General features: G+C 65.9%; 97 protein-coding genes and 1 pseudogene (2 of these 98 cut by a window edge). 50 read left to right on the forward strand and 48 right to left on the reverse strand.

The annotated features are described in order from the left end of the window. From ACYZGB_RS04220 to ACYZGB_RS04265, 10 genes are all read left to right on the forward strand, one after another. Positions 1-528: the end of an acyl-CoA dehydrogenase family protein gene (locus tag ACYZGB_RS04220; RefSeq protein WP_462386967.1), read on the forward strand. The gene continues 639 nt to the left of window position 1, outside the view; 528 of the gene's 1167 nt are visible here — the last part of the coding sequence; its start codon lies beyond the left edge, outside the window; its stop codon occupies positions 526-528. Between the two features lie 320 nt (positions 529-848). Beyond that, positions 849-1313 carry a TfoX/Sxy family protein gene (locus ACYZGB_RS04225; protein ID WP_462386968.1) on the forward strand — a complete coding sequence of 155 codons (465 nt, stop codon included), beginning with the start codon at positions 849-851 and terminating at the stop codon, positions 1311-1313. A 221-nt stretch (positions 1314-1534) separates the two neighbouring features. After that, complete coding sequence (gene mmsB, locus ACYZGB_RS04230) at positions 1535-2437, forward strand: 3-hydroxyisobutyrate dehydrogenase (RefSeq protein ID WP_462387081.1); 903 nt, start codon at positions 1535-1537, stop codon at positions 2435-2437. Positions 2438-3776: 1339 nt separating this feature from the next. Continuing rightward, positions 3777-4169, forward strand: coding sequence for a hypothetical protein (locus ACYZGB_RS04235; RefSeq protein WP_462386969.1), 393 nt, complete (start codon positions 3777-3779; stop codon positions 4167-4169). A gap of 164 nt (positions 4170-4333) precedes the next feature. Beyond that, positions 4334-6517: a TonB-dependent siderophore receptor gene (locus ACYZGB_RS04240; protein WP_462386970.1), complete on the forward strand. Its 2184-nt coding sequence runs from the start codon at positions 4334-4336 to the stop codon at positions 6515-6517. A 161-nt stretch (positions 6518-6678) separates the two neighbouring features. Beyond that, positions 6679-8292, forward strand: coding sequence for an ABC transporter substrate-binding protein (locus ACYZGB_RS04245; protein ID WP_462386971.1), 1614 nt, complete (start codon positions 6679-6681; stop codon positions 8290-8292). Further along, complete coding sequence (locus tag ACYZGB_RS04250; RefSeq protein WP_462386972.1) at positions 8289-9257, forward strand: ABC transporter permease; 969 nt, start codon at positions 8289-8291, stop codon at positions 9255-9257. The genes ACYZGB_RS04245 and ACYZGB_RS04250 overlap by 4 nt, the downstream gene beginning before the upstream one ends. Continuing rightward, positions 9254-10162, forward strand: coding sequence for an ABC transporter permease (locus ACYZGB_RS04255; protein WP_462386973.1), 909 nt, complete (start codon positions 9254-9256; stop codon positions 10160-10162). Before ACYZGB_RS04250 ends, ACYZGB_RS04255 begins: the two co-directional genes overlap by 4 nt. Continuing rightward, positions 10159-11595 carry an ABC transporter ATP-binding protein gene (locus ACYZGB_RS04260; protein WP_462386974.1) on the forward strand — a complete coding sequence of 479 codons (1437 nt, stop codon included), beginning with the start codon at positions 10159-10161 and terminating at the stop codon, positions 11593-11595. The genes ACYZGB_RS04255 and ACYZGB_RS04260 overlap by 4 nt, the downstream gene beginning before the upstream one ends. A gap of 110 nt (positions 11596-11705) precedes the next feature. After that, a complete protein-coding gene (locus tag ACYZGB_RS04265; RefSeq protein WP_462386975.1) occupies positions 11706-12578 on the forward strand; it encodes a DUF4377 domain-containing protein in 873 nt (290 codons plus the stop codon). 175 nt (positions 12579-12753) lie between these two features. On the opposite strand, the gene ACYZGB_RS04270 is transcribed toward ACYZGB_RS04265, so the two are convergent. The 9 genes from ACYZGB_RS04270 to gstA form a co-directional block, all read right to left on the reverse strand. Further along, positions 12754-16425 (reverse strand): EAL domain-containing protein, encoded by a 3672-nt coding sequence (locus ACYZGB_RS04270; RefSeq protein WP_462386976.1) that lies wholly within the window; start codon positions 16423-16425, stop codon positions 12754-12756. A gap of 21 nt (positions 16426-16446) precedes the next feature. Next, a complete protein-coding gene (locus tag ACYZGB_RS04275; RefSeq protein WP_462386977.1) occupies positions 16447-16845 on the reverse strand; it encodes a response regulator in 399 nt (132 codons plus the stop codon). Beyond that, positions 16842-18698: a PAS domain S-box protein gene (locus ACYZGB_RS04280; protein WP_462386978.1), complete on the reverse strand. Its 1857-nt coding sequence runs from the start codon at positions 18696-18698 to the stop codon at positions 16842-16844. The genes ACYZGB_RS04275 and ACYZGB_RS04280 overlap by 4 nt, the downstream gene beginning before the upstream one ends. A gap of 251 nt (positions 18699-18949) precedes the next feature. Next, positions 18950-19624, reverse strand: a complete 675-nt coding sequence (locus ACYZGB_RS04285; RefSeq protein WP_462386979.1) for a DsbA family protein — start codon at positions 19622-19624, stop codon at positions 18950-18952. Continuing rightward, positions 19621-20607 carry a catalase family peroxidase gene (locus ACYZGB_RS04290; protein WP_462386980.1) on the reverse strand — a complete coding sequence of 329 codons (987 nt, stop codon included), beginning with the start codon at positions 20605-20607 and terminating at the stop codon, positions 19621-19623. Before ACYZGB_RS04290 ends, ACYZGB_RS04285 begins: the two co-directional genes overlap by 4 nt. Positions 20608-20609: 2 nt before the next feature. Then, entirely contained in the window at positions 20610-21686 is a 1077-nt protein-coding gene (locus ACYZGB_RS04295) for an MBL fold metallo-hydrolase (RefSeq protein WP_462386981.1), read from the reverse strand. Between the two features lies 1 nt (position 21687). Further along, the gene (locus ACYZGB_RS04300; RefSeq protein WP_462386982.1) at positions 21688-22071 is read right to left on the reverse strand and encodes a nuclear transport factor 2 family protein; all 384 of its coding nucleotides are present in this window, start codon (positions 22069-22071) and stop codon (positions 21688-21690) included. Then, complete coding sequence (locus tag ACYZGB_RS04305; RefSeq protein ID WP_462386984.1) at positions 22068-22286, reverse strand: tautomerase family protein; 219 nt, start codon at positions 22284-22286, stop codon at positions 22068-22070. Before ACYZGB_RS04305 ends, ACYZGB_RS04300 begins: the two co-directional genes overlap by 4 nt. 11 nt (positions 22287-22297) lie before the next feature. Further along, positions 22298-22918: a glutathione transferase GstA gene (gstA, locus tag ACYZGB_RS04310; RefSeq protein ID WP_462386985.1), complete on the reverse strand. Its 621-nt coding sequence runs from the start codon at positions 22916-22918 to the stop codon at positions 22298-22300. A gap of 106 nt (positions 22919-23024) precedes the next feature. On the opposite strand from gstA, the gene ACYZGB_RS04315 reads away from it, so the two are divergent. After that, complete coding sequence (locus tag ACYZGB_RS04315; RefSeq protein WP_462386986.1) at positions 23025-23936, forward strand: LysR family transcriptional regulator; 912 nt, start codon at positions 23025-23027, stop codon at positions 23934-23936. A 117-nt stretch (positions 23937-24053) separates the two neighbouring features. Here the strand turns inward: ACYZGB_RS04315 and icd are convergent, their stop codons facing one another. Beyond that, complete coding sequence (icd, locus tag ACYZGB_RS04320; RefSeq protein ID WP_462386987.1) at positions 24054-25313, reverse strand: NADP-dependent isocitrate dehydrogenase; 1260 nt, start codon at positions 25311-25313, stop codon at positions 24054-24056. A 234-nt stretch (positions 25314-25547) separates the two neighbouring features. Here icd and ACYZGB_RS04325 point away from each other — a divergent pair, with 234 nt between their 5' ends. Both ACYZGB_RS04325 and ACYZGB_RS04330 read left to right on the forward strand, forming a co-directional pair. Then, positions 25548-25751 (forward strand): hypothetical protein, encoded by a 204-nt coding sequence (locus ACYZGB_RS04325; protein WP_462386988.1) that lies wholly within the window; start codon positions 25548-25550, stop codon positions 25749-25751. A gap of 196 nt (positions 25752-25947) precedes the next feature. After that, positions 25948-26487 (forward strand): DUF192 domain-containing protein, encoded by a 540-nt coding sequence (locus tag ACYZGB_RS04330; RefSeq protein ID WP_462386989.1) that lies wholly within the window; start codon positions 25948-25950, stop codon positions 26485-26487. A gap of 176 nt (positions 26488-26663) precedes the next feature. Here ACYZGB_RS04330 and ACYZGB_RS04335 read toward each other — a convergent pair whose 3' ends face one another. Both ACYZGB_RS04335 and xseA read right to left on the reverse strand, forming a co-directional pair. Further along, a complete protein-coding gene (locus tag ACYZGB_RS04335) occupies positions 26664-27245 on the reverse strand; it encodes a superoxide dismutase (RefSeq protein ID WP_063460381.1) in 582 nt (193 codons plus the stop codon). A gap of 182 nt (positions 27246-27427) precedes the next feature. Next, on the reverse strand, positions 27428-28756 hold the full coding sequence (gene xseA, locus ACYZGB_RS04340) for an exodeoxyribonuclease VII large subunit (RefSeq protein WP_462386990.1): 1329 nt from the start codon (positions 28754-28756) through the stop codon (positions 27428-27430). Positions 28757-29119: 363 nt separating this feature from the next. Between xseA and ACYZGB_RS04345 the strand changes: the two genes are divergently transcribed. The 6 genes from ACYZGB_RS04345 (at position 29120) to adk (ending at position 33254) form a co-directional block, all read left to right on the forward strand. Next, positions 29120-29767: a MotA/TolQ/ExbB proton channel family protein gene (locus tag ACYZGB_RS04345; RefSeq protein ID WP_063460383.1), complete on the forward strand. Its 648-nt coding sequence runs from the start codon at positions 29120-29122 to the stop codon at positions 29765-29767. A 17-nt stretch (positions 29768-29784) separates the two neighbouring features. Then, positions 29785-30231, forward strand: a complete 447-nt coding sequence (locus tag ACYZGB_RS04350) for an ExbD/TolR family protein (RefSeq protein WP_462386991.1) — start codon at positions 29785-29787, stop codon at positions 30229-30231. 5 nt (positions 30232-30236) lie between these two features. Beyond that, on the forward strand, positions 30237-31349 hold the full coding sequence (gene lpxK / locus ACYZGB_RS04355; protein ID WP_462386992.1) for a tetraacyldisaccharide 4'-kinase: 1113 nt from the start codon (positions 30237-30239) through the stop codon (positions 31347-31349). Between the two features lie 48 nt (positions 31350-31397). Further along, positions 31398-31580 (forward strand): Trm112 family protein, encoded by a 183-nt coding sequence (locus tag ACYZGB_RS04360; RefSeq protein WP_056165650.1) that lies wholly within the window; start codon positions 31398-31400, stop codon positions 31578-31580. Next, the gene (gene kdsB / locus ACYZGB_RS04365; protein ID WP_462386993.1) at positions 31577-32398 is read left to right on the forward strand and encodes a 3-deoxy-manno-octulosonate cytidylyltransferase; all 822 of its coding nucleotides are present in this window, start codon (positions 31577-31579) and stop codon (positions 32396-32398) included. Before ACYZGB_RS04360 ends, kdsB begins: the two co-directional genes overlap by 4 nt. Positions 32399-32597: 199 nt before the next feature. Next, entirely contained in the window at positions 32598-33254 is a 657-nt protein-coding gene (adk, locus tag ACYZGB_RS04370; RefSeq protein WP_298456749.1) for an adenylate kinase, read from the forward strand. Positions 33255-33437: 183 nt separating this feature from the next. Here the strand turns inward: adk and ACYZGB_RS04375 are convergent, their stop codons facing one another. The 3 genes from ACYZGB_RS04375 to ACYZGB_RS04385 are packed head-to-tail and all read right to left on the reverse strand — an operon-like array spanning position 33438 to position 35347. Further along, positions 33438-33908: a DUF6152 family protein gene (locus tag ACYZGB_RS04375; protein WP_462386994.1), complete on the reverse strand. Its 471-nt coding sequence runs from the start codon at positions 33906-33908 to the stop codon at positions 33438-33440. Positions 33909-33943: 35 nt separating this feature from the next. Further along, positions 33944-34363 (reverse strand): hypothetical protein, encoded by a 420-nt coding sequence (locus ACYZGB_RS04380; RefSeq protein ID WP_462386995.1) that lies wholly within the window; start codon positions 34361-34363, stop codon positions 33944-33946. Between the two features lie 24 nt (positions 34364-34387). Then, complete coding sequence (locus ACYZGB_RS04385; protein ID WP_462386996.1) at positions 34388-35347, reverse strand: asparaginase; 960 nt, start codon at positions 35345-35347, stop codon at positions 34388-34390. 83 nt (positions 35348-35430) lie between these two features. Between ACYZGB_RS04385 and lexA the strand changes: the two genes are divergently transcribed. The 3 genes from lexA to ACYZGB_RS04400 all read left to right on the forward strand — a co-directional run bounded on the left by lexA (position 35431) and on the right by ACYZGB_RS04400 (position 38091). After that, complete coding sequence (gene lexA / locus ACYZGB_RS04390) at positions 35431-36117, forward strand: transcriptional repressor LexA (RefSeq protein WP_063460389.1); 687 nt, start codon at positions 35431-35433, stop codon at positions 36115-36117. Between the two features lie 246 nt (positions 36118-36363). Beyond that, positions 36364-36819, forward strand: coding sequence for a hypothetical protein (locus ACYZGB_RS04395; protein ID WP_462386997.1), 456 nt, complete (start codon positions 36364-36366; stop codon positions 36817-36819). Between the two features lie 264 nt (positions 36820-37083). Further along, positions 37084-38091, forward strand: coding sequence for a D-2-hydroxyacid dehydrogenase family protein (locus ACYZGB_RS04400; protein ID WP_462386998.1), 1008 nt, complete (start codon positions 37084-37086; stop codon positions 38089-38091). A 116-nt stretch (positions 38092-38207) separates the two neighbouring features. On the opposite strand, the gene ACYZGB_RS04405 is transcribed toward ACYZGB_RS04400, so the two are convergent. Both ACYZGB_RS04405 and ACYZGB_RS04410 read right to left on the reverse strand, forming a co-directional pair. After that, on the reverse strand, positions 38208-39335 hold the full coding sequence (locus ACYZGB_RS04405) for a branched-chain amino acid ABC transporter substrate-binding protein (RefSeq protein WP_108616214.1): 1128 nt from the start codon (positions 39333-39335) through the stop codon (positions 38208-38210). Between the two features lie 130 nt (positions 39336-39465). After that, positions 39466-39666, reverse strand: coding sequence for a hypothetical protein (locus tag ACYZGB_RS04410; RefSeq protein WP_199865969.1), 201 nt, complete (start codon positions 39664-39666; stop codon positions 39466-39468). On the opposite strand from ACYZGB_RS04410, the gene ACYZGB_RS04415 reads away from it, so the two are divergent. Beyond that, positions 39665-39793, forward strand: coding sequence for a hypothetical protein (locus tag ACYZGB_RS04415; protein ID WP_462386999.1), 129 nt, complete (start codon positions 39665-39667; stop codon positions 39791-39793). The two genes, ACYZGB_RS04410 and ACYZGB_RS04415, sit on opposite strands and share 2 nt — an antisense overlap. A 259-nt stretch (positions 39794-40052) precedes the next feature. On the opposite strand, the pseudogene ACYZGB_RS04420 reads toward ACYZGB_RS04415, so the two are convergent. Next, positions 40053-40502: pseudogene (locus ACYZGB_RS04420) on the reverse strand (DNA polymerase III subunit chi); the annotation flags it as partial. After that, positions 40503-42023, reverse strand: coding sequence for a leucyl aminopeptidase (locus tag ACYZGB_RS04425; RefSeq protein WP_462387000.1), 1521 nt, complete (start codon positions 42021-42023; stop codon positions 40503-40505). It lies immediately after the preceding pseudogene. A 73-nt stretch (positions 42024-42096) separates the two neighbouring features. Between ACYZGB_RS04425 and lptF the strand changes: the two genes are divergently transcribed. The 6 genes from lptF to ACYZGB_RS04455 all read left to right on the forward strand — a co-directional run bounded on the left by lptF (position 42097) and on the right by ACYZGB_RS04455 (position 47402). Continuing rightward, a complete protein-coding gene (lptF, locus tag ACYZGB_RS04430) occupies positions 42097-43221 on the forward strand; it encodes an LPS export ABC transporter permease LptF (protein ID WP_462387001.1) in 1125 nt (374 codons plus the stop codon). Continuing rightward, positions 43218-44336: an LPS export ABC transporter permease LptG gene (gene lptG, locus ACYZGB_RS04435; protein ID WP_462387002.1), complete on the forward strand. Its 1119-nt coding sequence runs from the start codon at positions 43218-43220 to the stop codon at positions 44334-44336. Before lptF ends, lptG begins: the two co-directional genes overlap by 4 nt. A 27-nt stretch (positions 44337-44363) precedes the next feature. Then, on the forward strand, positions 44364-44735 hold the full coding sequence (locus ACYZGB_RS04440; protein WP_462387003.1) for a sirohydrochlorin chelatase: 372 nt from the start codon (positions 44364-44366) through the stop codon (positions 44733-44735). Between the two features lie 74 nt (positions 44736-44809). Beyond that, on the forward strand, positions 44810-45751 hold the full coding sequence (locus ACYZGB_RS04445; protein WP_063460399.1) for a CysB family HTH-type transcriptional regulator: 942 nt from the start codon (positions 44810-44812) through the stop codon (positions 45749-45751). Positions 45752-45808: 57 nt separating this feature from the next. Next, positions 45809-46975 (forward strand): pyridoxal phosphate-dependent aminotransferase, encoded by a 1167-nt coding sequence (locus tag ACYZGB_RS04450; protein ID WP_462387004.1) that lies wholly within the window; start codon positions 45809-45811, stop codon positions 46973-46975. 10 nt (positions 46976-46985) lie between these two features. Next, positions 46986-47402 carry a hypothetical protein gene (locus ACYZGB_RS04455; protein ID WP_462387005.1) on the forward strand — a complete coding sequence of 139 codons (417 nt, stop codon included), beginning with the start codon at positions 46986-46988 and terminating at the stop codon, positions 47400-47402. A 171-nt stretch (positions 47403-47573) separates the two neighbouring features. On the opposite strand, the gene ACYZGB_RS04460 is transcribed toward ACYZGB_RS04455, so the two are convergent. The 12 genes from ACYZGB_RS04460 to ACYZGB_RS04515 form a co-directional block, all read right to left on the reverse strand. Continuing rightward, positions 47574-48476 carry a DMT family transporter gene (locus ACYZGB_RS04460; protein WP_462387006.1) on the reverse strand — a complete coding sequence of 301 codons (903 nt, stop codon included), beginning with the start codon at positions 48474-48476 and terminating at the stop codon, positions 47574-47576. A 91-nt stretch (positions 48477-48567) separates the two neighbouring features. After that, a complete protein-coding gene (locus tag ACYZGB_RS04465; protein WP_462387008.1) occupies positions 48568-49518 on the reverse strand; it encodes a LysR family transcriptional regulator in 951 nt (316 codons plus the stop codon). Positions 49519-49555: 37 nt separating this feature from the next. Beyond that, a complete protein-coding gene (locus ACYZGB_RS04470) occupies positions 49556-50557 on the reverse strand; it encodes a quinone oxidoreductase family protein (RefSeq protein ID WP_462387009.1) in 1002 nt (333 codons plus the stop codon). A gap of 322 nt (positions 50558-50879) precedes the next feature. Then, positions 50880-51479 carry an ATP-grasp domain-containing protein gene (locus ACYZGB_RS04475; protein ID WP_462387010.1) on the reverse strand — a complete coding sequence of 200 codons (600 nt, stop codon included), beginning with the start codon at positions 51477-51479 and terminating at the stop codon, positions 50880-50882. Continuing rightward, positions 51385-52416 (reverse strand): RimK family protein, encoded by a 1032-nt coding sequence (locus ACYZGB_RS04480; RefSeq protein WP_462387011.1) that lies wholly within the window; start codon positions 52414-52416, stop codon positions 51385-51387. Before ACYZGB_RS04480 ends, ACYZGB_RS04475 begins: the two co-directional genes overlap by 95 nt. A 1-nt stretch (position 52417) precedes the next feature. After that, a complete protein-coding gene (locus ACYZGB_RS04485; protein ID WP_462387012.1) occupies positions 52418-53536 on the reverse strand; it encodes a peptidase C39 family protein in 1119 nt (372 codons plus the stop codon). A 721-nt stretch (positions 53537-54257) separates the two neighbouring features. Next, positions 54258-54962, reverse strand: a complete 705-nt coding sequence (gene kdpE, locus ACYZGB_RS04490; protein WP_462387013.1) for a two-component system response regulator KdpE — start codon at positions 54960-54962, stop codon at positions 54258-54260. 8 nt (positions 54963-54970) lie between these two features. Beyond that, positions 54971-57742, reverse strand: coding sequence for a DUF4118 domain-containing protein (locus ACYZGB_RS04495; protein ID WP_462387014.1), 2772 nt, complete (start codon positions 57740-57742; stop codon positions 54971-54973). A 46-nt stretch (positions 57743-57788) separates the two neighbouring features. Continuing rightward, positions 57789-58361, reverse strand: a complete 573-nt coding sequence (gene kdpC, locus ACYZGB_RS04500) for a potassium-transporting ATPase subunit KdpC (RefSeq protein WP_218299816.1) — start codon at positions 58359-58361, stop codon at positions 57789-57791. A 10-nt stretch (positions 58362-58371) separates the two neighbouring features. Further along, the gene (gene kdpB / locus ACYZGB_RS04505; protein WP_462387015.1) at positions 58372-60471 is read right to left on the reverse strand and encodes a potassium-transporting ATPase subunit KdpB; all 2100 of its coding nucleotides are present in this window, start codon (positions 60469-60471) and stop codon (positions 58372-58374) included. Positions 60472-60480: 9 nt separating this feature from the next. Continuing rightward, on the reverse strand, positions 60481-62286 hold the full coding sequence (gene kdpA, locus ACYZGB_RS04510; protein ID WP_462387017.1) for a potassium-transporting ATPase subunit KdpA: 1806 nt from the start codon (positions 62284-62286) through the stop codon (positions 60481-60483). A gap of 1 nt (position 62287) precedes the next feature. Further along, positions 62288-62386 carry a potassium-transporting ATPase subunit F gene (locus tag ACYZGB_RS04515; protein WP_056414695.1) on the reverse strand — a complete coding sequence of 33 codons (99 nt, stop codon included), beginning with the start codon at positions 62384-62386 and terminating at the stop codon, positions 62288-62290. A 359-nt stretch (positions 62387-62745) separates the two neighbouring features. Between ACYZGB_RS04515 and ACYZGB_RS04520 the strand changes: the two genes are divergently transcribed. Next, on the forward strand, positions 62746-63477 hold the full coding sequence (locus ACYZGB_RS04520) for a TorF family putative porin (RefSeq protein ID WP_462387018.1): 732 nt from the start codon (positions 62746-62748) through the stop codon (positions 63475-63477). 51 nt (positions 63478-63528) lie between these two features. Here ACYZGB_RS04520 and ACYZGB_RS04525 read toward each other — a convergent pair whose 3' ends face one another. Next, a complete protein-coding gene (locus ACYZGB_RS04525) occupies positions 63529-64482 on the reverse strand; it encodes a helix-turn-helix transcriptional regulator (RefSeq protein ID WP_462387019.1) in 954 nt (317 codons plus the stop codon). A gap of 94 nt (positions 64483-64576) precedes the next feature. On the opposite strand from ACYZGB_RS04525, the gene ACYZGB_RS04530 reads away from it, so the two are divergent. Then, positions 64577-65185, forward strand: coding sequence for a glutathione S-transferase family protein (locus ACYZGB_RS04530; RefSeq protein WP_462387020.1), 609 nt, complete (start codon positions 64577-64579; stop codon positions 65183-65185). Positions 65186-65215: 30 nt separating this feature from the next. Here ACYZGB_RS04530 and rng read toward each other — a convergent pair whose 3' ends face one another. From rng to ACYZGB_RS04565, 7 genes are all read right to left on the reverse strand, one after another. Next, positions 65216-66706, reverse strand: a complete 1491-nt coding sequence (gene rng / locus ACYZGB_RS04535) for a ribonuclease G (RefSeq protein WP_462387021.1) — start codon at positions 66704-66706, stop codon at positions 65216-65218. A gap of 30 nt (positions 66707-66736) precedes the next feature. Next, positions 66737-67351, reverse strand: coding sequence for a Maf family protein (locus ACYZGB_RS04540; RefSeq protein ID WP_462387023.1), 615 nt, complete (start codon positions 67349-67351; stop codon positions 66737-66739). 99 nt (positions 67352-67450) lie between these two features. After that, positions 67451-67918: a 23S rRNA (pseudouridine(1915)-N(3))-methyltransferase RlmH gene (gene rlmH / locus ACYZGB_RS04545; RefSeq protein WP_010458753.1), complete on the reverse strand. Its 468-nt coding sequence runs from the start codon at positions 67916-67918 to the stop codon at positions 67451-67453. A 67-nt stretch (positions 67919-67985) separates the two neighbouring features. After that, on the reverse strand, positions 67986-68837 hold the full coding sequence (gene rsfS, locus ACYZGB_RS04550; RefSeq protein ID WP_462387024.1) for a ribosome silencing factor: 852 nt from the start codon (positions 68835-68837) through the stop codon (positions 67986-67988). A gap of 203 nt (positions 68838-69040) precedes the next feature. Beyond that, positions 69041-70012: an oxygen-dependent coproporphyrinogen oxidase gene (gene hemF / locus ACYZGB_RS04555; protein ID WP_462387026.1), complete on the reverse strand. Its 972-nt coding sequence runs from the start codon at positions 70010-70012 to the stop codon at positions 69041-69043. Beyond that, complete coding sequence (purD, locus tag ACYZGB_RS04560; RefSeq protein ID WP_462387027.1) at positions 70012-71292, reverse strand: phosphoribosylamine--glycine ligase; 1281 nt, start codon at positions 71290-71292, stop codon at positions 70012-70014. The genes hemF and purD overlap by 1 nt, the downstream gene beginning before the upstream one ends. A 114-nt stretch (positions 71293-71406) precedes the next feature. Then, positions 71407-72126, reverse strand: coding sequence for a YebC/PmpR family DNA-binding transcriptional regulator (locus ACYZGB_RS04565; RefSeq protein ID WP_462387028.1), 720 nt, complete (start codon positions 72124-72126; stop codon positions 71407-71409). Between the two features lie 79 nt (positions 72127-72205). Between ACYZGB_RS04565 and ACYZGB_RS04570 the strand changes: the two genes are divergently transcribed. From ACYZGB_RS04570 to ACYZGB_RS04620, 11 genes are all read left to right on the forward strand, one after another. Beyond that, positions 72206-73753, forward strand: a complete 1548-nt coding sequence (locus ACYZGB_RS04570) for a helicase HerA-like C-terminal domain-containing protein (RefSeq protein WP_462387029.1) — start codon at positions 72206-72208, stop codon at positions 73751-73753. 181 nt (positions 73754-73934) lie between these two features. Further along, complete coding sequence (locus ACYZGB_RS04575; RefSeq protein ID WP_462387030.1) at positions 73935-74744, forward strand: glycine-rich domain-containing protein; 810 nt, start codon at positions 73935-73937, stop codon at positions 74742-74744. A 131-nt stretch (positions 74745-74875) separates the two neighbouring features. Further along, complete coding sequence (locus ACYZGB_RS04580) at positions 74876-75721, forward strand: enoyl-CoA hydratase-related protein (protein ID WP_462387031.1); 846 nt, start codon at positions 74876-74878, stop codon at positions 75719-75721. A 264-nt stretch (positions 75722-75985) separates the two neighbouring features. Further along, positions 75986-76990: a threo-3-hydroxy-L-aspartate ammonia-lyase gene (locus ACYZGB_RS04585; protein WP_462387032.1), complete on the forward strand. Its 1005-nt coding sequence runs from the start codon at positions 75986-75988 to the stop codon at positions 76988-76990. 75 nt (positions 76991-77065) lie between these two features. Then, positions 77066-77695 (forward strand): uracil phosphoribosyltransferase, encoded by a 630-nt coding sequence (upp, locus tag ACYZGB_RS04590; protein WP_108618967.1) that lies wholly within the window; start codon positions 77066-77068, stop codon positions 77693-77695. A 246-nt stretch (positions 77696-77941) separates the two neighbouring features. After that, a complete protein-coding gene (locus tag ACYZGB_RS04595) occupies positions 77942-78952 on the forward strand; it encodes a BMP family protein (protein WP_462387033.1) in 1011 nt (336 codons plus the stop codon). 223 nt (positions 78953-79175) lie between these two features. Further along, entirely contained in the window at positions 79176-80144 is a 969-nt protein-coding gene (locus ACYZGB_RS04600) for a 5'-methylthioadenosine/S-adenosylhomocysteine nucleosidase (protein ID WP_462387034.1), read from the forward strand. 198 nt (positions 80145-80342) lie between these two features. Beyond that, positions 80343-81887, forward strand: coding sequence for an ABC transporter ATP-binding protein (locus ACYZGB_RS04605; protein WP_462387035.1), 1545 nt, complete (start codon positions 80343-80345; stop codon positions 81885-81887). A gap of 25 nt (positions 81888-81912) precedes the next feature. Continuing rightward, positions 81913-82974 (forward strand): ABC transporter permease, encoded by a 1062-nt coding sequence (locus tag ACYZGB_RS04610; protein WP_462387036.1) that lies wholly within the window; start codon positions 81913-81915, stop codon positions 82972-82974. Between the two features lie 114 nt (positions 82975-83088). After that, positions 83089-84012, forward strand: coding sequence for an ABC transporter permease (locus tag ACYZGB_RS04615; protein WP_462387037.1), 924 nt, complete (start codon positions 83089-83091; stop codon positions 84010-84012). Positions 84013-84033: 21 nt separating this feature from the next. Then, positions 84034-85308, forward strand: a complete 1275-nt coding sequence (locus ACYZGB_RS04620) for an amidohydrolase family protein (protein WP_462387039.1) — start codon at positions 84034-84036, stop codon at positions 85306-85308. Positions 85309-85365: 57 nt separating this feature from the next. Here the strand turns inward: ACYZGB_RS04620 and ACYZGB_RS04625 are convergent, their stop codons facing one another. The 4 genes from ACYZGB_RS04625 to ACYZGB_RS04640 form a co-directional block, all read right to left on the reverse strand. Further along, the gene (locus ACYZGB_RS04625) at positions 85366-86499 is read right to left on the reverse strand and encodes an ABC transporter permease (protein WP_462387040.1); all 1134 of its coding nucleotides are present in this window, start codon (positions 86497-86499) and stop codon (positions 85366-85368) included. A gap of 1 nt (position 86500) precedes the next feature. Further along, positions 86501-89242: a ribosome-associated ATPase/putative transporter RbbA gene (gene rbbA / locus ACYZGB_RS04630; protein WP_462387041.1), complete on the reverse strand. Its 2742-nt coding sequence runs from the start codon at positions 89240-89242 to the stop codon at positions 86501-86503. After that, on the reverse strand, positions 89239-90348 hold the full coding sequence (locus ACYZGB_RS04635; RefSeq protein WP_462387042.1) for an HlyD family secretion protein: 1110 nt from the start codon (positions 90346-90348) through the stop codon (positions 89239-89241). Before ACYZGB_RS04635 ends, rbbA begins: the two co-directional genes overlap by 4 nt. 882 nt (positions 90349-91230) lie before the next feature. Beyond that, positions 91231-94164, reverse strand: coding sequence for an EAL domain-containing protein (locus tag ACYZGB_RS04640; protein ID WP_462387044.1), 2934 nt, complete (start codon positions 94162-94164; stop codon positions 91231-91233). Positions 94165-94334: 170 nt separating this feature from the next. Between ACYZGB_RS04640 and ACYZGB_RS04645 the strand changes: the two genes are divergently transcribed. Beyond that, a complete protein-coding gene (locus ACYZGB_RS04645) occupies positions 94335-94709 on the forward strand; it encodes a PilZ domain-containing protein (protein ID WP_063462789.1) in 375 nt (124 codons plus the stop codon). A gap of 105 nt (positions 94710-94814) precedes the next feature. Here the strand turns inward: ACYZGB_RS04645 and ACYZGB_RS04650 are convergent, their stop codons facing one another. Continuing rightward, positions 94815-96500, reverse strand: coding sequence for a long-chain fatty acid--CoA ligase (locus ACYZGB_RS04650; protein WP_462387045.1), 1686 nt, complete (start codon positions 96498-96500; stop codon positions 94815-94817). Between the two features lie 325 nt (positions 96501-96825). On the opposite strand from ACYZGB_RS04650, the gene ACYZGB_RS04655 reads away from it, so the two are divergent. Beyond that, positions 96826-97308, forward strand: coding sequence for an ASCH domain-containing protein (locus tag ACYZGB_RS04655; RefSeq protein WP_462387046.1), 483 nt, complete (start codon positions 96826-96828; stop codon positions 97306-97308). Positions 97309-97487: 179 nt separating this feature from the next. Here the strand turns inward: ACYZGB_RS04655 and hrpA are convergent, their stop codons facing one another. Next, positions 97488-101576, reverse strand: coding sequence for an ATP-dependent RNA helicase HrpA (gene hrpA, locus ACYZGB_RS04660; RefSeq protein WP_462387048.1), 4089 nt, complete (start codon positions 101574-101576; stop codon positions 97488-97490). A 106-nt stretch (positions 101577-101682) separates the two neighbouring features. Here hrpA and ACYZGB_RS04665 point away from each other — a divergent pair, with 106 nt between their 5' ends. The 4 genes from ACYZGB_RS04665 to argA all read left to right on the forward strand — a co-directional run bounded on the left by ACYZGB_RS04665 (position 101683) and on the right by argA (position 107900). Beyond that, on the forward strand, positions 101683-103554 hold the full coding sequence (locus ACYZGB_RS04665; protein ID WP_462387050.1) for a serine hydrolase domain-containing protein: 1872 nt from the start codon (positions 101683-101685) through the stop codon (positions 103552-103554). 696 nt (positions 103555-104250) lie between these two features. Further along, complete coding sequence (locus ACYZGB_RS04670; RefSeq protein ID WP_298457265.1) at positions 104251-104424, forward strand: hypothetical protein; 174 nt, start codon at positions 104251-104253, stop codon at positions 104422-104424. A gap of 17 nt (positions 104425-104441) precedes the next feature. Then, positions 104442-106469 carry an AAA family ATPase gene (locus ACYZGB_RS04675; protein ID WP_462387052.1) on the forward strand — a complete coding sequence of 676 codons (2028 nt, stop codon included), beginning with the start codon at positions 104442-104444 and terminating at the stop codon, positions 106467-106469. Between the two features lie 84 nt (positions 106470-106553). Then, complete coding sequence (gene argA / locus ACYZGB_RS04680; RefSeq protein WP_063461764.1) at positions 106554-107900, forward strand: amino-acid N-acetyltransferase; 1347 nt, start codon at positions 106554-106556, stop codon at positions 107898-107900. Here argA and blaACA read toward each other — a convergent pair. Further along, complete coding sequence (gene blaACA / locus ACYZGB_RS04685; protein WP_462387054.1) at positions 107887-108801, reverse strand: ACA family class A beta-lactamase; 915 nt, start codon at positions 108799-108801, stop codon at positions 107887-107889. The two genes, argA and blaACA, sit on opposite strands and share 14 nt — an antisense overlap. A 113-nt stretch (positions 108802-108914) precedes the next feature. Between blaACA and ACYZGB_RS04690 the strand changes: the two genes are divergently transcribed. After that, the gene (locus ACYZGB_RS04690; RefSeq protein ID WP_462387056.1) at positions 108915-109793 is read left to right on the forward strand and encodes a LysR family transcriptional regulator; all 879 of its coding nucleotides are present in this window, start codon (positions 108915-108917) and stop codon (positions 109791-109793) included. Between the two features lie 89 nt (positions 109794-109882). On the opposite strand, the gene ACYZGB_RS04695 is transcribed toward ACYZGB_RS04690, so the two are convergent. Continuing rightward, positions 109883-112921 (reverse strand): EAL domain-containing protein, encoded by a 3039-nt coding sequence (locus ACYZGB_RS04695; protein WP_462387058.1) that lies wholly within the window; start codon positions 112919-112921, stop codon positions 109883-109885. A gap of 178 nt (positions 112922-113099) precedes the next feature. Continuing rightward, positions 113100-114728, reverse strand: a complete 1629-nt coding sequence (locus tag ACYZGB_RS04700) for a GAF and HD-GYP domain-containing protein (RefSeq protein ID WP_462387060.1) — start codon at positions 114726-114728, stop codon at positions 113100-113102. 90 nt (positions 114729-114818) lie between these two features. Here ACYZGB_RS04700 and trhO point away from each other — a divergent pair, with 90 nt between their 5' ends. Then, a protein-coding gene (trhO, locus tag ACYZGB_RS04705; protein WP_462387061.1) for an oxygen-dependent tRNA uridine(34) hydroxylase TrhO crosses the window boundary here: on the forward strand, positions 114819-115343 show its 5' portion. 477 nt of this gene lie beyond the right edge of the window; 525 of the gene's 1002 nt are visible here — the first part of the coding sequence; it begins with the start codon at positions 114819-114821; the stop codon falls past the right edge of the window.

Below are 115343 nucleotides of genomic sequence, written 5' to 3' on the forward strand. Positions count from 1 at the left end.
TTTGACAACGTGCGCATCCCCGCCGACCACCTGCTGGGCCGTGAGGGTGAAGGCTTCAAGATCGCGATGAAGGGCCTGGACGGTGGCCGCATCAACATCGCCACCTGCTCGGTGGGTGCGGCGCAAGGCGCGCTCAACGCCGCCCAGCAATACATGCAAGACCGCAAGCAGTTCGGCAAACCCATCGCCAGCTTTCAGGCGCTGCAGTTCAAGCTGGCCGACATGGCGACCGAGCTGGTCGCCGCCCGCCAGATGGTGCGCCTGGCCGCCAGCAAGCTCGACGCCGGTGCGCGCGACGCATCCACCTACTGCGCCATGGCCAAGCGTTTTGCCACCGACGCAGGTTTCACCGTCATCAACGACGCCTTGCAGCTGCACGGCGGCTACGGCTACATCCGCGAATACCCACTAGAGCGCCTGCTGCGCGACGCGCGCGTGCACCAGATTCTGGAAGGCACGAATGAAATCATGCGGGTCATCATTGCGCGGCGCATGCTGGATGGGGATGCGACGGAAGCTATTCGATAGGTGCTGAAAATACTGCGCCATGACACACAGCCCCGTTCGCTCGACCCGCTTTCCACGCTTTGAGGAAACCACCCTGCCGCGATGTCCCGGGTGCCAATCGGAGCGCCTGCAAGCGGGACACATCGACATCGGCGAAGGTCCGAGCGCGGGCACATTCATCCCGGCGGGGTACAAGTGGAAATTCTTTCGGGCGTCCTATGGCATGGCGGTTCATTCATGCCAATTCCAGATGTGCAAAGACTGTGGCCTGCTTTTCCGACACGAAGACCCTCGTGCGCTTCAAGACTACATAGACCGCAACGCCAAAACCTGAGCACGCCATGCCTGCCCGCCCCCTCTCCGACGAAACCCTGCACCTGATCGACGCCATTCGCACGGCGCTCGCGCACCGCAGCGACGTGCAAGAGCGGCCGCTGTTCGGCACCTACGCCTTTTTTGTGGACGGCAAGATGTGCATCGCCGTCAAGGGCGAAGACCTGCTGGTGCGCCTGCCCCCCGAGCGCCACAGCGAGTTGCAAGAGATGCAAAACACCCGCGAGCTGTCGCCCGGCGGCGGCATGCAGGGCTACTTCTGGGTGGAGCCCAACGGCTACGCCACGCGCGCGCAGTGGAACTACTGGGTTCAGGAGGCCCTGGCCTACAACCCGCGGGCCTTGGCATCGCCCCGCAAAAAGAAGGCAACAAGCCCCCCGGCTGCGGGCAAGAAAGCGCCCGCCAGCACCAGCCCAAAGCCGAAGAAAAAAACCGCCGTCAAAAAACACAGCATCTTCGAAGCCGACGACTGACCCGCCTCGCCGCCCCCAAGGCCCACCACCATGCACCTCCACATCGACACCATGCGCCGCTGCCCACCGCTTGGCAGCCCCGGCCAGGCACACCAGCCAGAACGACAACATCAGCCCCGAAATTCCAAGCTTTTTTAGCCCTTTCCGCGCGATAGACAAGCACTTCTAGCTATCAAATTCATAACAAACCTGCACCCATTCCCTTTCACCATCACAACGACATCCAGGAGCAACACACCATGAAAATCGCATTCATCGGCCTCGGCAACATGGGCGGCCCCATGGCACACAACCTGCACAAGGCAGGCCACGAAGTGCGCGCGTTCGACCTCTCGCAACCCGCCCGCGACAAACTGGCGGCTGACGGCGTGCCCATCGCCACCGACGCCAAGGCAGCAGTGGCAGGCGCCGAAGTCGTCATCAGCATGCTGCCCGCCAGCCAGCATGTGGAAGGCCTGTTCCTCGGCGCGGGTGAGCTGCTGGCCCAGTTGCCTGCGGGCACGCTGATCATCGACTGCTCCACCATCGCAGCCGCCACCTCCCGCAAGGTGGCCGAGGCCGCCAAAGCCAAGGGCGTGGCCTTTATCGACGCGCCCGTGTCGGGCGGCACCGGCGGCGCCATTGCAGGCACCCTCACCTTTATGGTGGGCGGCGACACCGCCGACCTGGAACGCGCCCGCCCCGTGCTCGAAAAAATGGGCGCCAACATCTTCCACGCAGGCAGCGTGGGCGCAGGCCAGACGGCCAAGATCTGCAACAACATGCTGCTGGGCATCCTGATGGCAGGCACCAGCGAAGCCATTGCCCTGGGCGTAGCCAACGGCCTGGACCCCAAGGTGCTGAGCGAAATCATGCGCCGCAGCTCGGGCGGCAACTGGGCGCTGGAAAAGTACAACCCCTTCCCCGGCGTGATGGAAACCGCGCCCGCCAGCAAAGGCTACGCGGGCGGCTTTGGCACGGACCTGATGCTCAAGGACCTGGGGCTGGCGCAAGAGAACGCAATGGCGGTGAAGGCTGCTACGCCGCTGGGAGGCATGGCGCGCAATTTGTATGCGGCGCACAGCCTGGCGGGGCATGGTGGGCTGGATTTTTCCAGCATCATTAAGATGGTGCAGAAGGGGTAATCGCTCTTCCGTCGCAGAAAGACGCCAGCGTTAGCTGGCGTTTTTTTGGGCTGACCGGAGTGAAAAAAACTCCTTAAAACCCGGCGAGTTTCACTTCCGATCGCGCTTCAGTTCCAGAGTGGAGGCGTTGCGACGTCGGAGTTGACCGGCAAGGCGCCGCGAGACATATGCTCCCGCGCACGGCTCGCGGCGCCTTGCAGGTGCGTGTCTGCGTCGAACGACCTGTTAGAGCGCTTCATGGGCCGGTATCGTCTCCTATGAAGATCTTGTCGCGGAATAGGCCGGGCACAACAATCGCCTCAGCAGGCTTTCCACGGCGTTGAAAGGCATACGTGGTCGAACAGAATAAATGATTCCCGCGCAGAGTCAGTTGCTCTTCTTGCGGAAGCATTTCGGAGAGCTCTCGCCTGAGATAGTTCGATAGGCTGCATTCATTGAACACCCAAACCGCGACTCCAATGAGGAACGGACTCACCACAATTGCAATTGAAACCGCGACCTTTCGGGACGCTCGAAGGCTCCTTCGAGCGAAGAGGAATGTTAGCGCGCCTACTACTGCGAGAAGCACCACCGAAATGGGAATGAGGACAGCGAGGGCTTCCAAAACGCGCCTTGCGAATCAACGTCGAAGCTGACCTGACCGCAACACTTGCGGCGAAGCCGCCTCCTGCTGCTGCGGGCCTGCGTCGAGCAACCTGTTAAGTGGCATTTCTTGAACTCCGCGTATGTCGGGACAGCGCGATGAGATCCCATCCGAGCCTTGCGAGCAGCCCGATGGCATAGGCCAGCGCCCACGCGAAAAGGAGAAGGGCGCCCATCCCTCGATCATTACCTGCTTCACCGAGAAGCTCTGCTTGCTCGTAGTTTCGCCAGAGCGCCGCCCAGAAAATTCCGTATACCAACGAACTTAAGATAAGTGCTCGGTCTCCGGGCGCCAGAAGGGGAACCAGAAGATGAGGCAGAAATAGCCAAGCCAAGGCTGTCGTTCCTCTCCACCCAGTCAGAGGAGCAACAATTAATGCCGCGCATAGCACCAGCGCAACATAGCGGCCTGACGTGGGAAGTGCGTGACTCATCTTCACATGCTGCTAACGTGATGCATCCCGCAAACCTTGCGAAAAAAACTGGACCGTGCGGGATATTCTGGACATTGATTCCTCTTGGATGTGGCTCCGGGCCTATGTTTTCAGCCATAGAGCTGTTCGAAAATCTAGGTATAAAAATTCCGTCAAACCCGGCAGCTTTTGCTGGAAAGACTATAGCTCGCCAAAGTGCGTAACCGGCGCATCGGTGCTTCCCCGTGCCAGCACACGCACTTGCGTATGATTCGCATCCCCTCATGCTGCGCCGCACCATCCCCGCCCTGCCTTTCCACATCGTGCTTCTGCTGGTGGCGTTGTTCAACGCCCTGGCGGGCGCGCCCTTGCATGAGGCGCGGCACATTCAGGAGCTGGTGCGCAGCGCCACAGCCTCGGCAGCCGCAGGCGATGTGGATGCCTACGCGGCAACCAGCTCTGCAGCCAGCTACGATCACAGCGAAGAGACACACACCACCTGCGCCTGGTGCCTGACCCACGCGCTGGAGGCGGGGCTGGCGCATGCACCGGCGCGCCAACCGCAACCGCCCGCAGAACCAAGCGCCATCGCGCCGCACAGCGCAGACCCCTCCACGGCCCAGCAGGTGCGCTGGCCGTTTGCAGCGCGCGATCCTCCGCCAGCCCAGCGGGCCTGACACGCGTCAGGCCCCAGCCAGCCTGCGCTCCCCAGCGCATCCCCTTTTCGTTTTCGCCCTTGCACGCGCCCCGTGGGTGTGTGCGGGCATGCAACCTTGTGCGCCTTATCTCCAGGCGCCGGGCCCCGTTTTTGCATTCATCTGCTTTTTTGGACTGGTTTGCCATGCGCTCCTCCACTTCTTCCTCTGCACCTTCTACACGCCGTGCGCCCCTGCCCCGCCCCACCTTGACAGCTTTGGCGGCGGCGGCTCTGCTGGCCTCCCTCCAACCCGCCTGGGCCGCAGACGGCGATGTGGTCACGCCGCCCACCTTGTCGGCAGTGGACGTGGTGGGCCGCAGTGCCTCGGGCGCCTACTACGCCGACGAGGCCGAGGGGGCCAAGACCAGCCTGCCGCTGCGCGAGCTGCCGCAGTCGGTGCGCGTGATGTCGCGCCAGACCCTGGACGACCTGGGCGCTACGCGGCTGGATGATGTGCTGGACTATGTGGGCGGTGTCTCGCGCCAGAACAACTTTGGCGGGCTGTGGGACAACATCGCCATCCGGAGCCTGCCGGGCAACGAGAACACGGGCATGGCGACGCTGCTCAACGGGTTTTCGTCCAACCGGGGCTTCAACGCGCCGCGCGACTTGGCGGGGGTGGAGCGGGTGGAGTTTCTGAAAGGCCCCGCCGCCGCGTTGTATGGCAGCAGCGAGCCCGGCGGCACGCTCAACATCGTGAGCAAGAAGCCGCTGTGGAAGGCTGCGCATTCGGTAGAGGCCTACGCGGGCAGTTACGGCCTGGGCCGCGCGGCGCTGGACACCACCGGCCCCATCAACGACCGGCTGGCCTACCGCCTGAACGTGGCGGTGGAGGACAAGGGCAGCTTTCGCGACCATGTGCGCGCGCAGCGGCAGGTGGTGGCCCCGGCGTTGACCTGGAAGCTCTCGCCCGACACGGTGCTGGAGTACACGGCCGAATTTCTGCGCCACGCCACGCCGCTGGACCGGGGTGTGGTGGCGGTCAACAACCGCCTGGGCGCGGTGCCCGCCAGCCGCTTTTTGGGCGAGCCTGCCGATGGCGATGTGACAGTGACCAACCAGACGCACCAACTGGTGCTGTCGCACGAGTGGAACCCCGACTGGCGCAGCCGCGTGGGGCTGTCGTACCGCGAGACGGGAATGGAGGGCTTCTCGACCGAAGCCACCGCCCTGCAGGCCAATGGCCGCACGCTGACGCGTCAGCGGCGCCATCGCGACTTCCAATCGGACGACGTGGCCGTGCAGGCCGAGCTGCAGGGCAACCTGCGCACGGGCGGGCTGGAGCATGAGCTGCTGGTGGGCGTGGAAAGCTACCGGTTCAGCATGGACTCAGTGATGCTGCGGGTGAACCCCAGCGCTGCCGCGCCGTATGCCATCGACATCTTCAACCCCGTGTACGGCCAGGCGCAGCCCACGCCGGGGCGCAACACCGATACGCTGGAGAAGCAGCGCAACACCGCGCTGTATGTGCAAGACACCCTGAAGCTGGGCGAGCAGTGGCGCGTGATGGCCGGGCTGCGGGCCGACAACTATGACCAGAGCCTGCAAAACCGCATCACCAATCGCACCACGGCGCAAAGCCCCTCGGCCGTGTCGCCGCGCCTGGGCGTGAGCTGGCTGCCGCTGCAGGGTGTGACGGTGTATGCCAACGCGGGCACATCGTTCCGCCCCAACGCGGGCAGCGACGCCGCAGGCAACGCCTTTGACCCCGAAAAGGCCCGCGCCTTGGAGTTAGGCGCCAAGTGGGAAAGCACCGACCAGCGCCTGGGCGCCACAGCCGCGCTGTTTGACATCAAAAAGCGCAATGCCCTGACCAGCGACCCACTGAACGCAGGCTTCTCGGCCGCCGCTGGCGAGGTGCGCAGCCGGGGGCTGGAGCTGGACCTGTCGGGCCGCGTGAGCGCACATTGGCGGGTAAACGCCAGCCTGGTGTTCAACGACGTGGAGGTGACCCGCGACAACACGCTGGAGGTGGGCGGCCGCCTGCTGAACGTGCCCAAGGTCAATGGCAGCGTGCTGGCGGTGTATGAAAACACCCTGGCCAACGGCCAGCGCTACGGCGTAGGCGGCGGCGTGACCCACATGGGCAAGCGCCTGGGCCAGGCCCGCACGCAGGCCGAGGCCAATGCAGGCACGGCTGCGTTTGACCTGCCCAGCTACACCACAGCCAAGCTGATGGCGTACTGGCGCCTGAGCCCCAGGCTGAACCTGTCGCTGGACGTGGACAACGTGTTCGACAAGGTGCACTACACCAGCTCGTACAGCCGCGTGTGGGTGGCGCCGGGGGCGGCGCGCACGGTCACCGTCGGGCTGCAGGCCAAGTTTTGATGAAGCTCCCCCTGAGTCGCTTCGCGCCTTCCCCCTCTCTCGCTACGCGGGAGGGGGACGCCCCCAGCGCGGCGGGGCGGCCCTTGCGCGGGGGCACTGGTCTTTGGCCGCGCCAGTTTCGTCGGTTGCGGCGAACGCGCGGGGCTATGGAAAACTGAAAAATGAACACTTCCTCGACTTTTCTTCGGCCGCTGACGCGGCGCCGCGCCCTGCAGGCCCCCGTGGCCGCGCTGGCGGCAGGCGCCCTGCCCGCTGCCTGGGCGCAGGGCACACCACCCGCCTCCGCCCCCGCACCGCTGCAAATCGTCGGCCCGTGGGAGATCAGCGGCCTGGCGCCCGCCAGCAGCGGCTATGTGTTCACGCGCCTGCAGGTCACCGAAACCCTGCTGGACGCTGCAGACGACGGCCAGCCACGGCCCGCGCTGGCGCAGCGCTGGCGCCGGTCGGCAGATGGGCTGGTGTGGCAGTTTGAGCTGCGGGCCGGGGCGCGTTTTCATGACGGCACACCCGTGACGGCTGCCGCCGTGGTGCGCGGCCTGCAGGCCGCGCAGGCGGCGCCTGCGCTGCTGAGCCAGGCGCCCATCGAGTCCATCACCGCTCTCGACGAGGGCACGGTGCTCATCCGCCTGCAACGCCCCCACACCGCCCTGCCCGCGCTGCTGGCGCATTCCAGCACCATGGTGCTGGCCCCGGCCAGCTATGGGGCTGACGGCAAGGTGCGCAGCATCATTGGCAGCGGCCCCTACCGCATTGCGGTGCTGGTGCCGCCGCAGCAGGTCGAAACGGTGGTGTTTGACGCCTATGACGGCCCGCGCCCCGCGATTGCCGCCGTGCGCTACCTGGCCGCCAGCCGCGCAGAAACCCGCGCGCTGATGGCCGAGAGCGGCCAGGCCGATCTGGCCTATGGGCTGGACCCGGCCAGCCTGCGGCGGCTGCAGCGCCATGCCCAAAACCCTGCTCTGGCGCGCCGCACCGCAGTGCGCATTGCATCGGTCACGCTGCCGCGCACCGTCATCGTCAAGCTCAATGCGGGCCTGCCCGCGCTGCGCGATGTGCGCGTGCGCCAGGCGCTGAGCCTGGCCATCGACCGCGCGGGCATTGCCCTGGCGCTGATGGGCGACGAGGCGCTGGCCGCCACGCAACTGCTGCCGCCCACGCTGGGCGCGTGGCACAACCCGCACCTGCCCCCGCTGCAGCACGACCCCGAAGCCGCCGCACGCCTGCTGCGCGCCGCAGGCTGGCAGCGCCACAGCGACGGCCTGCGCGATGCCGAGGGCCAGCCGCTGCACCTGGTGATCCGCACCTTTGTGGACCGGCCCGAGCTGCCGCTGATTGCCACCGCCTTGCAGGAGCAGTGGCGGCTGGCGGGCATGGCGGTGAAGGTGAGCATCGGCAACTCGGGCGACGTGCCCCGGGGCCACCGCGACGGCAGCCTGCAACTGGCGCTGGCTGCGCGCAACTACGCCAACGTGCCCGACCCCACAGGCACGCTGGCGGGCGACTTTGCCGCCCAGGGCGGCGACTGGGGCGCCATGGGCTGGCACAGCGACACCGTGGTGCAGGCCCTGCACGAGCTAACGCGCACCCAGACCACGCCCGAGCGCACGCGGGCGCTGCGGCAAACCATCACGCACACCCTGCAAGCGGAGCTGCCCGTGATCCCCGTGGCGTGGTACCGCCAGCATGTGGCCGTGGCCCCCCGGCTGGCGGGCGTCACGCTGGACCCGCTGGAGCGTTCTTACCGCCTGACCGGCATGGAGTGGAACAACCCATGAACCCCTTGATGTCAAAACCCTGGGCCGCCCTGCTCGGCCGCAGGCTGGTGCAGGTGCTGGCCGTGTCGCTGCTGATCGGCACGCTGTGCTTTTTGATGGTGCGCGCCCTGCCCGGCGACCTGGCCATGCGCGTGGCGGCGGGCCGCTATGGCTATGACCTGGTGAGCAACGCCGCCGCCGACGCGGTGCGCGCGGAGCTGGGGCTGGACCGCCCCGGCTGGCTGGCGCTGCTGCACTGGTGGCGCGACATGGCCACGTTCAACCTGGGGCAGTCGCTGGTGTCGCAGCGCTCGGTGTGGCACGAGGTCACGCACCACCTGGGCGCCACGCTGCGCCTGTCGGGCGCCGCGCTGGCCATTGCCTTTGCCGTGGGTGTGCCGCTGGGCGTGTGGGCCGGACTGCGCCCCCAGGGCTGGGTGGACAAGGCCAGCTGGCTGATGGCCGTGGTGCTGCGCGCGCTGCCGCCGTTTTTGCTGTCGGTGCTGCTCATCCTGCTGGTGGCCGTGCAGTGGGGCGTTTTGCCTGCGGGCGGTGACGAGAGCCAGGCCAGCCTGGTGCTGCCCGCACTGACGCTGGGGCTGGGCCTGGCTGCCGGGCTGGCGCGGGTGACCCGCGCTGCGATGCTGGAGGTGGTGGTGTCGCCCTTTTTTGAATTTGCGCGCACCAAGGGCCTGAGCGACTGGCAGGCACTGGTGCGCCACGGCCTGCGCAATGCCGCCGTGCCGGTGACGGCCTACCTGGGCGTGCAGGCGCTGTTTTTGGTGGAGGGCGCGCTGGTGGTGGAGACGCTGTTTGCCTGGCCCGGCATCGGCCACGCGCTGGTGCACGCCGTGTTCGGGCGCGACATCCCTGTGGTGCAAGGCACGGCCCTGTGCATGGGCGTGCTGTTTGTGGTTTTCAACCTGCTGGTGGATGCAGCATGCCTCGCGCTGGACCCCCGACATACCCAGAAGGTGGCGAAATGAGCAGCCCCCCTGAGTCGCTACGCGCCATCCCCCCAGAGGGGGGACGCACCCCGGTGGCCTGGCAAAGCCAGTTCCACGGGGGCGCTGAGGCAGAGCCTTCTGTCCCCCCGCGTCCTTTCCGCTGGCCTGTTCGCACCGTGCTGGGCATTACCTTGCTCGGCCTGCTGGCGCTGTTTGCCCTGCTCGGCCCCTGGCTGGTGGGCGCCAGCCCGGTGGTGCAAGACCTGCGCAACACCCTGGCGCCCCCCAGCGCCCAGCACTGGCTGGGCACCGATGTGCTGGGCCGCTCGGCGCTGGCGCGGCTAGCGCATGCGGCGCAGCTGTCGCTGGTCATGGCGCTGCTGGCCGCGCTGAGTGCCGCCGTGCCCGGCACGCTGCTGGGCATCGTCGCCGCATGGCGCGGTGGGCGCACCGAGCGGGCGCTGCTCATGCTGTCGGACTCGGTGCTCGCCATCCCCGGCCTGCTGCTGGTGCTGCTGATTGCGGCCCTGGCGCCCGGCGCGCTGTGGGCGCTGTATGCGGGCCTGTCGGCTGCGCTGTGGGTCGAATACTTTCGCGTGAGCCGCGCGGTGGCCCGGCCCGTGCTGGCGGGTGATGCGGTGCAGGCATCGCGCCTGCTGGGTTTTGGACGCGGCTATGTGCTGCGCCGCCACCTGCTGCCCGCGCTGGCGCCCACGCTGGGCACGCTGCTGGCCTTTACCACGTCGCAAGCCGTGCTGGCGCTGGCCGCGCTTGGGTTCGTGGGCGTGGGCATGCAGCCGCCCACGCCCGAGCTGGGCCTGATGATGACCGAGGCCATGCCCTACTACGAAGAAGCCCCGTGGCTCATTGCAGCCCCCACCGCCCTGCTGGTGTGGCTGGTGGCCGCGATGATGCTGCTCAACCCTGACCGGGAGACCGCATGACCACGCCTTTGAAATCCGACGCCCTGCTGGTCGTGGAGGGCCTGGGCATCCAGGTGGGCGGCAAGCGGCTGCTGCGCGACATCGGCTTCAGCCTGCGGCCGGGCCAGGCGCTCACGCTGGTGGGTGAAAGCGGCGCGGGCAAGTCGCTGCTGGCCCAGGCCATCATGGGAAACCTGCCACCTGCGCTGCAGGCCACGGGCCAGATCACGCTGGATCGCACCACCACCCGCGCCCAGGACGCAGCCGCGCGCCGCGCCCTGTGGGGCCGCAAGCTGGCGCTGCTGCCGCAGGAGCCCTCGCTGGCACTCAACCCCCTGGCCCGCGTGACGCCGCAGCTGGCCGAGGTGTACCGCCTGCTGCACCAGCAGCCCCCCAGCGCCGCCAGCGCACAGGCCGAACAGGTGCTGGGCGCTGCGGGCCTGGGCGGTGCGGGCAGCCACTACCCCTGGCAACTGTCGGGCGGCATGGCCCAGCGCGCGGTGGCCGCCATCACCCTGGCCGGGGGCGCGCCGGTGCTGATGGTGGACGAGCCCACCAAAGGGCTGGACACGCATTGGCGCGGCCGCATGGTGGAGTTGTTCCGGGGCGTGCTGCAGGCGGGCGGCTGCCTGCTCACCATCACCCACGACATGCAGGTGGCGCAGGCGCTGGGCGGCCAAGTCATTGTGCTGCGCCACGGGCAAGCGGTGGAGCAAGGCGATGTCCACACCGTGGCGGCAGCGCCGCAGCACGCCTTTACCCGCCAGTTGATGGATGCCGACCCCGCCCGCTGGTTGCCGTTCGCGCCGCCCCTGATCGGCGAGCCCGTGGTGAAGGCGTGCGGCATCTCCAAGGCCTATGGCGCGCAGAAGCTGTTTGCGTCCATGGATCTGAATATCCGCAGCGGCGAACGCATGGCGGTGCAAGGCCCCAGCGGCACCGGCAAAAGCACGCTGGGCAATGTGCTGCTGGGCCTGGTGGCGCCCGACACGGGCCGTGTGGAGCGCAGCGCCCGGCTGCGCCCGCATGCGTTTCAAAAGCTGTACCAGGACCCGGTCAGTTCGTTTGCCCCACACATCAGCCTGGCCCAGTCGCTGCGCGATGCCGCCCGCCTGCACCGCTGCGACTGGAAGGCGGTGCAGCAGCGCCTGGCGCAGCTGCGCGTGCCCGAGGACCTGCTGGCGCGCAAACCCGACCAGGTGTCTGGCGGCGAGCTGCAGCGCATTGCGCTGGCGCGGGTGCTGGTGGCGCAACCGGCGCTGCTGTTTGCCGACGAGCCGACCTCGCGCCTGGACCCCATCACGCAGCAGGAGGCCATCCAGGTGCTGCTGCACGCGGTGCAAGACACCGGCGCCGCGCTGATGCTGGTGACCCACGACCCGCACCTGGCCGCCGCCGTGGGCACGCGCACGCTGGACTTTGCGCAGGGCGACACACTGGCCTGCGCTGCATGAGGCCACGCATCACTCCACGCATGGGGCCAGGCAGGGGGCTACCCAGGCGCTCGCCCCAAAGCGCCCTCCTCCTACCCAGCCCCGGGGCGCTTTTCCGCTAAGGTGGCGGGATGCATCTGAAACGACCCCACACCCTCAGCGGCGGGCGCCCCGCCTTTGGCAAGGCCCTGGCGGCCGCCACCCTTGCAACCCTGCTGGCGGCCTGCAGCAGCCAGCCCCAGGGAGCCCCCATGACGCAGCCCCCGTCTCCTTCTTCTTCCACCTCCACCCCATCTTTTTCCGCCCACACGCTGCAGGCCTACGGCTGGGACCTGGTCTCCGCCCACGATGCCCAGGGCCAGGCAGCGCCCGGCTGGCTGCTGGCGGGCAAGCGCCCGCTGCGCCTGCACTTCGAGGCCCAGCGGCTGTCGGTGCAGAACCTGTGCAACGTGATGGGCGCGGGCTACACCCTGAGCGGCCCGAACCTGCAGGTGGGCCCGCCCGTGTCCACCAAACGCGCCTGCGCCGAGCGCGACCTGATGGATCTGGAGCAGCGTGTGGCCACCCTGCTGCCCCAGGCCCAGCGTTTTGAATTGCGGGGCGCCACCGCCACCACCGCGCCACAACTGGCGGTGTGGTTTGCCGACGGCAGCCGCTGGGAGCTGGTGGGCTCGCCCACGCCCGCCACGCGCTTTGGATCGGCGGGCGAGCGCCTGTTTCTTGAAGTGGCCCCGGAGCGTGTGGCCTGCAACCACCCGCTGATGCCCCAGGCCCAGTGCCTGCGCGTGCGCGATGTGCGCTATGCCGACAACGGCGTGCGCCAGGGGGTGGGCGAGTGGCGCATCTTCCAGGGTGAGATCGAGGGCTACCGCCACGAGCCAGGTCTGCGCAACGTGCTGCGGGTGCAGCGCTACTCGCTGGCGCGCAACGGCCAGCTGCCCGCCGACGCACCCAGCCATGCTTATCTGCTGGACCTGGTGGTAGAGACCGAACGGGTGCGCTAATTCCATTTCTAAATCATCCGTGTCGTTGTTGCTTCGCCTTGTCGTGCTACAGCACTGCCTGCGGCTTCGCGCCTAGACACGAATGATTTGGAAACGGAATAGGGCCCCAAACTTCAAGCAAAAAGTGCCGTCACCGCGCGACCATTAAGCCTCAATAGCTATCAAAACAATAGCATCACTGCGGCATAGGCACTGAAACAGGCGCCCCCGAGGGCGCCGCAGCCCGCAAAAAACGCTGCTCGAAAGCGCTGGCGGGCAGCGGCTGGCTGAGCAGGTAGCCCTGCATCTCGTCGCAGCCCAGCTGCGCCAGCCGCCGGGACTGGTCCTCGGTCTCCACCCCCTCGGCCACCACCTTCAGGCGCAGCGCATGCCCCAGGTTGATGATGGTGGACACCAGCGACAGCCCCTGGGGCCCGGAGGCCATGTTCATGGTGAACGAGCGGTCGATCTTGAGCGTGTCCACCGGCAGCCGGGCCAGGTAGCTCAGCGACGAGAACCCGGTGCCGAAGTCGTCGATGGCGATGGTGATGCCCATCTCGCGCAGCGCGTGCAGGCTTTGGGTGCTGCGCTCCACGTCGTCCATCACCATGCTTTCGGTGATCTCCAGCTCCAGCCCGCTGGCAGCGGCAGCGTCGTGCGCCACGGCGTCGCGCACCTCGGCAATGAAGCCCTGGTGCCGCAACTGCAGGATGGACACGTTCACGGCCACCCGCAGTGGCGCCAGCCCCGCCTGGCGCCAGCGCAGGTTGTCGGCCAGCGCCTGCCGCAGCGCCCAGCGGCCCACGTCGTAGATCAGGCCGGTCTCTTCGAGGATGGGGATGAACTGGCCGGGCGGCACCAGGCCCCGGCGCGGGTCGTTCCAGCGGATCAGCGCCTCGACGCCCGTGATGGCGCCACTGGCCAGGTGCTGCTTGGGCTGGTAGTGCAGCACAAACTGGCCCTGCTCCAGCGCCGCGCGCAGGCGCCCCTCCAGGCTCAGCGCCTCGGCCACGCGGGTGTTCATTTCGGAGGTGTAGAACAGCAGGCTGTCGGCCGATGCCTTGGCCTTGTTGACGGCGGCTTCGGCGTTGCGCAGCAGTGCTTCGGCATCGGCACCGTCCATGGGGTACAGGGCCACCCCGGCCTTGGCGGCCATGCGCAGCTCGGTGCCCCCCACCACAAAAGGCGTGTCGAAACAGGCACGCATGAGCAAGTCCACAGCCACCGCCACGGCACCGGCGTCCCGGGCCTCGGTCACGGCAATGCCAAAGCTGTTGATGCCGATGCGCGCCACGTCGTGCAGGTTGCCCGCCGCATGCTGCAGCCGCAGTGCCACCTGCTTGAGCAGTTCATCGCCCGCCTGGCGCCCCAAGGTGTCATTGACGATGCGAAACCGGCTGATGTCCATCAGCGCCACGCCATGCAAGGCCTTGGCCCCATCGCGGGGCCGCAGATGCTGCCCGGTGCGCTCCAGAAACAGCGTGCGGTTGGGCAAGCCGGTGATTTCGTCGTAGTAGGCCAGGTAGCTCAGGCGGTCTTCCTTGTCGAGGTGGTCCATGGCAAAGCCGATGTCCCCGGCCAGCTCGGTCAGCAGCTTCATCTCGGTCTCGTCGAAGAAGCCCACCTCGTCCGCCAGCAGGGCCAACACGGCCACCACATCCCCCCCCACCACAATGGGCAGCACCGCAATGCTGGCCACGCCACGCGCCTGCAGTTGCTCGCGCAGCATCACGCGCGGGTCGCCGGTGATGTCGTCGCACAGCACGGGCCGCCCCGACCGCACTACGGCGGAGGCCAGGCTCTCGCCGGGCGTGGGTTCGCCAAACAGCCCCAGCCGGTCGTGGATGTTGCGGATGAAGTCGGCCTCGGCCCCCGACACCCCCACGGGCACCACCCGCCCTGCCGCGCGGTCCACACGGCCGATCCAGGTGATGCGGAAGTGGCCATGCTCCACGGCAATGCGGCAGGCTTCGCGGAACAGCTCGTCGCGCTGGCGCACGCGCACGATCAGGGTGTTGATGCCGCTGAGCATGGCGTACACGCGGTTGAGGCGCTTGATCTTACGTTCGGCCTCGCGCCGATCGGTGATGTCCTCGCCCAGGCTGGCCACGCCCGTCACCTGCCCGCCCACCGAGCGCAGCACGGTGTTGTTCCAGTGCACCAGGCGCCGCTCGCCCGAGCGGGTGAGGATTTCGTTGTCGTAGTGCCAGGCCGAGGGCCGGTCGGCCAGCAGGTCGGCAAACACATCGCGCACATGGGCGGTTTCGGGCGGCACGAACAGTTCGAACCAGTTGCGGCCAAACACCTCCTCGCGCTCCCAGCCCGTCAGGCGCAGCAGGTAGTCGTTGCAGTAGGTGATCAGGCCGGTGCAGTCCAGCATCAGCGAGATCATCTCGACCTTGTCGAGCATGGTGTTGAAGCGCCGGTCGCTTTCGTGCAGTTCTTCTTCGGCGCGTTTTTCCTTGGTCACGTCCTGGATGGTGTTGAACCAGCGGCCCACTTCGCCCCGGCCGGTCTCGTCCTCCAGCGGCTCCATCACCTGGCGCAGGTACTGCAGCCCACCCGCCGGGTTCAGCACGCGGTAGGTGAAATCCACCCGAACCTTCTGGCGTGCGGCCAGCAGCGCATGGTGGCGGAACGTGCCCCGGTCGTGCGGGTGCACCAGCGCCAGCCAGTCGCGCGCCGAGCGGGGCACCGCGCCGGCAGGCAGGCCCAGGATGTCGGGCAAGGTGTCCTGCCAGCTTTCAAACGCACCGTCGTGCCCGCTGATCACATGGGTGATCTTGGCCAGGGCCTGGGCCCGGCGCAGGCTGGCCTTGCTGGCACGCAGCTCGTCCATGGCGCGCTGGCGCTCGAACACCTCCACCTGCAGTTGCTCGGCATGTTTTTGCACCTCCATGTAGAGGCTGCCGTTTTCGTAGATGCGCCCCACCTGGGCGCCCAGGATGGCCAGCACCTTTTCGTCGTCGGCGCTGAACTCCTCGGCCCCTTCCTTGTTGGCCAGACAGATCCATCCGTAGGAAAACGACAGCGAGGTGACGGGCGCGATCAGCCCGGTGTGCAGCGGCGGGTAGCCTGCGGGCAGGCCGATCACGCTGGGGTTTCCGCCGGGGTTGGTCACGCGCTCGGAACGGCGGTCGGCCCGCAGTTGCCCCAGCAGGCCGTGGGAGACCACAGGGAGGTCCAGGGGCCGGTCTTGCAGCCCTGTGTGTGCGGGATCAATGCCGCTGGTGCAGGTGATGGCGCTGACGCTGTGTTTGCGCACCACACACAACACGGCGTACTGCGCACCCACCAGAGTGCGCGCCCCCCGGCACACGTTGGCCAGCAGCACCTGCGGGTCACGTTCGGAAGCCAGTTGCAGGTTCAGGTCGGTCAGCGCCGCCAGGCGCCGGTTCATGGCCTCCAGCTCGGCCACGTTGCCGGTGAGCTTGCCGGTCATGAGCTGCAGGTGGCGGGTCCGGAAGCCATGCTCCAGCGCCACCAAAGGCCGGGGCGCAATCTGCGTGAGTGCCTGCTCAATGGCGGCCAGGATGTCCTGTGGCTCGCAGGGCTTGACCAGCACCTGCGTGACCCCGCAGGCCAGCGCGAGGCTGCGGGCCTCCTGCTCGCGGTAGTGCGCGCTGTAAAAAATCACCTGCGTGGCCGCCAGGTGGTGGTCGGCCCGCAACTGGCGCACAAACTCGTAGCCGTCCATCGTGGGCATCAGGATGTCGGAGATCACCAGGTCGGGCTGCTCGGCGCGCACCAGGGCCAGCGCCTCGGCGCCATCGGCAGCCTCCAGCGCCTGGTGGCCACTGTGCCCGATGAGCGTGACCACCAGCGCCCGATTGGCGGGAAGGTCATCAACAACAAGAATCTTTGCCATGCGCAGCCCGGTGCTTTTTTGTCAGCCCTCGGCGGGCAGGGTGTTGAACGGCGGCCCCAGGAAGGCCTCGACCTGCTGCACAAAGGTCTCGGGCGTGATGGGCTTGGACAGGTGTTCGTTGAAGCCCACGTCCAGCGCCTTCTCGCGGTCGCCCGGCATCGAGAACGCCGTGACCGCCACCAGCGGCACCACGCGCCAGATCATGCTGGTGCGCAGGCTGCGGGCCACCTCGTAGCCGTTCATCACGGGCATCTGCAGATCGCACAGGATGATGTCCGGGCTTTCTGCCAGCGCAATGCGCACGCCAACGGCGCCGTTCTCTGCGGCCAGCACACGGTGGCCGGCGGCTTCCAGCAGGTAGATGACCAGCTGGCGGCTGGCGTCGTCGTCTTCAATGACCAGGACGGTGGCTTTGGTCATGCGCTGCGCTCCTGGAGTTCAAGGACAAAGGTGCTACCGCGCCCTTCCTCGCTGTCAAAACCCAGGGTGCCGCCCAGGGCTTCGGCCAGCTTGCGGCTCAGGTGCAGGCCCAGGCCCGTGCCTTCGTGGTGGCGGCGGTCGGCGCTCTCCACGCGCGAAAAGGCCTCGAACAGGCGGGGCTGCTCCTGCAGCGCAATGCCGGGGCCCGTGTCCTGCACCCGCAACTGCACGCTGCGGCCGCCGCCTGGCAGGGTCAGCTCGTGCAGCACCACATCCACCCGGCCCTGCTCGGTGAACTTGATGGCATTGCCCACCAGGTTGATGAGGATCTGGCTCAGCGCACGCCGGTCGGTCTGCAGCGCCACCGCGCCGGGTGGCACCTGCACGGCAAACGCCAGGCCCTTGCGCTGGGCCTCCAGCTCCAGGGTGGCCGATACCTCCTCGATCAGGGCCTTGCAGTCCACCGGCTCCAGGTTCAGCGTCACCTTGTTGGCGCTGAGCTTGGCCACATCCAGCAGGTCGTTGATGAGGGACAGCAGGTGCTTGGCGCCCGTCTGCACGATGCGCAACTGCTTGTCCTGCTCGGCATTCAGGGGGCCGGGCAGCTTCATGAGCAAGGTGCCCGTGAAGCCGATGATGGCATTGAGCGGCGTGCGCAGCTCGTGCGACATGCTGGCCAGGAAGCGGTCCTTGACCAGGGCTGCCTTCTCCAGCTCCAGATTCTTGTCGCGCAGAACCTGCTCGATGCGCTTGCGCTCGGTCACATCGCGGATGGCGCTCGATACAAATAATCCCTCCTCGGTCTCTAGCGGGCTCAGGCTGATCTCGACCGGGAACTCGGATTTGTCTTTGCGCAGGCCATACAGGTCCTGCCCCGCGCCCATGGAGCGCGAACGTGGCTCGGAAAAAAAGCGGTGCCGGTGCTCGGGGTGGCGGGCGCCAAAACGCTCGGGCACCAGCAGCTCGATGGGCTGGCCCAGCAGCTCGTCGCGGCTCCAGCCAAACAGCTTCACGGCCTGCGAGTTGACGAGCACGATGCGCCCCTCACGGTTGACGATGACCATGGCGTCGGGCGCGGCTTCGAGCAGATCCTTGAACTTCTGGTCGGCCCGCTTGCGGTCGGTGATGTCGCGGATGGCGCTCATCACCATCTTGCCCTCTTCGGTGTCGATCGGGCTCAGGCTGATCTCCACCGGGAACTCGCCCCGGTCCTTGTGCAGGCCATGCAGCTCCAGCCCCGCGCCCATGGTGCGCGTGCGTGGCTGGCCAAAAAAGCCGCTGCGGTGGCCCAGGTGGGCACCCCGGTAGCGGTGGGGCAACAGCACCTCCACAGCCTGCCCCAGCAGTTCGGCGCGGGCGTAGCCAAACACGCGCTCGGCCTGCGAGTTGACAAGCACGATGCGCCCCGTCACGTTGACCATCACGATGGCATCGGGGGTGGATTCGAGCAGGTCGCGAAAGCGTGCCTCCAACAACTTGGCCTCGCGCTCCACCTTCAGCTGGGTCACATCCTTCTTGCTCGACAGGAAATACTGCAACTGGCCGTCCGCCCCGAGCACCGCTTTGGTGGAAACACTCACATGGACCAGGGTTCCGTCCTTGCGGCGGCGCACCGTTTCTCGCACCGAGGTGCCCAGGCGCACGGCCTCTGCCCGCAAGGCTTCTTCTTCGTGGGCCCGATCCTTGGGAACAATGAGATCCAGCAGAGAGCGCCCTTGCACGTCGGCTTGCTTGTAGCCGAAGATCAGCTCGGCGGCCAGGTTCCACTCCAGCACCAGCCCCTCCGGGGACAGCACCAGCAGTGCGTCGGGGTTTTGCTCCCAATACGCGATAGAAGAAAGTTTGGATCCCATGCAGCTCTCTTGTGACTCTTGTTCCAAGTGGAATTCCTTCCCTGCACCGCACCGCCAAGGTGCCGAGCCATATTAGAGGGGAACGCAAGAAAACACCAACACTGAACTGCCAGCAATGCAGTGCGTCCTCAAGCCACGGTGCCACGGAGGAGATGCATAAAAATGCCCCTGACGCGGCGAGGGCTTCAGGGGCTATCAGACCTTGTGTCCGCAGGCCGGGCCACAAGGCAACCGCAGTGGCTCGGCGCAGCCTATGTACCGGGGCCTGCGCGCATTTGATCCGCCCATCGGTCCATGGCGGCGACCAGCACCGGCGCTTTAGCAAACCCATCTACCAGCCGCGTCACAAACCCACTCTGCCTCACAAGAAGGGCGGGGAAACTGGATATGCCCCAACGGCGCGCTTGTGCAAAGTCTTCATGGGCAGCTTGCCGGGTGCTCTGCGCTTCAAACAACGCCTCAAGCCCTTCTGCTGAAAATGCTTGAGCCCGTAAGGATTGAGTCACCACACGCACCAAAACCTCCTTGGCGGTGGTGTCCAGGCCATCGACGTAAAAGGCATTTTGGATTGCCCGAAACACGGTCAGCAAATCTGCAGCCGGTGCGGCAATGCGCGCGGCAACCACCGCACGGCACGCTGGCTCCGTGTCGTAGACAAACCCCTGCCGTGCCATCAGAGCTTCGCGGTTGAAAGACAAACCTGTCGCAGCTTCCACCTTCGCCCAATGAAACAGCCGAAAGCGTTTACCAGCATCGTCCAGTACCTCGGTGCCCCCGGCGCGCAGTCCCCCGGTGACAATCTCAAGCCGCACCTCGGGCCGCTGGGCCAGCGCCGTCGAAAGCTCCAGCCCGAAGCCATAACACCAGGAACACATGGGGTCTCCCACATAGACCAGGCTGGGTGCGGTGGTGTTTGCGCCGGTCATGGGCGCTCCGCTGCGCGGCGTCCGAATGAAATCCCGTATGCCGCAGGGCGCGCCAGAAGCACAGGGTCGCTGGACGGCTCGATCCCGTCAGGCAAGGCAAGCGGATTGAAGAAGACCGGCTCGCAGCGGGAAGCCTCGGTCAGGCTGTGGATCACGAGGCGCCCGGCAGTCACCTGCCGCCGCTGCTCCGGCCAGGCCTGGGTAGCGTCGCTGGGATCGTCCGCCGCTTCCGCCAATTGCACCTGGAACCGGAAAGACGCGGGCCCCTGGGCGAGGCGCTGCTTCAGTTCTGTCTCCAGAAAGCCATCCGGAAGCGTTGCGCTTTGTTCTTCGCTCAGGCGTTGTTCTCCAGCCTCTGGCTCAAAACGCCAGCGCACGAAGCGGCGCTGGTCGTCCGCAGACCGGAAGACGAACGCGTTTATCCCCCAGTAGGGTGTTGTCACATAGCTGGCGGGTGTTGCGCGCTCGGCCAGGTATTTCCCCTGGCGCAGCGACTCGGGGTGGGCCAGGTTGAATGCCTTCAGGCGCTCAGGATCGGGCTTGCCGGTCGCAGGATCTGGAACCCGCGCCCGCACGAAAGGCGCAAAGTCGGCGGGGTCCTTCACAAAGTACACCGGAGCAGAAAGATTGGCTTGCATCCAGACACTCCCGTCCGGCAAATCCAGCTTGAGCGAAAGCCCCCGTGTGGACCGGCTCTTGTCGGACGCGCGCGGATTGCCTCCCCCCACGGAAAATCGGACCAGCGTCGGCAGGGGCGCCCCCGAGAAGGCGGCCGCCTTGCTCAGCGCCTGCCCTTCAGCCGTTCCGGTGAAGGTGCCGTTTGCACAGAGTCCCTTCGTCTGCGTTCGGCGCAGGCCCGCGTGTTTGCCAAACAGCGTCTCCAGCGCATCCACGGACTCGGTCAGCGGCTCGGCAGCCATCGCGACCGGCTGCAGCGCGACCAAGGACAGCAACAGGGAATAAACGTACTTGGGTGATTTCATTTTCAGTCCAGCCTCAGGCTTTGCTCCATCGTGAAGCATTGGTCCCAGATGTACACGTCGAATGCCGCCAGGCGCGATGCCCACTTGGGTGTCAAGGCGTTCACGCACTGCGCGGCCACGCGGTCGATGTAGTTGTCGAAGACCGCCCAAGGGTTGGATTGGTCGCGGGCATCCATGCCTTCACCCAAGGCGGTGGTCTGCAGCGCCTTGCCCGCTGCCGCCTTGAGGTCTTGCAGGAATTCGTGCTGCGCCACCACGTCGGCCTTGGTGCCAACCCGGGCCACGTGGCCGGACACCAGCCAGTCGAAGTCCATGGACTTGATCTTCTCGACCTGCGCGAAGTAGCCGGGGATGTCCTGCGCCAACGCCAGGCGCCGCCATGGCATCCAGCCGGGGAAGATCACGTCCACCACCATCAGCGTGCGCTGCTCGGGGGCCCACAGGAAGATGTTGCCCGGCTCATGGCCGTTGCCGTGGTAGGAGAGTTCGAGGCGCTGCCCGCCCACACGGACTGTGTGTTTGTCACGGAAGGTGACGTTGGGCAGGGGGCGCTTCGGATCACGCGCCCGCGCCAAGATGGAACGGGTTTCCTCGTGCGCAACGATCACGGGCTTCTTGGGCAGCGTGGCCAGGAAATCTCCGGCCGCGCCAATGTGGTCGGCGTGCGCGTGGCTGTAGATGATGTGCGTGACGGGTTGGCTCGTCACCTCGCGGATCGCCTTGGGGATGAATGCAGCCAGAGGCGGCGGCACGTCGGCCAGGATCACGCCCTTGTCATGCACCATGAACATCGCCTGATAGACGTTGTCGGTCACCATGTGCAGGCCACGCCCCAGCTCCTGGATGCGGTAGCCCTTGGCCGCGTCAATCGCCGGGCCCTTGGCCGACTCGGGAATGTCCATGTACTTGCCCGTGCGCGCCCCGATGGTGGCGATCTCGGGCATGCCGTGGTAAGCCTCGGCGGCAGCACAACCGGGGGCCTTGCACTCTCCGTGGGCCGACACGCTGGCAGGCAAGCCCAACGCCAGCGCACTGACCGATGAAAGAAGGAGCCTAGAGAAAAGGTGAAGCATGTTCATGTCAATCCCGGATGTCGTAGTGAAAGACCTTGGAGACGATCTGCCAGCGCCCATCCAGCCAGAGCAGCGTCAGCAGGTCGATGAAGTGCTTGGGCGCGATGGAGCACTGCAGTCTGGCCAGCGCCGTCACCGGGCCCACCAGCTCGATGGAGAGTACGCGGTCGGTGCGCGGCTGGCCGCTGGCCGCCGGCGCGGGCCGGGCGTCCACCACCGGGAAGTACTCGTTCATGCGCCAGAAGATGGGTTGCTCCCCCGCCGCCGTGGCATACAGCGCCTGTGGGTGGAACACCTGGGCCAGGCGCGCTGTATCGCTGTAGTACAGGCCGTCGAGGTACAGCTCCAGCACTGCGTGGATGGCGGCAAAGTCGGCGGCAGTGCTGTTCATTGCGCTCCCCCTTTCTTTGCCCGCTCGCGCAGCACGGTCACGGTCTCACCCGCGATCCCCCAATGGTCGGTGTCCACCTCTTCGATCACGACAAAGGTGGTGGCCGGGTTCTTGTTCAGCACCTGCACCACGAGGTCGGTCGCGCCGCGAATCAGCTGGGCCTTTTGTTCACGCGTCGCGCCCTCGCGGGTGATCTGGATGTTGATGTAGGGCATGGTCCCGCTCCTCAGGCCGCCAGGCCTTCGGCCACCATCGCGGCCTTGACCTCGGGGCGGGCCGCCACGCGCGCCATGAAGCTGCCGATGTGCTGCAGCTCGCCCAGGTCGATCTGCACATACTTGGCCCAGCCCAGCACCACAAACAGGTACGCATCGGCGGCGGTAAAGGCGTCGCCCGTGAGGTAGCTCTTGCCCGCCAGCTGGCCGTCCAGCCAGACCAGCTTCTTGTACAGCACGGCTGCCAAAGCCTTCTTGGCAGTGGCATCCACATCGCTGTGGAACAGTGGCGTGAAGGACTTGTGCAGCTCGGCCGTCACGTAGTTTTGCCACTCCATGACCCGATAGCGTTCCAGGCTGCCCGCAGGTGGCATCAGGGTGTGGGCGCCCGCGCGGTCGGCCACGTACTGGGCAACCACCGGCCCTTCGGTGATCCGCGTCCCGTCAGGAAGTTCGATCACCGGAACCTGGCCTTTGGGGCTGATGGCATAGAAATCGCCACCGCCACTGGTGGTGTGCTTGCTGGTATCGACCTTCTCCAGCGTGAAGGGCGTGCCGGTTTCGCGCAGAAGAATGTGCGTGGCCAGCGAGCATGCGCCGGGGGCGTAGTAGAGCTTGATTGAGGTCTGCATCGGGGGACTCCTTATGTCCTGGGTGGGTGATGCAGTGACTTTATTTGCGATTTAATTAACAATAAACCTGATTAATTTCAAATCACTAATTACACGCAAATCACCAATGAACCGGCAATTCGACAACCTTCGCCTGGGCAGCATCGAGTTGTTCTGCCTCACGGCGCAGCACCAGGGGTTCACGGCGGCGGCCAAGGCCACGGGGCTCACGGCGGCGGCTGTGAGCCGATCGGTCGCGCGGCTGGAAGAGCGCCTGGGCGTGCGCTTGCTCATGCGCACCACACGCCAGGTGCGCCTCACGGAGGTCGGGCAACGCTATTACGACCAGTGCCGCAACGCGCTCACCCAGCTCAGCGAGGCCGAGCGCGAGGCATCGGGCCAGCAGCTCAAGCCGGCAGGCCTGGTGCGCATCAGCCTGCCCACCTCGTACGGGCACCACCGCGTGTTGCCGCTGCTGCCTGCGTTCAGCCAAAAGTACCCCGACATCGAGATCGAACTGCAGCTGTCCAACCGCAATGTGGACTTCACCGAGGAAGGCTTTGACCTCGCGATCCGGGGCCGGACGCCGCCCGATTCGAGCCTGGTGGCCCGCAAGCTGGAGGACGCCGCCCTGGTAGTGGTCGCGGCATCTGCCTACCTCCAGCGCCACTGCGCACCGCAGACGCCCGAGGAGCTGGTGCTGCACGAATGTGTGCAGTTTGTGCTGCCCAGCAGCGGGCAGGTCGTGCCCTGGCTGCTGGTGCGCGACGGCCAGGCCGTCGAATGGCCCACGCAAGGCAAGTTGCGCTGCGCCGACGACATCCTGGGCCAGGTCACGCTCGCCCGCGCGGGCGCGGGGCTGGTGCAGACCTACCGCTTTCTGGTCGAGGACGATCTGCGCAGCGGCCAGCTGGTCGAGGTGCTGACCGAATACACGGGCGCATCGCGGCCGTTCTCGCTGATCTACCCCGGCAACCGGCACATGCCCTTGCGGGTGCGGGTGCTGATTGACTACCTGGTGCGTGCGCTGGGGCGTTAAGGGGTTAAGGCACTGAGGCGCTGAGGCAGCACCAAGAAAAAACCCTGGTCCGATCAACGCAGCAGGGTTCTTTACTTGGGGCGTTTTTTGAGCCGCCCCAAAGCCAGAGGGCTCCGACTACATGTTGTCGATCATGACCTGCCCAAAGCCCGAGCAGCTCACCTGCGTGGCACCGTCCATCAGGCGCGCAAAGTCGTAGGTCACCTTCTTGGAGGCAATCGACTTCTCCAGCGAGCTGATGATCAGGTTGGCAGCGGCGGTCCAGCCCATGTGGCGCAGCATCATCTCGGCCGACAAGATCTCGGAGCCGGGGTTCACGTAGTCCTTGCCCGCGTACTTGGGCGCCGTGCCGTGGGTGGCTTCAAAACAGGCCACCGAGTCGGACATGTTGGCGCCGGGCGCAATGCCGATGCCGCCCACCTGCGCCGCGAGCGCGTCGGAGATGTAGTCGCCATTGAGATTGAGCGTGGCGACCACCGAATACTCGGCCGGGCGCAGCAAAATCTGCTGCAGGAAGGCGTCGGCAATGCTGTCCTTGACGGTGATGTCCTTGCCCGTCTTCGGGTTCTTGAGCTTGCACCAGGGGCCGCCGTCGATCAGCTCGGCGCCGAATTCCTTCTGCGCCAGCGCATAAGCCCAGTCGCGGAAGCCGCCTTCGGTGAACTTCATGATGTTGCCCTTGTGCACGATGGTCACGCTGGGCTTGTCGTTGTCGATAGCGTACTGGATGGCCTTGCGCACCAGGCGCTCCGTGCCCTCGCGCGAAACAGGCTTGACGCCCAGGCCCGAGGTGTTGGGAAAGCGGATCTTCTTCACGCCCATCTCTTCCTGCAGGAACTTGATGAGCTTCTTGGCCTTGTCGGACTCAGCCTCGAACTCGATGCCGGCATAGATGTCTTCCGAGTTCTCGCGGAAGATGACCATGTTGGTCTTTTCGGGTTCTTTCAGCGGCGAAGGCACGCCCTTGAAATACTGCACCGGGCGCAGGCAGACATACAGGTCCAGCTCCTGGCGCAGGGCCACGTTGAGCGAGCGGATGCCGCCGCCCACGGGCGTGGTGAGCGGCCCCTTGATGGAGACCACGTACTCGCGCAGCACTGCCATGGTTTCTTCAGGCAGCCACACGTCGGGGCCATAGACCTTGGTGGATTTCTCGCCCGCGTACACCTCCATCCAGTGGATCTTCTTCTTGCCGCCATAGGCCTTGGCCACGGCCGCATCCACCACCTTGATCATGACGGGCGTGATGTCGAGGCCCGTGCCATCGCCTTCGATGAAGGGGATGATGGGCTCGTCCGGCACGTTCAGGGACATGTCGGCGTTGACGGTAATTTTCTGGCCTGCGGCAGGCACCACGATGTGCTGGTAGGTGGTCATGGGGGATGTCTCCGGTGTGCGCCGACGGGGATGTGGGCGATGAAGGGGCAAAGCGAGGAAAAGCGAAGAAAAGAAACACCGCCACCAATGGGGCGGTGTGGTTTCAAACCATTCTAATGACAAAAATTTTCGGCCAAGCCCCTGTCAACGCGTTGGGCGCTGCTATCGTTGCGAGTGGAGCCGTGCGGTTCTCGTGCGGCCCTTCAACCTTCGTTCACACTGGAATCGGCATATATGAAAAAACTCCTCGCTGTCCTCGTGGCCGGTCTGTTCACTGCTGGTGCTTTTGCACAGGCACCCGCAGCCGCTCCAACCACCACCGCGCCCGCTGCTGCCCCCATGACGGCCCAGTCTGCCGCCCCCGCCACCAAGAAGGTCGCCAAGAAAAAGGCCACCAAAAAGGGCGCCAAGAAGAAAACTGCCCAAAAGGCCGCCTGAAGCAGTCTGGCAAGGCCAGCCCCCGCTCACGGAGTCCCTGGCCTCCACTGATTCAAAATCGCCCGCACCAGCGGGCGTTTTCTTTGGCGCTGCGACCCTGCACACAGAGCCAGAACTTTCTGCGCCCTGTGCAGTCCGTCCCTGGCGCAGCCCGTTGTTGTTCGCCATGTTCCCTGTTGAATTGAAAGCTCCGCCCATGACCGTCTCACGCGCCACCCCTGCCCCCTCGTTGGATGCCTTGCACGTTGCCACAGGCATTCAGCGCCTTGCCCGACGCACTGCGGGGTTCTGGAGTGCTGTGTGCGTGGCATGTTCTCTGGCGGTCCCCGTTGGCGTCGCCACCGCCCAGGAAGGCCCCCAGCTCAATCTGCGGCGCGTGGAGCTGGCCGCTGGCATGCACCGCATCGACGCCCAGGTGGCCGCATCCCCCCAGGAGCGCCAGACCGGGCTCATGCACCGCAAGGACATGCCCCAGCACGAGGGCATGCTGTTTGTGTTTGAACAACCCGCGCAACAGTGCTTCTGGATGAAGAACACACTGCTGCCGCTCACGGCGGCGTTTGTGGATGACGACGGCACCATCGTCAACCTGGCCGACATGAAGCCCCAGACGCTGGACTCGCACTGCTCGGCCAAACCGGTGCGGTATGTGCTGGAGATGAACCAGGGCTGGTTTGCCAAGAAGAACATCAAGGCAGGCGCCAAACTGACCGGTGCGCCCTTCAGCCGCAAGTGACGCATGGGCGGCATCGGCCGCCCATCAATACTACGATTTTCATAGCAAATATCGCTTGATGGACGCGCGCGAGCAACCTAAAAAGCTTTGAAAGCCCCACAAAAAAAAACGGCCCTCGGGCCGTTTTTTTGTGGCTACAGCCACCAGGGTCATCCCCGGCGGCCATGCGCCTGGCATCAAGCGAAGTTGGCTTCAGCAAACTTCCAGTTCACCAGCTTGTCGAGGAAGGTTTCGACAAACTTGGGACGCATGTTGCGGTAATCGATGTAGTAGGCGTGTTCCCACACGTCCACGGTCAGCAGCGCCTTGTCGGCGGTGGTCAGGGGCGTGCCAGCGGCGCCGGTGTTGACGATGTCCACGCTGCCGTCGGCCTTCTTCACCAGCCAGGTCCAGCCCGAGCCAAAGTTGCCCACGGCAGACTTCACGAAGGCTTCCTTGAAGGCGGCGTAGCTGCCCCACTTGGCGTTGATGGCCGCAGCCAGTGCGCCGGAAGGCTCACCGCCACCCTGGGGGGCCATGCAGTTCCAGAAGAAGGTGTGGTTCCAGATTTGCGCAGCGTTGTTGTAGATGCCGCCGCTCGACTTCTTGACGATCTCTTCGAGCGTCAGGGATTCGAACTCGGTGCCCTTTTGCAGGTTGTTGAGGTTCACCACATAGGCGTTGTGGTGCTTGCCGTGGTGGAATTCCAGCGTTTCCTGGCTGTAGTGCGGGGCCAGGGCGTCGATGGCGTAGGGCAGCGGGGGAAGGGTGTGTTCCATGGTGGTATTTCCTCGTGGTTTGAAATTCTGGGATGCCGCCTGCAACGCGATCTTTCCTGAGCAATGCAGTCGGACACAGCGCGAGGGGGCATTGTAGGAACATCAGGTGACCTGTGCAGGCTCAGGGAGACCCCATCGCACACAATGAGCCTGAAAAAAACGGACAGCCCCTCAGAACCTGTTCACAACAGCCGTGGTTGCGCCGCCACCGTCACATCCACCACGCCATCGGCCAGCGTGGCGCGCAGGGCGTCGCCCGGGTGGGCCTGCTGCACGCTGGTCACGGCCCGGCCCCCAGTGTCGGTCAGCAGCGCATAACCGCGCTGCAGCACCAGGCGCGGGTCCAGCAGGTCCAGGCGCAGGGCGGCGCGATCCAGCCGCTCGGTGTGTTGTGCCACGCAGCGCTGCATTTTTTGAGGCAAATTGGCCTCCATCGCCTGCTGGTATTGGTTTAGCCGCTGCAATTTCAGGAGCACGCCGTGGCGCATGCGCTGCGCCAGGCGGGCCAGCTGCAGCTGCTCGCGCGCCACCAGGCCCGAGGGACGGCCCAGGCGCGCAGCGGCCTGGTCCAGCCGCTGGTGGCGTGCGTCGAGCTGGCGCTCCACGCCATCGGCCAGGCGCCCGGCCAGCAGGCCCAGAGCACCCAGCCACACCTCGCGTGGCTGGGCCACCAGCTCGGCCGCCGCTGTGGGCGTGGGCGCGCGCAGGTCGGCGCAGAAGTCGGCAATGGTGAAGTCGGTCTCATGCCCCACGCCACTGATAAGCGGCACCGGGCTTTGCACGATGGTGCGGGCCAGTTGCTCGTCGTTGAAGGCCCACAGGTCTTCGATGGAGCCGCCGCCGCGCACGAGCAAGATCACGTCCACCGGCGGGTTTGGGGCCAAATCGGCCCCTTGGGCGCGCTCCGCTTGCGCAAGCAGATACATTTTTGATAGCGCCGCCACCAGCGACGCCGGGGCGGCCGCCCCCTGCACCAGCGCGGGCACCAGCACCACGGGGATGTGCGGCACGCGGCGGCGCAGCGCCGTGACCACGTCGTGCAGCGCCGCCGCACCAGGTGACGTGACCAGGCCAATGGCGCGCGGCAGCAGTGGCAGCGGGCGCTTGCGGGCGGTGTCGAACAGCCCTTCGGCATCGAGCTGGGCCTTCAGGCGCAGGAACTGCTCGAACAGTGCGCCCTGTCCGGCCCGCTGCATGCTTTCGACAATGAACTGCAGGTCACCCCGCGCCTCGTACACCCCCAGGCGCCCGCGCACTTCCACCAATTCGCCATCGCGCGGCGAAAAGTCAAGCAAGCTGGCAGCGCGGCGGAACATGGCGCAGCGCAGCTGCCCGTTGGCGTCCTTGATCGAAAAATAACAATGCCCGCTGGATGCGCGCGAGAAGCCCGTTATCTCGCCGCGCACGGCCACAGGATTGAAGCGGGCCTCCAGCGCATCAGCAATGGCGCGGCACAGCGCGCCAACTTCCCACACACGCGGCGCCACGCCTGGGTTTGTGCGCTCAAACATGAGAAACGGCGGGCGTTTGCGCGGTGCTCACCGCGCAAGTACTCCACAGAAACCCACCTGCACCAAAGCACACAAGGTCATAACTAAAAACCGCCCGCAAAACACCAGCGCACGTACAAGTTATTGATTTATAAGGATTTTTCATTGCGCAATTTTTCATCAATCTGTTGCAAGCACGGCGTGGAGCCACTTTGCGGGCTGGGCAAACCGGGTTGCCCACAAAGTTATCCACAGTTTTTGTGGGTGAGCGGGGGGCGCTGGCGGGTGGGCGGCAAGGTAACTGTTTGTGACGCTCAAGCCCGCAGGATGCACCCGCAAGCTGGGCCATAATCGCCGATTGCTTTCATCTGCGCGGAGAGAGATTTGCTGTCCATCATACAAGCCGCAGGCTGGCCGATCTGGCCCCTGATTGCGTGTTCCGTCCTGGGAATGGCGCTGATTTTCGAACGTTTTGTGGCCCTCAAGACGGCCCGCGTCGCCCCCCCGAAATTGCTCGATGAAGCGATCACCGTGTCGTCCAAGGCCCTGCCCACCCCCGACGTGGTGAACCAGCTGGCACAGAACTCGGCCCTGGGTGAAGTGCTGGCCAGCGGCCTGCGCACCCTCAACAGCAACCCCCAGTGCAGCGAAACCGACCTGCGCGCCGCCATGGAAGGCACCGGCCGCGCCGTGGCGCACCGGCTGGAAAAGTACCTCTCGGCCCTGGCCACCATCGCCTCGGCCGCGCCCCTGCTGGGCCTGCTCGGCACCGTCATCGGCATGATCGAGATCTTTGGCTCGCAGGCGGGCGGCGGTGGCGTGGGCCAGGCCATGGGCGGCGGCAACCCGGCCCAGCTCGCGCACGGCATCTCGATTGCGCTTTACAACACGGCCTTTGGCCTCATCGTGGCCATCCCGGCGCTGATCTTCTGGCGCTACTTCCGTGCCCGCGTGGATGCGTATCTGCTCACGCTGGAGCTGGCCTCCGAGCAGTTCGTGCGCCACATCCTGCGCCTGCGCAAAGCCAAGTAAAGCCAACCCAACGCCCCATGAACTTCCGCCCCCGCGCCAAGGAAGAGCCGGAGATCAACCTGATCCCGTTCATCGACGTGTTGCTGGTGATCCTCATCTTTCTGATGCTGACCACCACCTACAGCAAGTTCACCGAGCTGCAGCTCACCCTGCCCGTGGCCGATGCAGAGCAGCAGCGCGACCACCCCAAGGAAATCATCGTGGCCGTGGCGGCCGATGGCCGTTATGCGGTCAACAAGACGGGCGTGGACGGCAAGGGCGTGGATTCCATCGCCCAGGCTCTGCGCAGCGCGGCCACGGCCGGCCCCGGCAGCGTGGTCATCATCAGCGCCGACGCCATGGCGCCGCACCAGTCCGTGGTCACGGTGATGGAGGCCGCGCGCCGCGTTGGCCTCACGCAGATCACGTTTGCCACGCAGTCGTCGTCCGCGTCCGCACGCGCGACCAACGCGGCCAGCCGCTGACGCGCATGGGCGCCCCCGGGCCACAGCCGCCCCCGGCAACGCCCCACCCCGCCCGGCCGCCCACCGGGCGCGCCACCGCCGAGCAAGGCCTGCAAAAAATCTGGCAAACCCGGAGCCTGGCCGCCTGGGCCCTGTCGCCCGTTGCGCTGTTGTATGGCGCGCTGGTGGCAGTGCGCCGCCTGCTTTACCGCACCGGCCTGCTGCGCTCTGAACACCCCGGCCGCCCCGTGATCGTGGTCGGCAATGTGATTGCCGGGGGCGCGGGCAAGACGCCGGTGGTCATTGCGCTGGTGAAACATCTGCAGGCACAGGGCCTGCAGGTGGGCGTCATTTCGCGCGGCTATGGCCGCAGCACCCAGGATTGCCGCGCGGTGCTGCCCGAAAACCCGGCCAGCGAGGTGGGCGACGAGCCCGCGCTGATCGCACGCAGCTTTGCGGGAACTGCCCCCCTGCCCGTGTTTGTGGCGCCGCGCCGCATCACCGCCGCACGGGCACTGCTGGCCGCCCACCCCGGCACCGATGTGATCGTCTGCGACGATGGCCTGCAGCACCTGGCGCTGAAGCGCGATCTGGAAATCTGTATCTTCAACGACCAGGGCGTGGGCAATGGCTGGCTGCTGCCCGCCGGGCCGTTGCGCGAACCCTGGCCACGCCGGGTGGACTTTGTGCTGCATGCGGGTGACAAGCCCCCCGGTGGAACCACGGCCCCGGCGTTTGGCCTGCAGCGCCGCCTCGCGCCTTGGGCGGTGCGGTCAGACGGCAGCCAGGTACCGCTGGCCCAGCTGAGGGGCCAACCTCTGCACGCCTTGGCAGCCGTGGCGCGGCCCGGCGACTTCTTTGCCATGCTGCGGTCTGAAGGTCTGACCTTGGCGCACACCGAGGCCCTGTCGGATCACTATGATTTCAATAGCTGGAAGCGACCACTCGATGCGCGGAAGCCCGTGATTTGCACCGAAAAAGACGCCGTCAAGCTGTGGGCCCTGCACCCCGAGGCGCTGGCCGTGCCTTTGGCCGTGCAGATCGACCCCCGCTTTTTTGCTGCGCTGGATACGAAGCTGTCAGCACTGCTGGCCAAGGCCGCAGCACACAAGCCGCCGCTATCATCCCCCCCTGCCTGAATGGGCCTCGCCCCACCCCGCTGAATCTTCCAGGAAAGCCCCGCCCCCATGGACCCCAAACTGCTTGAACTGCTGGTCTGCCCCGTCACCAAAGGCCCCCTGACCTACGACCGCGAGGCGCAGGAACTCGTCTCGCGCAGCGCGCGGCTCGCCTACCCGGTGCGTGACGGCATCCCGGTGCTGCTGGAAAACGAAGCCCGCACGCTGACCGACGAGGAACTGGAGCGGTGAGCACCGCCACCGCTGCCCCGGCAACTGCAAGCCCCTTCACGGTGCTGATCCCGGCGCGCATGGCATCGAGCCGCCTGCCGGACAAGCCGCTGGCCGACATCGCCGGGTTGCCCATGGTGGTGCGCGTGGCCCAGCGCGCTGCGCAAAGCGCCGCCACCCGCGTGGTGGTGGCCGCCGACAATGCCCGCATCCTGAAGGCCTGTGAGGCCCACGGCGTGCAGGCGATCATGACCCGGCTCGACCACGCCAGCGGCAGCGACCGGCTGGCCGAAGCCTGCGTGCAGCTGGGCCTGGAGGGCGACGACATCGTGGTCAATGTGCAGGGCGACGAACCCCTGATGGACCCGGCCCTCATCAACGCCGTGGCAGGCCTGTTACCCGCCCGACCCGAAGCCAGCATGGGCACGGCCGCCCATGCCATTGTTTCGCTGGCGGACGTCGCCAACCCCAATGTGGTGAAGGTGGTGCTGGACGCGCGGGGCCTGGCGCATTACTTCAGCCGCGCGCCCATTCCGTTTGCGCGCGACCATGTGGGCACCGCGTGGTGGCAAGGCGCCGCGCAGGCTGCAGCCCCGGGTGTGGCGGCGCTGGCGGGTTTTGCGCCGCTGCGGCACATCGGCATCTACAGCTACCGCGCCGGTTTTCTGCGGCAGTTTCCGCAACTGGCCCCGGCACCGACCGAGGCGGTCGAGGCGCTGGAACAACTGCGCGCCCTTTGGCATGGCCACCGCATTGCCGTGCACCTGGCAGACACGGCACCGGGCCCGGGCGTGGACACGCCCGAAGACCTGGAGCGGGTGCGCGCGCTGCTCGGCTGAGGGCCCGGCCCGCCCTGCAATGCCCCGCAGTGGTGCGGCCTCGGGGAAACAGTCGCCCGTGTAAGTCAGCGCAAGGTGGTCACATGCTATCCTCGACCGCAACGAGAGCACCGCATCCCGGGCGCACAGAACGGCTACAGGCGCCCTTCGCGCGTCCCCGCCAGCGGCGCCAACTGATTTCTAACCTTCGAGGACTTCCATGAGACTGATTCTGTTGGGCGCGCCTGGCGCCGGAAAGGGCACGCAAGCCACGTTCATCTGCCAGAAGTACGGCATCCCGCAAATCTCCACCGGCGACATGCTGCGCGCCGCCGTCAAGGCCGGCACACCGCTGGGCCTGCAGGCCAAGGCCGTGATGGACTCGGGTGCCCTGGTCAGTGACGACATCATCATCGGTCTGGTCAAGGAACGCATCACGCAGCCTGACTGCGCCAAGGGCTTCCTGTTCGACGGTTTCCCCCGCACCATCCCCCAGGCCGACGCGATGAAGGCCGCAGGCGTCAAGCTCGACTACGTGCTTGAAATCGATGTGCCCTTCGACGCCATCATCGAACGCATGAGCGGCCGCCGCTCGCACCCCGCCAGTGGCCGCACTTACCACGTCAAGTTCAACCCCCCCAAGGTGGAAGGCAAGGACGATGTGACGGGCGAAGAGCTGATCCAGCGCGAAGACGACAAGGAAGAAACCGTCAAGAAGCGCCTGCAGGTCTACAGCGACCAGACGCGTCCCCTGGTGGACTACTACGGCAACTGGGCCAAGGCAGAACCCGCAGTGGCCCCCAAGTACCGGGCCATCAGCGGCACAGGCAGCGTGGACGAGATCACGGCACGCGCGCTGCAAGCCCTGGCGAGCTGAGACGAGAAAACAAAGCGGTCGCTGGTGCGGCCCCGGCCATACGGCCACGCTGATCGCTACGAACCGGCGACGTCCTGCACAGGGGCGTCGCTTTTTTATGGCGCCAACATGCTCGTGCGCCAACGCTGCCCGGCATCAGTTCCGCCGCAGCAGTACCTCATCACCCCGACATTGACCCACACATCATGCGGGGCTGGACCGCAGGCCGTAGGCTTTGCCATCGACATACAGGTACTCCGCGCGCAGCACCGGGTCGCCCTTCTCCTCATGCAAGGTGAACCCCACCACCGAGACCTGGGCGCCCGGCAGGATCTCCTGCACCTGCCACGCCTGCATGCGTGTGAGGGGCGCCAGCTCGACCTCCCAGAGCCGGTCCTTGCGGGTGGGCAACACGGCCTTGGCCAGCAGCGCTCGGCCGTCCACTGGCGCCGTCTGTGCGGGTACCTGCCGCTGGGCCAGGTCGGCAGGCAGCTTCAAGCCAGCGGCAAGCTCCAGCGACAGTTCTGCATGGGGGTTCTGCCAGCGCGCCTTGCGCACGGTGCCTTCCAGATAAATGGGGCGGTCCGGGTCAAAGCTGCTCCAGCCATGGTGCGCCTGCCCCCCCAGGGGCCAGGCGGTGGCGGCGACAAGCAAGTGGCGTCGTTGCAGGCTCATACAGACTCCCGAAGAAAAGAGGAACCGGACAGGTTTTACAGATAGGCGATCCAGCGGCCACACACCACCACGGCCAGCCAGACCACCGTGGAAGCCAGCATCTGTGCGCGGGCCAGGGCGTCCAGCCGCAGGAGTGAACCGCGCCCATGAAACCATGCGGCATTGCACCCGGCAAGCATTAACAACAGCATCTTCAAGGTGAATGCCCGGTTGCTGAGCAGCTCGGCTGGCTGGGTGGCAAACATCAGCAGGCCCGAGGCGGCGGCCAGTGCGAAACCACACAGCGCCAGCGACAGGCTCAGCCGGGCCAGGTCCTTCACCGGCAGCGCCGCACCCCGGCCAAACACCCGCAACTCCAGCAACACCAGGTTGCCCAGCAGCAGCGCGATGCCCACGATGTGCACCACCTCCAGCGCCGGATAGGCCCAGGCATGCGTCTTGAGTGCTGCGAACATATATAAATAAAGCAGCCAGCCTCGTCAGTGCGCCTGCAGCAGGTCGAGCACCAAGGCCACCCGCGCCTTCACTGGCGACAGCCCCAGGGAATCCGGCAACACATCGTCGGGCTTGGGCAGCACCTGCCCTTCGGTGCACCGGGTGGCCCGCACCACGCGCACACCGGCCTGCTGTGCCCGCAGCAAGGCGGCCTCCAGCGCATGGTGAATGGTCCCGTTTCCCGTGCAGGCCACCACCAGACCCCGCACACCGGCATGCACCAGCGCATCCACGGTCTGGGCCCGTGCCCCTGCGTGGCTCAGCACCACCTCCACCCAGGGCCATTCGTGGGCTTCAATTCCTGTTTTGATAGCAGAAAAGGCGCGCCCAACAGGCGCAAGGGGCCAATTTTGCACAAGGCGCACCCGTCCTTCCTCCACCCACCCCAAGGGGCCGGCATCGCCCGAATTGAAGGCATGCACCCGGTACGGGTGGACCTTCTGCACGCTGCGGGCGGCATGCACTTCTCCGGCCGCCACAGCGACCACCCCGGTGGCGCCAGGGGCCAGCACCACGGCCACAGCGTCCAGCAGGTTCTGCGGACCGTCGGGCGTCAGCGCCGTCGCGGGGCGCATGGCACAGGTCAGCACCACAGGCTTGGTGGCGTCCAGCACTTCGCGCAGAAACCAGGCGGTTTCTTCCAGCGTGTCGGTGCCGTGGGTAATGACCAGGCCCCGCACATCCGGGTCCGCCAGGTGGTGCGCGCAGCGCTGGGCCAGCGCCCGCCACACACCGTCATCCATGTCCTTGCTGTCCACCTGGGCCACCTGCTCGGCCACCAGCATGCCGCCCGCCAGCGCCTGCAGGCCCGGCACGGCGGCCAGCAGTTGCTCTACCCCCACCTGGGCTGCGGTGTAGCCAATGTTGTCCCCCGCCTGCGCCGAGGTGCCCGCGATGGTGCCCCCGGTGCCCAAAACCACAATTTTTTGCCCACTCACTTGCATACTCCGAAAAACTGGTGAAAAATACAGTTACTGGATTAAAAAACAGTTGTTCGCCACTGTAACCGCCGCCACCGGAAACCACCATGCTCGACAACCCCAAACTCACCGCCCGCCAGCAGCAGATTCTGGATCTCATCCAGACCGCCATTGCACGCACTGGCGCGCCCCCGACCCGCGCAGAAATCGCGGCCGAGCTGGGGTTCAAATCAGCCAACGCCGCCGAAGAGCACCTGCAGGCTCTGGCCCGCAAAGGGGTGATCGAGCTGGTCAGCGGCACATCGCGTGGCATTCGCCTGCGTGGCGACACGGTCCGCTCCATCAATGCGGCCCGTAGCCTCCAGCTTGGCAGCCAGTTCAGCCTGCCAATTCCAGGCTTGTCGCAGCTGGTGCTGCCCCTGGTGGGGCGCGTGGCAGCGGGGTCGCCCATTCTCGCGCAGGAACATGTGGACCAGACCTACAGCGTGGAAAACAGCCTCTTCCAGCACAAACCCGATTACCTGCTCAAAGTGCGCGGCATGTCCATGCGCGACGCCGGCATCATGGACGGCGACCTGCTCGCAGTGCAGTCCACCCGCGAAGCCCGCAACGGGCAGATCATCGTGGCGCGGCTGGGTGACGATGTCACCGTCAAGCGCCTGCGCCGCACCGCCACCGCCATCGAGCTCTTGCCCGAAAACCCCGACTACCCGGTGATCGTGGTCCAGCCCGGTGAACCCTTCGAAATCGAAGGCCTGGCTGTGGGGCTCATCCGCAACACCATGCTGATGTAGACCACTCCGTTTGGGCCGCACTGCGGGTGGCGGGCGTTTGGTGGGCTGGGCACAGCACACCAGCCCTGCAGTGCAGACCCCATGCCATGCCACCAGCCGTACCAGCGCGGCGACGTTGTTTGTCTTGTGATGCCAGTCTCTTGCACCACAGGCAGCAGCACGTCCGCCATGGCCCGGCAAACAGCATGGCATGAAATCACTTTGCAATCCTGCCTGTGTTCAACCCCCGACCTTCGGAGTTTTCACATGGGACTTGCCTTGTTCACCCTTACCGCCTTGCAAAATCCGCTGCGCGGCCTGAAGCGCCTGCTGGTACACCCTGCGCGCGCAGATACCGCAGCAGACGACAACGCCGCAGTAGTGGGCCACCCGCGCCCGCCTACCCCGCAGCAGGGCCCACGGCCACTGCGTGGCAACTGGCCGTTCACGGTCAAGCCTCCGCTGCGCCCCTCCGAGGCACCCACACGGCAGCCCGCGTCAGCGGGCAGGTCTTTTTTGCCCATGGCCAACCCCATGGGCAGCCACCGCCACGCATTTTTATCAGCGCTGCCAGCAGATTCGCATGCCCGCAGCCTGCGATCGCCCAAGGTCCTGCGGCGGGTGTCCGACTCTGGCACGGGCCGCCTGGTGATTGCGGGCAGCATGGCCGATGTGTGCGCCGAGCTGGATCGCATGGTGGCCTCCGAAGCCATGCGGGCCTGAGGCCTGTCGGAAGACCTTTTCAAAGACCGCACTGCAGTCCCACGGTGATGGAGGTGCATGCCTTGGAGTTGAAGCGCAAGCTTGCGAGCCCTCTGAGAGCAAAGACACCAGCGCTTCAAATCCATCGGCCCGATTTCACGCCACCCCTTCGGTGGAATGCCGGGCCAGGCATCACCAACACTCCGTCACCAAAAGCCGGGGATTTTGGTGCGCCAAGCGGCCACCTGGCGCGGTACGCAATCTCTGCCAAGGCACAATGTCGGGATGAACATAGTGATCCTCGACGATTACCAGGATGCAGTGCGCAAACTGCATTGCGCCTCCCGGCTCGACGCGTACACCGCCAAGGTTTACACCAACACCGTCAAGGGGCTCGGCCAGCTCTCCGTGCGACTCAAAGATGCCGACATCATCGTGCTGGTGCGGGAACGCACCCAGATCACACGTCAACTCGTCGAGAAGCTACCCCGCCTCAAGCTGATTGCACAAACAGGCAAGGTCGGCAGCCACATTGACGTGGCCGCCTGCACCGAACGCGGGATTGCCGTTGCCGAAGGCGTGGGCTCTCCGGTGGCCCCCGCCGAGCTGACCTGGGCGCTGGTCATGGCTTCCATGCGCAGGCTGCCCCAGTACATCTCCAACCTCAAGCATGGTGCCTGGCAACAGTCCGGCTTGAAGACCGCGTCCATGCCCGCCAATTTTGGGCTGGGCAACGTGTTGCGTGGCAAAACCCTCGGCATCTGGGGCTATGGACGCATCGGGCAGCTGGTGGCCGGCTATGGCCGGGCGTTTGGAATGAATGTGCGCGTCTGGGGCCGCGAGGGCTCGCGTGCGCAGGCGTTGACCGATGGCTACCAGGCGGCAACAACGCGCGAGGAGTTCTTCTCCCAGTGCGACGTCATCTCGCTGCATCTGCGCCTGAATGATGAGACCCGGGGCATCATTTCGCTCGAAGACCTGTCGTGCATGAAGCCCACCTCCCTGCTGGTCAACACCTCGCGCGCAGAACTCATTGAGCCCGACGCGCTGATTGCCGCCCTGAACCGGGGGCGCCCCGGCATGGCCGCAGTCGATGTGTTCGAGAGCGAGCCTATCCTGCAAGGCCACGCCTTGCTCCGGCTGGAAAACTGCATCTGCACGCCGCACATCGGGTATGTCGAACAGGACAGCTACGAGCTGTACTTTGGCGCGGCCTTCGACAACGTGGTGAACTTCATCAAAGGCACACCGACCAACATCGTGAACCCTGGTTCATTGCAAGTGCGGCGGTAAGACGCCTGCCCCATGCCCCCCTAAAAAGTTCACGCACACAGCAAACAAAAAGGCTTCCCGAGGGAAGCCTTTTTTCCTGCAAGGCACCTGGGCGCCTTGCAAAGAAAGACTCTCTATTACAGAGGGGTCTTCTTGCCGTCCTTGTAGACGTACAGCGTGATCGCGGGGTTCTTCATTTCGCCGTTGGGCTCGAAGGCGATCGTGGAGGTCACGCCCTTGAAGTTGGACTTGGCCAGCTCAGGCGTGTAGACCTTGGGGTCCACGGAGTTGGCGCGCTTCATGGCGTCCACGATCAGGAACGTAGCGTCGTAGGTGTAAGGGCTGTACACCTGGAACTGGTTGGGGTATTTGGCGTCGTACTTGGCCTTCCAGGCCGTGCCGCCAGGCATCTTGGCCAGCGAAGAACCACCTTCGGCGCAGATCACGTTGCCCAGGGTCTTGGCACCAGCGGCCAGCTTGGCGATTTCAGAAGTGCAGATGCCGTCACCACCGAAGTACTTGACGTTGCCCATGCCCAGCTGTTCCATCTGACGCAGCATCGGGCCGCCTTGGGGGTCCATGCCGCCGTAGAAGATCGCGTCGGGGTTCTTGGCCTTGATGGCGGTCAGGATCGCCATGAAGTCGGTGGCCTTGTCGGTCGTGAACTGCTCGTCCACCACCTTCATGCCCTTGGCAGTGGCCGTCTTCTTGAACACGTCTGCCACGCCTTGGCCGTAAGCGGTACGGTCGTCGATGATGGCAACGGTCTTGAGCTTCAGCGTATCCACAGCGTAGAACGCCAGGCCAGCGCCCAGAGCGTTGTCGTTGGCGATGATACGGAAGGTGGTCTTGTAGCCGGGCTTGGTCAGGTTGGGGTTGGTGGCTGCGCCGGTGACGTGGGGAATACCACAGTCGTTGTAGACCTTCGAAGCGGGGATGGTGGTACCGGAGTTGAGGTGACCCACCACGCCAGCAACCTTGGCATCGCACAGCTTCTGTGCAGCAGCGGTGCCTTGCTTTGGATCGGCGGCGTCGTCTTCAGCGACCAGCTCGAACTTGATCTTCTTGCCACCGATGGTGACACCTTGAGCGTTCAACTCTTCAATGGCCATGCGGGCGCCATTTTCGTTGTCCTTGCCGTAGTGGGCTTGGGCGCCGGAAACCGGAGCCACGTGGCCGATCTTGACCACCTGCTCTTGTGCAGAGGCCACACCAGCTGCAGCTGCGATAGCAGCAACCACGGTCAGTTTCAACTTCAATTGCATATCAATCTCCAGTAAAGATAAACGCTGAGAATCTTCTTGTGTCTCAACGCAGGCGAACATATCGCAATTTACGGGCCAGATCATTAGGGAACACGATTAAATGCGAGGGAAACCACAGGGGAATACCCTGTCATCCCTTGCTGGCCGTGGGTGCACCGCTCGCCAGCTCCTCTGCCACGGCCTCGTACACCGCGTGGCGGACCACAGATTCGATCTCCTCCCGCAACCTGGGCAGCACCGATCTTGTCTGTTCTTGCACCACCGTGGCGATCGCTTCGCGCAGACGTTGATCCAGCACAACGTCCACCCGCTGCATGACACGGTGCACCATGTATTCCTCCATGCCCTCGGGCATGGGCCGCGCCAGCGCGGGTGCGGCTGCTGCACGCGCCATTGGCATAGCCCCTGGCACAGGCGCTGCGGCGCTGGGCATGCGCTGCTGGAGCGCAGGTGCCTGAGCCCTCGCGGCACTCAGGCTGGCACCAACCACCCCACTCGCTGGCCCAGCCGCTGGTGGGCGTGCCGACCGGGGCGCAGCGGGCAATGCGGTTCCAGCGGGTTGCCGCATATCCAAAGGTGCGGTGGGGTGCGGCGGTGGCATGACCGTGGTGCGCGCACGGGGTTCCACGGGCATGGCTGCCTGAGGCGCCCCCGGCACCTGCACCACTTCGGTGAGCGTGGGCACAAAACGGGGAGGCGCTTTGGGGGGAGTCGCCATCAGCCGCCTTTCAGCACCAGATCATGGCGCGTGATGGCATAGCCCCGCGAGGCATAGTGGCGCCAGCGCGTGCGTGCCTCGGCGCGGTCGGCTTCGTCATGGGCGCTCACCACCTCCACCAGCCGGTCAAACCGCCCGAAACCTTCGGGGACTTCGGTGTTGAGATTCAGCAGCACCTCATGGTGCGCTGACGACCGCGCATCAACCGCCAGCAACACCGGAGATGCCAGCACCAGTTCCTCGTCCGCATCGCTGCGGCAGTGGGCCACGAAATCCTGGGGCGCCATGGCCCAGAGCATGCGGTCGAGGGTCTCCAGCGACTCGGCCGACGCAGTGATGACCAGTCGCGCCCCACTGCGCTGCACCTTGCGCGCAAAACGGCACGCGTAGGCCAGCTTGTCTGGCGCATTGAAGTGGAAGGCAACCTCTGTCATGGCATGCCCAACCAATCAGGCTGCCTTGACCCGGGGTGCGCGCTTGCTCGCAGGCTTGGCGGCCGCACGCGGTGCGGGCGCTGCCTTGCCCACCTTTGTGTGGGCCTGGGCCAGCAGATAGTGCACCAGCAAACCCACAGGGCGCCCTGTGGAGCCTTTGGCCGCACCACCGCGCCAGGCCGTGCCGGCAATGTCCAGGTGCGCCCAGGGCATGTCGCCCACAAACTTCTGCAGGAACTTGGCGGCCGTGATGGAACCGCCCGCACGCCCGGCGACGTTGCCCATGTCGGCAAAGTTGCTCTTGAGGCCGTCGGCATAGTCGTCGTCCAGCGGCATGCGCCAGCAGGGGTCTTGTGCGGATTCGCCCGCCTCTTGCAGTGCGGTGGCCAGACTATCGTTGTTGGCAAACAGGCCGCTGCGCACGCCACCCAGCGCAATCACGCAGGCGCCGGTCAGGGTGGCAATGTCCACCACGGCGGCTGGCTTGAAGCGGGCCGCATAGGTCAGCGCATCGCACAGCACCAGGCGGCCTTCGGCATCGGTGTTCAAAATCTCGATGGTCTGGCCGCTCATGCTGGTCACCACATCACCGGGCTTCACCGCGCGGCCATCGGGCATGTTCTCGCAGGCCGGGATCAACCCCACCACATTGATGGCAGGTTGCAGCTCGCCCAGGGCGCGGAACGTGCCCAACACACTGGCGGCGCCACACATGTCGAACTTCATCTCGTCCATCTCGGGCGCGGGCTTGATCGAGATGCCCCCGGTGTCAAAGGTGATGCCCTTGCCCACCAGCACCACGGGCGCCTTGTCCTTGGCGGCGCCGTTGTAGCGCAGCTCGATGAAACGCAAGGGTTCCTCAGAGCCACGGGCCACGGCCATGAAGGAGCCCATGCCCAGGCGACTGACCTCGGCCGGGCCGTGGACCTTGCACTGGATGCGCGGGAGCTTGGCCAGCGTCTTGGCGGCATCTGCCAGCAGGCTGGGCGTGGCATGGTTGGCCGGGCGGTTGCCCCATTCCCGCGCAAACTCCACCCCCGCCACCAGCGCCACACCGCGGTCAAAACCTTCCCGCACCTCGGTGGGGCTGGCAACACCGATCACACAGCGGCCCAGGCTGCGGGCTTCTGCCTTCGATTTGGTGGTGGTGTAGACATAGCTGGCCTCGGCGACAGCCTGCACGGCAGCGCCCACGGCATCCGCAGAGGCGGCGCCCGCCCAGCACAGCACCACCCGCTTGGTGTGGGGGGCCTTGATCGCACCGCCCACTGCCAGCACAGCCTGGCGCAGCGCGCGGGCAAAGCCATCGCCGCAGCCCACCAGCACCACGCGGCGCGCGGCCACGGCGGGCACCTGGTACAGCTGCAGCTGCTTGCCCGCCTTCAGCGCCAGATCTCCATTCTTGAGCGCCAGCGCCGCCAGGGCAGACAGGGCGTCTGCCCCCGGCTTGAAACCCTCCGGAATCAGCACCACCAGCAGGTCGCATTTCTCCGAAGCAGCCGCCGTCAAATCCAGGGTCTTGAGATCAAAGTTCATAATCGGTGTTTTCCTTTTGAGCGGGCCATGCGCTTTGATGCGCACGCAAAAATGCATAGCACGCGCTGAGCCAATGTTATTCGATTCATCCATTCGCAAAGAGCTGGCACGCAGCTTCGGCGCGACGCTTGTGGTGCTGGTGACCGTGGTCATGACCATGATGCTCATCCGCACCCTGGGCCAGGCCTCCAAAGGCAGCGTGAGCCCCTCCGATGTGATGCTGGTCATGGGCTTCACCGTGCTGGGTCAGTTGCCCATCATCCTGAGCCTGAGCTTGTTCATTGCCGTGGTCGGCACCCTCGCGCGCATGTACCGCGACAGCGAAATGGTGATCTGGTTCGCCAGCGGCCGGGGCCTGCTGAGCCTGGTCAAGCCCTTGTTGCGGTTTGCCTGGCCCGTGATGGTGGTGATTGCCGTGCTGTCGCTGCTGGTCTGGCCCTGGGCCAACTCGCAGATCCAGGAGCTCAAGACCCGCTACGAGCAGCGCAGCGACATCGACCGCATTGCACCCGGTGAGTTCCAGGAGTCGTCCAACGGGAGCCGGGTGTTCTTCATCGACAAGGACAGCCCCGACACCCAGGCTGCCAACAACGTCTTCATTGCAGCCAATGACGGCACGCGCGAGTCCGTCACCTCGGCCCGCAGTGCGCGGCTGGAGACCCAGGCGGGCGAGCGCATGGTGCTGCTCAGCAACGGTCAGCGGCTGGAGACCTCGCGCGACAAGCCCGGCGTCAAGATCAGCGACTTCTCAGAATATGGCACCCGCATCGGCGCCGCCTCGCCGGGCTCTGCCGAAGAGCTGGCGGTGAAGACCCGCACCACCCTTGACCTGCTCATGCAACCCCTGCCCGCCTACCGGGCCGAGCTGGGCTGGCGCCTGGGGCTGGCGCTGGCCGCGCTCAATTTTGTGCTGCTGGGCCTGGCCGTGGCCAGTGCCAACCCGCGCGCCGCGCGCAGCACCAGCCTGGTGTTTGCGCTGTTCGGGTTCATCGTCTACTACAACCTCATGACCCTGGGCCAAAGCTGGGTAGGTGCCGGCCGGCTGGGCCTGGCAAGCTTCATGGTGCTGCTGCACGGCGGCATGCTGGCCGTGTCATTGCTGGTGCTGGCGGTGCGGCACAACCAGTGGAGCGTGCGCCACCTCCTGCCGCCCCGCACATCACGGGCCACCCAGACGCAGGGAGGGCAGCCCGTATGAGGACCATTCGCCGCCTGATCCACCGCGAGGCCCTGTCCGCCGTCACCTTTGTCACGGTGGGCTTTCTGGCTTTGTTCTTCTTCTTCGACCTGGTGGATGAGCTGCGCTGGGTGGGCCGCGCCGGGGCCGAGGGCTACCAGCTCTCGCATGCGCTCCTGTTCGTGGTGCTGAGCATTCCCAGCCACCTCTACGAGCTGCTGCCCATCACCGTGCTCATCGGCACCATCTTTGTGATGGCGCGCCTGGCCCAAAGCTCCGAATTCACCATCATGCGCACGAGCGGCATGGGCCCCTGGCGCGCGCTGCGTACCCTGGTCACCCTCGGCGGCGTGTTTGTGCTGCTGACTTTTGCCGTGGGCGACTACCTGGCCCCGCTTACCGACCGCACGGCCCAGCTCATCAAGGTGCGCTACCTCGGCAAACTGACCACCGGCGCCACAGGCGCCTGGCTCAAGGAGCGGCAGGACAACCACTCCTTTGCCGTCAACGTACGCGCACTCACACCGAACGGCGGCATGCTGGATGTGCGCATCTTCGAGTTCGACGACAAAGGGCGCCTCGCCTCGCAGACGCGGGCTGCCTCGGGCCAGTTCGGCTCGGACGGCGCCTGGGCGCTCACCAACGTGCAGCGCAGCCGCTTTGAGCACCACAGCGCCACCGACAGCAAAGGCGAAGCGCGCGTGGAGCACCTGGATACCCCCAGCCTGCAGTGGCCCACGCGCATCAGCGCCGACATGGTGGCCGCCTCCCTGCTCAAACCCGACCGCATGGCCACGCTCGACCTGTTCCAGTTCATCCGGCACCTGAATGCCAATGGCCAGTCGGCGCAAAAGTACGAGATCGAGTTCTGGCGCAAGGTGTTCTACCCCCTCTCCTGCCTGGTGATGGTGGTGCTGGCCCTGCCCTTTGCCTATCTGCATTTCCGCTCGGGCGGCATTGCGGGCTATGTGTTTGGAGGGGTCATGGCGGGCATCAGCTTCTTCCTGCTGAACAACGTCTTCGGCTACGCAGGCAATCTGCAGAACTGGTCGCCCATGCTCACGGCCGCCGCGCCGGGGTTGATCTATTCCGTGCTCTCCCTGGCCGCCTTCGGCTGGCTGGTGCTGCGGCGCTGACCGCCATAGCACGCCATTCCACAACCCATGCAAAAAGCCATCGTCCTGTTCTCGCACGGCTCCCGTGACCCGCTGTGGCGCGCCCCCATCGAAGCCGTGGCCGCGCGTATCGCCGCGCAGCACCCCACGCGACCCGTGGCCTGCGCCTACCTGGAGCTGTGCACACCCAGCCTGGCAGAGGCTACCCAGCGGTTGGTCACCCAGGGCGCCACCCACGTCACGGTGGTTCCCATGTTCCTGGGCACCGGCAAACATGCGCGTGAAGACCTGCCCGTTCTGTTGCAGGAACTGCATGCGGCCCATCCCGGCGTGCAGTTCCACGTCCAGGCCGCCATCGGCGAAGACCCGCGCATGACCGCCCTGATGGCCGACATCGCCTGCGAGGCCCCGTTGGACTGAAAATTCTGTGGATGCGCCCGATAGCGCTTAGACGATTGCAGCATAATGATGCAAATCTTTAGGCGATATCAGATATGAACCTGCACCAATTCCGCTTCGTTCAAGAGGCGGCGCGCCGCAACCTCAACCTGACCGAAGCCGCCAAGGCCCTGCACACCTCGCAGCCGGGCGTGTCCAAGGCCATCATCGAGCTGGAAGAAGAACTGGGCGTGGACATCTTTGCCCGCCACGGCAAGCGCCTCAAGCGCATCACCGAGCCCGGCCAGCACGTGCTCAAAAGCATCGAGGTCATCATGCGCGAGGTGGGTAACTTGAAGCGCATCGGCGAGCAGTTCAGCGCCCAGGACAGCGGCACCCTCAGCATCGCCACCACGCACACCCAGGCCCGCTACGTGCTGCCCGTGCCCGTGGCCCGCCTGCGCGAGGCCTACCCCAAGGTCAACATCAGCCTGCACCAGGCCACGCCACACGAAGTGGCCCGCATGATCATCGACGAGGTGGCCGAGATCGGCATGGCCACCGAATCCCTGGCCGACTACCCCGAGCTGGTCACCCTGCCCTGCTACGAATGGCAACACGTGCTGGTCGTGCCCAATGACCACCCGCTGGCGCAGAAGGAACGCATCGGTCTGGACGACCTCGCCCATGAGGCGCTCATCACCTACCACCCCTCCTTCACCGGCCGGGGCAAGATCGACCACGCGTTTGCCGCCCGCAAGCTGCAGCCCCGCATCGTGCTCGAAGCCATCGACTCCGACGTGATCAAGACCTATGTGCGCCTGGGCCTGGGCATCGGCATCGTGGCCGAGATGGCCATGCGCGACGACCCGCTGGGCGACCTGGTGGTGCGCCCCGTGGGCCACCTGTTCGGCCAGAGCGTGGCGCGCGTGGCCTTCAAGCGCGGCGCCTACCTGCGCAACTTCGTCTACAAGTTTGCCGAGCTGCTCAGCGACCGCCTGAGCCGCGAGCTGATTGCCCGCGCGATGACCGGCCATGTCAACGACTACGAGCTGTGACCCCAGCTCGGACCCAAAACATCCCGACCCTTTCCACGTTTTCCACGCTGCAGCGCCATGACCCCCACCACTGCCCGCACACCCGCCTTCCCCAGCAAGCTGCCCAACGTGGGCACCACCATCTTCACCGTGATGTCGGCGCTGGCCGCAGAACACAAGGCCGTCAACCTGGGCCAGGGCTTCCCCGACTTTGAATGTGCGCCCGAGCTGGTGAACGCCGTCACCGCCGCCATGCAGGCCGGCCACAACCAGTACCCGCCCATGCCCGGCGTGCCTGTGCTGCGCGAGGCCGTGGCCCGCAAGATCGAGGCGCTGCATGGCCGTGCCTACAACCCCAACACCGAAATCACCATCACCGCCGGTGCCACGCAGGCCATCATCACCGCCATCCTGTCCATCGTGCACCCGGGCGATGAAGTCATCGTGCTCGACCCCTGCTACGACAGCTATGTGCCCAACATCGAGCTGGCGGGCGGCAAGGCCGTGCGCGTGCCGCTCACGCCCGGCACTTTCCGCCCCGACTTCGGCAAGATCAGCGCGGCCATCACGCCGCGCACCCGCGCCATCCTCATCAACAGCCCGCACAACCCCAGCGCCACCATCTGGACGTCGCAGGAAATGCGCCAGCTGGAAGACCTGCTCGCGCCCACCGACATCCTGCTCATCAGCGACGAGGTGTACGAGCACATGGTGTTCGACGGCGCCGAGCATGAAAGCGCTGCACGCTTTCCCGGTCTTGCCGCCCGCGCCTTCATCGTGTCGAGCTTTGGCAAGACCTTTCACGTCACCGGCTGGAAGGTCGGCACCGTGGCCGCCCCCGCAGCGCTGACGGCCGAGTTCCGCAAGGTGCACCAGTTCAACGTGTTCACCGTGAACACCCCCGTGCAGCATGGGCTGGCCGCCTACCTGCAAGACCCCGCGCCCTACCTGCAGCTGCCCGCGTTCTACCAGGCCAAACGCGACCTGTTCCGAGAAGGGCTGGCAGGCTCGCGCTTCAAGCTGCTGCCCAGCACCGGCAGCTACTTCCAGTGCGTGGACATCTCGGCCATCAGCGACCTGAACGAGGCCGATTTCTGCCAGTGGCTCACCCGCGAAGTGGGCGTGGCGGCGATTCCGCTGTCGGCGTTTTATTGCGACGGGTTTGACCAGCGTGTGGTGCGGTTCTGCTTTGCCAAGAAGGACGAGACGCTGCGCGCCGCGCTGGAGCGGCTGCGCAAGCTCTGAGGCCATTGCCGTGAATGGACTGCCTGGGTCTTTCCGGCCCATCGTCGCGCCCACGCCCGCCAACCAGCTGCTGCCGTTTGAGAAAGCGTTGCTCCACGCCGCTGCTTCTGCGCTGCAACCGACTGAGGCCGCGTTGCTGGCGAAGCAGGTGGACTGCATCAACCACATTCGCCGTCCGTCGGACTGGAAGCGCATTGAGTTCCAGTGCAAGCACTGGTTTCGGGTCCGGTGGCCGGCACAGCTCCTTTTCGACCGCGCCGATACATTCCGCGTCGCCACCATTGCCTGCCAGTTTGGGGTGAAAGATGCACTGGTGGATGTATGGGCAGAGGGCGGCCATGTGTCCGCACTGGAGTCCGCGGTAGGTTTCAGCGGGCTCTCCATCTCAGGGCCGCTGAACATCCTTGCGGTGCATCCCCCCGTGTGAGGGACGAAGTGCTGTCCGGTGGCAGGTAAATTTGTAGAGAAAATGGGCTTCTGCGCGCGTCCAGCATTCGCAATATGCTACAAACAATACAGCAAATTCGATCCGCAACGGTTCAAACTGCTGCGCAACCCTGCGTGCTTCCAGAGGGCCGCGCCCTGGTAAACACCGCCCTCACCGCGTCTGCCGCGCCAGCCACACCCCCGCAGCAGCCAACGCCATCCCCACCAACGCCCAGCCGGTCAGCGTTTCACCAAACATGGCCCAGGCGATCAGCGCCGTGGTGGGTGGGGTCAGGTAAAACAGGCTGGCCACGTTCACCGCGCCGCCCCGGCGGATGAGCAGGTTCAGCAGGCTCACGGCCCCCAGCGACAACACCAGCACCAGCCAGCCCAGCGCAAACACGAACTCACCGCTCCATGTGATCGCCATGGTTTCGGTGGCATAGGCCAGCACCGCCATGGCAATGGCGCACGGCAGATACTGGATCACCGAGCCCGTGCGCAGATCGAACGAGGGGCAGAACCGCTTTTGGTACAGCGTTCCCGCCGTGATGCCCAGCAGCGCCACCAGCGCGGGCAGCAGCATGCCCGCCAAAGCACCGGCGGGCACGGTCACCACCTTACCCGCCACCACCAGCGCCACGCCGGTGAACCCCAACCCCAGCCCAACCCACTGCGCGGGCCGCACCTTCTCGCCCAGCAAGGCGCCCGCCACCAGGGCCGTCAACAGCGGCTGCAACCCCACCACCAATGCCGTGATGCCCGACGGCAGCCCGTGGCCAATGGCCATGAACACTCCGCCCAGGTAGACGCCATGCACCAGCAGGCCCGACGCCGCGATGTGCCCCCAGGCCCTGCCCGCCGGGGGCCAGGGCGCGCGCAACAGTGCCACCACGGCCAGCATGAGCACAGTGACGATGGCAAAGCGCAGACCCAGGAAGGTCAGCGGCTCGATATACGGCAGGCCCAGCTTGGCACCGATGAAGCCCGTGCTCCAGAGCGCGACAAACAGCAGAGGGACCAGCGAATCCAGCGGATTCGCAACGGTAGAAGTGTGGGGTGTTGCCTGGGTCATGGAATGGGGAAATGAAAAGCCTGGCGACGGAATGCACGCCAGACCCGTGAATAAACCAAGGGCAGCAGCACATGCGACACGGCGAGCCCGATCATCGCGGCGCCTTCACCGCCAACGGGGTTTCAGCCAAGCGCGCCCTGGCCACAAACCAGTCCACCACCCAGGCACGAAAAGCCGCCATTGCCGCCGTGCTGAACTGCCCCGAGGGCCGCACCAGGTAAATGCCTGCATCGGCATTGAGCTGCCACTGCGGCAGCACGCGCACCAGCTGGCCGGCATCGATGCAGGGCTGAATCAGCCAGTCCCCGCCGGCCAGGACGCCTGCGCCCATCGTGGCGGCCGTGAGCAAGGCCTCGTTGTCGTTGCTGATCAGCGCGCCGCGCACCACCACCGTGTGGCTGGCGCCCGCACGGGTGGTGAGCTGCCATTCCGGGTAAGACACCAGGCCCGTGAAGCCCAGGCAGTTGTGCGCCGCCAGGTCGGCGGGCGCCTGTGGCACCCCATACCGCTCCAGGTAAGCGGGCGCGGCCGCCATGATGCGCTGATGGCCGCACAGCCGAGTGGCCACCAGTCGGCTGTCGGCCAGCTTGCCGATGCGAATCGCGGCGTCAAACCGTTCGCCCACGATGTCCACCAGCCGGTCGGCGTATTCGACCTCCAGCGTGACCTGCGGATGGACCAGCACAAATTCCGCCAGCATGGAGCTGAGCAGGCGCCGCCCCATGGCGGCGGGCACTGACACCCGCAGGCGCCCACGCACCTGCTGCGCCCCTTCGGCGGCCTCTTTCTGTGCCTGCGCGATCAGGCCCATGGCCTCGCGCACCTTCTCGACCAGGCGCAGGCCCTCGTGCGTGAGGTACAGCTGGCGCGTGGTGCGCTCCACCAGCAGGATGCCCAGGCGGCGCTCCAGCGCGTTCAGGCGCTTGGACAGCACCGAGGGGTGGCGCTGCAAGGCGCGCCCCGCCGCCGCGAACGAGCCTGCGTCGCTCAGGGCAAGCAGGGTGGCCAACTCATCGGCATGCTGGCTGTCGAGCAGGTCCATCAAAAATCAAAACGCCACAGCGTGGCGCAGCAGGAGGTCATGGGGTGAGGATGATCGCACCTTGCGCGCGTCCCTGCTCCAGGTCGGCATGTGCAGCCCCCACATCGGCCAGTGCATACCGGCGCCCTATGCGCGGCGTGATGATGCCAGCGGCCACGGCCTGCAATACATCCCGGGCACGCTCCTGGTACTCCATCGCTGTGGCGGTGTGCGCGGCCAGCGAGGGCCGCGTGAGGAACAACGAGCCCTTGGCATTGAGCGTGCCCACCTCGATGGGCGCAGGCACGCCCGAGGTGGCGCCAAAGGACACCAGCAGGCCGCGCGGGCGCAGGCTGTCAAGCGACGCATCAAGCGTGGTCCGCCCGATGGGGTCGTACACCACATCGGCCTTGCGGCCCTGCGTGGCCTCCCGCACCTCGCTCGCCAGCGCGGCAGGGTTGAACACGAACACCGCATTGCACCCTGCCGCCTTCGCGCGCTCCACGCTCTCGGGCCTGGAGACCACGCCCATCACAAAGGCCCCCAGGTGCCGGGCCCAGGCGCACATCAGCTGTCCCACCGCCCCGGCGGCGCCATAGATGAGCACGCGTGTGCCCGGGCCCACCGGGTAGGTGGTCTTGAGCAGGTACTGCGCCGTGATGCCCTTGAACAGTACGGCGGCGGCATCGTCCATCGCCATCGTTTCGGGCAGCGGTACCAGCCGCTCGGCGGGGAACAGGCGGGCGCTGGCATAGGCGCCCAACGGGCCGGTTGCGTAGCCCACCCGGTCGCCCACTGCAACGTTCTTCACCCCCGGCCCCACGGCCACCACATGCCCTGCGCCTTCCAGCCCCAGGCCGGAAGGGAACGGGATGGGCACAGCCCCTTTGCGCTGACTCACGTCCAGCGGGTTCACGCCGATGGCGGCCTGCTCCAGCCACACCTGGCCAGTGCTGGGGACTTGGGGTTGCACCTCTTCCAGGCGCAGGGCCTCAGTCCCACCTGCTGCATCGATCCGAACACTGACGGCCACGGGCTTTTCCTTGTGTGTTGATTCCATGCGGCCAAGCCTAAGTTTTGGTGTCACGCAGAACAACCAGGGGGCATGCAGTTCACCCCCTGCACCAGCCGCACGAAAGCAACAAGACCAAGGGCTCGCGGCCCCTGACATGCCGACAGGGCTTGAAAATTCACAATCAAAATGCCGCCTACCGCCTTCCTACAAAGCGTTTTTAGCTACATATTTGATAGCAAACGAGAGCCTGACAGGCTGGCACCACAGAAGAAAGAGCGGGTGTGAGCAGCCCCACCATCTGCCCACACCCTCCCTTTGCAAGCTTGCAACCGCCCACTGGCGGCATACGCGCGGAAAAAACAAGGGCCTACATCGCAGCCACTGCCAGGCTCAAGGTGGCCTGGCGCTCCATACGGGGGCCCGCCTTGTGGGCACTGAACCGCTGCTCTACCTGCTTGAGGAAATGCATGAGCAGCACGCGGTACAGCCCATCGCCCAGGGCTGCGTCCTCCACACCCACGTCCAGGTTCGGGTTGTCGTTGATTTCGATCACGTACACACCAGCCGCCGTAGCCTTCAGGTCCACACCATAAAAGCCATGGCCTACCAAGCGGGCAGAGCCGACCGCCGCCGCCAGCACCTGCGGGGGCACCTGGTCGAGCGACACGGCCTGGACCCGGCCTTCGGTGTACTTGCCATTGGCGGTGTGCTGCAGGATCTGCCAGTGCCCGTCGCACATGAAGTATTTCGCCGCGAACAGGGCCTGCCCGGCCAGCACGCCAATGCGCCAGTCGAAGTCGGTGTACATGAACTCCTGCACGAGGATGATTTCCGATTCCTTGAGCATGTTTTTGGCGATGGCCTGCAGTTGTTCAACGCTGTCGGCCTTCTTCACACTGCGGCTGAACGCTCCGTCTGGCACCTTCACCACCACGGGGTAAGTCAGCCGGTGCTGCATGTCGGCCATGCGTGCGGCGGCTGACCATGTGTGTGAGCGGGGTGGCAATGGCATGTTCACGCAGCAGCTCCGCCAGAAAGGCCTTGTTGGTGCAACGCAGGATGGACGCAGGGTCGTCGATGACCGGCATGCCTTCCGCCATGGCTTTCCTCGCAAACTGGAAGGTGTGGTGCGTCACGGCCGTGGTCTCCCGGATGAACAGCGCGTCGAACTGGGTCAGGCGCGACAGGTCCTTCTTCTCGATCAGTTCCACGGCAATGCCCATCTCCTGCCCCACGTCCACCAGCTTGCGCAGTGTCTTGAGGTTGGACGGCGGCGGGCTGTCGTGGGGGTCGTGCAGCACCGCCAGGTCCATGCGCGGCTGGGGCATGGCGATCAGGGGGCGCCAGCTGCGCCGTGTGTACTGGCGCAGCGCCTGCACAAAGACCTCGTCGCGCGCGGCATCCACATCGCGCAGATCCAGTGCCTGTATGCCGCCGATCTGCCAGTGGGCTGACTGCTCCTGCCGCTCCAGCGTGACCTCCATCAATGGGCAGCGGAACAGCTCGAAACTCTTGCGTGCCAAGGCCGCCAGCGCCGGGTCGTCCATGATCCCGAAGAAAACGTGCAGCGTCAGCGTGTTCACGGAGCGCGGTATTTCCTTCAGCGGGCCAATCAGCCGGTTCAGCTGCGCCAGCGCCGATGGCTCGATACGTTTGCGCTGCAGGCTGAGGATGGTGTCCACGCTGGGTGTCACGCGGTCGCCGCGCGCTTCGGCCAGCAACGAGCAGTAGTAGCCCATGCTGAGGTAGCCATAGTTCCTGCACAGGTTGGTGACCTTGCGCAAGCGCCCACGGTCGTCCGGCTGCTCCGCAACGAACTGCTCTGCCGTGATGACCTTGAGGTCCGGCTCGCTCCACCGGAAGTCGGCCACCTTCTCCACCACGATGACATGTTCTGAGGACAATTTATTTCTTTCCAGAAAGGATGACCGCTGCGGTGCGCCCACGGCGCTCATACCTCGCGATCTTCTTGAATTCACCCCAACTGATGGACACACCGCCATCGGGATCACCGGAACGCGCCATGGGGTCCAGCAGGCGAAACACTGCACCATCGAAGCCTGTGATGACCACCCAGTGCGGCGTCTTCTCCCGGTGCAGGCGCCACAGACTGATAAGCACAATGGGCAAGCGCCCCGCCCGCAGTTGCTCGATCACGCTGTCGGGCGACACGGCCCGCGCATGGATCGGCACCTGGCGCGCCTCCAGAGCCGCCCTGAAGTCGTTCTCCACCAGCTGGATCACGTCCTTCTTGCGGGGATCGCGCACGCTGTCCATGAACAGCGAGGCACCGGCAGCCGCATACACCGACACCTCAAAGCCATGGGCCAGCGCGGCATGCGCGAGCCCAAACGGCCCGCATCCGCCGTGGCCCGCAGCCATGAACACCGTAGTGGCCTCGCGCCACAGGCGGATCTCGGCCGCCTGGTTCACCGGCATGGCCGGGTCCATGGCGGACATCGCCATCAACAAGGCACAGGGGCCGCAGGTGAAGTCCAGCGTCTGCGCATAGTGGCGCACCTGGTGCGCCGCACCCACCTGCGCCAGCGCCCCGTCAAACAGGTCCTTCTGAAAGCACAGCGCCTCTTCGCCATCTTCGTAATAGGCGGGCTTGCGCCCGGTGTGTACAAAGCCGTGGCGCTCGAACAAACGGTGCGCGGCCACGTTACCGCCCCGGCTCTCCAGCCGCAGCACCGCACAGCCCGCATCACGCGCATCGTGGATCGCCGCCTCCAGCAGCCTGGCGGCCACGCCAGCGCGCCGCATGGACGGCACCACCGCGATGGAGTAAAGGCGGGCCACGGACGATCCCTCGCGGCGCAATACCACGCAGGCGCCATCCAGCGCATGGCCAGAGCGGCACACCAGAACACGGGCCGAGCGACTGAGCAGCAGACGCCCCCAGCTTCTGCGCGAGATCCTGTCGCTGGAGAACGCAGCGTTCTCCAGATGATCCAGCGCAGGCAGATCTGCCGGCCCGGCCAGCGCGACACCCCTGGCATCCAGCGATAGTTGTCGCTTCATGGGCAGTCCCCACGGGGTCGCTGCGCCCTGCGATCAGACAGCTTCAATGCCACCCAACCTACCCCGATCGGAACCACGAGCACCAGTACGGCCAGCAGCAATGCGATCCAATCAGCCATGGCGCAGCAGCTCCAGGCCCAGGCCGCGCAGGGCGCTGCGCACAGAGCCAGCCTCAATGGCTTGGCACCTTTGCGCGCTGCAATGGCTCAATGGCATGAAAGCACCCCCGCGCAAGAAACACTGGCTACACAACCAAGTTCGAGTTGGGGCAGGCCAGAGGCCAAGCAACGCTTTGCGCCCTCCAGGTCGCGCCGGTGGATGTACAAAGTGCCCTTGGCCGTGTGGCGGGGCACGTCGAACGCCAGGCGGTACCCGCGCAGCTGCCGCCCCAGCACTGCCTGCAGCGTTGCACGCAGGCTTTGCACACTGGAATACGGCGTGATGAACGGAACCAGGACCAATGCGGTGGGATCTACATCGCCCTCGCACAGAGGCAACAGGGATACCCGGTGCAAGCCCATACTGGGGCAACTCTTCATCAGCATGTTTTCACCACGTTGAGCCCCTGACAGGAGCGCTTGTGGCCGGTGTTGAACATGCTTTCAGTCTAGGAAATCTGGCGTAAATCGTTCGTAAAAACTGCGGGGGCAAACATCAAATCGCCGTCAATGCACCGGGGCTAGGCACGCACATGCGCGGGTGCGCCGGGCTGCCTCATTCCCTATGCCGCCAAGCGGTATCCCACCCCGGACTCGGTGAGCAGGTGGCGGGGTTGTGCGGGGTCGGCCTCCAGCTTCTGCCGCAGGTGCCCCATGTAGATGCGCAGGTAGTGGCTCTGGTCCGAGCGCATGGGGCCCCACACCTCGCGCAACAGCTGCTTTTGGGTGATGACCCGCCCCGCATTGGCCACCAGCACCATCAGCATGCGGTACTCGGTGGGCGTCAGGTGCACCTCCACCCCGGCCTTGCGCACCAGGCGCGCACTGCGGTCCACCTCGACATCGCCAAAATGGAACAGGGGCTCCACGGCCTCCATCGTCAGCCCGTTGCCAGTGGCGGCGCGGGGCCTGCGCAGGTTGGCCCGCACCCGTGCCAGCAGCTCGCCGGTGCCGAAGGGTTTGGTGAGGTAGTCGTCCGCACCCGCGTCGAGTGCAGCAATTTTCTCTGCCTCATCGGTGCGCGCAGACAACACGATGATGGGCACGGCGGACCAGCCCCGTACATCGCGGATCAGCTCCACCCCGTCGCCATCGGGCAGTCCCAGGTCCAGCACCAGTAGATCGGGCTGGCGGGTGCCCGCAGCAGACAGGCCTTCACGCAGGGTGCCAGCCTCGTGCACCTGCCAGCCCTCGGCCTCCAGCGCACTGCGCACAAAGCGTCTGATTTGTGGTTCGTCCTCGACCACCAAAACGGTACGTATCTGCATGGTTTTCTTCAGGGGGCAGAAACGCCCCGCTCCACATCATCAAAACCGGGAACCGGCGGAGGCTCGCGCCGCGCAAGGGTGACCGTGAACTCGGCACCGCCCCCTTCCGCGCTGGCAGCAGAAATTGTGCCCCCATGCGCTTGCACGACGGCTTTGCAGATCGCCAGGCCCAGGCCCACGCCCGGGGTCGCGGACTCCGCCTGGCCCCGGATGAATTTTTCAAACAGGGTGTGCTCTTTGCCACGCACCGAAGCGGGCAGGCCCGGGCCATGGTCCCGCACCTTCAACACCAGCATGTTGTCTGTGGTGGATGCTTTCACCACCACCGGCGCCGCGCCATATTTGGCCGCATTTTCCAGAAGATTCACCAGCACGCGCTCGATGAGCACAGGGTCAAACTCCACCAGCGGCAGGTCGGCGGGCAGCTCCGTGCGTACGGGCATGTCGCCCAGCGCTGGCCTGGCGGCCCGAATGGCCGAGCCGACCACTTCTTCCACCGACTGCCAGTCCCGCCGCAGGTGGACGCTCTGCCCTGACACATCGCTCTCCAGCCGTGCCATGTCCAGCAGGTTGCTGACCAGCGCATTGAGCTGGTGCGCCTGGCGCACGATGGATTGGGCCACGGCGCCCGTCTCTTGTGGCGGCGCACTCTGTAGCGACTCGGCCAGCGTGATCAAGGCCGTAAGGGGCGTGCGCACATCATGCGACACTGCGCCCAACAGAGCGTTGCGCAGCCGCTCCGACTCCATGTCCACCACGGCCTGCTGCGCAATGTTCACGTAGTGCACACGCTCCAGGGCAATGGCGATCTGCCGGGCCAGGGTGTCCAGCTGCTGGGCTTGTTCAGGAATCAACAGCCAGCGAGGCTGGGCGGGTTCCAGCGCCAGCACACCGCGCACGCGCATGGGGGCCTTCAGCGGCAGGTAGCGCCAAGCCTGCGCAGCCAGGGTGCTGGTCGCCAGCCCGGCGCTCTGGCCCTGGCGCAGCGTCCAGTCGGCCACGCTCTTGTCAAAACCTGCAGGCAGGTCGGCGGGGTAGTGAAGGCGGTCTGACGCATCCAGCGCCACCACCACGGCGCGGCCCCCAAAATGCCCTTGCACGGCCGCCGCACCGATCTCGATGACCTGGCTAGTCTCCAGCGCTGCCGACAGCTCGCGGGTCAGTTCAAACAGCGACTGGGCGCGCCGCTCCCGGCTGATCGACACCCCGGCCGCAAACCGCAACCCTGCCGTGAGTTGCCCCACCAGAAGTCCCACGCCCAGCATCACCGCAAACGTGACGATGTACTGCACATCACTCACCGCAAACGACAGGCGCGGCGAAACAAAAAAGAAATCGAACGCCAGCACATTCAGCAGCGCCGCCATGGCTGCGGGCACCCGGCCAAAACGCATGGCCACCGCGACGACGCCCACCAAGTACAGCATCACGATGTTGGTCAGCTCCAGCAAGCCATGCAGCGGCGTTGCCAGCACCGTGACGGCAATGCTGGCGCCCAGTGCCCACAAAAAACCTTGCCAGCGATGGCGCCCTGCGCCGGGCTCGCCCACATCCCCGTCATCCTCCAGGCCCACATGGCGGTCCCATAGCGCCTGGGGCAGGCGCCGCGAACTGCCCGCATGCGCGGCCTCGACGATGTCGAGCGAAGGTGCCCGTTCGGCCAGCTCGCGCGCAACGCCCTTGGCAGCCAGCAGCTTGCGCCACCCAGCCCGCACGGCGGGGCGCCCCAACACCAGCGTGGCGCAGTTCAAATGCAGCGCCTGGGCCGCAAGGGCTGGCGCCACGCGGTCGCCGGTCAGCACAGCCGTCTCGGCACCCAGCTCCTGCGCCAGTTGCAGCACGGTCAGAATCTTGTCGCGCTGGGCGGCCTCCAGGCGCTGCAGCCGGGGTGTCTCCACATAGGCGGCATGCCACTTCACATTGAGCTGCCCCGCGAGGCGGGCAGCTGTGCGCACCGTCTGCGCCGCGTCTTCGTGGGGCCCGACACAGGCCAGGATGCTGCCCGAGGTGTTCCAGGCACTGGCCACGCGGCTGCCAGAAGCACCCGACTGCTCCACCCGCCAGCCCAGCACGTCGTCTTCCACATGCTCCGCCGTGCGCCGCAGCGCAATCTCCCGCAGGGCGATCAGGTTGCCCTTGCGAAAGAAGCTCTGCGCCGCGCGCTCTGCCTGCTGGGGCACATAAACCTTGCCCGCGCCCAGGCGGGCAATCAGCTCGTCGGGCGTGGCATCAACCAGCACCACCTCGTCGGCATCGTCCAGAACAGTGTCGGGCACCGTTTCGTGCACGCGCACACCCGTGATGACCCCCACCGTGCCGTTGAGGCTTTCCAGATGCTGGACGTTGAGCGCGGTCCACACATCGATGCCAGCAGCCAGCAACTCCTGCACGTCCTGCCAGCGCTTGGCGTGGCGGGAACCCTGCACGTTGGAGTGCGCGAGTTCATCCACCAGCAGGATGGCAGGCTTGCGGGCCAGGGCCGCATCCAGATCGAACTCGGAAAGGGTCCGGCCCCGGTACTCCACCTGCTTCAGGGGCAGCGACTCCAGTCCCTCCAGCAGCGCAGCGGTTTCCGCGCGACCATGGGTTTCCACCACGCCGATGAGGATGTCGCGCCCGGCGCGCCGCTCGCGCTGCGCGGCGCTAAGCATGGCCCAGGTCTTGCCGACCCCGGCATTGGCACCAAAGTAGATGCGCAGCTTGCCCCGCTGGGTCTGCGCTTCCTGGGCGCGCAGTTGCGCAATCAAAGCATCGGGGTCGGGGCGCTGGATGTCAGTCATGCATCAACAAGTATCGGTGCCAAAAGCCAGAGCATGTCAGCGCACGTCAGCGCAAGCCGTCGAGCGCCAGGTTCAGCGCTAGCACGTTCACCCGGGGTTCACCCAGCAGCCCCCACAAGGGTTGCTCCGCGTGCTGGCCAATCACGGCGTTCACGCTGGCGACCGGCAGGTTGCGGGCGCGCGCCACGCGCCCTGCCTGGTACTGCGCCGCAGCCAGGCTGATGTGCGGGTCCAGGCCACTGGCAGAGGCGGTGACCAGGTCCACCGGCACGGGGGCCGTGTTGCCGGGGTCGGCCGCGCGCAGGGCTTCCACACGCGCTTTCACGGCATCAGTCAGCGCCGGATTGAGCGGCCCCTGGTTGGAGCCGCCGGACGCAGCCGCGTTGTACGGCATGGGCGCCGTTGCGGATGGACGACCCCAAAAATGCTGGGGGTCGGTAAAGCTCTGGCCGATCAGCGTCGAACCGACCACCTGGCCATTGCGCTGCACCAGGCTGCCAGCTGCCTCCTTGGGGAACACGGCCTGGGCAGCGCCCGTCACGGCCAACGGGTAGAGCAAGCCGGTCAACACGCTCAACAAGGCAAACAGCACCAGCGCGGGGCGAAGAATGTTTTTCATCAGAATCTCCTCAGATCAGCCCGACGGCCACAAGTATCCAGTCAATCAGCTTGATGCCCACAAACGGCACCAAGAGCCCGCCCAGCCCATAGATGGCCAGGTTGCGCCGCAGCAGCGCAGCCGCGCCCACCGGGCGGTAGCGCACGCCGCGCAGTGCCAGGGGAATCAGGAACACGATCACCAGCGCATTGAAGATCACGGCCGACAGGATGGCAGACGACGGACTGGCCAGCTGCATGACGTTGAGTGCGGACAGCTGCGGGTAGGTGGACACGAAGATGGCCGGCACGATGGCGAAATATTTCGCCACATCGTTCGCAATGGAGAAGGTGGTGAGCGAGCCGCGTGTCATCAAAAGCGCCTTGCCGGTCTCCACCACCTCTAGCAGCTTCGTCGGGTTGGAGTCCAGGTCCACCATGTTGCCCGCCTCCTTGGCGGCCTGCGTGCCACTGCCCATGGCCACAGCCACGTCGGCCTGGGCCAGTGCAGGGGCATCGTTGGTGCCGTCGCCGGTCATGGCCACCAGGCGGCCTTCGGCCTGGTATTTGCGGATCAGCTCCAGCTTGTCTTCGGGTGTGGCTTCCGCCAGGAAGTCGTCCACCCCCGCCTCGGCCGCGATGGCCGCCGCCGTGAGCTTGTTGTCGCCGGTGATCATCACGGTTTTGATGCCCATGCGGCGCAGCTCGATGAAGCGCTCCTTGATGCCCGCCTTGACAATGTCCTTGAGTTCGACAATGCCCAGCACGTGGCTGCCATCGGCCACCGCCAGGGGCGTGCTGCCCCGCAGGGCCACCTGGTCGGCCGCGCTCATGACTTCCTGCGGCATCTTGCCGCCCAGGGCTTCCACATGTTTGGCAAGCGCCAGCACGGCCCCCTTGCGCAGCATGGTGACAGCAGATTCCGGCTGCCCCTCGCCTGCGGGCAGGTCCACGCCGCTCATGCGGGTCTGCGCGGTGAAGGGCACCAGCTTGACGCCCTGGGGGTTCTGGCCTTCCACACCCTCGCGGCGGGCCAGCTCCACAATGCTGCGGCCTTCGGGCGTCTCATCTGCCAGCGACGCCAGCAGTGCGGCGCGTGCAAGCCGCGCTCTGGACACACCCGGCGCTGGCAGAAACGCGCTGGCCTGGCGGTTGCCATGGGTGATGGTGCCGGTCTTGTCCAGCAGCAGCACATCCACATCACCAGCCGCCTCCACGGCACGGCCCGAGGTGGCGATCACGTTGGCCTGCATCATGCGGCTCATGCCGGCCACCCCCACGGCAGACAGCAGGCCGCCAATGGTGGTGGGGATCAGGCACACCAGCAGCGCCACCAGCGCGGTCAGTGATACCACCGTGCCCGCACCCGACGCCTGCACGCTGAAAATCGAGAAAGGCAGCAGGGTCACGGTGACGACCAGGAACACGATGGTCAGCGCCACCAGCAAAATGGTCAGTGCGATCTCGTTGGGTGTCTTCTGGCGCTCGGCGGCTTCCACCATGCCAATCATCCGGTCGAGGAAGGACTCGCCCGGGTTCACCGCCACACGCACCACCAGCCAGTCGGACAACACACGGGTGCCCCCTGTGACGGCAGAAAAATCGCCACCGGATTCGCGCACCACGGGGGCCGATTCGCCGGTGATGGCGCTCTCGTCCACCGAGGCCACACCCTCGATCACCTCGCCATCCAGCGGGATCACATCGCCCGCCTCCACCAGCACCACATCGCCCCGGCGCAGGTTGGTGGCCAGCTCGGGCAAAAATGCTGCGCCGTGAACCGGATCCTTGAGCTTCTTGGCCCAGGTCTCCTTGCGCAGCCCGCGCAGCGAGGCTGCCTGCGCCTTGCTGCGCCCTTCTGCCAGCGCCTCGGCAAAGTTGGCAAACAGCACGGTGAACCACAGCCAGACCGTGATGGCCAGCACAAACGCTGGGCGCATGCTGGCATCCTCTGGTGCATTGAGTGCATGTAGCCACAGCAGCGTCGTGAAGATGCTGCCGATGTACACGATGAACATCACCGGGTTGCGCCACTGCACAAACGGGCTCAACTTGGCCAGCGCTCCCCAGAGCGCAGTCTTGATGAGTGCTGCATCCAGCAGCGAAACGGAAGAAGTTTTTTTCTTGGTCATTGCCATACCTCACTGAACCCGGAGCATCAGGTGCTCCACCATCGGACCCAGGGCCAGGGAGGGCACGTAGTTGAGAAGACCCACCAGAAGCACGGTGCCGATCAGCAGCGTGACAAACAACGGCCCGTGTGTGGGCATGGTGCCCGCCGTGGCTGGCAAGCGCTTCTTGGCGGCCAGCGAACCGGCAATGGCCAGCACCGGCACGATCACGCCAAAACGGCCCAGCCACATCGCCAGCCCCAACAGCACGTTGTAGAACGGTGTGTTGGCCGACAGGCCTGCAAAGGCGCTGCCGTTGTTGTTGGCGGCAGAGGTCAACGCGTAGAGGATCTCAGAGAACCCATGCGCACCCGGGTTGGCGATGCCCGCCCTGCCCGCTTCTGTGGCCACGGCAATCGCCGTGCCCACCAGCACCAGGATGGGCGTGACCAGGATGGCCGCCGAGGTGAGCTTCATCTCGCGCACCTCGATCTTCTTGCCCAGGTACTCTGGCGTGCGGCCAATCATGAGACCCGCCATGAACACTGCCAGGATGGCAAACACCAGCATGCCGTACAGGCCCGTGCCCACGCCACCAAACACCACCTCACCCAGCTGCATCAGCACCAGCGGCACCATACCGCCCAGGGGCGTGAAGGAATCGTGCATGGAGTTCACGGCACCACATGAAGCGGCAGTGGTCACGGCGGCAAACAGGGCCGACGCGTTGATGCCGAACCGCACCTCCTTGCCCTCCATGTTGCCGCCCGCCTGCAAGGCGCTGGCGGTGTGCTCCACGCCCAGCCCCACCCATTGCGGATTGCCGGCTTTCTCGGCGGAAACCACCGCAATCACGGCCACCACAAACATCACGGTCATGGCCGCCAGGATCGCAAAGCCCTGGCGCTGGTCGCCCACGACCCGGCCAAACGCAAAACACAGCGCGGCAGGAATCAGAAAAATCGCCAGCATCTGAACAAAGTTGGTCAGTGCCGTCGGGTTCTCATAGGGATGGGCAGAGTTGGCGTTGAAAAAGCCACCGCCGTTGGTGCCCAGCATCTTGATGGCTTCCTGCGATGCCACCGGGCCCATTGCCAGGGTCTGGGTGTTGCTTGTCTTGGCTTCCATCACCGCAGCGCCATCGCTGCCCACCACCGGCTGGCCCGATGCGTCGAGCTTCGGCACTTCATAGGCCGTTGGCTCCAGCGTCGCCACATCCTTGTAGGCGTCAAAGTTCTGGATCACGCCCTCCCCGACCAGCACGATGGAAATCACAAACGCGATGGGCATCAGCACCCATGCCGTGATGCGCGTGACATCGGCCCAGAAGTTGCCCACAAAGCCTTGGCCATCGGTGCTGCGCGCTGCAAAGCCGCGCGCCAGCGCAAACGCCACGGCGATGCCGGTGGCCGCCGAGAAGAAGTTCTGCACCGACAGGCCCAGCATCTGCGTGAGGTAGCTCATGGTGGACTCGCCCCCATAGCCCTGCCAGTTGGTGTTGGAGACAAAGCTGATGGCAGTGTTGAAAGAAGAATCGCCCGACACGGCCGCCATGCCCTGCGGGTTGAGCGGCAGCAGGTGCTGCAAACGCTGCAGGCCATACACCGCAAAAGCGCCGATGGCATTGAACGCCAGCAGCGCCAACGCATAGCCGCGCCAGTGCATCATCTGATCCGGCGCGACCCCGGCCAGTTTGTACAAAGGCTTTTCGGCGGCATGCATCCACCTTGGCAGCCGGCCATCGCAGACTGCAGCCAGCCATTTGCCAAGCGGCCACGCCAGCACGCCCAGCACGATCAAGAAGAGCCCCAACAGGCTCCAGGCAGAGGTATCCATCTCAGAACTCCTCCGCGCAGATCAGCGCAAACACCAGATAGGCCAGCAACACCAGGGCCACGATGGCGCCAAAGCCGTAGAGCATTTCCATGCCGATCATGAGCGCTCACCCTTGGCCGGGCCATATTTGCCCAGCAAAACCACGGCCTCGGCCATGACCACCCACAACGCCGCCAGCGCGGCCATCCATATCACGTCCATCGACAACTCCTGCATCAGAACAGGTGTTTGATTCTGAGAAGGTGGCCGTAAAAAGTGCGCACAGACTGTGGGGGGTGCCGTAAAAACGGCGTAAAAACGCGGGCCCGGCGAGGGCAGCGTTGGGGGGCAGCTCGCAAGCCACCGCACCCGACGGCTGCAGACTTGCGCAACATTGACGCGAAGGGGCGCAATTTTTGCGAACTTTATACGCAGGCTTTTCTACGCTTGCGTTCTTGTTCTTTTTCAAACATTGCTGCCATGAACGGTTCTTCTTCCAAAACATTCGCCGCCACCCTGCTGGCCGCGCTGCCCCTGCTGGCCAGTGCCCAGCTCACCGGTAATGTCAGCCTGACCACCAACTACAAGTTCCGTGGCCAGGACCAGGACGCCACCAAGGCCAAGGCCGTCAAGCCCGCCCTGCAAGGCGGCTTCGACTACGCCTTTGGCGACTCCGGCTGGTACGTGGGCAACTGGAACTCCAGCGTGGACTGGCTGACCAACAATTCGCTCGAATCCGACCTGTACGGCGGCTACAAGTTCAAGGCCGCAGGCGCTGACTTCGATGTGGGCGCCCTGACCTACATCTACCTCGGCAACAGCAACGGCAACACCACCGAGCTGTATGGCGCGACCACCATGGGCCCCTTCACCGCCAAGTATTCGCACACCATCTCCAAGGACTACTTCGGCTTTGCCGGTGCCAAGTCCGGCTCGGGCCTGAAGGGCCGCAACACGGGTTACCTGAACTTCGGCTTTGCGCAGGAAGTGGCGCCCAGCGTGACCGTGAAGGCCTCGGTGGGCTTCACGCGTTTTGCCAGCGACATCAAGGACCTGGGCGTGCCCAACTACATGGACTATCAATTGGGTGGTGCGTATGACTTCGGCGGTGGCCTGTCGCTGGGCGCGGCCGTGGTCGGCGCCAACAAGAAGGCCTTCTTCGGCCACGTCAACAAGTCGCGCGTGATCGTCACGCTGACCAAAACCCTGTAGCCCTCCAAACTACATGGGCGCTGGGCGCCGGGCGCCGGGCGCGCAGCTTCGTCACAACACACAGCGCAGCGCCCGCTCTCCCGCGACGCGCAGCCGCTCTTTCAGCGATGCGGGCGCGAGCACCTCGAATTCCACATCAAGGGCCATGAGCCAGTACACCAGCGAGTCATTGGCTGCGCACTCCAGCTGGCAGCGTTGCCCCTTGCCCAAGGTGGACACCACGCCAGCGGACGGCGGTATGCGGCGCGCCATCACGGCGTAGGGCGCGTGCAGCACCACGCGCGCCTGTTCGGCGTGGTGCGGCGCAGAGATGGAGCGCGACACGTAGCCCTTCAAATCGCCCCCGTCGGGCGAGGCCCGGGGCGCGAAATGTGCGCCCACCTGCGGGTCGCCCACGATGCGGTCGATGCGGAAGGTGCGCCAGTCGTTGCGCACCCTGTCCCAGGCCACCAGGTACCAGCGCTGGCCGGTGTGCACCACACCCTGCGGCTCGACCGAGCGCTGCGCACTGCGGCCCTGGCCGTCCTCATAGGTGAACTCAGTGCGCAGCTGGTCGCGGCAGGCCGACGCGAGTGTGGCCAGCACCGACGCCTCCACCACCGGCCCCGTGCGCGTGAGCGGCAGGATGGCCGAGCGCAGCGCGTCCACACGCTTGCGCAGGCGCGCAGGCATGGCCTGCTCCAGCTTGACCAGCGCGCGCAGTGCGGGCTCTTCAATGCCCCCCACCGCACCGGCCGTGGCCGTGCGCAGCGCAATCGATACCGCCAGGGCTTCCTCGTCATCCAGCAGCAGCGGTGGCAGAGCCTGCCCGGCCCGAAACGCATAGCCGCCCGCCACGCCACTGCTGGCCTGCACCGGGTAGCCCAGCTGGCGCAGGCGGTCGATGTCGCGCCGCAGCGTGCGGGGGTGTACTTCCAGGCGTTCGGCCAGGTCCGGGCCCATCCAGTGGGCACGCGTTTGCAGCAGCGAAAGCAGGCGCAGCAGGCGGGTCGATGAACTGAGCATGGCGCCACTGTACTTTCTATTGAGGGCCAAAACTGTCCGCAATGGTTTTTACAGTGGCAACACCTTTTCTTCCACCACGACCAAGGAGTTCTCCATGTCCATCGTCCTCTACTGGCACCCTATGTCCAGCGCCACCCCCATCGCCTGCGCCCTGGCCGAACTGGGCGTGCCCCACGAACGCGTAAAGATCGACATCCGCACCGGCGAACAGCGCCGCCCCGGGTACCTGGCCCTGAACCCCAATGGCAAGGTGCCCACGATTACCGTGGACGGTGCCCCCATGTTCGAGGCCCTGGCCATCCACCTGTGGCTGGGCCACCGCTTTGGCGTGGAGCGTGGCCTGTGGCCCGCAGGCGGCACGCCCGAGGCGTTGCAGGCCCTGTCGTGGTGCACTTGGTCGTATGTGACCTATGGCGCGCTGGTGGGACGCCTGCATGTGGCGACCCAGGGCGAAGAGGTTTGGCGCAACGCCGCCCAAGCAGAAGCCCTTCTGCGTCAACTGAGCGAGTTGCTGACAGTGCTGGACGCGCGGCTGGCCCGACAACCCTGGATGCTGGGTGCGGACTATTCGCTGGTGGATTTAGTAGTGGGCTCGGTGCTGGGCTACAGCATGTACCTGGGCGCCCCCGTCAACTCGCACCCGCATGTGCAGGCCTGGCTGGCCCGGGTACAAGCACGGCCCGCCATGCAGATCGAAGCGTGAGGCAGCGGGAGCAAGCCCTCTTGGCACCGCTTAGAGCAGCACGATGTCGTACTGCTCCTGCCCCATCGCGCTCTCGGCCTGCAGCGAGATGGGCTTCTTGATGAAGTCGGAGAGCCCGGCCAGGTGCTGGCTTTCCTCGTCCAGGAACAGCTCCACCACCCGGGCCGAGGCCACCACCCGGAACTCGCGCGGGTTGAACTGGCGGGCTTCGCGCAGGATCTCGCGCAGGATGTCGTAGCACACGCTGCGCGCGGTTTTGACGCTGCCCTTGCCCTGACACACCTCGCAGGGCTCACACAGCATGTGGGCCAGCGATTCCCGGGTGCGCTTGCGTGTCATCTCCACCAGGCCGAGTTGCGAAAAGCCGCTGGAGGACATGGTCTTGACCCGGTCGCGCGCGAGCTGTTTCTTGAACTCTGACAACACGGCCTGCTGGTGGTCCTCGCGCACCATATCGATGAAGTCCACGATGATGATGCCGCCCAGGTTGCGCAGGCGCAGCTGGCGGGCAATGGCCTGTGCGGCCTCCAGGTTGGTCTTGAAGATGGTGTCGTCGAAGTTGCGCGCCCCCACGTAGCCACCGGTGTTCACGTCGATGGTGGTGAGCGCCTCTGTCTGGTCCACGATGAGGTAGCCACCCGACTTGAGATCGACGCGGCGGCCCAGCGCCTTGGCCACTTCCTCATCGATGGAGTACAGGTCAAAAATGGGCCGCTCGCCCTTGTAGTGCTGCAGCTTGCCAGCGGCTGCGGGCATGAACTCCTGTCCAAACGCACGCAGGCGCTGGAACTGCTCCATCGAATCGAGCCGGATGGTCTGGGTGTGGTCGCCCACCAGGTCGCGCAGCACGCGCTGCAGCAGGTCCAGGTCCTGGTGCAAGAGCGACATGGCGGGCAGCTTGAGCGATGCTTCCTTGATGCGCGCCCAGGTCTTGCGCAGGTAGGCGATGTCTTCGGCCAGTTCTTCGTCGGTGGAGTCTTCGCCATTGGTGCGCAGGATGAAGCCACCCCCACCACCCGTGGATTTATCGCCCACCAGCGCCTGCAGCCGCGCGCGCAGCGCATCGCGCTCGGCAGGCGGAATCTTCTGCGACACGCCCACATGGTCGTCCTGCGGCAGAAACACCAGCAGGCGCCCGGCCACGCTGATCTGCGTGGACAGTCGTGCGCCTTTGGTGCCAATCGGGTCCTTGATGACCTGCACCATCAGCGCCTGCCCCTCGAACACCTGCTTTTCAATCGGCACCTGCGGCTCGTTCTTGCGGGCGAATGCGGGCGGCTCGCCATCGGACTGGCGCTGCCACACATCAGCCACGTGCAAGAAGGCCGCACGCTCCAGGCCGATGTCGATAAAGGCGGACTGCATGCCCGGCAGCACGCGCGAGACCTTGCCCAGATAGACATTGCCCACCAGGCCACGTTCCAGCGTGCGCTCGATGTGCAACTCCTGCACGGCGCCGTGCTCCACCACGGCCACGCGGGTTTCCTGGGGCGACCAGTTGATCAGGATGTCTTGTTGCATGGCGTTGTTGTTGTCTGTTGTTGCTGTCGCCTAGATGGCGAAACCTGCCGCGCGCAGCAGCTGTGCCGTCTCGTACATCGGCAGCCCCATGATGCCCGAATAGCTGCCAGCCAGGTGCTCCACATATGCAGCAGCCCGGCCCTGGATACCGTAAGCCCCGGCCTTGCCCAGCGGCTCACCCGTGGCCACGTAGGCCTCAATCTGCGCGGTGGTCATGGCTGCAAAGGTCACTCGGGATATGGACAGCGCGCTCAGGCGCTTGGGGCCCACCTGCAGCGCCACCGCGGTGAGCACGCGGTGCTCGTGGCCCGCCAGCTCGGCCAGCATGCGCGCGGCATGGGGCGCGTCGTCGGGCTTGCCGTAGATGGTGCGGCCCAGGGTTACGGTGGTGTCGGAACAGAGGATGGGCGCATCGGGCAAACCCCTGCGGGCGCGGCGCGCCACGGCGGCATCGAGCTTGAGCGCCGTGACGCGCTCCACATAGGCCTTGGGCGCCTCGCCGGGCAGCACCACTTCGATGGCCTCGGTGTCCTCGGGCTCGTCGCCGTCCACATTGGGCAGCAGCAGTTCGTGCCGCACACCCAGCTGTTCGAGCAACTGGCGCCGGCGTGGGCTTTGGGAGGCGAGGTAAATGAAGTCAGGCATGAACAGATTTTGAATAAAAATCGGCCCCAGCGCCTGTCCATCAAGCGCTAGCAGCTATCAAAACGATAGGAAATCGAACCAGCAGCACGGGCACCCGCTTTATTCCCGGTGGTAGGGGTGCCCGGCGTTCACCGACCAGGCCCGGTACAGCTGCTCGATGAGCAGCACGCGCACCATGGCATGGGGCAAGGTCAGGTCAGACAGGCGAATGCGTTCGTGCGCGCCCTGGCGAAACGCCGGGTCCAGCCCGTCGGGGCCGCCAATGACAAGCGCCACATCGTCGCCCCCCAGCTGCCAGCCCTTGAGACGCTCGGCCAGGGCCTTGGTGGTGAGGTTGGTGCCGCGCTCGTCCAGCGCCACCACGCGCGTGCCGCGCGGGATGGCGGCTTCGATGCGCTCACGCTCGGCCGCGTACAGCGTCTCCAGCGTCTTGGAGCCGCGTGGCTCGGTCTTGACGGCCTTGAGTTCGACTTTCAGTTCGGGCGGAAAACGTTTGGCGTAATCGTCGTAAGCCGTTTGTGCCCAGTCGGGCACCCGCTGCCCGACCGCCACGATAAGCAGCTTCATGGATCAACCTGGATGCGTGGGGGATGGTTGCCGCAGCGCACCCAGGTGGGCGTCCTGCGGCCGGAGGTCAACCCTTGCGGGCCGGGGCCTTCTTGGCGGCGGGCTTGCTGGCAGCCGCCTTGGGTGCCGCTGCAGAAGCAGGCTTGGCTGTGGCGCGTGCGGGAGCCTTGGCGGCAGGTGAGGACTTCTTGGCCACAGGCTTCTTGGCGCCGCCGGGCTTGACCACCACCGTCTTGACAGGTGTCTTGGTGGCTGCGGGCTTCTTGGCAGCCACCGTGCCGGTGGTCTTGGCTACCGTCTTGGCGGGTGCCGCCTTGGCCGCTTTTTTTGCAGCGGACTTGGGTGCTGCCTTGACTGGCGTTTTGGCGGCTGTCTTCGCAGCGGTCTTGGCGACGGCCTTGACCGTGGCCTTGCCCGAGCGGGCGGCTACCGTGGGGGCCGCTGCCTTCTTGGCAGTTGCCTTCGCGCCCGACTTGGCGGCCTTCTGGGCCGACTTCTTCTCGGCCAGCTCGGTAGCGGCGCTGGACTGGGGCTTGGCCGCACCCAGCTTCAGGCGCACCGGGGTATCGCCCCACAGCTCTTCCAGGCGGTAGTACTGGCGGATGGCGGGCTGCATGATGTGCGCCACGGCAGCGCCGCAGTCCACGATGATCCACTCACCGTTGTCTTCGCCTTCGATGCGGGGCTTGGAAAAACCGGCTTCCTTGACCGCGTCGCGCACGCTGGCGGCCAGGGCCTTGGTCTGGCGGTTGGAGGTACCCGATGCCACGATCACCCGTTCAAACAGCGGCGAGAGATGCTCGGTGTTGAAAACCTGGATGTCTTGCGCCTTGACGTCTTCCAGGCCATCGACGATGGCGCGCTGGAGTTTGGTGACGTCTTTTTTGGCGGCGGTTTCCGATTTGGTGGAGGTGGTCATCAGGCGGTGAATAGAGAGGGAATGGAATCAATATAGCGCGCAACACGGCGTGCAACCAATAGGGCTGCGCCTTGAGTGTTGCGTGTTGTTGCGCCGGTGTTGCACCCTGGCGCAGCGTCGGTTTGGGGTGTTTTTGGCCTCCTGCGCCTGTGTAAAAAGCGCGGACAGCTATTGAAATTATAGCTTTTGCGCTTTTTACCCCGTCAGCACGCTGCCGCAGCAGCGCTGGCCAGCCAGTCCCGGCGCACCAGAAAACGCTGCGCCAGTTCGGCTTCGGACGAATCCGCAGCCTCGGTGCGCTGGTACGACCAGGACACCAGCGGCGGCATGGACAACAGAATGGACTCGGTGCGCCCACCCGACTGCAGGCCAAAGTGTGTGCCCCGGTCCCAGACCAGGTTGAACTCGACATACCGGCCCCGGCGGTAGAGCTGGAAGTCGCGCTCGCGCTCGCCAAAGGGCGTGTTCTGGCGCTTTTCCACGATGGGCAGGTAGGCGCCAAGAAAGGCATCGCCCACCGACTGCGTCATCGCCAGACTTTGCTCAAAGCCCAGCTCCGAGAAGTCGTCATAGAACACGCCGCCTACGCCGCGCTGCTCGTTGCGGTGCTTGAGGAAGAAATACTCGTCGCACCACTGCTTGAAGCGCGGGTACTTGTCGTCGCCAAAGGCGCTGAGCGCATCGCGGCAGGTGCGGTGAAAGTGCACCGCATCCTCTTCGAAGCCGTAGTACGGCGTGAGGTCCATGCCACCGCCAAACCAGCAGGTGGGCGCCTGACCGGGGTGCCCGGCGGCGATCATGCGCACATTCATGTGCACCGTGGGCACATACGGGTTGCGCGGGTGGAACACCAGCGACACACCCATGGCCTCGAACGGTGCACCCGCCAGCTCGGGCCGGTGCTGCGTCGCCGAGGGCGGCAGCTGCGGGCCCCGCACATGGCTGAAGCCACAGCCCGCGCGCTCGAACACGCGGCCACCTTCCAGGATCTTGGTGATGCCGTCGCCCTGCAGCGGCTCGCCGGGCGGCTTGCTCCAGGCGTCGGCCAGAAAGCGTGCTCCGCCCTCGCCTTCCACAGCCTCCAGCGCATCGGTGATGCGAGCCTGCAGGCCCACCAGGTAGCCGCGCACACGCGCCACCGTGTCGGCGGGGTTCAAGGTCTGAGCCTCTGCCATCAGCTCTTCAGGGCGCGGAAGCCAATGTCGCGGCGGTACTGCGCACCGTCAAACTGGATGCCACGCGCCACGTCATACGCACGTTGCTGCGCCTGCTTGACGCTGTCGGCCAGCACCGTCACACACAACACACGGCCGCCCGTCACGCTGACCACGCCATCCTTGAGCTGCGTGCCCGCGTGGAACACCACGGCGTCATCCGCATCGGCGGGCAGGCCGGTGATGGGATCGCCCTTGCGCGGGTTCTCCGGGTAGCCATGGGCGGCCATGACCACGCCCAGCGCGGTGCGGCGGTCCCATTGCAGTTCCATCTGGTCGAGCTTGCCGTCAGCGGCAGCGGCCATCACGTCGCTGAAATCGCTTTTCAGGCGCATCAGGATGGGCTGCGTCTCGGGGTCGCCCATGCGGCAGTTGAATTCGAGCGTCTTGGGCTGGCCCTTGGCGTCGATCATCAGACCCGCATACAGGAAGCCGGTGTAGGGAATGCCGTCCTTTTCCATGCCCCGGATGGTGGGCAGGATGATTTCACGCATGGCGCGGGCGTGCACGTCGGCAGTGACCACGGGGGCAGGCGAATAAGCGCCCATGCCGCCGGTGTTGGGGCCTTCGTCGCCGTCCTTCAGGCGCTTGTGGTCCTGGCTGGTGGCCAGCGCCAGCACGTTCTTGCCATCGCACAGCACGATGAAACTGGCTTCCTCGCCTTCGAGGAATTCCTCGATCACCACGCGCGCACCGCCTTCGTTGTGCGTCACACCGTATTTGTTGTCCACCAGCATGAAGTCCACGGCGTCGTGGGCCTCTTGCAGCGTCATGGCCACCACCACGCCCTTGCCGGCCGCCAGGCCATCGGCCTTGATCACGATGGGCGCGCCCAGCCGGTCCACAAAGGCGTGGGCGGCGACCGGGTCGGTAAAGGTGTCGTAGTCGGCCGTGGGGATGCCATGGCGGCGCATGAAGGCCTTAGAGAAGGCCTTGGAGCTTTCGAGCTGTGCCGCCGCCTTGGTGGGGCCGAAGATGCGCAGGCCGTTGGCACGGAACTCATCGACCACACCAGCCGCCAGTGGCGCCTCGGGGCCCACCACGGTCAGCGCGACCTTCTCGGCCTGGGCCCAGGTGCGCAGCTCGCGCACATCGGAGATCGCCACGTTTTCGAGCTTGGGGTTCAAGGCCGTGCCACCGTTGCCGGGTGCCACATACACCTTGGTCACCTTGGGGGACTCGCTCAGTTTCCACGCCATCGCGTGTTCACGGCCGCCGCCACCAATCACAAGTACTTTCATAGGAACCTTTGGTGAACCTAGCCCGCAGCGCTGCACTGCTGGGAGGGGTTCGGGGGAATATCAGTCGGAAAACAAGTCAGGGCAAGAAAAAAGCGGTGACCTGCAGGGGCAGAGTCACAATGCCGCGTTGTGGTAAACCTCCTGGGTGTCGTCCAGGTCTTCCAGCACATCCAGCAGTTTTTGCATCTTGGCGGCATCTTCGCCGGTCAGCTCGATCGTGTTCTCGGGCCGCATGGTCACGCCCGCCACTTCGGCCGTCAGGCCTGCGGCCTCCAGCGCGTTCTTCACAGCTTCAAAATCGGCCGGGGCCGTGAGCACCTCCACCGCGCCGTCTTCGTCGGTCACCACGTCTTCGGCGCCTGCCTCCAGGGCCACTTCCATCACCTTGTCTTCGCTGGTGCCGGGGGCAAAGATCAGCTGGCCACAGTGCTTGAACTGGAACACTACTGAGCCTTCCGTACCCATGTTGCCACCGTGTTTGCTGAACGCATGGCGCACTTCGGCCACGGTGCGCACGCGGTTGTCGGTCATGGTGTCGATCATGATGGCGGCGCCACCAATGCCGTAGCCTTCGTAGCGGATTTCTTCGTAGGTCAGGCCTTCGGCGTTGCCCGTGGCCTTGTCGATGTTGTATTTGATGCGGTCGGCGGGCATGTTGGCCGCCTTGGCCTTGTCCACCGCCATGCGCAGGCGGGGGTTGGCTGACAGGTCGCCGCCACCGGCGCGGGCGGCCACAGTGATTTCACGAATGATGCGGGTCCAGATCTTGCCGCGTTTTTCATCCTGGCGCCCTTTGCGGTGCTGGATATTCGCCCATTTACTGTGTCCTGCCACGAGAAGTCCTTTTGTATTGATTTAATCTAGTCGGTGGATTTTACTTTTTGCCGAACCCGTACCCCCGAGGAAACCCGAAATGGCCGAACCCCTCCTGATTGCCAAGCACGACACCACCGAATGCCACCTGCTTCCCGGCCTGGCCAACCGCCACGGGCTCATCACCGGAGCCACCGGCACGGGCAAGACCGTCACCCTGCAGACCCTGGCGGAAAACTTCTCCCGCATCGGTGTGCCGGTGTTCATGGCCGATGTGAAGGGCGACCTTACGGGCGCGAGCCAGCCCGGCAAGATTGGCGACAAGCTGGCCGCCGTGCTCAAGGAGCGGGGCCTGGCCCTGCCCGAGCCCCTGGCCTGCCCCACTACGCTGTGGGACGTGTTTGGCGAACAGGGCCACCCGGTGCGCGCCACGGTGTCGGACATGGGCCCGCTGCTGCTGGGCCGCATGCTCAACCTGAACGAGACCCAGCTGGGCGTACTCAACCTGGTGTTCAAGATCGCCGACGACAACGGCATGCTGCTGCTGGACCTCAAAGACCTGCGCGCCATGCTGCAGTACGTGGGCGACAACGCCAAGGAATTCACCACCGAATACGGCAACGTGAGTGCCGCCAGCGTGGGCGCCATCCAGCGCGGGCTGCTGCAGATCGAGCAACAGGGCGGCAGCGAGTTCTTTGGCGAGCCCATGCTCAACATCCAGGACTTCATGCAGACGGTGGACGGCCATGGCGTGGTGAACATCCTGGCGGCCGACAAGCTCATGAATTCGCCGCGCCTGTATGCCACCTTCCTCTTGTGGATGCTGTCGGAGCTGTTCGAGCAACTGCCCGAAATCGGCGACCCCGAGCAGCCCAAACTGGTGTTCTTCTTCGACGAGGCCCACCTGCTGTTCAACGAGGCGCCCAAGGTACTCATCGAGCGCATCGAGCTGGTGGTGCGACTGGTGCGCTCCAAGGGCGTGGGCGTGTACTTCGTCACGCAGAACCCGCTCGACATCCCCGACAGCGTGCTGGCCCAGTTGGGCAACCGCGTGCAGCACGCGCTGCGCGCCTTCACCCCGCGTGACCAGAAAGCCGTGAAGGCCACGGCCACCACCATGCGGCAAAAGCCGGGCCTGGACATCGAAACCGCCATCACCGAACTGGCCGTGGGCGAGGCGCTGGTGAGCTTTCTGGATGCCAAGGGCCGCCCGAGCGTGACCGAACGCGTGTTTGTGCTGCCACCCGGCAGCCAGCTGGGCCCCATCACCCCACAGCAGCGGCAGGCGCTGATGGCCAGCTCCCTGGTGGCCGGTGTGTACGAAACCACCGTGGACCGCGAATCCGCCTACGAAAAACTCAAGGGCCGCGCCGAAAACGCCCCGCCCGCACCCGCAGGCACGCCTGCCAGCCGCACAGCGGGTGGTGCCAGCCCCGTAGGCACAGCGCCGGGCGGGGCCCAGCCGCAGGAAAGCAGCTTCCTCAACGACCTGCTGTTTGGCACCACCGGCCCGCGCGGCGGGCGCAAGGACGGCCTGGTGCAGACCATGGCCAAGTCGGCCGTGCGCACCGTGGGCACCAACGTGGGCAAGGAGATCCTGCGCGGCGTGCTGGGCGGCATCTTCGGCGGCGGCAGCAAGCGCCGCTGAAGGGAAAAGGGGTAGCGCGACGGCGGAGCCCAACAAACAGCCACCGCCCCGCTGCCACCCACTGCCCTCCGAAGGTGTGGTGGCCTTGTGACAGGCTGGCGACAATGCCACGCGCTTGTCACGATTTGGTCACATTGCGGCCGTGCAATGGCCGAAACACACAACAACAAGGAGGGACACGATGCAACGCGTAGAACACGCCCTGGTGCGCTGGGGCAACAAGGTGGTCCAGGCGGCCATCATCCTGTGGGTGCTGGCTTTTGTCGGGGTGTTTGCGGGGGTGTGGAAGCTCCAGTGGATCTGGCTGCTTTATGTGTTTGTCACGGTGCTGCTCACCGTGGTTCTGATCCGCTGGACCACCGTCGTGCGCGAGCGCTACATCCGTGAAGCCCCTCTGCCCCGCTTTCTGCAGCGCAAACTGCGCGAGACCTACCCCCACCTGAGCCCCCGCGACTGTGCGCTGGTGGAGCGCGGCCTGCGCCAGTTCTTCATGGCCTGCCTGCGCAGCAACAAGGACTTTGTGGCCATGCCATCGAGGGCCGTGGATGCGCTGTGGCACGAGTTCATCCTGCACACGCAGGCCTACAAACTGTGGTGCCACAACGCCCTGGGCTTCTTTTTGCACCACACCCCGGCCGAAGCGCTGGGCAAAAAAGCCCGCCACAACGATGGCCTGCGCCGCTGCTGGTACTGGGTGTGCAAGGAAGAATCCATCGACCCCAAGGCCCCCAGCCGCCTGCCCCTGCTGTTTGCGCTCGATACCAAGTTCGCCATTGCCGGGGGCTTCACCTACGTGCCCGACTGCTCCGACATCGCCCGCAAGAGCGACGCGGGTGGTAGCGGCGGCGACAGCTACTGCGGCACCAGCTTCTCGGACGGCAGCTACAGCGGCAGCGCAGGCGACTTTGGCGGCGCCGAAAGCTCGGACGGTGGTGGCGGGGATGGCGGTGGAGATGGCGGTGGTGGCTGCGGCGGCGGGGGCGGTGACTGATCGGGTCGCCGATGAATGCTCCGTTTTTTGATAGCAATCAACCCAATACAGACAGGCGGAGAGGGCCAAAATCATGCAAAGTCGCCCAGGCGACGACCCGCCTGCGGCCAGCGGGTCTACAGTGACGGCCCATGAACACCACCCTCACCTGCTTCTCCCTCAGCATCACCCACCATGTGGCCCACCTGGTGCTGAACCGCCCCGAGGCCATGAACACCATGCACCCCACCTTCTGGCGCGAGCTGGACGAGGTGCTGGCCCAGCTGAACAAGAGCGGCGAGGCGCGCGCCCTGGTCATCAGCAGCACCGGCAAACACTTCAGCGCAGGCATGGCGCTCGAAACCTTTGGCGGCGCCATCACCATGGACGACCAAAGCCCCGAGGGCCGCGCCGCCATCTTTGACCTGCTCACCGACATGCAGGCCACCTTCACCCGCATCGAGAGCCTGCGCATCCCCGTCATCATGGCCATCCAGGGCGGCTGCATTGGCGGCGCGGTGGACATGGTCACCACCGCCTGTGTGCGCTACGCCACGGCCGACGCGTTCTTCTGCATTCAGGAGATCAACATCGGCATGGTGGCCGACGTGGGCACGCTGCAGCGCCTGCCCAAGCTCATCCCGCTGGGCGTGGTGAAAGAGCTGGCCTACACCGGCCGCCGCCTGAGCGCGCAAAGGGCTCAGGGCTACGGCCTGGTCAACGAAGTCTTCGACACCCACGAAGCCATGGTGGCCGCCGCGCTGCAGTGCGCGCAAGAGATTGCCAGCAAGCCCCCCGTCGCCATCTGGGGCACCAAGCAGGCCGTGAACTACGCGCGCGACCACAGCGTGGAAGACAGCCTGCGCCAGATGGGCTGGCTGCAGGGCGCCATCTGGAGCAACCGGCATGTGATGGAGTCGGTCACGGCGATGAAGCAAAAGCGCGCGGGCGACTTCCCTGCGCTCGCGCCGCTGATCCGGTTCAGCGAACAGGGCTGAGGACAGGGCTGGCGAACGGAGCTGGCGAATGGGGCTGAAGACACGGCCCCAGATTGCAGGATCGCCCGATCGCCTGTGGCGTGGGCTCGGAGGGCCGAGGGCCGAGACAAAGCAAAACACGGAAACGCCTCGAACACTACCAAATTCATAGCTGCCAGCGCTTACCCATCGCGCGCTGGCAGCTATTTTTGCGCCAACTCTGGACCCAAGGGGCTATCATGTGGAAACCCGGGGCGGCCCACGCCCCGCAGCAAGGACGCCACCATGACTGTGCCCAGCATGCCCCACCCCGTGAGCCTGCCCACCCATGACGACGTGGCCGCCGCTGCCCGGCGGCTGGCGGGCGTGGCGCACCACACGCCGGTAATGCGCTGCAACACCATCGACGAGCGGCTGGGCGCCAAGCTGTTCTTCAAGTGCGAGAACCTGCAGCGCACGGGCGCCTTCAAATTCCGGGGCGCCTACAACGCACTGGCCCAGTTCAGCGACGCGCAGCGCGAGCATGGCGTACTCACCTTCTCGGCCGGCAACCATGCGCAGGCCATTGCCCTGTCGGCCCGGCTGCTGGACATGCCTGCACTGGTCGTGATGCCCGAAGACGCCGCCACCTCCAAGATGGCCGCCACGCGCGAATATGGTGCCCAGGTCGTCACCTACAACCGCTACAGCGAAGACCGCGAAGCCATCAGCCGCCAGCTGGCGCACGAGCGTGGCATGACGCTGATTCCCCCGTTCGACCACCCCCACGTGATTGCGGGCCAGGGCACGGCCGCCCTGGAGCTGCTGCAGGAGGTGCCCGAGCTTGATTACCTGTTTGTCTGCCTGGGCGGCGGTGGCCTGCTATCGGGCAGCCTGCTGGCCGCGCAGGCACTGGCGCCCCGGTGCAAGGTGATCGGCGTCGAGCCCGAGACGGCCAACGACGCCCAGCAGTCGCTGCGCGCGGGCCACATCGTGCGCATCCCCAATCCGCACACCATTGCCGATGGTGCGCAGGCACCGAGCCTGGGCGAACTCACCTACCCCATCATCCGCGACCATGTCGAAGACATCGTCACCGTGAGCGACCAGCAGCTCATCGAAGCCCTGCGCTTTTTTGCCCAGCGCATGAAAGTGGTCGTCGAACCCACGGGCGCCCTGGCCTTTGCAGGCGTGCAGGCTTTCTCGGGCGAGGACAACGGCGCCAAGCTGCTGCAGGGCGAGCGCGTGGGTGTGATCGTGAGCGGAGGCAACGTCGATTTGCCGCGCCTCGCCCGGTTTCTGGCAGACTAGCCCCCACTTTTTACAGTCTGGCCGAGGTGGACTGCGCACCGGCGCAGCACCCTCGGCCCCTCTTTCAGGTTCTCCATGAGCAACGTCACCGTCATCACCCACCCCCTCGTCCAGCACAAGCTCACGCTGATGCGCAAGAAGGACGCGAGCACCAACAGCTTCCGCCGCCTGCTGGGCGAACTCTCCACCCTGATGGCCTACGAAGTCACGCGCGACATGCCGCTGCAGGACATCGAGATTGAAACCCCGCTGGAGACCATGACTGGAAAGGTCATCGACGGCAAGAAGCTGGTGCTGGTCTCCATCCTGCGCGCGGGCAACGGCTTCCTCGACGGCATGCTGAACGTGGTGCCCGGTGCCCGCGTGGGCCACATCGGCCTGTACCGCGACCCCGCCACGCTGCAGCCTGTGGAGTACTACTTCAAGATGCCGTCCGAAATGGAAGAGCGCGACATCATCGTGGTCGACCCGATGCTGGCCACCGGCAACTCGGCCGCCGCCTGTGTGGACCGCCTGAAGAAGCTCAACCCCCGCTCCATCAAGTTCGTGTGCCTGCTGGCCGCCCCCGAAGGTGTGGCCACGCTGCAAAAGGCCCACCCCGACGTGCCGATCTTCACCGCAGCCATCGACCGCGAGCTGAACGACCACGGCTACATCCTGCCGGGCCTGGGTGATGCGGGCGACCGGATTTTTGGCACCAAGTAAGTGCTGCCCCCGCCCTGCCACCAGCAGCCGCCTTCGGGCGGCTTTTTTGTGCCTGCCCCATCCCACAACCCCGTGGCGACGCACCACCCGCCCAGCGCAAAATTTTTACCACCTGGTTCAATCCTCTGGCAGACTGCAGCAGGCCCCGCCCCCGCTTTTGGCGCGTAAATTGCTTGTGCGTATGCACCGGCTTGCCGGGCCCCCAACCCCCTTTTGCCTGACTGAACCGACTGAAGGAACCACCCCATGAGCTCTCGCCGCGTTTTCACTGGCCATCTGCTGTCCACCTCGCTGGCCCTGTCCGCCCTTGTCGGCCTGGCACCCAGCGCCGCTTTCGCGCAAGCCAAGCTCAAGGTCGCGGCGATCTACACGGTGCCCTTCGAGCAGCAATGGGTCAGCCGCATCCACAAGGCGCTCAAGGCCGCCGAAGCACGGGGCGAGATCGAATACAAGGCCAGCGAAAACGTGAGCAACGCCGACTACGAGCGCGTGATGCGCGAGTACGCCACGGGCGGCAACCAGCTCATCGTGGGCGAGGCCTTTGCGGTGGAAGCCGCCGCGCGCAAGGTGGCCAAGGACTTCCCCAAGACTTCCTTCCTGCTGGGCTCGTCGGGCAAGCCGCAGGCGCCCAACTTCAGCGTGTTTGACAACTACATCCAGGAGCCCGCCTACCTCAGCGGCATGATCGCGGGCGGCATGACCAAGTCCAACAAGATCGGCATGGTGGGTGGCTTCCCCATCCCCGAGGTCAACCGCCTGATGCACGCCTTCATGGCGGGTGCCAAAGAGACCAACCCCAAGGTCGAGTTCACCATCACCTTCATCAACAGCTGGTTTGACCCACCCAAGGCCAAGGAAGCCACCTTCGCCATGATCGACAAGGGCGCCGACGTGCTCTACGCCGAGCGTTTCGGCGTGAGCGATGCGGCCAAGGAAAAGGGCAAGCTCGCCATCGGCAACGTGATCAACACCCAGGACAAGTACCCCGACACGGTGGTGGCATCGGCCATCTGGCACATGGAGCCCAGCATCGACCGCGCGCTCAAGCTGGTCAAGGAAGGCAAGTTCACCCCCGAGGACTACGGCCCGTACTCGATGATGAAACACAAGGGCTCCGAACTCGCCCCCCTGGGCACGTTCGAGAAGAAGATCCCCGCCGACATCGTCGCCAAGGTCAAGGGCAAAGAGGCCGACATCCTGGCGGGCAAGTTCACCGTGAAGGTGGACGAAAGCCAGCCCAAGTCCACGGCCAAGTAAGAGGAGTGGATGACAAAACTCTTCTGGCGTTGTTGCTGTGTCTTGTCGTACTTGCAGTACTGCCTGCGACACAGCGCCTAGCCAGAACCGCTGCGCTGCGCTTTGTCAGCCACTCCAAATCACCCATGCGAGACAAAGCGGGTAAACACCTGGGCCACCACTCATCGCGGTGGCCCTTTTTGTTGTCGTTACCCGTACGTCTCTTACCCTGCCTGGTATGCCCATGACCACCTCCTCGTCCATCCCATTGCGCCACTCCGTCGCCTCTCATTTCACCCGCCTGCTGGGAGCACTGGCACTGACTGGCGCACTCGCCGGTTGTGCATCCGCGCCCTCAGGCAAGACCGTGCGGCTGGACGACACACCCCGCATCGCCGTCATTTCCGCCTTTGCCCCCGAGCTGACCGTGCTGCTGCCCCAGGTGCAGCGGCCCGCCAAACACAGCATCAACGGCGTGGAGTTCACCACCGGCACGCTCGAAGGCAAACCCGTGGTGGTCTTCCTCTCGGGCATCAGCATGACCAACGCGGCCATGAACACCCAGCTGGTGCTGGATCGCTTCAACGTGAGCCACGTGGTCTTCAGCGGCATCGCGGGCGGCGTCAACCCCAGCCTGCACATTGGCGATGTCACGGTGCCCGCGCAGTGGGGCCAGTACATGGAATGGCTGATGGCGCGTGAAGACAAACCCGGCCAGTACAGCGCCCCCGCCTGGATGAAAAGCGAGCTGACGATGCCCGCCTTCGGCATGATGCACCCGCGCCCGGTGGAGGTGCGATCGGCTGCCAACCCCCAACTCAGCAAGAAGTTCTGGTTCGAAGCCGACCCCAAAATGCTGGCCACCGCCCGCAGCCTGCAGAACGTGGGCCTGGAACACTGCCTGGCCGCCACCTGTCTGAAACAGCGCCCGCAACTCGTGGTGGGCGGCAACGGCGTGTCGGGCCAGGCCTTTGTGGACAACAAGGCCTTCCGCGAATACGCCTTCAAGACCTTCGAGGCCAACGTGCTCGACATGGAAACCGCCGCCACCGCCATGGTGGCGCACAGCAATGGCGTGCCCTACATCGCCTTCCGCTCGCTGAGCGATCTGGCGGGAGGTGGCGAGAGTGAGAACGAAATGGGCACCTTCATGGGCCTGGCGGCGGCCAATTCTGCCAAGGTGCTGCGCGCGTTTCTGGCGGCCTGGAAGTGAAGCAGAAACACCCCACTGAGCGGCTACGCCGCTTTCCCCCGCTCTCGCAGTGCTGCGCACTGCGGGCGGTGGGACGATGCCAGCGCACGCAAGCGAAGCGCCGCCTAGGCAGCGGGGCGGCCCTTGCGCGGCGTCCACTGGCCTGGTCCGCGCCAGTTGTGCAGACCCCGGAAAGCATGCAACCCCGTGTGTACTGAAATGTCGCCCGTCCTGCGCCTGTCGGGCATCACCAAACGCTTCGGCAAGCTCGTCGCCAACGACAGCATCAGCCTGACCCTGGCGCGCGGCGAAGTGCTGGCCCTGCTGGGCGAAAACGGCGCGGGCAAGTCCACGCTGATGTCCATCCTGTTCGGGCACTACGTGGCCGACGAAGGCAGCATCGACGTCTTCGGCCAGCCCCTGCCGCCCGGCCAACCGCGCGCGGCGCTGGCGGCGGGCATTGGCATGGTGCACCAGCACTTCACGCTGGCCGACAACCTCACCGTGCTGGACAACGTGCTGCTGGGCAGCGAGCCGCTGTGGTTGCCCTTCTCGCGCCGCAGCGATGCCCGCGCCAAGCTGCTGGCGGTGTCGCAGCAGTTCGGCCTGCCAGTGAGCCCCGATGCGAAGGTCGGCAGTCTCTCGGTGGGCGAGCGCCAGCGGGTCGAAATTTTGAAAGCGCTCTACAGGGGCGCCCGCATCCTGATCCTGGATGAACCCACTGCCGTGCTCACCCCGCAGGAGAGCGAGGCACTGTTCGACACCCTCGCTCAGATGGTGGCGCAGGGCCTGTCCATCATCTTCATCAGTCACAAACTCGGCGAGGTGCTGCGCGTGTCCCACCGCGTGGCCGTGCTGCGCCAGGGCAAGCTGGTGGCCGAGGCGCCTGCGCAGGGCACAACGCAGGGGCAGTTGGCGCAATGGATGGTGGGCCACGCGATCGAAGTGGCCGAGCGCCTCCCAGCACAGCATGTAGGCGAGCCTGTCTGCACCCTGAGCAACGTCAGCACTGCCCCCATGGGGCGCGATCGATTGAACCATGTGTCCCTCACGCTCCGCGCGGGCGAAATCGTGGCGATTGCAGGCGTGAGCGGCAACGGCCAAGTAGCGCTGGCCGATGTGCTGTGTGGCGTGCGTGCGGCCTCCTCCGGCGCTGTCACCCTGCGCGGCGCCCCTCTGCAAGCCCGGCCCGCGTGGCTGGTCAGCCAGGGCGTGGCCCGCATCCCCGAAGACCGCCACGCCGTGGGCGTGGTGGACGATTTGCCGGTGTGGGAGAACGCGGTTTCCGAACGCCTGCGCAGCCACTGGTTTGCGCACCCGTGGTTCCGCGCCTTCTGGGTCAAGCGCGGCCCTGCACGACAGCATGCCGAGCGGGTAGCCAAGACTTTTGACGTACGCGGCGGCGGGCCGGATGCGCCTGCGCGGTCGCTGTCGGGCGGCAACATGCAAAAGCTCATCCTGGGCCGGGCGCTGATGCCGCCACAGAGTGGCGCGGACAACACCGCGCCCGCCCCCCAGCTCATCGTGGCCCACCAGCCCACCTGGGGGCTGGACATTGGCGCGGTGATGTTTGTGCAGCAGCAGCTCATCAATGCGCGAGACGGTGGCGCTGCGGTGCTGCTGATTTCGGACGACCTTGATGAAGTGCTGGCGCTGGGTGATCGCGTGGCGGTGATGCACGACGGGCACTTGAGCGAGACCCGGCCCGCAGAAGACTGGACGCGCCAAGCCATCGGCCTGGCCATGGCGGGCGCTGCCCATTGAGCGACAACAACAAGAACAACCCAGCATGAGACTTGAAAAACGCAACCACACCTCCCCCGCCGCCTACGTGCTGGCACCGGTGGGCGCCGTGGTGTTCACATTGATCGTCAGCGCCCTGCTGGTGCTGTGGGCTGGCGCCCCCGTGGGCCAGACCTATGCGCTGCTGCTGCAAGGCGCGTTCGGCTCAGTGTTCGCACTGACCGAAACCCTCACCCGCGCCACGCCGCTGATCCTGACGGGGCTGGCGACCGCAGTTGCCTTCCGCGCGCGGCTGTTCAACATTGGGGCTGAAGGTCAGCTCTATGCAGGCGCGCTGGCCGCCGTGGCCGTGGGCGGCATGCACGGCGGCACGGGCTTGGAGTGGTCGCCCTACCTGCTCTTCCCGCTCATGATGCTGTCGGCTGCGCTGGCCGGGGCCACGCTGCTGCTGGGCCCGGCGCTGATGAAGGCACGGCTGGGGGTGGACGAGGTCGTCACCACGCTGCTGCTCAACTTCATCATGCTGCTGCTTGTCTCGGCCCTGCTGGATGGGCCAATGAAAGACCCGCTTTCCATGGGCTGGCCGCAGAGTGTGGCGCTGCAGGGCGACCTGGAGCTGTCCAAACTGGTGCCACAGACGCGGCTGCACACGGGGCTGCTGTGGGCCATCTCTCTGGCCGTGATGCTGTGGGCGCTGCTGGCGCGCACGGTGCCGGGGTTTGACATTCGCGCTGCAGGGGCCAATGCGCGGGCAGCGGCGTTTGCGGGCGTGCCCATCACCCGCACGGTGGTGCTGGTGGCCCTGCTCTCGGGCGGTCTGGCGGGGCTGGCGGGGGCTATCGAGGTGGCGGGCCGCACTGGGTATGTGACGCTCGACATGTCGCCCGGCTACGGCTACAGCGGCATCGTGATCGCCATGCTGGCGGGGCTGCACCCGCTGGGCGTGATTGCGGCGGGCACCTTTGTGGCGGGCGTGCTGGTGGGTGCCGACAGCATGAGCCGTGCGGTGGGCGTGCCAACCTACATTGCGGATGTGATCGTGGCGACATCGCTGATCGCAGTGCTGGTGGCGGGGCTGCTTACGCAGTACCGCGTGCGGTGGAAGTGAAGCAGCCATGACAACCCATACACATCACAACTTCAAGCCCAATAGGCCTCTAGCGCTAGTGAATCATGCGTTAGACGCTATCGAAATGAAAGCAAATTTCCACGGAGCAGCTGCATGACCGAACTGCTCGACATCCTCGCCAACCCCGCGTTCTGGATTGCCACCCTGCGGGTCGCCACCCCACTCATCCTGGGCACGCTGGGGGTTTTGCTGTGCGAACGCGCAGGCGTGCTCAACCTGGGCATTGAAGGGATCATGGTCGCAGGCGCCTTCACCGGCTGGCTGACGGTATTCGCGGGCTACGGGCTGTGGACGGGCGTGCTGGTGGCGGCGCTGACCGGAGCGGTCTTCGGGCTGCTGCATGCGTGGCTGACGGTGGGGCTGGCGCTGTCGCAGCACGTGGCGGGCTTGGGGCTAACGCTGCTGGCCACGGCGCTGAGCTACTACGGCTATCGCGTGAGCTTCCCCAAAGTGAACACACCACCCACCATCGAGCCCTTTGCGCCCATGGAATGGCTGGGCATTCCTGTCCTGTCGGCACAGACGCCGCTCACGCTGCTGGCCCTGCTGCTGGTTCCGCTATTGGCCTGGGCGCTGATGCGCACCCCCCTGGGCCTGGCGGTGCGCATGGTGGGCGAGAACCCGCAGGCGGCCGAGGGCCAGGGCATTTCGGTGGCGGCCATGCGCACCGGCGCCATCGTGGCGGGGTCGGCGCTGATGGGCGTGGCGGGGTCGTTCCTCACGCTGTCAGCGTTCAACGCGTTTTTCTTCAACATGATCAACGGGCGCGGCTGGATCTGCGTGGCGCTGGTGGTGTTCGCATCGTGGCGGCCCGGCAAGGCGTTGCTGGGTGCGCTGCTGTTTGCGTTTTTTGATGCACTGCAGTTGCGGCTGCAGCAGGCGGGGGATGCATGGCTGCCGTACCAGGTCTATTTGATGCTGCCGTACCTGCTTTCAATCCTGGCGCTGGTGCTGGTGGCGCGCAAGGCGGCGTATCCGCAGGCGCTGATGAAGCCGTATCGCAAGGGCGAGCGGTAGCCGTTTAAACGAGTATTGACCATGCTAGACCTCCTGATCACCCACGCCACCCTGCCCGACGGCTGCCAGAACATGTCGATTGCCGTGCAGCACGGCCGCATCACCGAAGTGACCGAAGGCCTGCAAGCCCCCGCGCACGAGACGGTGGATGCTGCGGGCATGCTGGTGAGCCCGCCGTTTGTGGACGCACATTTCCACATGGACTCGACCCTGAGCTACGGCCAGCCGCGCGTGAACGAGAGCGGCACGCTGCTCGAAGGCATTGCGCTGTGGGGCGAACTCAAGCCCACGCTGACGCACGAGGCCATCGTGCAGCGCGCCCTGCAGTACTGCGACATGGCCGTGGCGCGCGGCTTGCTGGCCATTCGCAGCCATGTGGACACCAGCCACCCCAGCCTGCTGCCGGTGCAGGCGCTGCTGGATGTGAAGCGGCGCGTGGCGCCCTACCTGGATTTGCAGTTGGTGGCTTTCCCGCAAGACGGCGTGCTCCGCGCCCCCGGCGGGCTCGACAACCTGAAACGCGCTCTGGACATGGGTGTAGATGTGGTGGGCGGCATTCCCCACTTCGAGCGCACCATGGCCCAGGGGGCCGAGAGCGTGCAGATCCTCTGCGAGCTGGCTGCCGAGCGCGGCAAGCGCGTGGACATGCACTGCGACGAATCCGACGACCCGCATTCACGCCACGTCGAAACCCTGGCGTACGAAACCCAGCGCCTGGGCCTGCATGGCCGCGTGACGGGCTCGCACCTCACCTCTATGCACAGCATGGACAACTACTACGTGAGCAAGCTTATCCCGCTCATGGCCGAGGCCGATCTGGGCGTGGTGGCCAACCCGCTCATCAACATCACCTTGCAGGGCCGCCACGACACCTACCCCAAGCGCCGGGGCATGACCCGCGTGCCCGAGCTGATGGCGGCGGGTCTCACCGTCGCTTTCGGCCATGACTGTGTGCTGGACCCCTGGTACAGCGGCGGCAGTGGCGACATGCTAGAGGCGGCACACATGGGCCTGCATGTGGGTCAGATGACCAGCCAGGCGGCAATGCGGCAATGCTTTGATGCAGTGACGGTGAACCCCGCGCGCCTGCTGGGGCTGGAGGGCTATGGCATTGCGCCCGGCTGCCATGCCGACCTGGTGCTGCTGCATGCACGCAACCCGGTGGAAGCGATCCGTCTGCGGGCCGCGCGGCTGGGTGTGTGGCGGCGCGGTCAGCGGGTGGCGAGCAGCCCGGCGCCTGTGGCGCAAGTACACCTGTCAGGGCGGCCTGGCACTGTGAACTTCATGCCAAACTAGCCCTTTCCGCGCGTCTACAAAGCGCTTGTAGCTACACATTAAATAGCAAGACAATTTTCATGCCATGCGCGCAATCGTCTTGCGAAACCGCGCCAGCGCCAGGCTGAACAGCGCCGCCCCAATGCCCAGCAGCCACACCAGCGACGGCCACACCACCGCCCAGCCCGCGCCCCGGTAGAGGATGGCCTGGGCCAGCTCGGTGAAGTGCGTGGTGGGCGCCAGCGCCATGCCGTACTGCACCCACAGCGGCATGCTCTCGCGCGGGGTGACGCCGCCCGACAGCATTTGCAGCGGCATCATGATGAGCACCATGAGCAGCCCGAACTGCGGCATGCTGCGCGCCACCGTGGCCATGAAGATGCCCATGGACGTGGTGGCAAAAAGGTGCAGCGTGGCCCCCAGCAGGAACAGCGACACCGAGCCCTCGATGGGCACACCAATCGCCCAGCGGATCACCGCCGTGAGCGACACCCAGGTAGCGACCAGCACCACCAGCGCCATGGCCCAGACCTTGGCCAGCATGATCTCGCCGGGGGTGACAGGCATGACCAGCAAATGCTCCACCGTTCCATGCTCGCGCTCACGGATCAGTGCGGCGCCGGTGAGGATGATGGAGAGCATGGTCACGATGTTGATCAGCTCCATGAGCGAGCCGAACCACGCGGGGTTCAGCGCCGGGTTGAAGCGCGCGCGCACCGCCAGCTCCACAAGCTGGGTGGGCACGCTGCGGTGGCCCTGCACGAACTCGGCGGCCTCCAGTTGCACGATCTGCGCCACTGCGCCGTTGGCTGCAAACGCCTGGCCGTTGCGTGTGGCGTCCACATTGAGCTGTACCGAGGGGGACCTGCCCGCCAGCACGTCGCGCTGGAAGTGGGCGGGAAGGTGCAGCACCAGCGTGAAACGGCCTGCATCCAGGCCAGGGTCCACCTCGTGCATGCCGATCATGGTCGGACGGGTGAACTGGGGCGGGTAGAAGGCGCTGGCGATGCGTTGCGACAAGGCCGATCCGTCCTCGTCCACGATGGCGATGGGCACGTGGTACAGCGTCTCAGGCTGCGCCTTGCCAGCGGAATACACCGCCAGCGTGGTGGTGTAGACGATGAGGAACAGCATGGCGGGATCACGCCACAGGCTCCACAGCTCCTTGATGCCGAGGCGGAAAATGTTCGACCACCGTCCACGCAGTGCCATGTCAGGTCTCCTGCTTTTGGAGGAGCGCAACTGCAGTGCCGATGATGACCGGCACCGCCACCAGCATGGGCCAGAACTCGGCTTGCAGGTCCTGCAGCGTGAGGGCCTTGTTGAACACACCCCGGCTGATGGTGAACATGTGGCTGGCCGGGTAAACCTCGCCCACCCAGCGCGCAAAGCCTGTCATGGCCGACACGGGGTTGATCAGGCCCGCAAACTGCACCGCCGGGATGAGCGTGCCCACCATGGCAAAGAACATGGCAGCGATCTGGCTGCGCGTGACGGTGGACGCCAGCAGCCCCATGCCCGTAGAGCAAACGCTGAAGATGAGCGCCGCCAGCGCCAGCGTGCCAAAGCTGCCCGTCATGGGCACACCAAACACCGTGACGGCCGCCAGGCACATAAGGCCAAAGTTAAACAGCGCCAGCAGCACATAGGGCAGCTGCTTGCCCAGCATGAACTCGGTGCGCGTGATGGGCGTGACGTACAGGTTGATGATGGAGCCCAGCTCCTTCTCGCGCACTACGGCCAAGGCGGTGAGCATGGCGGGCAGCATGAGCAGCAGCAGCGGGATGACGGCGGGCACCATGGCGGGCAGGCTGCGCACGTCGGGGTTATAGCGGTAGCGGGTTTCCACCTCCACCAGGCTTGGTGGGGCCACGCCCGTACGGCTCTGGATGGCCTGGGCCAGCCAGTCCTGGTGCATGCCCAGCGCGTAGCCCATGGCCGTCTCGGCACGCTGGGGCATGGCGCCGTCCACCCAGGCACCGATCTGCACGGCCTGGCCGCGCTCCAGGTCGCGCGCAAAACCGGGCGGGATTTCGAGTGCTAGGGAGATTTCGCCCGACCGCATGCGCTGGTCCAGCTCGGCATGGCTGATGATGGGCGGTCGCTCCACAAAGTAGCGCGAGCCCGCCAGGTTCAGGATGTAGGCACGGCTGGCTGCCGACTGGTCGCGGTCCAGCACCGCAAAGCGGAGTTTTTCCACATCCATGCTGATGCCATAGCCCATCACAAACATCAGGATCAAAGAGCCCAGCAGCGCCAGGGCGCCGCGCACCGGGTCGCGCCGCAGCTCCAGCGCTTCGCGCCACTGGGTGCTGTGGATGCGCGCCAGGCTCTGGCGCAGGCGCTGCGCCCAGGTCGGGCGGGCCTGGGCACCATCCATCGGGGTCGAGGGGGCCGGTTCGGCATTCGGCGGGCCAGACGCCCCCCCGCCTGCATCCACCAGGTAGCCGATGAAGGCTTCTTCCAGCGTGGTGGAGCTGCGCTGGGCCACGATGTCGGCCGGTGCAGCGCTGGCGAGTACCCGGCCCGCGTGCATGAGCGAGATGCGGTCGCAGCGCTCGGCCTCGTTCATGAAGTGGGTGGAGATGAAGATGGTGACCTGGTCGCGCCGGGCCAGCTCCACCATTAGCCGCCAGAAGTTGTCGCGCGCAATCGGGTCTACGCCCGAGGTGGGCTCGTCCAGGATCAGCAGCTCGGGCTCGTGCACCATGGCCACGGCCAGCGACAGGCGCTGGCGCATGCCCAGCGGCAACTGCATGGGCAGCGTGCTGCGCGCGGCTTGCAGGTCAAAGCGCTCCAGCATGGTCTGCACCCGCTGGGGCACATCTGCCTCGGGCACATGAAACAGACGGGCGTGCAGCACCAGGTTTTGCTCGACCGACAGCTCGCTGTACAGCGAAAACGCTTGCGACATGTAGCCCACGCGGCGGCGCGTGGCCATGTCTTTCGGGTCCACCGGCTGGCCAAACAGCCAGGCCTGCCCTTCGGTGGCGGGCAGCAGGCCAGTGAGCATCTTCATGGTGGTGGACTTGCCACAGCCGTTGCTGCCCAGAAAGCCAAAAATCTCGCCGCGCTGGATGCGAAAGCTCACATGGTCCACCGCCACAAAGTCGCCAAACTGCATGGTCAGGCCCTGGGCCTCGATGGCGATTTCTGCCGCCGCATCGGCCTGCAAAGGGGTGATGACCACCGGCTGGTGCCCACGCCGCTTGGCCTCCGGCAGCAGGGCCACAAAGGCGGCCTCCAGGCTGGCGTGGCCGGTGCGCTGCATCAGCTCGGCGGGCGTGCCTGTGGCCAGAATGCGGCCTTCGTCCATGGCCACCAGCCAGTCAAAGCGCTGGGCTTCTTCCATGTAGGCGGTGGCCACCAGCACGCTCATGCCCGGGCGGCCTGCACGGATGCGCGCGATCAGATCCCAGAACTGGGCGCGGGCCAGCGGGTCCACGCCCGTGGTGGGCTCGTCGAGGATGAGCAGGTCGGGGTCGTGGATGAGCGCGCAGCACAGGGCCAGCTTCTGCTTCATGCCGCCCGAGAGCTTGCCCGCTGGCCGCGCCAGAAACGGGTGCAGCCCGGTACTGCGCGTCAGGTCGTCGATGCGACGGCGACGCTCGGCCGCGTCATGCCCGAACAGGCGGCCAAAGAACTGCAGGTTTTCTTCCACCGACAGCGTGGGGTACAGGTTCTTGCCCAGGCCCTGCGGCATGTAGGCAATGCGCGGGCACACGGCGTCGCGGTGGCGGCCATCGGCCATGTCACCGCCCAGCACCCGCACCTGCCCCCGCTGCACCGCCCGTGCTCCGGCCACCAGTGCCAGCAGGCTGGACTTGCCCACCCCGTCCGGCCCGATCACGCCCACCATGCGCCCTGCGGGCAGCTGCAGGTCGATACCCTCCAGCGCCACAGTGCGGCGGTAGCGCTGGCTGACGCCTGCGAGAGTGACAACGGGGGCGGTCACTGTGCCGCCTGGGGGGCTGCTGTTTGCATGCTTTCTTTGACCGCCAGTTGCTGCGGCCAAGGGGCGTTCGGGTCGAGGCGCAGCCAGGCCACGCCGGGCAGGCCGGTCTTGACCTGTTCGCGGTGGCGCACCAGCAGATCCTTGGGGATGTGCGCCCGCACGCGGAACATGAGCTTTTGCCGCTCACTGGCGGTCTCCACCGTCTTGGGGGTGAACTGCGCCGTACTGGCCACAAACGAGACCCTCGCGGGGATCACAAAGCCGGGGGCGGCGTCGAGCACGATGCGCACCTCGCTACCCAGCGCCACGCGGCCCGCCACGGTCTCGGGCAAGAAGAAGGTCATGTACACATCGGTCAGGTCGGCCAGTTGCAGCACGCGCGCACCCGCACCCACCACCTCGCCCGGCTGCACCACGCGGAACTGCACGCGCCCGGCGCGCGGGGCCTTGAGTTCGCTGTCGGCCAGCTCCACGTCGATGCGCGCCAGCGTGGCCTGCAGCGCACGCACATTGGCCTCGGCGCTGGTCACCTGCGTGCGCGCGGCGCCAATGCCCGCCTGCGCAGCCTTGGCCTGCGAGCGCGCAGCCGTCAATGCCGCCTCCAGGCTGTGCACCTTGGCACGGTCGTCGTCCAGCAGCTGGCTGGAGAAAAAGCCCTCGCGCGCCAGCTTTTCGGAGCGCGGCAGGCGCCGCTGGGCGGTGTCCAGGTCGCTCTCACGCTGGGCCACTACAGCCAGCGCGGCCTGGTGGTCGCTCTCGCGCTGGGCCACCTGCACCCGTGCGCTGTCGATGGCCAACTGCGCCTGCTGCAGCCGCGCCACAGCCTCGGCGCGCTGAGCCTGCAGGCTGTCGATCTGCATGCGGGCCACGGGCTGGCCCGCCGAGACGAACGCGCCCTCGTCCACCAGCACCTCCTGCACCCGCCCCGCGAGCTTGGTGGCCACCGCCACCTCGGTGGCCTCGATGCGGCCATTGCCGCTGACGAAACCGGGCCCGAGGCCGGCATCGCGCCAGGGCGCCCACTGCCACAGCAACACCGCGCCCGCCAGCATCGCAGCCAGGGCAGCAAGGGTTTTGAGTCGGGTGCTGCTCGTGAGATTGCCCATGGTCCTCCCCGGTGTCGATGGCGCAAGCCATGGTAGCCTTGGGCCCGCGCGGGCCCAAGCAGCAATGTGCCGCCTCTTGACCTGCGTCAACCATCCCACTGCCATGCCCCCAACCCCTGCCCGCCGCAGCCCGACACCGCTGCCTGGCTGCTGGGCTGCGCGCTGACCACCTGCGACGGCACGCCCGCCGCAGAGCTGGCCGCCGCAGCCGCCCGCCTGCCCTGTCCGGTGCCCGAGCCCCTGCGCACCAACTATGCCGCCGTGGGCAGCACGCCCGCGCTGATGCAGGGCTTCCAGCGTTTTGCTGCGCCCCATGAATGGGAGTACCTGGACGACAAGCTGGTGTTTCTGGAAGAGAACCAGGGCGTGTGCTGGTGGGCCACCGATGCGCAGCAGCAGGTGTGGCAAACCACCGACCTGGACGCCCCCGACTGGTACGCCGAACCGGGCGACCTGGAAACGTTTCTGCATTCCATCGCCTGCTACCAGATGGCCCAGGGCGGCTACCCCCACTGCGGCCTGCGCGCGGCCACCGGGGTCATCGCCACGCCGCATGGGCTGCAGGGTTGGCAGCAGACCCTGCCAGCACAGCCAGTGGTGGACCTAGGCGGGCTGTACATCTACACAGTAGGGCCACAGGCGCTGGTGTGGTACCTGGGCTCGGAAGCCGATGACCAATTGGCTGCAGCCGACCCGGGGTGTTTCTCAGCGTGCGTGACGAAGTGCAGTTCGACGCGCTGTGCGAACGCTGGGGTTTTGACGACCTGGGGCAGCCCGCCGGCGCACAGGGTCAGAATTCGAAAACAGCCCTCTCCGCGCATCCACCGACGGTTTCCAGCTATCAAAACAGGAGTTTCTCGCCCTCACCCCCATCACAACCCGTCAAGGCACCACGACCGCATGCACAGCAGCCGCCGCCCGCAGCTCCGCCGCCGGGCCCGGGCGCCCGAACAGGTAGCCCTGCCAGGAGAGGCAGCCCAGGCTGATCAGCATGTCGCGCTGTTCGCAGGTTTCCACGCCTTCGGCAATCACGCCCAGGTCCATGCTGTGTGCCAGCGTCACGATGGTGCGGGCGATGCTGGCATCGTCGGCGTCGGTGAGCAGGTCGCGCACAAAGCCCTGATCGATCTTGAGCTGGTCCAGCGGCAGGCGCTTGAGGTAGCTCAGGCTGGAGTAGCCCGTGCCAAAGTCGTCCAGCGAGAAACCCACGCCGTGGCGGCGCAGCTGCTCCATGCGCTCGATGGTGTCTTCCACGTCATCGAGCAGCAGGGTTTCGGTCAGCTCCAGCTTCAGGCGGTGGGGGTTGGCGCCGGTTTCCTCCAGCACCCCCAGCACCTCGTCCACAAAGTGGCTGTGGCGGAACTGCCGCGCACTCACATTGACGGCCAGCGTCCAGTGCGCGGTGTGGGCGTCCTGGCCCCACGCCACCAGCTGCTGGCAGGCGGTGCGCAAGATCCAGGTGCCCAGCGGCACGATCAGGCCTGAGGCCTCGGCCACGGGGATGAACTCGGCGGGCGACACCAGGCCGCGCTGCGGGTGCTGCCAGCGCACCAGGGCCTCGGCGCCCACCACGCCCTGGTGCGCGTTGATCTGCGCCTGGTAGTGCAGCAAAAACTGGCCATCGCGCAGCCCCTCGCGCAGCCCGGCCTCCAGCAGCGTGCGTGCCGTCACATCGGCCTGCGTGCGCGGGTCAAAAAACCGCAGGGTGTTGCGCCCCGCGCCTTTGGCCTGGTACATCGCCATGTCGCCATGCTTGAGCAGCTCGTCCACCGATCCCCGTGCATCGGCATACAGCGCAATGCCAATGCTGCAGGCGCTGTGGTGCGACAGCCCGCACAGCAGGTAGCTCTGGCTCAGGGCGGCCAGCACCGTGCGCCCCACGGTTTCGGCCTGGGCGGCGGCTTCGGCCGCATGGGGGCTCAGCCCCTCCAGCAGCACGATGAACTCGTCGCCCCCCAGGCGGGCCACGGTGTCGCCCATGCGCACGCAGCCCGACAGGCGGGCGGCCACCTGGCGCAGCAGCTGGTCGCCCAGCTCGTGGCCCTGGGTGTCGTTGAGGTCCTTGAAGTTGTCCAGATCGACAAACAGCAGCGCCCCGCCCGTGCCCGACCGCGCGCTGGCCGCCAGGCTGTGCTGCAGGCGGTCGGTCATCAGGCGGCGGTTGGGCAGGCCAGTGAGCGGGTCGTAGAAGGCCAGCAGGCGGATCTCTTCCTCGGCCGCCTTGCGGCTGGAGATGTCAGTCTGGGTGCCCACATAGTGCGTGACCTCGCCCTCGGACGAGCGCACCGTGGTGATGGTGATCCAGGCGGGGTACTCCGTGCCATCCTTGCGCCGGTTCCACACCTCGCCCTGCCACATGCCGGTGGTGCGCAGCGCAGTTTTCATGGCGGCGTAAAAGGCGGCGTCTTGCCGGCCCGAGTGCAGCAGCCGGGGCGTCTGCCCCACCAGCTCTTCCACCGCATAGCCCGTGAGCCGCGCATAGGCCTGGTTGGCCTTGAGGATGCGCTGGTCCGGCCCGGTGACGATCATGCCCTCAAACGACTCAAACACCGTGGCAGCGATCTGCAGCGATTCCTCGGCCTTGCGGCGCTCGGTAATGTCGGTGGAAATGCCGCACAGCGCGTGGATGCTGCCGTCGGCATGGCGCAGCGGGATCTTGATCGACAGGTAGACCCGCGTCTCGCCCGTGGCCAGCTGGGTGTTCACCTCTTCCGCCTCCAGCGTCTCACCGTCCTCCAGCACGCGCCGGTCGTTGGCGCGCAGCTGCGCGGCCGTGGCGGCATCGAACACGGCCGTGTCGTCATGGCCCACCACCTCGATGGCCGATTTGCCAAACAGCTTGAGCGTGTGGTGGTTGGCGTATTGGTAGTGGTAGTCGCGGCCCTTGATGTAGATGAAGGCACCCACGCTGTCGAGGATGGTGGCCAGCTTCTGCTCGCTGTCCTGCAGGTGGCGGGTGCGCTCTTGCACCTGGCGGCGCAGCACCAGCGCTGCCAGCGCCGCCAGCAGGCCAAAAGCCAGCAGCCCTGCGAGGCTCCACCACACCAGGGGCGGCATGCCCCCCTCCTGCGCCTGCACGCCCCAGCGGCGCAGCACCTCGGCATAGGCCGGGTCGGCGCCGCTGCGCCAGTCCTGCACCGACCGGTCGATAGCCGCCAGCACATCGCCGTTGCGCCCCGGGGTGGTGGCAAAAAACAGCGTGGCGGGCTGAAACACGATGCCCGAGTCCGTCACGCCATAGCGGACCGAATGGAAGTTGCCAAACAGGTGGTTGGCAATCACCGCATCGGCCTCGCCGCGCTGCACCTGTGCAAAGGCTTCAATCAGGCTCGGGGCGTCCACCAGCGACACCTGGATGCCAAAACTGTCCATCATGTTGAGGAAGGTGGCGCGCTGCACCGATCCCTTGAGCACCGCCACCCGCTTGCCTTGCAGGTCAAACAGCGAGTGAATCGCACTGCCGTGCGCCCGGTAGATCTGCGACCAGCTGTGCAGCACCGGCAGGGTGTGGAAGTCGTACAGCCCCTCGCGCTCGGGCGTGCGGGCCACGTCGGGCATCAGGTCAAGCTGGCCTGCGCGCAGAGCGTTCAGGCAGTCCTGCCAGTTGCAGAGCACAAACTTCAGCGTCCACTGCTCACGGTCGGCCACCAGTTGCAGCAGGTCCACAAAAATGCCCGCAGCCTTGCCGTCGTCGTTGACAAACACCTTGGGCTCATTGGAATACACCCCCACCCGCAGCTCGCGCGGCGCCGCAGACGCGCTGATCGCACCGACGCCGGCCCACAGCAGTGAGATCACCACAACCCATCGCAGCACGCCCGCAGCATGGCGACTGAACCGGTAAACGCCTGAACCCACGGCCTGACTCCATCCATCAATGGCGGAAGCCGCATGGTAACGAAAGCCTGCCAACAGCTCCAAAGGCAATCTGACCGAACAGGGGTTGGAGTAGCATGTGTCCACCACGCCTCGCTCAGGAGACAGCAATGCCCCATGAACGCCGCCACTTTGTTCGCGTCAGCTTTGACGCGCCGGCCCTGCTCACCACCTCCCACGACGCGTTCAGCGTGCATGTGCTGGACCTGTCGCTCAAAGGCGCACTGATCACCGTGCCCGCTCAGGCCGAGCTGGAGCCCGGCATGCTCTGCCAGATCACCATCCCCCTGGCCGAAACCGGCAACCACATCGCCATGTCCACCGAAGTGGCCCATGTGCACGGGCTGCACACCGGCCTGCTGTGCCGGGGCATCGACCTCGACAGCGTGACCCATCTGCGCCGCCTGATCGAACTGCAACTGGGCGACCCGGCCCTGCTGGAGCGCGACCTGGGCGAGCTGACCATTGCGTCGGCTGCGTCCTGACACCGCACGGCCTGAGCCGCGCCCCCAAAAGAAAGGGCTGCACCATCGGCAGCCCCCTCTTGTCTTCCATTCTCAGAACAGGGCTGCACGCCCAATCGCTTCAGGCTACGCCGCCTCCTGCTCCTGCAGCATGCGCCACATCACCTTGCCGCTGCCGCTCTTGGGCAACGCACTCACAAACTGCACGATGCGCGGCACTTTGTAGACCGCCATGTTCTCGCGGCACCAGTCGATGATCTGCTGCTCGGTGGTGCCCTGGTGGGATGCGCGCAGCACCACCACCGCCTTCACCGTCTCGCCCCGGTAGCTGTCCTTGGCGGAGATGATGCAGGCCTCCTGGATCGCGGGGTGGCGGAACATCAGCGCCTCCACCTCGGCGGGCCACACCTTGAAGCCGCTCGCATTGATCATGCGCTTGAGCCGGTCGGTGAGGAAGAAATAGCCATCCTCATCCATGCGCCCCAGGTCGCCCGAGCGGAAAAACCGCTTGCCCTCGAACTCGATGAAGGCCGACGCCGTGGCATCGGGCCGCTTCCAGTAGCCCTCGAACACCTCGGGGCCGTGGATGATGATCTCACCCTGCTCGCCCACGGGCACCTCCTGCAAGGTGTCGGGGTCGATCACCCGCGCATCAGTGCTCATGAAGGGGATACCCAGGCACTGCTGCTTGGGGTTGTCGGGCGGGTTGGCGTGCGACGGAGCCGCCGTCTCGGTCAGGCCATAGCCCTCGGCATAGCGCAGGCCATAGTGCTCCAGCAGGCGCTGCGCAACGGCCTGGGGCATGGCCGCACCACCACCGCCGATATAGGCCAGGCTGGAGAGGTCGTAGCTTGCAAAGTTCGGGCTGCCCAGCAGGTCGATGACCATGGTGGGGATGTTGGTCCAGGTGGTTACCCGGTAGCGCGAGATCAGGCGCCCGGCCAGGTCGCGGTCCCACCGGGGCATGATGACCAGCGTGGCGCCGCAATAGATGGACGTGTGCATCACGCTCACCATGCCGGTGATGTGGAACATGGGCACCACGGCCAGCGTCACGTTGTCGGCCGAGCCATTGCCCCACAGACTGCTGGCCACCGCGTTGTGCATGACGCTTTTGTGCAGGTGCATGCAGCCCTTGGGCAAACCCGTGGTGCCGCTGGTATAGGGCAGCAGCGCCAGGTCGTGCGGGCCCACCGCCAGAGCCGGAGGGGTGTCGGTGCAGGCCACCACATCTGTCCACGCATGGGCCTCGCCACCGTCCAGCGCGGGCAGCGGGTGCCGGGTGCCCAGCCACTCCCCCCAGGCCTCAGGCGGCGCATCGGCACCCGTCACATTGACATCGAACGCATCACTGAACTGCGTCACCACCAGGTGCGCCAGGCGCTCCGACGGATGCAGCGCATTGCTCGCCTTGGCCATCTCCGGGGCCAGGTCGCCCGTGGTGATCGCCACCTTGGTGTCGGGGTCGGTGATGTAGTGCTTCAGCTCCTCGGCCCGGTTCATGGGGTTGACCGGCACCACCACTGCGTTGGCACGCAATATGCCAAAGTGCGCCATCACCAGCTGCGGGCAGTTCTGCATGCACAGCACCACCCGGTCGCCGCGCTGCACACCCAGCGCCGCCAGTCGCGCCGCCACCCGCTCAGCCCCGGCGGCCAGCTGCGAATAGGTTACGGTGCTGCCAAAAAAGACCAGCGCGGGCTTGTCCGGGTAGCGCCGGGCGTTGGTGGCCAGGTTGTCCCACAGCGAGGTGGCTGGCAGGGTGATGGAATGCGGCAGGCGGCGGGGCCAGAACTTGTGGTGCGGACGCATAGGGCGGACAGTCTCCTTTTGCCCGCAAGCCTAGATGCCATGCCAGTGCCCGGCAATGGGGGTGGCCCGGTTCGGCGTCGCCAAAGTGACCATGCGGTCGCTTGGTATGGCACGCCCGGTCCCTGTCTACGGGCACGCTATAGTTTGCTCGCTCTACCCTTGCCGGGTTTCGTGAAATTTATATGCCTGGATGCTTAAACAAGCCTCCTGTGCAAAGTCAGGCTGCAAGCCACTGGCAAGAGGAATGAGTGCCCAAAGTATCCCGCACTGTCCAGTTTATTTCGCAAGGTTTGCGAGATACACACGTTAGGCCACAAACCACCCCATGTCTGTCCCCCCACACCTTCTTCCGTTCTGGAACGAGTTCCTGCTTGCCACAGGGACGGCCGATCACGGCCGCTACTACGACGTCTGCGTCTTTGGCGACAACGAGAAACTTGCCGACGAACTGGCCGACCTGGTACTACGCGGGGTCAAGCGAGCAACCGCAGGCTCGCTATGGTCATATGAAGACCAGGGGATACGGCCCCCAAGGCCGGGAGACCTCAGCATAGTCACAGCTTGGTCAGGCCAGCCGCTATGCATCATTGAGACGCAGGCCGTCGATGTCGTGCCCTACAACGAAGTCACCGCAGAGTTTGCTGCCGTTGAAGGTGAAGGCGATGGGTCTCTTGCCTACTGGCTTGAAGGCCATCAACGGTACTTCGAGCGTGAGTGCGCCAAAGCCGGGCGCCAGTTTGATGAGAGGATGTTGCTCGCCTGCGAGACATTCAAAGTCATCTATCAACCTCGGCCAAGTGCAGCCTAACCCGTCGCTGGATGCGAGGCCTGACGGCAAACCACCAGGCCCGCCTCAACTCGAACGTTGAGTGCCCGCTTTGCCCAAGAGCCTCCGAACGTTCCTGGCCAACAGCGGGCGGCCGACTGCATCAAGGGAAACGACGACAACCGCTGCAAAGCCGCCAGACGCGCCCCACCCCCATCGCATCAGCTATTCACCTGCGCCCACAGCTTGTCCAGCCGCTTCACGCTCACCGGCTGCGGCGTGCGCAGCTCCTGCGCGAAGAAGCTCACGCGCAGTTCTTCCAGCAGCCAGCGCAGCTCTTGCATGCGCGCATCCACCGCGCCCTTGCGCTCGGCCACCAGACGCCAGTAGCGCTGCTCTTGCGGGCGCAACTCGGCCAGCTTGGCGGCATCGCGCGCGGGGTCGGCGCGGACTTTTTCCAGGCGCAGGGTGATGGCCTTGAGGTAGCGCGGAAAGTGCGCCAGCTGGCCCCAGGGCGCTTGGGCGATGAACTGCTTGGGCACCAGGCGCTGCAGCTGCTGCAGTGCGTCGGCTGTCGCATCGGGGGCGTTCTTCGTGTCCTTGATCTTGCGGGCGGCCGCCGCGTATTCGATGAGGATGGTGCCCGCCAGGCGGGCGACCTCATTGGCGATCAGCGTGAGGCGGCCCCTGCCCTCTTCCACGCGGCGTTTGAAGGCGTATTCGTCGGTGGGCAGCGGGTCAAGCAGGAAGGCACGGTCCAGCGCCACGTCGATGATCTGGGTGCGCAGCTCTTCCTGCGTGCCCAGGGGCATGTAGGCCACGGCCATCTTCTGCAGGTCGGGGATGTTCTTTTCGAGGTACTTGAGCGCGTCCTTGATCTGCAGCGCAAACAGGCGGCGCAGGCCTGCGCGGTGCTTGGCAGCGGCCACTTCGGGCTCGTCAAACACTTCAATGCTGACGGCATCGCCGCCATCGATCAGGGCCGGAAAGCCGATCAGCGTCTGCCCGGCCTTCTTGATCTCCATGAGTTCGGGCAACTCGCCAAAGGTCCAGCTGGTGTAGCGCTGGCCTGCGGGGGCCGACGGTGTGGCCTGCGCCGCTGGTGCGGGTTGCGCGGGCGCATTTGCTCCTGATTTAATAGCTGATTGCGCTTTACCATCGCGCGCAAAGGGCGTTTTTGACTCAGTTTTTTGCTCCTCAGCCGCTGCACCGCCCAGCTTGAGGCCCGCCAGCGCCTGGAAGGCGCCGCGCGCCTTGGCGCCCCATTCGGCCTTGAGGGCGCCCAGGTTGCGGCCGTGGCCCAGCTGGCGGCCGTGTTCGTCCACCACGCGGAAGTTCATGAACAGGTGGGGGCTGAGCATGTCGAGCTTGAAGTCGGCGCGCTTCACGTCGAGCGAGGTCTCGTCGCGCACCTGCTTGAGCAGTGCGTCGGTGAGGCTGCCGGTGCCAAAGCGCTCGGGCGCGTTGAACAGCTCGGCCAGCCGCGCGGCCGATTCGGGCAGCGGCACAAAGCGGCTGCGCGGGCGCTGGTGCAGGCTTTTGAGCAGCGCCTGGATCTTGTCCTTGAGCATGCCGGGCACCAGCCATTCGCAGCGCTCCTCGCTCACCTGGTTGAGCACAAACAGCGGCACCGTCACGGTGATGCCGTCGCGGGGGTCGCCGGGCTCGTGCAGGTAGGTGGCGGTGCAGTCCACGCCGCCCAGGCGCACGGTCTTGGGGAAGGCGCTGGTGGTGATGCCCGCCGCCTCGTGGCGCATGAGTTCGTCGCGCGTGAGCTTGAGCAGCTCGGGGTTGGCGCGGCTCGCGTCCTTGTACCAGCGCTCGAAGGTGGTGCCACTGCACACGTCCTGCGGCACCTGCTGGTCGTAGAAGGCGTAGATGAGTTCGTCATCCACCAGCACATCCTGGCGGCGCGACTTGTGCTCCAGCTCTTCGACCTTGGCGATGAGCTTCTGGTTGGCGGCCAGGAACGGCAGGCGGGTGTCCCACTCGCCGCCCACCAGCGCTTCGCGCAGGAAGACTTCGCGGGCGCCCTGCGGGTCCACCTTGCCAAAGTCCACGCGCCGGTTGTTGTAGACCACGATACCGTAGAGCGTGGCGCGCTCGAGTGCCGTGACCTGCGCGGCTTTTTTCTCCCAGTGCGGGTCCAGCATCTGCTTCTTGAGCAGGTGGCCGCCCACCTGCTCCAGCCACTGGGGCTCGATGGCGGCGATGCCCCGGCCGAACAGGCGCGTGGTCTCGACCAGCTCGGCCGCCACGATCCAGCGGCCCGGCTTCTTACTCAAGTGCGCGCCGGGGTGCTTGTAGAACTTGATGCCACGCGCGCCCAGGTACCAGTCTTCCTCGTCGCTCTTGACGCCGATGTTGCCCAGCAGGCCCGAGAGCATGGAGAGGTGGATCTGCTCGTAACTCGCAGGCTGGGTGTTGATCTGCCACTTGTGCTCGGTCACCACCGTGAGCAGCTGGGTGTGGATGTCGCGCCACTCGCGCAGGCGGCGGATGCTGATGAAGTTCTGGCGCAGCAGCTGCTCGTACTGGCGGTTGCTGAGCTTGTGGGTGGGCGCCGAAACGGTCGCAACGGTCGCAATGGCCGATGCGGGTGCCGCAGCCGCCACGGCACGTTGCGCCACGGGCAAATGCGCCTGTGATGGCGCCTTCTGCTGGGCCATGGTTTTTTGTGCGCGCGCCGACGGCAGGCTGGGTGCCCCGCCGCGCGCTTCGTTGATCCATTTCCAGAGCTTGAGGTAGCCGCTGAATTCGCTTTTTTCGTCGTCGAACTTGGCGTGCGCCTGGTCGGCCTGCTGCTGCGCTTCGAGCGGGCGGTCGCGCACGTCCTGCACGCTCAGGGCGCTGGCGATGACCAGCACCTCGTCGAGCGCGCGGCGCTCGCGCGCTTCCAGGATCATGCGGCCCACGCGCGGGTCCAGAGGCAGGCGCGACAGCTCCACGCCCATGGGGGTGAGTTCGTTCGCGTCGTCCACCGCGCCCAGCTCGGACAGCAGCTGGTAGCCGTCGGCAATCGCGCGGCCCGAGGGTGCCTCGATGAACGGAAACTGCCCCACGTCGCCCAGGTGCAACGACTTCATGCGCAAGATCACGCCCGCGAGCGAGCTGCGCAGGATTTCGGGGTCGGTGAAGCGCGGGCGGCTGTTGAAGTCCGCCTCCTCGTACAGGCGGATGCAGATGCCGTTGGCCACGCGGCCGCAGCGGCCCGCGCGCTGGTTGGCGGCGGCCTGGCTGATGGGCTCCACCAGCAGCTGCTCCACCTTGCTACGGAAAGAATAGCGCTTGACGCGCGCCGTGCCTGCGTCGATGACGTACCGGATGCCTGGCACAGTGAGCGAGGTCTCGGCCACATTGGTGGCCAACACGATGCGGCGGCCCGTGTGGCCGTCGAAGATGCGGTCCTGCTCGGCCTGCGACAGGCGCGCGAACAACGGCAGCACCTCGGCGTTGCGCATCACGGGCTGGTGTGACAGGTGCTTGCGCAGGTGGTCCGCCGCCTCGCGGATCTCGCGCTCGCCGGGCAGAAAGATCAGGATGTCACCCGCCGCGTTGCCCTGCCAGAGTTCATCCACGCCATCGGCAATCGCCTCGTTCAGGCCATGGTCTCGCGTCTCTTCAAACGGCCGCCAGCGTTGCTCCACCGGGAAGGTGCGGCCCGACACCATGATGACCGGGGCCGGACCCTTGGCACTCTCGAAGTGCTTGGCAAACCGGTCGGCATCGATGGTGGCCGAGGTGACGATGACCTTGAGGTCGGGCCTGCGCGGCAGGATCTGGCGGATGTAGCCCAGAAGAAAGTCGATGTTGAGGCTGCGCTCGTGCGCCTCGTCGATGATGATGGTGTCGTAGGCCTTGAGCAGCGGGTCGGTCTGCGTCTCGGCCAGCAGGATGCCGTCGGTCATGAGCTTGACGGAGGCATCGCGCGAGAGGCGGTCCTGGAAGCGCACCTTGAAGCCCACCACGTCACCCAGCGGCGTGTTCAGCTCTTCAGCAATGCGCTTGGCAACGCTGCTGGCGGCAATGCGGCGCGGCTGGGTGTGGCCGATGAGCTGGCCCTTCTGCCCGGGTTTGGCATTGCACTTGCCCCGGCCCAGCGCCAGCGCAATCTTGGGCAGCTGCGTGGTCTTGCCCGAGCCCGTTTCACCACACACGATGATGACCTGGTGCTTGCTGATGGCCGCCATGATCTCTTCACGCTTGCCCGAAACGGGCAGGGAATCAGGAAAAGTGATGCGCAGCGGCGTGGCGGGAGGAGCGGCGCGTGGGGCGGTGGGCGTGGGGGAGAGAGGCGCGGATTCGGTCATGAAGGCACGCATTATCCGAGAGCCTGGGTTTTCGGTATGTAATGCGCTCACCTTCTGCACCACGCGGCGATGTCTCCGTGCCTGGTGCGCCCCCTGGAATGACCGCATGCCTTCGCAGACATCTGCCCCCACAACCGCTGCCGACGACCGCGCCCCAGCCCGTCCCCCCTCACGCCGCAACTGGCTGACATGGGCCGGCTCCACCGCCTTGGCGCCTCTGCTGCCAGGCTGTGGGGGCAGCAACAACCCCGGGCCCCAGCTGCCAGCCACCATGGCCTGGGGCCGCCAGGAGATACGGCAGGCCATGCAGGCCAGCCGGGCGCGGGCCGCCTCCATCGCGCTGCTGCAGGGCGAGCGCCTGGTCTGGCAGGAGGCCTTTGGGGTGCTGGACGACAGTTCCCGCGCCCCTGCCACGCCCGACACGCGCTTCAACGTGGGCTCTGTGAGCAAGGTGCTGGCGGCACTGGCCGTGATGGTTTTGGTGGACCGCCAGCTGCTGGAGCTGAACGCCCCCGTGGTGCGCTACCTGCCGCAGTTCGCCATGTTGTCGCAGGGCTACCGCGACATCACGGTGCGGCACCTGCTGAACCATGCCTCGGGGCTGCCCGGCACCCACACCCACCATCTGTTTGCGTTTGCCCCGCAACCGGGCTATGCGGCAGCGCTAGAAACGGCACTGGCCGACGTGCACCTGAAGCACGCGCCCGGCGCCATGGCGGTGTACTGCAACGACGGTTTCACCCTGGTCGAGCGCATCGTGCTCGCGGTCACCGGGCAGGCCTATCCGGCGTTTGTGCAGTCGGCCATCCTCAATCCGCTGGGCATGGCACGGTCGGGCTACACATTGCAGCCCCTGCCCGCAGGCAGCTTTGCACACGGGTACATCGGCGATGCACGCCAGGGCCAGGAGTTTGTGATGGGCTACGCCACCGGCGGGCTGTGCACCACCCCGGGCGACATGATGAAGCTGGCCACCCTGCTGATGCGGGGCGGTGAACTGGATGGCCAGCGCATCGTCTCGAAAGCCGCTGTGGCCGAAATGGGCAGCGCCCAGAACCGCGGCATGCGCCTGAGCCACCTCACCCCCGACTGGTACGGGGGCCTGGGCTGGGACAGCACCCAGCACCCCGGGCTGGACGCCGCAGGCTTTGTGGCCTGGCAAAAGAGCGGCAGCACGATGTTCTATGCCAGCGACTTCTACGTGCTGCCGCAAGCGGGTCTGGCGCTGCTGATCACTGGCAGTGCGCCCGGCTTCAAGCCCGGGCCTGTAGCCGAAGGCATCCTGCTGCGCGCGCTGCAGGAAACGGGGCAGCTGCGCACCCTGCCGCCCAAGGTGTCGGCGGCCTCCCCGGCGCAGGCCACCATCTCCTCCAGCGCGGTGGACGCTCTGTTGGGCATCTACGGCTGCTCCGCCCGGCCCATCAAAGCCACCTCGCCCGACAGCCAGCAGGTGGACCTGTCGATCTGGTCTGCCAAGGCCACAAGATGGGAGCCCCTGTCCACCGGGTTGCGCCTGTGCAGCGATGGCTGGTGGTGGTCAGACGCCCAGCCCCGCACCCAGTACCGCTGGGAGCAGGCCGAAGGCCGCCGCTACCTGCTTGCGCGCGAGACGGCCACGGCCGGGCACTATGGGGTGACCACGCCGGTGGCACAGCAGATGCAGCGGGCCCCGGCACCGCTTCCGCCGCAGTGGTCGGCGCGGCTGGGCAGCACCTGGCTGCTGGCCAACGAGGCGCCCGACTCCATCCCGCTGGCCATGGGCGTGGGCGCCGCCACCCTGCAGGAGCTGCCAGACCTGCCCGGCTACCTGCTCTGGGACGACAGCCAGTTCCTGCGCCCCCTGTCGGCAGACCGCGCGGGCATGGCGGTGCAGGTGCCGCACAACGCGGGCCGCGACCTGGTGGAGCTGGTGGTGCACACGCACGACAAGGAAGAGTGGATGCACGCCGCTGGCTGGGTGTATCGCCGCCACGACTGATCCGCTCTGCAGCAGTGCACAGTGCGGGCACTGCGCGCGTGCTGTGCCCGCACTGTGCGTTTTGTGCGACATATTCGCCAGTGCCGCGCGCCCTGCGCTTGCCACGCGCAGCATGCCTCGCCACAATCGCGCCTTCTTTCAGTACTGCGCGGCCATGTCGGCCAGCCCCTGAGAGCCCTGGAGGTCACCGCTATGTTTGTTCCCTTGTTCGCTCCCGCCTGACCACTGCCCACCGCCCCGGCTGGACTGTGTTTTCACGCATCCAGCCACGGCAGACAAGCGACCTCCTGCACCCCAGTGCAGCGCTCCACAAGCCCTGGCTAATTTGCCGGGGTTTTTTGTTTGTGGAACGCACACATGAGTGCCAAAAAACTGTCTCGGGCCTTCGCCCAGGGTGAAATCAAAAAGCTGCGCCGCATGAAGCAGCCCCTGGGGCAAATCCTCCTGGAGCTTGCCCCGCCGTTGCCCCCGCGAGCCCGCAAGGCTAGGCGCGAGGAAGGCGCTGGTAAGCACCAGCAACTGACGAGCAACGACGCATTGCGGGCTCGCGGGGGCAACCCAAAGGGCCGGGGGCCGTTGCCGCATCCCGCGTCGTTGATGGCCGCTGGTAGATATGCATCCACGGCGCGGCCCTCGCCTAGCGGTATACAGCAACGGCCCCCGGCGGCGGGGCAAGCGCCAGGAGGACTTGCCCCTTTGAAGCTCGAAGCCTCGGGCCCGCCCCGAAACCCTGTGGCCGCCGCACTGGCCCAACGCAGCCTGTCCAGCGCAGCAGGCAAACACATCCGAGCCCGTGGCGCCCAGCGCCGTGCGGACACCGTCGCCCTGCGCAAGGCGACCCTGAACGCTCGCTTTACCGAGCGCGACTGACAAGAACGATAGAAAACATGGACCTTTCAACCCAAACTCCAACGCTGCCGCATGGGCAGCAACCGCCCACAGAGGCACACCGGGCCCTGCTGGCCCAGCGCCAGCAGGCGCTGGCCCACGCCGCCGAGCAGCTCAAGGCCGAGCTGTTCGGTATCGACGACGTGATCGACCGCGTGATCGATGCCATCCGCGCCTGGTATGTGCTGCCCCAGCTCATCACCCGGCCCGTCATCGTCTGCCTGTGGGGGCTGACCGGCACGGGCAAGACGCAGCTCACGCGGCGCCTGGCGCAGTTGCTGGGCTTTTACGACCGGTTTGTGGAGGTGCAGATGGACGGCTTCAGTCACGGCGCAAGCTACCGCAGCTCGTCCATCTCCGGCATGCTGGGCGACTCCGGCATCCACGAGGGCGCGCCGGGCATGCTGGTGCTGGACGAGTTCCAGCGCTTTCGCACGGTGAGCAACAAGGGCGAGGAGGTCAAGGTGGAGCGCTACCAGGATGTGTGGACGCTGCTCTCCGACGGGCGCCTGCCGCCCGCGCTGAGCGCGCTCACCAACATCGAACGCAAACTGGCCGATGCGCACTACGAGGCCGAGCGCGCCGAAGATGGCGACGGCGAGCGCGCGGGCAAGAAGCCCTACCGCTTCCAGCTCGATGCCTGGGACGCGCAGGAACTCAAACGCATGCTCAAGCTGCAGGAGCCCCTGGCCGAGATCATGCAGTGGCCGCCCGCGCAGGTACAGGCGCTGTTCACGCGCTTCCAGCAGTCGCACCACGCGTGGGAGACCGACTACAGCAAGCTGCTGGTGTTTGTGTGCGGCAACCTGGACGAGATGTACCACGAGACCGCGCAGCGCGTGGAAGACTGCGACACCGATGCCGACATCTTTCACCGCCTCACGCGCAAGCTGTCGCTCATCGACGTGAAGAAGGCGCTCGCCGAACGCTTCAAGCCCGAGCAGATTGCGCGGCTGGGCAACGAGCATGTGGTGTACCCGTCGTTCAACAAGGCGACCTATGAGCAGTTGATCCGCAATCTCTGCACGCGCTACTGCGATGACATTGCCGCCCAAGTTGGCGTGCGCTTTGCCATCGCCCAGTGCGTGCACAACGAGCTGTATGCCAACGCCGTGTTCCCCGCCCAGGGCACGCGGCCGCTGTTCTCATCGGTGCACGCCATCCTGAGCGCCAACCTCGTCAAGGCCGCGCTGTGGGTGCTGGAGCAGGCGCTGCCGCTGGGCACCACCTACCCCATCACGCTCGCAGCCGACAAGCGCCACCTGGTGGTGCAGGCCGGGGAGCAGCAGGCGCTGTTTGCCGTGACGCTGGAGCTGAACCGGCTCAAGCAACGCGCCAACGCCGACTTTCGCGCACTGCTGGCGGTGCATGAGGCCGGCCATGCGCTGGTGTATGGCCTGCTACTGGGCCAGGCCCCGCAGGAGGTGAAGATCAACATCGCATCCTTCGAAGGCGGCTACAACAGCTTTGCGGGCCTGAAGGTGACCACGCGCCAGAACGCGCTGGACATGATGTGCGTGGGCCTGGCAGGCCGTGTGGCCGAGGAGCTGGTGTTCGGCGAAATGGCCTGCACCACGGGCGCCGAGCAGGACTACAAGCAGGTGACAGCCGAGGCCGCGCGCTACATCCGCCACCACGGCTTTGGTGCCCGCCTGGCCCGCACCGACGTGACGGTGGAGATGGACCACCATATCAACACCGATGTGGCCCCCAGCAATGCCGCCATCGAGGAGCTGCTGCAGGCCCAATATCAGCGCGCAGGCGCCCTGCTGCGCCAGCACCAGAGCGCGCTGAACCGGCTGGTGGATGCGCTGATGGACCACGGCATGATCGCCCGCCCTGAGATGCAGGCGCTGATGGCCCAGAGCGGCATCGCCATCACGGTGCCGCCCGCATCGGGGCCCGATGAAGCCTTGGTGCTGGAGCCCTTTGCGGCGCGGCTGGCGGCGTTTCAGCAACACACCGACAGCACCGCTGTACCCGCTGTGGCGCCGAATGTGGCGCGGCAAAGCTCAGCATGCTTATGATGCGCGGTTTGGCGGCCCCACGGGGCCGCCCGCCGTTGCCGCTTTTTCCGTCATTCCAAGGCCCGCCCCACCGCTTGCACCGCCATGTCCGCCGTCTTCAACTTCACCTTCGTGCCCTGGTTCCGCTCGGTGGCGCCCTATATCCACAAGTTCCGCAACCAGACCTTTGTGATCGGGCTCACGGGCGAGGCAATTGCGGCGGGCAAGCTGCACAACATTGCGCAGGACTTGGCCTTGATCCAGGCCATGGGCGTGAAGATCGTGCTGGTGCACGGCTTTCGCCCGCAGGTGAACGAGCAGCTGGCGGCCAAAGGCCACGCGGCCAAATACTCCCACGGCATCCGCATCACCGACTCGGTGGCGCTCGATTGCGCGCAGGAAGCCGCAGGCCAGCTGCGTTATGAAATCGAGGCCGCCTTCAGCCAGGGCCTGCCCAACACGCCCATGGCAGGCGCCACGGTGCGAGTGATCTCGGGCAACTTCCTCACGGCGCGGCCCGTGGGCATTGTGGATGGTGTGGATTTTCAGCACTCGGGCCTGGTGCGCAAGGTGGACGTGGCGGGCATCCGGCAGACGCTGGACATGGGTGCGCTGGTGCTGCTGTCACCGTTTGGCTTCTCGCCCACGGGCGAGGCCTTCAACCTGAGCATGGAAGAAGTGGCGACCAGCGTGGCCATCGAGTTGCGGGCCGACAAGCTCATCTTCTTGACCGAGGTGCAGGGCATCCGCATGTCGCCCACCGAACCCGAAAGCGACGACAACCCCATCGACACCGAGCTGCCGCTGGCAGCAGCGCAGGCCCTGCTGGCGCAGCTGCCGCCCGCACAACAGCCCACCGACACGGGCTTCTATCTGCAGCACTGCGTGAAGGCTTGCAAGGCGGGTGTGGAGCGCAGCCACATCCTGCCGTTTGCGGTAGATGGATCGCTGCTGCTGGAGGTGTATGTGCACGATGGCATCGGCACCATGGTCATCGACGAAAAGCTCGAAGAGCTGCGCGAGGCCACGATTGACGATGTGGGCGGCATCCTGCAGCTGATTGAACCTTTCGAGAAGGACGGCACGCTGGTCAAGCGCGACCGCACCGAGATCGAGCGCGACATCGCCACCTACACCATCATTGAGCACGACGGCGTGATCTTTGGCTGCGCGGCTCTCTACCCCTACCCCGAGGCGAAAACGGCCGAAATGGCCGCTGTGACCGTGTCGCCGCAAAGCCAGGGCACGGGCGACGGCGAAAAGCTGCTCAAACGCATCGAGCAGCGCGCACGCCTGCTGGGGCTGGACAGCATTTTTGTGCTGACCACCCGCACCATGCACTGGTTCATCAAGCGCGGCTTCCAGCCCGTGGACCCGGACTGGCTGCCCGACGCACGCAAGCGCAAGTACAACTGGGACCGCAAGAGCCAGGTGCTGGTCAAGAAGCTCTGAGACCCTCGCGGGCCGTAGCCACAGCCCGCGCCACCTGTGCAATCGCCGCATCGCGCTGCTCGGGCGACGCAGCAGAGCGTGTGAGGTAGCAGGTCACCAGCACCGGGGCGCCGCCGCCCGGGGGCCACAACACGCCGACGTCGTTGGCTGTGCCGCTCTCACTGGCCGTGCCCGTCTTGTCGCCCACCTTCCAGCCCGGCACGCCCGCGCGCAGGCGCTTGTCGCCCGTGCTGGTCTCCACCAGCCAGCGCTGCAGCCAGGCGCGCGAGCTGGGTGAAAGCGCGTTGCCCAGCACCAGTTTTTGCAAGGTCTGCAGCATGGCCAGCGGCGTGGTGGTGTCGCGGGGGTCGCCCACGGCCGCCTCGTTCAATGTGGGTTCAGTGCGGTCCAGCCGCGTGGTGCCGTCGCCCAGGGAGCGCACAAAGGCCGTGAACCCCGCCGGGCCACCATGGCGCGCCATCAGCACATTGGCGGCGGTGTTGTCGCTCAGACTCACGGTGGCGGCACACAGCTCGCCCACCGTCAGGCCGCCGCCGTTGCCTGCGCGGGGGCCGCTCACGGGCGAATAGGCCACTACGTCGGCCGCTGCGTAGTGAACGCGCGCATCCAGCCGCTCCCGGCCCTGGTCCACCAGCGCCAGCATCCAGCCCGCCAACGCGGCCTTGAAGGTGCTGGCCATGGCAAAACGCTCGTCCTGGCGCCAGCCCAGGGCCAGGCCGGATCCGGTGTCCAGCATGGCCACGCCCAGGCGGCCCTGGGCGCTGCGTTCGATGGTGGCGAGGGCGTCGTTCCAAGCGCGGGCGGTCTGGTCGCGGCTGGCTGGGTTGCTGGCAGCGGCGCAACCCCACAAAGGCATGGCGGTAGCCGCCATCAAACCCAAGGAAAACTGTCTTCTTTGCATATCAAATGGAGGCGTGAAGGGAAACAAGGGCCAAACGATACGGGAGTTCTGCCCCCAGCACCATCGACAATAAGTGCCGCAAGACCCAAGAAAAACTTCCACCTTTACACAAAATGCACCTGCCGCTCAACGCCCTGCGCGCCTTCGAGGCGGCTGCACGCCACCAGAACCTCACCCGCGCGGCCGAAGAGCTGCACGTGACCCAGACCGCCGTGAGCCAGCACATCCGCAAGCTCGAAGACCGGCTGGGCAAGCCGCTGTTCCGCCGACTGCCGCGCGGGCTGGCGCTGACGGACGAGGGCCAGGCGCTGCTGCCCGTGGTGGTGGAATCGTTCAGCAACCTGCAGCGCGCGCTGGAAAAGCTGGGCGACACCCGCCCGCGCGAGGTGCTGACCGTGGGCGCCGTGGGCACCTTTGCCGTGGGCTGGCTGCTGCCCCGGCTGCGCGACTTTCAGCAGGCCTGCCCCTTTGTGGACCTGCGCCTGCTCACCCACAACAACCGGGTGGACATGGCGGGCGAGGGACTGGACTACGCCATCCGCTTTGGCGACGGCGCCTGGCACGGCACGCATGCCGAACGCATCATGGACGCGCCCATGTCGGTGATGCGCACGCCCGCGCTGGCCCATGGCCTGCGCACGGCGGCCGACCTGGCGCGGCAACCCCTGCTGCGCAGCTACCGCACCGATGAGTGGGCGGCCTGGTTTGAGGCCGCCGGTGCGCCCTGCCCCGTGGTGCGCGGCGCGGTGTTCGACTCGTCCCTCACCCTGGCCGAGGCGGCCGCCCAGGGCGCAGGCATGGCGCTGCTGCCGGTGCGCATGTTCACCCGCGAACTGCGCCAGGGCCGGCTGGTGCAGCCCTTCGCGCAGGAGCTGCACCGGGGCGCCTACTGGCTCACGCGGCTGCAGTCACGCCCCACCACCGGGGCCATGGCGGCCTTCAGCGACTGGCTGCTGGCCCAGGCGCACGCAAGCGTTGAAGAATTTGAATAAATATAGCCGTCTCCGCGCTCCCATATTGCCCGAATAGCTATCAAATTAATAGCAAACACATCCAAGGCCGCGCAGGCCACCGCCTGTGCCTACAGCGTGGGCGTGGCCAGCGCGGGGTGTTCGGCCTGCGGCTGGTCCAGGTGGTAGCCCTGCACCATGTCCACACCCAGCGTTTTCAGCATGTCCCAGATCTCTTGGCTCTCCACAAACTCTGCCACCGTGCGCCGGCCCAGTCCACGGGCCACGTCGATGATGGCGCGGACAAACACCTGGTTGTCGTGCTCGCGGGTGAGGTTGCGGATGAACAGCCCGTCGATCTTCAGCACGTCCACCTTGAGGTGTTTGAGGTAGGCAAACGATGCAAAACCCGTCCCGAAATCGTCCAGGCAGACCTGGCATCCTGTGCGGCGCAAGGTGTCGATGAACCGCTCGGCGTCGCGCAGGTCCGACACCGCCGAGGTTTCCGTCAGTTCCACCAGCAAACGCTGGGGCGCCACGCCCGCCGCCTGCAGCTGGGCCGCGATGTAAGCAGGCAGGCTGGGGTCATCGAACGAGCGCGCCGAAATGTTGATTGCCAGCGCCGGAAGATGGGGCCGCGCGCCCAGCAGGGCAATGCTTTCGCGCGCCACCCAGCGGTCAATCTCCAGGATCTTTCCGCTCTTTTCCGCATAGCCGATGAACTGCATGGGCCCGATCAGCCGCGTGGCATCGGCCTCGTCCCGCATGCGCACCAGCACCTCCAGGTGGGCCAGTTCCCCGGTCGCGGCGTCATACACCCCCTGGTAGTGCAGGCGCAGCAGGTTTCTTTCGAGCGCCCGGGAGATGCGCTCGTTCCAGGCCAGGCGGGTGATCGTCTCTTGCGACGCGTGGTGGTCGGGCCGGTAGACGGACCAGCAGTTCTTGCCCAAATGCTTGGCCTGGTACATCGCGGCATCCGCATGGGCCACCAAGTCTTGCGCGTTGTCGGCATGCTGCGGCGCCAGGGCAATGCCCAGGCTGGTGGTCAGCCTCAGGTTCTGCCCGTCGATGCACAGCGGGCCCTGCGAGATGGCGCGGACGATGCGCTCGGCCAGGCGCTGCGCGTCCTCCACCGAGGCATGGGGCATCAGCACCGCGAACTCGTCGCCCCCCAGGCGGCACAGGGTTTCGGTCTGGCGCACCAGTGCCTGCACATCGCTGCCCACACGCACCAGCACCGAATCGCCGATGCGGTGGCCAAAGGTGTCGTTGATGGCCTTGAATTCGTCCAGATCAAAAAACAGCAGGGCGCCCTGGCGGTCATGCTGATCGCGCCGATCGTACCGATCGGGCTGGCCATGCCGGTCGAACTCTCGGAAAAAGCGCAGCAACTCGTCTTCAAACCTGCGCCGGTTGTACAGGCCCGTGAGGGCATCGCGCTCAGCCAGATAGATCAGCTGCGCGGCCGTCTTGCGCTCGCGCGTCACATCCTCGTGGATACAGAGCCTGCCGATGAGGCGCTTGTCGCTGTCATGCACAGGGTGCGACGTCAGCAGCAGGGTCTGCCCGTCGCCCAGGTCCATCTCGTACCGGCTGGAAAGCCCAGGCGCCGCCAGCGCCTCTTGCGCGTGGCGTGCCAGGGCCGCCAGGGACGGCGGACCATGCCCCACCGCCTGGAAGATGTCGCAGGCCGGGCGGCCCACAAACGACGCTTCATCGCCCTCTATGCGCCAGATCTTCAAAAACGCGGGGTTGCAGTAGGTCACCTGGTTCTCGGCCGTGACAAAGAGGATGCCCAGCTTCATGGCCCCCAGAAGCGCAAACAGGCGGGCCCGCTCCTCCTCCAGGCTCACCATGTACTGGCGCCGCTCGTCCACCTCGGTCTGCAGGGCCTGCGCATGCGCCGCCGCCATGGCGCGCTTCTGGACGAGCTCGGACACCATGCCATCAAAGGCCCGGGCCAGGCGGCCCAGTTCGTCGTCGGTGCCCAGTGCGACAGGGGTCGGAGTCTGCCCCTGGCCCAGGGTATCCACGGCTTCCGTCAGGCGCTGCAGCGGGCGCACCACCAGCGTTTTCACCCTCCTGCGCAGGGACCAAAGCACCGGCATCAGCCCCAGCAGGCCAATGCCGCACAGGCCCAGCATGCCCCACATCACCAGGCCATCCACGCGCGACTGGGGCATCAGGTAGATCTGGTACCAGTGCGGCCCCCGGATGCGCGACCAGGCAATCCATTGCGTCCCGTCGGCGCTCAGGCCCGCGCCACGGTCGGCTTGCGCGCTCGACACCATGTGGTGCACCTGCTCCAGCAACGGGTCCTTCAGGCTGGCGATCTGAAGCTGTCCACTCGCAGCGGCAATGCGGTCCCGCAGGTCGGGATGGGAGATCAGATCCCCCTCCGCGCTCAAGATCAGTTGCACGCCGACCTGGTCACGCCTGGCTGCCACAGCGTCGATCAGGGTTTCAATCGACAGGTCGTGGCCTACCGTGCCCACCCAGCGCCCCTGCCAGTCCAGGGGCTGGATCACAGACACCATCCACGCCTTGGCCTGCTCATCAAAATACACCGGCGTCCAGAAGATGCGCCGCTCCGAGTTGCGCTGGGGGTCTGCGCCCCGCATGGTGGGGTAGTCGGCGTTGCTCGCGTCTGCGGTGGCGCCACTGCCCCAATCGACACCACGCGCATAGACCATCAGGCCGTCTTCCACAAAGTCCATGTAAGCGGAAAAAAATGGCGGTACCAGCGCAGGCCCCCGCTCCCTCAGCAGGTCGTAGCTGACGGCCGCGCGCACGCGCGTGGATTCGTCCGGGCCATCAGAGCCATGGTGCAGGTACAGGGTGGGCGCATTGACCGTGTCCACTTTGGCGGGCCGAAGCCGCCACAGCCCGTCCGGCCCGCGCGCAAACAGCTCATCGAACCGGCTCAGGGCGGCCTCGGTATCGGCAGCGCGCAGCCGCGTGAGCAAATCCTGCTGCAGATGTTGGGCGCTCTGCCCTGCCTGGATAAAAAGCCCCTCGACCGCCTGCGCACGCAATTCCACCGCCTGGCGCATCACCAGCGGCACCACGCGATCGGCAACGGCACTCAGCGCCACGTACCCCAGCACCGAAAGCAGGACCACCAAGCCCAGGAACAGTCCCCATATCGACAGGGACAGCCTGTGGATCACGGAAGTACGAAGCCTGGAGGTCAGCAAACAAGCCCCCTCGAAAAGGTCAGGACGCGGATTTGGCGGTGGTCCAATCGTTTCAACATGTTAATGGAATCCGGCATGGTTGAATGCCCAGTCTGGCTACCCCACAGGAGCCCCCTTCGCGGCCCTCCCCCCGTCACGGCCTGCTCGCCTCCTAGAACCCCAGCACCCCAATGTCCACCGCATCCACCTGCCCGGCCTCCAGGAACGCCTGCCCGTAGCGCAGATACACCCCCTCGCGCACAAACACCTCGAACAGGTCGGGGTCGATGTGCCCGTTGTCGCGCATCCTGCACATGATGGCCAGCGCCTGCGACAGGGTCATGCCGCTTTTGTAGGGCCGGTCGGCTGCCGTGAGCGCCTCGAAGATGTCGGCAATGCCCATCATGCGCGCCTGCAGCGACATTTGCTCGCGCGTGAGGCCGCGCGGGTAGCCCTTGCCGTCCATGCGCTCATGGTGGCCACCTGCGTATTCGGGCACGTTCTTGAGGTGGCGCGGCCAGGGCAGCGTCTCCAGCATCTTGATGGTGGCAACGATGTGGTAGTTGATGGTGTCGCGCTCGGACTGGTTCAGCGTGCCCGCGCGGATGGTGAGGTTCTCCACCTCTTCGGCGCTCAGAAAGCTGGTCTGCACGCCCTGCGGGTTGCGCCAGTGGCGCATGGCGGCGATGTCGCGCACACGCTGCTGGTCTTCGGGGCGCATGGCCTCGGTGCCGGTGTTGCTGCGGCGCAGAAACTCGCGGTCTTCTTCCAGCGCGTGGATCTCGTGCTGCAGGGCCTGCAGCTCCTGCCCCTCGGCACGCGCGTCCATCACGGGGCGCAGCGCCAGCTGGCGGCGCAGTGCGGCCAATTCGGCGTCGCGCTTGAGCACTTCAAACCGCGTATCCACCAGGCCAATGCGGTCGTAGATGGTCTGCAGCTTGGTGGCCTTGTCCACCACATGCACGGGCGTAGTGATCTTGCCGCAGTCGTGCAGCAGGCCCGCCATCTTCAGCTCGTACCGGTCGCGGTCCGTCATGCTGAAACCCGCCAGCGGCCCCTCGCGCGTGGCATCCACGGCCTCGGCCAGCATCATGGTGAGGGCGGGCACGCGCTGGCAGTGGCCGCCGGTATAGGGCGATTTTTCGTCGATGGCCAGGTTGATGAGGTTCACGAACGACTCGAACAGGCGTTCGAGCTGCGTGATGAGCAGCCGGTTGGTGAGCGCAATGGCCGCCTGCGAGGCCAGCGACTCAGCCAGGCTCTGGTCGGCTTGCGAGAAGGTGATGACCTCGCCCGTGTCCGGGTCGCACGCGTTGATGAGCTGCAGCACGCCGATGAGTTCGCGGTCGTGGTTTTTCATCGGCACAGTGAGGAACGACTGCGACCGGTAGCCCGTGCGCTGGTCAAACGCCCGCGTGCCCGAAAAATCAAACCCTGCCGCACTGTAGGCGTCGGCAATGTTCACCGTGCGGTCGTGGATGGCCGAGTGCGCCGCCACCAGCGAATCGTTGGGCGCACCATCGGCGGTGCGCAACGGCAGCAGCGGCAGGTCGATCGGTTTGCCCGTGGTGCCCCCCAGGCGGATGCCCAGTGAGTCGGTGCGCAGGATCTCGAACTTGAGGGCCGACTGGTCCTCCGTCACGCTGTAAAGCGTGCCCCCGTCAGCGCCGGTGATGGTCTTGGCCGCCTCCAGGATGTTCTCCAGCAGCCGGTCGATGTCCCGCTCACGCGAGAGCGCCGCACCAATGCCGTTGAGCTGTTCGAGCCGGCGGAACAGATGGATCGTGGATTCCTTGCTCATACAACCACCTTGGAAACAGCGTTGGCGACCGTGCATCGTAACGAAAGGTGACAGCTATCATCACCCCCTCCTTCCAAAAACGCCCATTTCGTGGACTCGGTCACACCCCGCTTTCTCACCGCCGCGCTCTACCAGTTTGTGGACCTGCCGGACTTTGCCGCCCTGCAAGGGCCCCTGCAGTCCCTGTGCGACACCCACGGAGTGCGCGGCATGCTGCTGCTCGCGCCCGAGGGCATCAACGGCACCATTGCAGGCGAACCACAGGGCGTGCACGCCGTGCTGGCCTGGCTGCGCAGCGATGCACGCTTTGCCGCCCTGCAGCACAAGGAAGCGCACGCAGAGCGCATTCCCTTCTACCGCATGCGCGTGCGACTCAAGCGCGAGATCGTCACCCTGGGTGTGCCGGGCCTGAACCCCGGGCGCAATGCAGGCACCTATGTGAAGCCCGAAGACTGGAACGCCCTCATCGACGACCCTGGCGTGGTGGTGGTGGACACACGCAACGACTACGAGGTGGGCATTGGCACGTTCGAGCGCGCCATCAATCCACACACCCAGACCTTTGCGGAGTTCCCGGCCTGGGTGGCGCAGCAGTCGCAGCCGGGCGGCGTGCTG

Source organism: Acidovorax sp. Q11 (assembly GCF_054950075.1).

Excerpts from the sequence above, each read along its gene's own strand:
- ACYZGB_RS04275 (WP_462386977.1), bottom strand. The coding sequence starts at position 16,845 with ATGACCAAAGCCACCGTCCTGGTCATTGAAGACGACGACGCCAGCCGC.
- ACYZGB_RS04575 (WP_462387030.1), top strand. The coding sequence starts at position 73,935 with ATGCAACGCGTAGAACACGCCCTGGTGCGCTGGGGCAACAAGGTGGTC.
- ACYZGB_RS04675 (WP_462387052.1), top strand. The coding sequence starts at position 104,442 with ATGGACCTTTCAACCCAAACTCCAACGCTGCCGCATGGGCAGCAACCG.
- ACYZGB_RS04600 (WP_462387034.1), top strand. The coding sequence starts at position 79,176 with ATGACCACCTCCTCGTCCATCCCATTGCGCCACTCCGTCGCCTCTCAT.
- ACYZGB_RS04400 (WP_462386998.1), top strand. The coding sequence starts at position 37,084 with ATGAACATAGTGATCCTCGACGATTACCAGGATGCAGTGCGCAAACTG.
- ACYZGB_RS04460 (WP_462387006.1), bottom strand. The coding sequence starts at position 48,476 with ATGACCCAGGCAACACCCCACACTTCTACCGTTGCGAATCCGCTGGAT.
- xseA (WP_462386990.1), bottom strand. The coding sequence starts at position 28,756 with ATGTTTGAGCGCACAAACCCAGGCGTGGCGCCGCGTGTGTGGGAAGTT.
- hemF (WP_462387026.1), bottom strand. The coding sequence starts at position 70,012 with ATGGCAGAGGCTCAGACCTTGAACCCCGCCGACACGGTGGCGCGTGTG.
- ACYZGB_RS04405 (WP_108616214.1), bottom strand. The coding sequence starts at position 39,335 with ATGCAATTGAAGTTGAAACTGACCGTGGTTGCTGCTATCGCAGCTGCA.
- ACYZGB_RS04385 (WP_462386996.1), bottom strand. The coding sequence starts at position 35,347 with ATGCAAGTGAGTGGGCAAAAAATTGTGGTTTTGGGCACCGGGGGCACC.
- rng (WP_462387021.1), bottom strand. The coding sequence starts at position 66,706 with ATGCAACAAGACATCCTGATCAACTGGTCGCCCCAGGAAACCCGCGTG.
- ACYZGB_RS04445 (WP_063460399.1), top strand. The coding sequence starts at position 44,810 with ATGAACCTGCACCAATTCCGCTTCGTTCAAGAGGCGGCGCGCCGCAAC.
- ACYZGB_RS04440 (WP_462387003.1), top strand. The coding sequence starts at position 44,364 with ATGCAAAAAGCCATCGTCCTGTTCTCGCACGGCTCCCGTGACCCGCTG.
- blaACA (WP_462387054.1), bottom strand. The coding sequence starts at position 108,801 with ATGCAAAGAAGACAGTTTTCCTTGGGTTTGATGGCGGCTACCGCCATG.
- purD (WP_462387027.1), bottom strand. The coding sequence starts at position 71,292 with ATGAAAGTACTTGTGATTGGTGGCGGCGGCCGTGAACACGCGATGGCG.
- ACYZGB_RS04380 (WP_462386995.1), bottom strand. The coding sequence starts at position 34,363 with ATGTTCGCAGCACTCAAGACGCATGCCTGGGCCTATCCGGCGCTGGAG.
- ACYZGB_RS04285 (WP_462386979.1), bottom strand. The coding sequence starts at position 19,624 with ATGACCGGCGCAAACACCACCGCACCCAGCCTGGTCTATGTGGGAGAC.
- ACYZGB_RS04650 (WP_462387045.1), bottom strand. The coding sequence starts at position 96,500 with ATGCGTCCGCACCACAAGTTCTGGCCCCGCCGCCTGCCGCATTCCATC.
- ACYZGB_RS04270 (WP_462386976.1), bottom strand. The coding sequence starts at position 16,425 with ATGGCAAAGATTCTTGTTGTTGATGACCTTCCCGCCAATCGGGCGCTG.
- ACYZGB_RS04240 (WP_462386970.1), top strand. The coding sequence starts at position 4,334 with ATGCGCTCCTCCACTTCTTCCTCTGCACCTTCTACACGCCGTGCGCCC.
- ACYZGB_RS04610 (WP_462387036.1), top strand. The coding sequence starts at position 81,913 with ATGAGACTTGAAAAACGCAACCACACCTCCCCCGCCGCCTACGTGCTG.
- ACYZGB_RS04475 (WP_462387010.1), bottom strand. The coding sequence starts at position 51,479 with ATGGCCGACATGCAGCACCGGCTGACTTACCCCGTGGTGGTGAAGGTG.
- kdpA (WP_462387017.1), bottom strand. The coding sequence starts at position 62,286 with ATGGATACCTCTGCCTGGAGCCTGTTGGGGCTCTTCTTGATCGTGCTG.
- rlmH (WP_010458753.1), bottom strand. The coding sequence starts at position 67,918 with ATGAAGCTGCTTATCGTGGCGGTCGGGCAGCGGGTGCCCGACTGGGCA.
- ACYZGB_RS04260 (WP_462386974.1), top strand. The coding sequence starts at position 10,159 with ATGACCACGCCTTTGAAATCCGACGCCCTGCTGGTCGTGGAGGGCCTG.
- ACYZGB_RS04645 (WP_063462789.1), top strand. The coding sequence starts at position 94,335 with ATGCCCCATGAACGCCGCCACTTTGTTCGCGTCAGCTTTGACGCGCCG.
- ACYZGB_RS04255 (WP_462386973.1), top strand. The coding sequence starts at position 9,254 with ATGAGCAGCCCCCCTGAGTCGCTACGCGCCATCCCCCCAGAGGGGGGA.
- ACYZGB_RS04410 (WP_199865969.1), bottom strand. The coding sequence starts at position 39,666 with ATGGTGCACCGTGTCATGCAGCGGGTGGACGTTGTGCTGGATCAACGT.
- ACYZGB_RS04470 (WP_462387009.1), bottom strand. The coding sequence starts at position 50,557 with ATGGAATCAACACACAAGGAAAAGCCCGTGGCCGTCAGTGTTCGGATC.
- ACYZGB_RS04250 (WP_462386972.1), top strand. The coding sequence starts at position 8,289 with ATGAACCCCTTGATGTCAAAACCCTGGGCCGCCCTGCTCGGCCGCAGG.
- ACYZGB_RS04225 (WP_462386968.1), top strand. The coding sequence starts at position 849 with ATGCCTGCCCGCCCCCTCTCCGACGAAACCCTGCACCTGATCGACGCC.
- ACYZGB_RS04235 (WP_462386969.1), top strand. The coding sequence starts at position 3,777 with ATGCTGCGCCGCACCATCCCCGCCCTGCCTTTCCACATCGTGCTTCTG.
- ACYZGB_RS04280 (WP_462386978.1), bottom strand. The coding sequence starts at position 18,698 with ATGGGATCCAAACTTTCTTCTATCGCGTATTGGGAGCAAAACCCCGAC.
- lptG (WP_462387002.1), top strand. The coding sequence starts at position 43,218 with ATGAGGACCATTCGCCGCCTGATCCACCGCGAGGCCCTGTCCGCCGTC.
- ACYZGB_RS04350 (WP_462386991.1), top strand. The coding sequence starts at position 29,785 with ATGAACTTCCGCCCCCGCGCCAAGGAAGAGCCGGAGATCAACCTGATC.
- ACYZGB_RS04465 (WP_462387008.1), bottom strand. The coding sequence starts at position 49,518 with ATGGACCTGCTCGACAGCCAGCATGCCGATGAGTTGGCCACCCTGCTT.
- ACYZGB_RS04700 (WP_462387060.1), bottom strand. The coding sequence starts at position 114,728 with ATGAGCAAGGAATCCACGATCCATCTGTTCCGCCGGCTCGAACAGCTC.
- kdpE (WP_462387013.1), bottom strand. The coding sequence starts at position 54,962 with ATGCAGATACGTACCGTTTTGGTGGTCGAGGACGAACCACAAATCAGA.
- gstA (WP_462386985.1), bottom strand. The coding sequence starts at position 22,918 with ATGCAGACCTCAATCAAGCTCTACTACGCCCCCGGCGCATGCTCGCTG.
- ACYZGB_RS04540 (WP_462387023.1), bottom strand. The coding sequence starts at position 67,351 with ATGCCTGACTTCATTTACCTCGCCTCCCAAAGCCCACGCCGGCGCCAG.
- hrpA (WP_462387048.1), bottom strand. The coding sequence starts at position 101,576 with ATGACCGAATCCGCGCCTCTCTCCCCCACGCCCACCGCCCCACGCGCC.
- ACYZGB_RS04690 (WP_462387056.1), top strand. The coding sequence starts at position 108,915 with ATGCACCTGCCGCTCAACGCCCTGCGCGCCTTCGAGGCGGCTGCACGC.
- upp (WP_108618967.1), top strand. The coding sequence starts at position 77,066 with ATGAGCAACGTCACCGTCATCACCCACCCCCTCGTCCAGCACAAGCTC.
- kdpB (WP_462387015.1), bottom strand. The coding sequence starts at position 60,471 with ATGACCAAGAAAAAAACTTCTTCCGTTTCGCTGCTGGATGCAGCACTC.
- ACYZGB_RS04525 (WP_462387019.1), bottom strand. The coding sequence starts at position 64,482 with ATGCTCAGTTCATCGACCCGCCTGCTGCGCCTGCTTTCGCTGCTGCAA.
- adk (WP_298456749.1), top strand. The coding sequence starts at position 32,598 with ATGAGACTGATTCTGTTGGGCGCGCCTGGCGCCGGAAAGGGCACGCAA.
- icd (WP_462386987.1), bottom strand. The coding sequence starts at position 25,313 with ATGACCACCTACCAGCACATCGTGGTGCCTGCCGCAGGCCAGAAAATT.
- ACYZGB_RS04290 (WP_462386980.1), bottom strand. The coding sequence starts at position 20,607 with ATGAAATCACCCAAGTACGTTTATTCCCTGTTGCTGTCCTTGGTCGCG.
- ACYZGB_RS04315 (WP_462386986.1), top strand. The coding sequence starts at position 23,025 with ATGAACCGGCAATTCGACAACCTTCGCCTGGGCAGCATCGAGTTGTTC.
- rsfS (WP_462387024.1), bottom strand. The coding sequence starts at position 68,837 with ATGACCACCTCCACCAAATCGGAAACCGCCGCCAAAAAAGACGTCACC.
- lpxK (WP_462386992.1), top strand. The coding sequence starts at position 30,237 with ATGGGCGCCCCCGGGCCACAGCCGCCCCCGGCAACGCCCCACCCCGCC.
- ACYZGB_RS04495 (WP_462387014.1), bottom strand. The coding sequence starts at position 57,742 with ATGACTGACATCCAGCGCCCCGACCCCGATGCTTTGATTGCGCAACTG.
- ACYZGB_RS04395 (WP_462386997.1), top strand. The coding sequence starts at position 36,364 with ATGGGACTTGCCTTGTTCACCCTTACCGCCTTGCAAAATCCGCTGCGC.
- ACYZGB_RS04245 (WP_462386971.1), top strand. The coding sequence starts at position 6,679 with ATGAACACTTCCTCGACTTTTCTTCGGCCGCTGACGCGGCGCCGCGCC.
- ACYZGB_RS04635 (WP_462387042.1), bottom strand. The coding sequence starts at position 90,348 with ATGGGCAATCTCACGAGCAGCACCCGACTCAAAACCCTTGCTGCCCTG.
- ACYZGB_RS04595 (WP_462387033.1), top strand. The coding sequence starts at position 77,942 with ATGAGCTCTCGCCGCGTTTTCACTGGCCATCTGCTGTCCACCTCGCTG.
- ACYZGB_RS04375 (WP_462386994.1), bottom strand. The coding sequence starts at position 33,908 with ATGAGCCTGCAACGACGCCACTTGCTTGTCGCCGCCACCGCCTGGCCC.
- lptF (WP_462387001.1), top strand. The coding sequence starts at position 42,097 with ATGTTATTCGATTCATCCATTCGCAAAGAGCTGGCACGCAGCTTCGGC.
- ACYZGB_RS04415 (WP_462386999.1), top strand. The coding sequence starts at position 39,665 with ATGTATTCCTCCATGCCCTCGGGCATGGGCCGCGCCAGCGCGGGTGCG.
- ACYZGB_RS04330 (WP_462386989.1), top strand. The coding sequence starts at position 25,948 with ATGACCGTCTCACGCGCCACCCCTGCCCCCTCGTTGGATGCCTTGCAC.
- ACYZGB_RS04585 (WP_462387032.1), top strand. The coding sequence starts at position 75,986 with ATGACTGTGCCCAGCATGCCCCACCCCGTGAGCCTGCCCACCCATGAC.
- ACYZGB_RS04520 (WP_462387018.1), top strand. The coding sequence starts at position 62,746 with ATGAACGGTTCTTCTTCCAAAACATTCGCCGCCACCCTGCTGGCCGCG.
- ACYZGB_RS04570 (WP_462387029.1), top strand. The coding sequence starts at position 72,206 with ATGGCCGAACCCCTCCTGATTGCCAAGCACGACACCACCGAATGCCAC.
- ACYZGB_RS04625 (WP_462387040.1), bottom strand. The coding sequence starts at position 86,499 with ATGGCACTGCGTGGACGGTGGTCGAACATTTTCCGCCTCGGCATCAAG.
- ACYZGB_RS04665 (WP_462387050.1), top strand. The coding sequence starts at position 101,683 with ATGCCTTCGCAGACATCTGCCCCCACAACCGCTGCCGACGACCGCGCC.
- ACYZGB_RS04655 (WP_462387046.1), top strand. The coding sequence starts at position 96,826 with ATGTCTGTCCCCCCACACCTTCTTCCGTTCTGGAACGAGTTCCTGCTT.
- ACYZGB_RS04360 (WP_056165650.1), top strand. The coding sequence starts at position 31,398 with ATGGACCCCAAACTGCTTGAACTGCTGGTCTGCCCCGTCACCAAAGGC.
- argA (WP_063461764.1), top strand. The coding sequence starts at position 106,554 with ATGTCCGCCGTCTTCAACTTCACCTTCGTGCCCTGGTTCCGCTCGGTG.
- lexA (WP_063460389.1), top strand. The coding sequence starts at position 35,431 with ATGCTCGACAACCCCAAACTCACCGCCCGCCAGCAGCAGATTCTGGAT.
- ACYZGB_RS04305 (WP_462386984.1), bottom strand. The coding sequence starts at position 22,286 with ATGCCCTACATCAACATCCAGATCACCCGCGAGGGCGCGACGCGTGAA.
- ACYZGB_RS04265 (WP_462386975.1), top strand. The coding sequence starts at position 11,706 with ATGCATCTGAAACGACCCCACACCCTCAGCGGCGGGCGCCCCGCCTTT.
- ACYZGB_RS04335 (WP_063460381.1), bottom strand. The coding sequence starts at position 27,245 with ATGGAACACACCCTTCCCCCGCTGCCCTACGCCATCGACGCCCTGGCC.
- ACYZGB_RS04605 (WP_462387035.1), top strand. The coding sequence starts at position 80,343 with ATGTCGCCCGTCCTGCGCCTGTCGGGCATCACCAAACGCTTCGGCAAG.
- ACYZGB_RS04300 (WP_462386982.1), bottom strand. The coding sequence starts at position 22,071 with ATGAACAGCACTGCCGCCGACTTTGCCGCCATCCACGCAGTGCTGGAG.
- ACYZGB_RS04485 (WP_462387012.1), bottom strand. The coding sequence starts at position 53,536 with ATGAAGCGACAACTATCGCTGGATGCCAGGGGTGTCGCGCTGGCCGGG.
- ACYZGB_RS04515 (WP_056414695.1), bottom strand. The coding sequence starts at position 62,386 with ATGATCGGCATGGAAATGCTCTACGGCTTTGGCGCCATCGTGGCCCTG.
- ACYZGB_RS04580 (WP_462387031.1), top strand. The coding sequence starts at position 74,876 with ATGAACACCACCCTCACCTGCTTCTCCCTCAGCATCACCCACCATGTG.
- ACYZGB_RS04295 (WP_462386981.1), bottom strand. The coding sequence starts at position 21,686 with ATGAACATGCTTCACCTTTTCTCTAGGCTCCTTCTTTCATCGGTCAGT.
- ACYZGB_RS04425 (WP_462387000.1), bottom strand. The coding sequence starts at position 42,023 with ATGAACTTTGATCTCAAGACCCTGGATTTGACGGCGGCTGCTTCGGAG.
- ACYZGB_RS04325 (WP_462386988.1), top strand. The coding sequence starts at position 25,548 with ATGAAAAAACTCCTCGCTGTCCTCGTGGCCGGTCTGTTCACTGCTGGT.
- ACYZGB_RS04530 (WP_462387020.1), top strand. The coding sequence starts at position 64,577 with ATGTCCATCGTCCTCTACTGGCACCCTATGTCCAGCGCCACCCCCATC.
- kdpC (WP_218299816.1), bottom strand. The coding sequence starts at position 58,361 with ATGAAAAACATTCTTCGCCCCGCGCTGGTGCTGTTTGCCTTGTTGAGC.
- ACYZGB_RS04450 (WP_462387004.1), top strand. The coding sequence starts at position 45,809 with ATGACCCCCACCACTGCCCGCACACCCGCCTTCCCCAGCAAGCTGCCC.
- ACYZGB_RS04615 (WP_462387037.1), top strand. The coding sequence starts at position 83,089 with ATGACCGAACTGCTCGACATCCTCGCCAACCCCGCGTTCTGGATTGCC.
- ACYZGB_RS04620 (WP_462387039.1), top strand. The coding sequence starts at position 84,034 with ATGCTAGACCTCCTGATCACCCACGCCACCCTGCCCGACGGCTGCCAG.